The following is a 115343-nucleotide window of genomic DNA, read 5'->3' on the forward strand; positions in this document are numbered from 1 at the left end:
TCTGTTGCGCAGCGACGGTGACTGGGTGAACGCGATGCGTCGGCTCGACACAACACCTGTAGGAGCGCGCTTGCCCGCGAAGAGGCCGGTGCGCCCGACGCATCTCTGTCGTCCATGCTGACGCCTTCGCGGGCAAGCGCGCTCCTACACTTTGAGCTGCGCCATGCGCCAGATTTGTGCCGCGCCGGGGGAGGTAGGAGCGTGGCTTGTCCCGCGATCTGTTGCGCAGCGACAGTAAGACCGGCAAATGCGGTGCGTCAGTAAACACTGAGGCGCTTGCGGTTGCTGCCGCTTCGCGCCAGTTCGCGGGACAAGCCACGCTCCTACAGAAGCCGGCGGTGGCAGTCAGTATTTTTTATCCAGCTTGAAACGCTTGCTCAGAATCCATTCGAGCAGTGCCTTGGGCAGTAGCCGTTCCATCAGGGGCAGCGCGCGGCTGCCGTTGCCGGATCGCAACAGACGCGGTGGATGGCTGCGTTGCACGGCGTTGAGTACGTCGCGGGCGAAATCGGTGGCGGGCGTCGGGTTGCCCTGTGACGCATTGGCCCTCGCGCGGATGCCTTCCCGCCACGGCCACCACGGCGAAGCCTGATGAATCACTTGCTCGGCCTCGTGGCTGGCGTTTTGCGCGAAGTGGGTGTCGATGGCCCCCGGCTGGACTTCCATCACCCTTATCCCGAAGGGCGCCAGTTCCATGCGCAATGCGTCGGTCATGGCATGGACGGCTGCCTTGGACGCGCAGTACGCGCCCGCGAAAGGCGTCACCAGTACGCCCGAAACGCTGCCGATATTGACCACCAACCCCTTATTGCGGCGCAGCGATGGAAACAGCGCGTGCGTCACGCCGACCACGGAAAACACGTTGGTTTCAAACTGCCTGCGCATGGCCTCGACGCCGCCATCCAGCAGCGGGCCAATGCCGCCGTAGCCTGCGTTGTTGATCAGCACGTCGAGCCCTTTGCCGTGTTGATCAAGCTCGGCGACCAGTCGATCAATCGCTGCGCTGTCATTGACGTCAAGCGTGACAGCACGAAAACCCGCCGTGGTCAGCGCCTGCACATCGGCCGGCTTGCGTGCCGTCGTCCAGACCTCGTGGCCTGCCGCTTTGAAGGCATCTGCCATGGCGCGGCCGATGCCGCTGGAACACCCGGTGATCAACACCACAGACATGGTTCAGTCCTTGAAAAAAGAGAGGAGCAGCGCTCAGCCAGAGAACGTGCCTTGCAGGCGTTCGGCACGAAACTCGAGGGTCTGCGGCCGATAACCCGGGCGCAGCGGCGGCATGGGCAAGCAATCTTGCCACTGGCTGCCGGGCAGCAAGTCGCCCGGCCCGCGATAGCGCGGCGCAGTGTAGGTGTCTTCGGCCAGATTGACGGTGTCGCCCGGCGCGTAGGCCGCGATTTTCCAGCGCAGTTCGGTGAGCGAAACGGTGTTGCCGTTATCGATCAGCACCAGTAACGGGCGACCCGTCGGGCATTGTTGGGGCGCATAGTTCACGCGCAGTTGCAGGCGCTCAAGGCGCTGCTCATCGCGGCTGTCTTCCCAGACCACAAACGCCGCCACGACGCCCAGACCAACCGCTGCTGCCAGGGAAACGGGCAAGGCTTTGGAGGGATAGCGAAGAAGCAGGACCAGCCAGGTGAACAGGAGTACGGCGCCGAAAATCATCGTGTCGATCTCGCGATTGCAGATGAGGGCATCGTACCGAAAGGGGAGGGGATTGGGCTAATGGTGGTTAAGTTGATTTGGATTCGCTGGCATGGAACGCAAAAAAAAGCCCCCGAAAACCCTCTGCGGATGGGGAATACGCAGAGGATTAACGGGGGCTAGTACTACTGGGTGAAGCGGTATTAACGCGCGATGGTCTGAGTCTTCACGCCGGCTTCGATGCCTGGGGTGGAGCGGCCGTAGACGTCTTCGAAACGTTCGATGTCGTCTTCGCCCAGGTAGCTGCCCGATTGGACTTCGATGATTTCCAACGGGATCTTGCCCGGGTTGCGCAGACGGTGAACCGAAGCAATCGGGATGTAAGTCGACTGGTTTTCGGTCAGCAGGAACACGTTGTCGTCGCAGGTGACCTGAGCGGTACCCGATACAACGATCCAGTGCTCAGCGCGGTGGTGGTGCATCTGCAGCGACAGGCTGGCGCCCGGCTTGACGGAAATGCGCTTGACCTGGAAACGGCCGCCCATGTCCACGGAGTCGTACGAACCCCAAGGACGATAGACTTCGAGGTGGTTCTGGGTTTCGCTGCGGCCTTGCTCGTTCAGCGTGTTGACCAGCTGCTTGACGCCCTGAACCTTGTCTTTGTGAACGATCATCATGGCGTCTTTGGTTTCGACGACAACGATGTTGTCCAGGCCGATCACGGTGACCAGTTTGCCGTTACCCTGAATCATGCAGTTGCGGCTGTCCTGAATAACGACATCGCCCTTGGCAACGTTGCCGTTCTCGTCTTTGGCGTGCACGTCCCACAGGGACGACCAGCAGCCGACATCGCTCCAGCCCGCATCGAGCGGTACAACGCACGCGCGCTGGGTTTTTTCCATGACGGCGTAGTCGATGGAATTGTCCGGGCAGCAAGCGAAGCTCGCCTCGTCCAGGGAGATGCTGTCGCCTTCCTGCTTGCTGCGCTCAAGGGTCAGCAGGCAGTTGTCGTAGATGTCCGGATCGTGCTTTTTCAGCTCTTCCAGATAACGGCTGGCGCGGAACAGGAACATGCCGCTGTTCCAGTAGTAACCGCCGGCCTGGACGAACTCCTGGGCGCGTTGCTCATCAGGCTTTTCAACGAACTGCTGAACGCGGCTGACGCCTTCTGGCAGCAGCGCGTCCGCGGTGGACTTGATGTAGCCGTAGCCGGTTTCAGGCTTGGTCGCCGGGATGCCGAACAGGACCATTTCGCCGCGCTCTGCAGCAACGGTGGCCAGGGCCAGTGCGCGTTGCAGGGCTTTCTGATCGTCGATCACGTGGTCGGCTGGCAGCACCAGCATCAACTCGTCGCGACCTTCGTTGGCCAGCATCATCGCGGTGATGGCAACGGCAGGCGCAGTGTTGCGACCAAACGGTTCCATGATCACGGCCTGAGTTTCCAGACCCAATGCACCGAGCTGCTCGGTGACGATGAAGCGGTGGTCCTTGTTGCACACCACGACAGGGTGCTGCATGCCGTCGAATTGCAGGCGCTCGACGGTCTGCTGGAACAGGGTGTGTTCGCCGGTCAGTGCCAGGAACTGTTTTGGAAACTGTTTACGCGAAAGAGGCCAGAGTCGGGAACCGCTGCCACCTGACAAGATCACTGGAATCATTTTGTTTCTCCGTTAAGCAAAAATCGTTCGAATGGGCTGTAGGTCTTTTCGGTCTTTCTGGTTTTTGTCTTGCATCGCTCGGCGCCCTCTTGGCTGTCTGCTTGCTCCGCAGTGCCTGACGCCGAACGCTTGATCCCGTAAATCCGTGGCAGCGCGCGGGTGATCACGCGCTGCCTGCGGCCTCTCGGCCAGACTTAAATCTGTTACTGAGTGCCCGTTGGGCGCTTGACCCAGACTGGCGACAGGCTGCTGCCGCTGCCGGTGACGTACAGCACGGCGGCTTCGCCGCGCTCCAGTGCAACCGGCTTCAGGTCAGCCACTTTCTTGTCGCCGTCAAACAGCGCGAAGCTGACTTTGACCGGGTTGATTTCACGCTCGCCGGTGCCCTTGGCAGACACAGCCTTGACCACGTCGGTCTTGCCGTCAGCGGTTTTCAGGGTCAGCGCCTTGTCGCTCAGGTTCTGTACGCGAACCAGGGACTTCTGCTTGTTCTTGAACGGCGGCTCTTCAACCAGTTGCGGCGAGCCGGACGTGTTGTTGACGATGGTGTAGTAGTGATCGCTGGCCAGTTTCACCGGCAGCGACTGGCTGCCGACTTTGGCGGTGTAGTCGCCCTGTGGCATGAAACCGAAGTCGCTGCTGGCCAATGGGCCGATTTCGTTGAGGCTGGTGTTGCCGACGCTGGCGGAGATTTCGCTGCTGCTGGCGTTGTAAACACGCACAAAGGTCGAGCCTTTTGGTGCGGTAGGGCCGTACAGCGCGGCGTCGCCACCGGCGAATGCGGAAAGGGATACGAAGCCCAGGCTCGCGGCCAGCACGCAGGTTTTCAGCAGATTGGTTTTGCTCGAACGAACTGGCATAGGGTTCTGCGAAGTCATAGTCAAAGAGTCCTCTCAGTTTTGCGCCCGGTTGGGCGACTTGGAGTTGTTGGCGTTGTCCGCCAGATTCTGTTGGGCGTCACGGGCCTTCTTGAGTTCAGCGATCCACTGCGGATCGAACTCGGTCAGGTCGTTGTGAGCGGGCAGATAGCGTTCCGGGAACTCCCAGATCAGCACCTGCGGTGGGCTGCTCTTGAAGGCGTCGGTCTGCAGATACTTGAGCATCGGCAGGATCGGGCCATGGCCGTCTTCGGCGTAATTCACGACATCTGCGTGCAGGGCCTGCTTAAGCGCACCGGCGAAGTTCCAGTTGGGGTTGGCGCTGTAGCTGGTGCCGACCAGACCGACTGCAACCGAGTCGTCAGCGAACAGGGCGTCCCCGCCCTCGGCGCTAGCCTGAGCCGGGTTGGTGCTGCGTTGTTGCAGGTCGTCCGGCTTGGGCAGCAGATTGCTGAACAGCGGATCGAGCGGCAGGAAGTTGGTCAGATCGCCCTTGTAGGGTTCGGTCGACTTGGCTTCGGTGACGAAGTTCTGCGGTTCAACGTTCAGCGGCAATTGCTTGCTGATCACGTCGCCCAACTGGCGGGCGACGATTTCCGCGCCCATCGGCGTCCAGTGAGTGTCGGTGCGCAGGAATACCTGGCCCTTCTCCTTGGCGCTTTGCAGCGGCGTCAGCAGATCCGGGGCAAGGATGCCGGCCTGATTCACTTGGGCGTGGAACTGCTGATACAGATCGGTATGCAGCGTTGCCGGTTTGTTGTCACCGACGTGCTCCGGGTACAGACGGGTCTTGGCCGGAATAATTGCCAGCACCAGCTGCGTGCCTTGCTTTTTCAGGGTGTCACGCACGCCCTGAATGATCGCCAGGTTGTCCGCTTCGTTCTGCTCGCTGTTGGCAACGGCGTCGAATTCCTCGTCGGTGTACAGCCACTGGTCTTTGCCCAGGATCACGCCCGGACGACCTTCGTTGAACACCTTGTAGTCCAGCGCGGCCCAGAGGTTGGTGCCCAGACGCTTGATCGGGAATTCTTCGTCGTAGTGGGTCTCCACCGCTTTGGTCCAGTGACCATTGAGCACGGTGGTTTCTTTCGACGTCGAGAAACCGCTGAAGCTGCGCAGCGACCACAGGCCCAGCACCAGCAGAATCGCCAGGAACAGGAAGATGTAGAGGAAACGTAATGAACGGGTCATGTCAGGCTCCTCAGAACTGGAAGTAAAGGAACGGCGAGAAACTGGCCGCCGAGAGTTTCAGGATCGATGCCACGAACATCAGCAGGATCAGGGCGCGCATGGCATAGCGCGACCAGTCGGCGGTCCAGTAGGCAGGCTGAACCTGCGCTTCGGTGCCGACGATGTAACCCGGTTGATGGATGCTGCCTGGCTTGTCGCCCGGCACGGCCTTGATCAGGCCTGGCTCGGCAGCGGCAGGGCCGTCGGCCTGCACGGCTTTGTCGGTCGGCTTGACCGGCGCGCGATTGCGGTAGAAATCACGCAGGCCGAAGAAGGCGAGGGTGATGTACGCCACGACCAGAGTCGCCACTTGCAGACCGGTGAGACTGGCGCGGTTGAGTTCCGACAGACCGAGATCGCTGAAGCTGAACATCGCGCCGTACATACGGGCGGCAACGTGCAGATTTTCCGAGCGGAAGATGACCCAGCCCATGACCACCAGCAGGAAGGTGAAGGCCCAGCGAACGACGTTGAAGGTGCGCGGCGCGGTGTTCAGGCCGATGGCCTTTTCGATCGCCAGCCACACACCGTGCCAGGCACCCCAGACGATGTAAGTGATGTTGGCGCCGTGCCACAGACCACCCAGCAGCATGGTCAGGAACAGATTGCGGTAGGTCGCGACCTTGCCGCCACGGTTACCGCCCAGCGTGATGTACAAGTAGTCACGCAACCAGGTCGACAGGCTGATGTGCCAGCGACGCCAGAACTCGGTGATCGACTGGCTGATGTACGGCTGTTTGAAGTTTTCCATGAAGCGGAAACCCATCATCAGGCCCAGGCCGATGGCCATGTCGCTGTAGCCGGAGAAGTCAAAGTACAGCTGAGCGGTGTACGCCAGCGCGCCAAGCCATGCGTCACCCGTGGTCGGGTTCTGCAGGGCGAAGCAATGGTCGGCGACCACCGCCAGAGTGTCGGCAATAAAGACTTTCTTGATGAAACCCTGCATGAACCGCGTGCAGCCTTCGGAGAACTTGTCGAGGGTGTGCGTGCGGTTGTTGAACTGATCGACGAGGTCACGGAAACGCAGGACCGGGCCCGCAATCAGGTGCGGGAAGATCGCCACGAACGCTGCGAAGTCGATGAGATTTCGCGTTGCCGGCGTGTCGCCACGGTAGACGTCGATGATGTAGCTGATGGACTCGAAAATGTAGAACGAGATACCGATCGGCAGCAGCACGTGAGTGAGGATGAACGGCTCAAGGCCGATCGACGTCATCATCGCGTTGATGCTGTCCACGCCAAAGTTGGCGTACTTGAAGTAGCCAAGGATACCCAGGTCGACCACCACGCCGAGCAGCAGCCAGCGCTGAGCCGGTTTGGTTCTGACCCCGGCAGCGCCTACGCGCAGGCCGATCCAGTAGTTCCACAGCGTCACACCTGCGAACAGTGCCAGAAAGTCCACTCGCCACCACGCGTAGAAGACGTAGCTGGCGACCAGCAGCAGCAGGTTGCGATAGCGTTGCCCGCTCAAGTAGTACAAGCCGAGAAATACCGGCAAGAACAGGAACAGGAACACGTTGGATGAGAAAACCATCCTTTATCTCTCCATTTGTCCAGCATCAAGGGCCGAAGCCCCCCCAAACCCCCCACGAAAAATGGAGGGGTAAAACATGCATCTGCCGACGCCCTGTAGGCGTGAGCGTGCTCGCGAAATGTCAGTCCGGTTGATGCCGTTCTGACGGATACACCGCTATCGCGAGCAAGCTCACTCCTACAGTGGGTTCGCTGTGAATCACACCCCAGCAAACCCAGCGGAAGCCTTCGGTCTTAAGAACCGCCCTTGTCACCCTTGTCATGTGTCGGGTCATAGGTGCGGGTCATGTCGCCGCCGAGGCGGAAGTTCTTGAACGGTTGCATCTTGTGTTTCTGCTCAAGCACATCCGGGCCGCAGTCATAGAGCGAGCAGTACGGTTCCAGCCAGGCGAATTTCATGTCGGTCTTCAGGTCCGTCATGTCTTGCTTTTCGCCATCGCGGGCGGCGAATTCGCTGCCTGAATTCTTCACGCCAGCCAGCACGCGATCACCCAGACGCTTGAGCGCACCGTTGTTTTCCTGACGCAGATCGACACCGTTGGCCTGGGCGAAACTCGCGATCATCGCCAACGGCGGAAGCGCGTAGTTGTGGTACGCCAGCGCACGCTGTTTGCGCTTGAGCTCGTTCGGCAGGAAACCTTGCGGGTCAACCTGATTGGCGCCGATCTTGAATTCCTTCACCGCCCAGTCGAACAGGTCCTGGCGATTGGTCGCCACTGCCGTGGACATCACGGCCCAGGCGGCCCAGTACGAGTGGTTATTGGTCTTCTCAAGCGGCAGATTGTTCCAGTCGCTGACGACGTGATCCGCCAGTTTGCTGAACCAGGCTTCGATCACCTGAGATTCCTGCTGGCGGGTGGCCAGAGGGTGCGACTCGGAGAACTTCAGGCGCAGATAGGCGGACGACATGCTGCCCAATGCCCATTTGCGCATCGACTTGCCGGTGTGGTTGAAGTCGGTGGACTCCAGCGCATCGGCCTTGGCCCAGGTCGTCAGCATGTTCAGCGCGCAGTCGAGCTGTTCCGGGCGACCGTCACGCATGTACTGCATCACCACCTTGCTGGTGGCGCGCTCCATGGTCGTGATGTCTTTGGTCGCATCCCGAAAAGCCTGCTCGGAAACCATGTTCAGCGTGGCGCGGGCTTTGTCCGAGCCTTCGTATTTGCTGCGAAACTGCAGCGGGCCGGTGTAAGGCTGCGGAATCGAGTCACAGCTGAACTTGCCCTGGCCTGTCTTGAATTTCTCGACACCTTCGTAGTAGCCCTGCGGCGGCACGAGTGTCGACGCAGCGCTGGCGCCAGTGGCGAACAGTGCCGAGGACATCATTGCCAGGGACAGAAGGGTAGGGAGCATCAGTTTTGGAGTGTGCATATGAGCCTCATAACCCGGCTTGCGCGGTTTGATGCGCGACATTCGGGAACACGTTGCGTTTGCATACTTTCGCTTCGACCTGCTGTGGCGCAGTGCCCGCTTCCGGACCCTGCACTTCAAGTGCGAGCAATTGCTGGTCAGCCCAGTCTTTGTCATCGCGCAGTTCGAAGGAGAAGCGCCCGTCGGTTTCAGATGTTTCAGGTTTCTCGATCTTCAAGTCTTCGTGGCGACCGTTCATGTACCAGAGGCGCGCCTGAAGGGTCTTCACCGAGTTGTCGGCGAACTTGATGTCGATCTGATTACTGCCGTTGCGCACATCCTTGATGCCGTTTTTGCCGTTGACCAGCAACTCGTTGATCCCTGGTTTGAGGGTGGTGCTGGCGCTCATGACTGCCGGTTTGCCTTCACAGCCGTTGTCCAGCAGCGACATCATCTGGCGATAGATGGTCTCCTGATCCAGGCGATAAAGCGGCGAGAATTCCCAGATGAGAATCTTCGGTGGGTGTTTCTGGAAGTCTTCGCTGCCCAGGTACTGCAGCATCGAACCTTCAAGGCCGCCGCCCGGGAAGGCGACGTTCAGCACATCAGCACCAATGTATTCCTGCAAAAAGCCGGAGAAGTTGTAGTTCTTGCCGCTGTGACTGGTACCGACCAGGGTGATTTCCGGGTTGCCGGAGTCACCGAACAGGTCGCCGTCGGCGGCTTCGCCTTTGGGTTCCGTCTCAAACTGGTCCATGTACTGGATGGCGTAGCTCGTGCCGCACAATTGACCAGCCATATTGTGAAGAGTGCCCTTCTTGCCCATGCGACCTGATAAATGGGTCTCGAATTCACGGCGCGGAACGCCGGCAAAGGCCTGCATCTTTTTCACGGAGTCAGCGACGATTTTCGCCGTGCGCTGAGCGCCGTACGGCGTCCAGTGCTGGTCACCGCGGAAGTAGAAATCGTGAGCCTGTTGCTCGTTGGTCAACGGCGACAGATCAGGTACGGTGTAGCCCATTTTTGCGAAACGACCGAGCATGGCCTGGTAGTTGCGCAGCGCGGTGTTGTAGTCGAACTTGTCGCGATCAGCCGGGAACAGCTTGTTGCGATCAACCAGCCCGCGGGTGGGTTGATACACGACCACCAGCTCTACACCCTTGCTCTTGAAGGCGTCGTGCAGCATTTGCATGCGGCGATAGCCTTCAGGCGTGGTGTCGAATTCGGTGCGCAGATCTTCACGGGTCCGGAACAGCCAGTCGCCCTGGGCCTGAACCAGCGTGGTGAAGTTCTGCTGGTAGCGGCTGACGTAGTTTTTTTCGTCGTGCGCTTCAGGGCACAGACTGCAGCAAGGCTCGGCCGTGAAGCTCGGGGCAGTGGTGTCCGCTGCATACGCGCCATTGCTGGCGGCGAACAGTGCAGCGGTCAGGCCCGAGAGGCTGAGCAGTTTGATCAAATGTGCGTGCATAGAAATATCTTCCTCAGTCCCGGAGTTGTTTCTGGCTTTCGACCGGGTCGATCAACACGGCTTTCTGTTGGCGCACCAGCAGATCGAGGATTTCGTCCTGACGGTCGCCCAGTACACCGTTGAAGCTGATCCCGCTGGCTTTGGTCGGTGCGAGCATCGACACCTTGTACAGCTCGACGCTCAGAGGCGAGTCGATGGACAGCGGGCCTGAACCGTTGGAGGTCAGTTCGCCGCCGACCATGATCAGCGAGACTTCGGCATCGAACGGGTCGAGCTTGATGTCGCGGTCAGTGTCAGACAGGTCTTTGATGTGGCCGTAGACGCCCATCAAACCGTTACCGATGGCCAGGTTTTCGTACAGCTTGATGTTGGTGCTGTTGCGAACCCGGATGCCGTGACGCTTGTTGGCGAACACACGGTTGCCCCACAGCAGGTTGTCGGCACTCTCATACAAGGTGATGCCGTCGGTGTGGTTGCGGTAGATCTCGTTGTACGCCACCAGGTTGTTCACGCTGTTACGGTCAAGGACGATGCCTGACAGGTGGTTGTCGTAGCTTTTGTTGTTGATGATGAAGCTGTCGTTCACCTCACGGGAGACGATGATCCCGTGCTTTTTCTTGGTCCCGTAAACGGTGTTTTCGGCAATGATCAGACCGTGGGAACGGTCATGGGGGTCGATGCCGTAAATAATGTTGTCGTGGTAGGTGCTGCCCTTGACCACGAAGTCACGGGTTTCATAGCAGTAGAAGCCGTACCACATGTCCGAGAAGTCAGAGTTGACGATCCAGCCGGTCGGCTCGGCGCGGTTCATCTGAGCCTTCATGTTCGGCGTGTACTGGGAAATACTGATGCCGTACGACTTGCTGTTGTTGTACCCCAGGCTCGCCACTTTGGTGTTGAACATGTAGGTCTGGGTACCGCCCCAGGACAGCAGGAACGGACGGAATTCCTTCGGCGTTTTATACGTCGACGGGCCGTTGGCTTTTTCGCTCCAGCCGGTGAGTTTGGTGTCCGACATGAACAGCAGGTTGTCGTTGACCAGAAACGCACCGGCGTCTTGGGACAGGCGCAGCTCGGTGGTTTTCTTGTCGACTTCGAGGATGCCGTTCTTGCCAACAACGATCGGCAGACGAGCCAGGAACACGCCCGGCGAGGTCTCGCTCAGGTACTGTTTAGGCACCTTTTTCGCGAGGTCTTGCAACGTCATGTAGCCGTCTTCGATGAAGATTGCCTGTGGGATGCCGTGCTGACGGGCTACCCATTCGGCCATCTTGTTGTCACCGCCGATGAATTCCTTCAGCGAGTCTTCCTGCATCATGCGTTTGATCGCAACCTTGCCCGGCTTGCTGCGCACGATCTTCTTCTGCATGGCCTCCCGGGTGTAACCCGAGAGGTCAGGCAGCTTGGGCTTGTCCATCAACAGCGGTTCGATGGGCGGGCTGCTGATGGTGTAGGTCTTGGCCTGATGCAGGCCCTTGACCACCACTTCCTTGTCATCAGCCGGGTGCGCCGCAGGGGCAGGCACCGGCAACGGGTTGTTGGCCATGGCCGCGGTGCTGGAGAGCAGCATGACGCTGCTCAACACCGCGCATTTCAGCACAGAGCTTTCCAGCAGGGCATGCGGCCATGCCCGGTGACGCAATCTGCTTGCTTGACTGTTCATCTCATTGCACTCCTATCGCGGCTTGCATCAGAAGCGCCAGATGACGTCGACGATGGCGCGGTGCATGTAGTTGTCTACACCGCTGTGATACGCATCGCCCGGTTTGAACACGCCTGCACGCAGACGAATCAGCGCCGACGGCTCGTCGAACGACTGGCTCACCGCAGCCGGCAGCAGGCCTTGCTTGAAGTACTTGGTCACAACGAGGTCCATTTCCTGACCCAGGTCCTTGCGGCCGTCTTCGAGCGGCAGCGAGGCAAACGTGCTGACGCCGTCGGCATCGACGTTTTCCTGAGCCGGGTTGATACCCGCGCCGCCGATACCCGAATGGCCATCGACACGACGGAACTTGTGGTAGATCAGCGAGGCGTCGTACTCGTCCTGCATCTGCCAGGAGGCGAACAGCGAGCCGGACTCTACGTTGGCCATTTCGCCCTGGAACGCTTCACCGAAGCGATGCACGCGCGAGCGGGTACCGGTCCAGTTCGAGCGATTGCTTTCCAGACCGTTCTGCTCGTAGTTCTTGCTGGCGCGGGAATAGGCGCCGCCCACTTGCCACATCGGGTCCAGACGGAAACGCAGGCCCAGGTCGGTCGCCCAGCCGTTGACGTTCTCGTTGTTCTTCTCACCGGCCACGTACTGATCTTCAGCCGCGTTGTAAGTGGTGCCGATGCGATCGCGATCGCCGGTCAGCCAGGTCAGGCTGCCCCAGTAATTGACGGTGTTCAGGTTGCGGTAGTTGTACGCGTCGCTGTTGGCCTGCAGACCCAGCCAGGTCAGGTCGCCACGCGAGGTCTTGTCCAGGTCATCGATGGCTGAGCCTTGTTGTTTCAGGCTGCCACCGTCATGACTGTGGTGCGCACGAACGCCAGCCCACTGGCCCGGCGTCCACTGGTATTCGACGTCGCCGAAGATGTGCGAGCGGTCTTTATCCTGAGCGGACAGTTCAGTCAGGTCGGTGCGGTATTCGCTGAAGCGCTGGGCGGCGCCCACTTCTGCCTTGAGCAGGGTGGTGTCGAAGGTCCAGTTCAAGGCCTCGATATTGACGTCGTGCCACTGGCCGTCGTCATTGCGCAGACGTTGACGACCCAACTTCAGGATCTCGCCAGGGTACGGTGTGAAACCGCTGTAGCCGATCCAGAATTCGCGCAGGGCCGCATAGCTGTCATCCACCTTGCGGCTGTTCGACGTGCTGCGTGAGCGCTGGGCACTTTGGCCGTTTGCGTCAGTGACCTGCTGATCCAGCGGGTCGGTCTGAATGGTGTCGGTCGCGGTGACGACCTGGCCCATCGCGTAACCGCTCCAGTTGCCCCACTCGCCATACGCCCACGGGCGCAGATCCAGACCGACACCGTTGACGTCGCCACCGCTGCGGGTGCCGAGGTCACGGTCGTCTTCCATCTGGCCCGTCGCTTTGACTTCGATGCCGAAATTCTGAGTGTCGGTCAGGGCCGCCAGTGTCGGCGTGGCCCAGATCAGGGAGAAGCCCAGACCGAATCCGGCCGCCATCAGAGGGTTCAACTTAAGCTTCATAGAGGTGCGTCCCCGCCGTCTTTGTCTTCTTGCAGTGTCTGCAAGGCCAACGCGTTTTGCGCGGTTGTGCCACGGACCTGCTGTTCTCGCTGGAGAAGACTCTGCGCCTGGGCGCGCTTCTCAGGCGGCAATTGTTCGTTCAGTTGTTGCACGAGATCCGTCGCTTGCGGCGTGCCCTGAGCCAGTGCGAGCTGGCCGAAGACCCATGCGTTGACCGGATCAGGCTTGATACCCTTACCTTGCGAGAACAACTGCGCGAGGGCGAAATCGGCACTGTTCTGGCCGCCGCGTGCGGAGGTCAGCAGCTGGTCGACAGCTTTCTGCGGTTCTGGATGGCCCAGATAACCCCGGCGATATAGCTGACCCAGGTAGTAATGCGCGGAGATTTGCGTCGCAGCGGCCTTGGTCAGGTGCTCTTCGGCTTTCTTCGCATCCGGCAAGACCAGCTTGCCTTCGTAATACAGCTTGCCCAGCAACAGTTCGGCGCGCGGTTGATCCGCGGCACGGCCGTTGTCGAGGTATTCCATCATCTTGTTGACGTCACCCAGTTCGGGGAAGTCGTACAGCAACTGCGCCAGGCTCACCCACGAAGCGGGGTAACCGGGGGCAACTTTCTCCAGCAGCGATTGCGCGGTCTTTTCGTCCGGCTTGCCGAGGGTCGAATCCGCCAGCACGCGAGCGACGCTGTCGACACGCATGGCAGGCACGCTGCCCATGGCGTAACCGCTTTGCATCTGCTCGAGCAGCGCAGCCTGTTTGTCGGCTTCGCCACGCTTCTGATAGACCGTCGCCAGCTCGGTGTAGCAAACGTCGGTGGTGCGCAGCGCTTGCTTGCAGATGCTTTCGACGTCTGCCAGATGCTGGTCGTAGGTGCCCTGGGTGCGATACAGCAGCACCTGGGCCAGACCCGCTTCCGGGTAACCGGTCGCGCGCCATTCATTGATCTTCTGCTGCGCGTTCACGTTCGGGAACGTGTGCGGATATTGCAGATAGAGCATCGCCAGCGGGATCAGCGTGCCGGCTTCGCCATTGGCGAAGGCCTTCTTCAGCAGACCTTCGGCTTCACGTTGCTCGGCTTCGGTGGAGTTCGGCTTGACCGCCAGCAACTTGCCCAGACGCGATTGCGCCCGAGGCGAAGTGGCGGCCGCGGCGCGATACGTCGCCTCGGCCTGCTTGATCAGCTCCGGGTCGCGGGTACCCACCTGGATATCCGCGAGGCCGACCTGTGCATCGCTGTAGCCCAGGTCCGCCAGTTGCCGATAGTTTTGCTCCGCCAGCGAGGTGTCGCCGCGTTTCAGGGCTTCGTTGGCCAGGCGCTGATCGGGCAGGCCGGCACAGCCGCCCAAACCGATAGCAATCGCCAGGCTCAACAATGTAGGGGCTGACAAGCTTCGTAGTGGGCTAGCCATGTTTAGAAACCTGCCGCCGTGGCTTTATCGATCAACCAGTTCAGCGACGGGCCGCGGGTGCTCACCACTTCAACCGGACGACCTGCCAGGCTGCTGTTGATGGCTTCATCAGGCTGGATCTGAACGCGGATGTCGGAAGACAGGTCAGCAGGGCTCAGAGCCGTGGCGCTGACGATCTTGCCGGTGTGGTCGCCTTCTTCGCCAGCGACCTGGAAGGTCACGCGGGCGCCCGGCTGTACATCGGCGAACTGACGGTAGGTGAAGCGAGCATCGACATTGGCGGCGACGTTGCGCGGGACCATCTGGAAGATCACCTGACCTTTGCTTGCGTACTGACCGTCGGCGACCAGTTGCTTGGCCACGACGCAATCGCACGGGCTGGTCATGGTGCCGGCCAGTTGACGACCAAACAGCTCTTCGATTTTGGCCGGCTGCATTTCGTCCGGGTCCAGGTTGCCTTTCAACATGTCCAGCATGCTGGTGTTGAACGTCGCCAGCGGTGCGCCTTTGGCGACGTTGCCGTTCGGCGTCACCAGACTGGTCACGGTGCCTTCGCGGGGCATGGTGACATCCAGGCTAGGTACGCTGACCAGGCCCGACGTGGAGTGGCTGACGAAGTACATGCCATAGACCGATTTGGCGACGAAGCCGAACGCGATCACACCGACGGCGAAGATACCGACGCTGAAGGTGACGGCGCGCAGACGACCGAAAGCGCTCAGGCCGCTGCCGCCGTCCTTGGATTTGCGTGCCTTGGTGAAGTTATCGCGCTGCAGAGTGGCCAGTACTTCGCCCATGCTAATGAGATCGCCCGACAGGTGCGAAGTGATCAGGTGGCGCAGGGTGGAGATGTCTTGCGATTCCAGATTCTGGAACTGGCAGCCGACACGACCGGTGCTCGAGTCGATGGTGCGCACTTGCAGGTCGACGTCCATTGCCAGACCGAGGTTATCGATCAGGAACTGCAGACGACCCTTGATGACCTCACCGACGCCTGGACGCAGGTTGGCAGGAGCGACAAAGCTCAGACCGCCTGCGGAAAGGTCTTCGACACGCACCAGCGGGGCGTTCGGCTGACCATTGAGCAGTCGCAGTTTGGCCGGGATCTTGACCCGTGCGTGCTGACGCTGGGCTTCGGATTCATGTACGACATTGGCATTCACGGCTGTATTCATGGTTGTAATTCCTGATTAATCGAGTTGATCCATTGTTTCGGTCAGAGGCCCGGTCAGACCATTGTCAGCAGCACGGCAACGAAGATGCTGCCAGCCGAGAAAGTCATGGTCCGCGACGACCAGGTGTTGAACCAACCCTGGAAGCTGGCCATGTCGCGGCTCAGTTTTGTGTCCTGGCGGGTCCAGGACTGTCGGTCGAGACGGAAGAAGACGTAGATCTTCATCAGTGCGCCGACGATCTGGTTGTAATAGAGAATCATCGGATACGCCGGACCGATCTTGTGCCCGCTGCACGACAGCAACAGGGTCAGGATCAGGCGGGTGATACCGATCCACAGCAGGTAAGCCAGCAGGTATTCGATACCGAACTTGAGGCTTGCCAGCATGGCGACGGTCAGGCCGAGGATCGATGTCCACATCGATACGCGCTGATCGAACAGCACGATGCTGGTGAAGACCCCGAGGCGACCGAAGCCCAGACCCAGCGCACGGGAGTTCTGACGAAGGTTGTTGCCGTACCAGCGGTACATCAGTTTGCGGCTGGCCTTCAGGAAGCTCTTTTCCGGCGGGTGTTCAACGGTGTTGATGGCGGCATCCGGCACGTAGAACGTGTCGTAGCCCAGGCGCATCAGGCTGAACCAGCTGGACTTGTCGTCGCCGGTCAGGAACTTGAAGCGGCCCAGACGCCAATGCTGCAGCGAATCGCTTTCCACGTCAGCGATGAACATCGGGTCCGTCACCACGGTGGCGCGGAACACCGACATACGGCCGGTCATGGTCAGCACGCGCTTGGACAGGGCCATCGAGCACATGTTGATGTGACGCTGAGCGAAACGCAGTTTGTGCCACTCGCTCATGATGTAGCCGCCGCGTACTTCGCAGAATTCGTTGGTGGTCAGGCCGCCGACGTTGCCGAACAGCTGGAACCACGGAACCGTTTTCTGCACCACGCCTTCAGCGAGAACGGTGTCACCGTCGATCACCGCAACCACGGAGCGGTCGTCCGGCATATGGCGGGAGATGGCGCGGAAACCGAACGCCAGACCATCACGCTTGCCGGTACCGGCGATGCGCACGAAGTCGAGCTTGACGTGTTCCGGCGGGTTGTACTTGGCCCACAGTGCCTTGACCAGCAGCTCGTCGGACATTTCCACCAGGGAGCACACGATGGTGGTCGGGAAGCCGCAGTTGATGGCTTCGCGAATCACCGAGCTGTACACCTGGGCGGTGGTCAGCGCATCGATACGAAAGCTGGTGACCATCAGGAATACGTGGGACGGATCGGCTGCCTTGCCCAGCTTGCGCACTTTGCGGCGCAGGTGCGGGTAGACGATGTACAGGAAGATCATGCCGCGCACGAAGTGCGTTGCGCCCATCGAGTAACGCCAGATGCCGACGATACCGATCAGGAAAATGAAATCTTTGGAGTGCGAGTCAAACAGCGATGCAGGCAGCGCCATGGCAATGGCAGCCAGCAAAGTTAGATAAAACAGCCAACCTGCGGCCTGGAGGAAGCCGTGCTTCAGCCTTTGCATAGTGTGTATCCCTAAGTCAGTTGCAACCTCAAGCCGCAAGCTCCAAACCTCCCGTCGCAGGCGCTGACGCCCGGGACGGGAGGGATGAAGCCTGAAACTTGCAGCTCGTGGCTTGCAGCTCGCTGTGTGTTACCAGCAGATACCTTCGATTTGACCGTTTTCGGTGGTGGTGCCTTTCATGAAGCCCACCAGGTCAATCACACGCTTGCCGGCTGGCGCGTTGTTGGCGAGTGCACGGAAGCGCTCGTCGCGGTTACCCAGGATGATCACGTCGGAGTTGTTGATGACCGCGTCGAAGTCCGAGTTCAGCAGGGACGAAACGTGCGGGATCTTGGACTCGATGTAGTCTTTGTTGGCGCCGTGAACGCGAGCGTATTCGACGTTGCTGTCGAAGATGCTCAGGTCGTAGCCTTTGCCGATCAGCATTTCTGCCAGTTCGACCAGTGGGCTTTCGCGCAGGTCATCGGTACCGGCCTTGAAGCTCAGACCCAGCAGGGCCACTTTGCGAGTGTCGCTGGCAGCGACGATGTCGAAAGCGTTCTGAACCTGGGAAACGTTGCTGCGCATCAGGGAGTTGAGCAGTGGTGCTTCAACGTCCAGGGTGCTGGCGCGGTAGGTCAGGGCGCGGACGTCCTTCGGCAGGCAGGAACCGCCGAAAGCGAAGCCTGGGCGCATGTAGTACTGCGACAGGTTCAGAGCCTTGTCCTGGCAGACCACGTCCATCACTTCACGACCGTCGACGCCGACTGCCTTGGCGATGTTGCCGATTTCGTTGGCGAAGGTGACCTTGGTCGCGTGCCATACGTTGCAGGTGTACTTGATCATCTCGGCAACGGCGATGTCCTTGCGGATGATCGGTGCGTCGAGTTCTTCGTACAGGGACTGCAGAACGTCACCGGACGCTTTGTCGAATTCGCCGATAACGGTCATCGGAGGATGGTCGTAGTCAGCGATCGCGGTGCTTTCACGCAGGAATTCAGGGTTGACCGCGACACCGAAGTCAACGCCGGCTTTCTTGCCCGAGCAGTCTTCGAGGATCGGGATGACAACGTTTGCGACGGTGCCCGGCAGAACGGTGCTGCGTACGACGATGGTGTGACGGGTGCTCTTGTCACGCAGTACGAAGCCGATTTCGCGGCAGACCGATTCAATGAAGTCCAGCTCCAGATCGCCGTTCTTTTTGCTTGGCGTGCCGACGCAGATCATCGACAGGTCGGTGTCGCGAATGGCTTCGGAGAAGTCGGTGGTGCCGCGCAGTTTGCCGGTCTTGATACCGGTTTGCAGCAACTCGCCCAGACCTGGCTCAACGATTGGCGACTTGCCGTTGTTGATCAGATCGATCTTGGCGGCAGAGATGTCCACGCCAACAACATCATGACCACGCGCCGAGAGGCAGCCCGCGCAGACTGCACCGACATAGCCCAAACCAAAGATGCTGATACGCATAGTAATCTCCTCGATGTTTACGCCATTAGTTGGCCGAATATAAAAAACTGTCTTACAACTTTCGCGCACTCGTATGCGCGGCAAATGAATGTCGCGTGACAAGCACAGGCAGAATTAAGGGGTGAGTTACCTGGATGAAAGGTAAACCCGAATGTTACAGATCAAAAGTGTCGAGTAGCCCATACATATTTATATAGGTTCCCGATCTGGGATGTGGCAGGCACTCCAACGGATGATTTGCGCATCATGCTCAGGCGGTCAAGGACAAGGCTTTTGGCCGTTTCCCGATGAACCAGCCCCGGTTCACGACTGCGGGCACCCGAATGGTGCTAGCTCAATTTACTTCAACTAGTTTGGTGCGTGACTCCTTGTACGTACCACTTGACCCGTGGGTCGAACTTCGTTGAGAAGCAACTTCCAGATCTGTCCATGTGCCATGTAAGAGATGTCCTACATGGGGGACGAGAATTGTTACGGGATGTAGGAGCGTGGGCATTCCCCATAAGTTCCGGGCCGCTCGTCCTCTTTTTGAGATTTTTCGTAACACCCGGCCATTTCTAGCGGGGTCCAGCAGGGTGGCGATGATGGTTTGAGCCTTAGTTTATGGGGCTTTGGTCGAGTACCAGGGTGGTCTGCCACTAGTTCAAATTCTTGAGCCAAAATCTGCAAAAAAAGTTGTTAAATTTTTGAGAAAAAAAAGAGCGGTTAGTTTTCGACTGTTAGTTGGCGCCAATTAGCTGGCAGCACTACCGTTCGTCCGCGCAAACTGTAGCTTATGAACTAAGTAAGTGTGGGAATTTGCGAACAGCGTCACTGTTTTCTTTGCTTTCGGTTGGATGGATGGACGCATTCGAATGGTGGTGTTGGCTAATCGCACTAAAACACCGAGGAACGCGCACTGAAAAGTGCACTGAAGCAGGGATGAAATAGCGTGGCGACGCCCGTCAATGGATGGAGACGGGCAGGCGTTTGGGCGCAGGGAAGGGGCGGTGCAACTCAGGCGTCCTGCTCATCGCGCAGGAATATAAGCTTGTCGGGGGAGGACAGCTCTTTGCTGTATCGATAGCCGTGGGCATCGAACTGGGCCAGGTCTTCGGGCTTGCTGATGCGCTCGGAAATCACAAAGCGGGTCATCATGCCCCGGGCCTTCTTGGCATAGAAGCTGATGATCTTGTACTGACCGTTCTTCTGGTCGCGGAACTCGGTTTCGATCACGCGGGCGTTAAGTGCCGGACGCTTGACCGCCGAAAAGTACTCGTTCGACGCCAGGTTAAGCAGCACGTCGTCGCCTTGCTCTTTCAGCGCCTCGTTCAGCCACTCGCTGATGCGGTCGCCCCAGAACGCATAAAGATCCTTGCCCCTGGCGTTCGCCAGCTTTGTACCCATCTCCAGCCGATACGGTTGCATAAGGTCCAGAGGGCGCAACAACCCGTAGAGCCCGGACAACATGCGCAGGTGCTTCTGGGCGTAAGTCAGATCGGGGCCGCTCAGGGTGTAGGCGTCGAGGCCGGTGTATACATCGCCCTTGAAGGCCAGCAGCGCCTGCTTGGCGTTTTCGGGAGTAAACGTCGGATTCCAGCTGCCAAAGCGGGCGGCATTGAGGCCCGAGAGCTTGTCTGACAGGTGCATCAGCTCACCGATTTGCGCCGGTGTCAGATCACGCAACTGGCTGATGAGTTCCTGGGAATGTTCCAGAAATTGCGGCTGGGTGTGGCGTTTGGTGGTAGGCGGCGTTTCGAAGTCGAGGGTTTTGGCTGGGGAAATCACCATCAGCATGAGCAAGTCTCCTTTAATCGTCGGGCGATTCTAGGGGTTGCGTGCGGATCACTCCAGCTATGGTGTCGATAGGCGCCATCCTGCGCAAGCGGTGCCCGAATCCGGCAATCTGGCCCAGGGCAAATCCGCTATAGTGCCTCGCCGGATTTCGGCCTCTTTATCAAGGATTGGGAGCACGTCGTTTTGCGCATGCTGTTATTGATCGGAGCCTGTCTGCTGGGGCTCAACGCACAGGCGGCCACGGGCGATATCGCGATGCTGGATCGCGCAGTCTGGCCGGAGGCTCTGGAAACGCCGCAGCTGTTCGACGTCGCGTCTCGCGCGCAGATTCTCAGCTTCGCCCATCAGTTGCTGGAAAGCGAAAAGCTCAGCGATGCCCAGCTTGGTGCGCGTCTGGGCCTGCGCCAGATCAACCTGCCGACGGTGAACCTGATCCGCACACGGCTGTGGACGCGGCTGTTCGAGAACTGGACGTTCGCTGAAAAAACCTGTGAAGCCGACGCCTCATTCTGCGTGCTGGTCGACGACGTGCCGATGCTGCGCCAGCGCGCCGCGGAATACAAAGTGGCCGATGATTCCTTCTATGCGCAATGGGCAGCGCCCGCGGATGCTTTCAGCCAGCGCTATCTCAACGAACTGTTGCGTATGGCTGCCTTGTTCCCGCAGACCAGCAGCGAGATCGAGCGTTACAACTCCGACGAACTCAGCGGTGAGGAAATGCCGGACCGGACCTTCCTGCTCAATTTCGAAAGCGGTCCTACCGTCGCTGATGGCGCGACGGACTGGCTGGCTGACTTCATGCGCCAGCAGAAAATCACCGCAACCTTCTTCGTCCTGGGCAAAAGCCTGCAAAGTCGTCTCGACAGCACCTCGCCCCAAGCGCTGCAGAACGTCTACCGGCAGCAATGCGTCGGCCTGCAGGGCTGGGAATTCAGGTCCCATGCCCACTGGCGCGACTGGCAAGACTCCATCGAGCGTACGGCCGCGCTGGTTCAGCAGGTGCTGCCGGACAATTTCGTGCCGCTGTTCCGCCCGCCTTACGGGCATCGTCGTGCCGACAGCGCGCCGTTCTTCCGCGATCAGCAGATGCGGGTTTCGCTGTGGAACATCGATTCCCAGGACAGTACCGGACGCATCAGCGCCGAGCAGGCTGCCAACCGGGTGCTTACGCTGATGCTGCTCTGGCGGCGCGGCAATGTGGTGTTCCATGACAGCACGGACAAGCCGCAGCAGGCGGTGCCATGGCTGATGGCCAATACCGCGCAAAGCGGCGTGATATGGGAGGACTGCCATATCTACCCGCAGCAGTTGGCAGATGAAGAAGATGTGCCGGATGAGGAGGCTGAGACGCCCGACGATGACGCCCCGGAAGACCCGACCGAGCAGCCCGATACAGCTGTTGATCAGGCGTTGCCAGCGGCGAAAGAAAGGGAATAACGAAAACAGATGTCGGAAATTTCCGGGGATTTGTCCCAGACCGGACTTCCGACTGTAAACGCGGCTGATCCATACGCCAAGGGCTAATTTGCCCCCTGAAAAATAAACTTCAAAAAGCGCCGAAACGCGTTTTTATGTCATCGGTTTTGCGGTATTACGACAACAGACCGCCGAAACCTGCAACACAGGTGGCGTCTTTCCAGACCCCACTTTGCGCAATTTTCTCCTGCCTCAAGGGGAAAGCCTAGGCGGCCTTTTCGTGGCGCGGCATCGCTGTGTGTTGCGTCACTTGGCTACTACAAAGGTGAGCGAGTATGGATGACCACGGACGCACCCCTTCCTCTAACCAGCCAATCCTCTACGTGCTCGATACCAACGTATTGATCCATGATCCAAATGCGCTTCTGAATTTCGAAGAACATCACGTTGCACTCCCCATGACGGTCCTGGAAGAACTGGACAAGCTCAAGGCGGGCAAACATTCGGTGGCTGCTGAATGCCGGCAGGCGATCCGGTTGATTGACAAGACACTCGGCGAAGCGACCCCGGAGGAGGTCGAAAAAGGCGTACCGATCGATCGCGGTACAGGTGTTTTCAAGGGTTATCTGTCCATCCTCATGAACAAGCGGCAGGAACCCAACCGGCTGCTGCCCGACAATCTAAACGACAACATCATCATCAATCAGTTGATTGACCTGCATGCGCAGAAAAAGGACACGCGCATCGTACTGGTCACCAAAGACATCAACATGCGGCTTAAGGCACGCGCCTGTGGAATCGAAGCCGAGGACTACAGCACCGACCAACTGGTCGACGACGTGTCGATGCTGTCCCGCGGTTACCACAATATGACCGGCTCTTTCTGGGACCGGGTGAGCAAAGTCGATACCCGTCAGGACCACGGCCGTACCTGGCACAAAGTGCAGATGATCGAGCAGATTCCGTCTGTGCACATCAACGAATTCATCATCGATGAGCAGGGGTTCGTGGGTTGGGTCAAAGGCGTCAAGCCTGATGAGCTGCTGTTGCTGGACATGCATCAAGAGCCGCTGCTGCACCAGGAAGCGTGGGGGCTGAAGCCACGTGACATCTATCAGGGGCTGGCGCTGTTTGCGCTGCTCGATCCGGATATTCATCTGGTGAACCTGTCCGGCGCGGCCGGTTCGGGCAAGACCATTCTCGCCCTGGCCGCTGCCATCGAGCAGACCATGGTCAGCAAGCGTTATCGCCGCATCATCGCCACCCGTAGCGTGCAGGGGCTCGACCAGGAGATCGGCTTTCTGCCCGGCACCGAAGCAGAAAAAATGGAACCATGGCTTGGCGCGATCACCGACAACCTGGAAGCGTTGCACATGGACGATGAAAACACCCATGGCAGCGTGGATTACATCCTGAGCAAAGTGCCGCTGCAGTTCAAATCCCTCAACTACATCCGGGGCCGAAGCTTTCAGCAGAGCCTGATCCTGATCGACGAATGCCAGAACCTTACGCCGCACCAGATGAAAACCATCATCACCCGGGCCGGCGCGGGTTCCAAGGTGGTCTGCCTGGGCAACTTGGCGCAGATCGATACCCCTTATCTGTCGGCTACCAGTTCGGGGCTGACCTACCTGACGGAGCGTTTCAAGGATTTCCCCAACGGCGTACACATCAGTCTGCAAGGTGTTCCACGCTCGATCCTGGCCGAATATGCGGAGAGCCATTTGTAACGTGGCAGCAGCTTCAAGCCTCAAGCTGCAAGCCGACGTCCGCTCAGGGTCGTTAGCTTGCAGCTTGTGGCTTCTAGCCCTAACTCCCTACAATCCCCGCTCCTGTTCAGGAGTCATCCCGTGCTCACTCATCTCGATTCCCAAGGTCGCGCCCACATGGTCGACGTCACTGAAAAAGACGTGACGTTCCGTGAAGCCGTGGCCGAAGCGCGCGTGCGCATGCTGCCCGAAACCCTGCAAATGATCGTCGCAGGCGGACATCCCAAGGGGGATGTATTTGCCGTCGCGCGCATCGCCGGCATCCAGGCCGCGAAGAAAACCAGCGATCTGATTCCCCTCTGCCACCCGTTGATGCTCACCGGCGTGAAGGTCGAACTCACCGCAGAAAGCCCTGACACCGTGCATATCCTTGCCCGCTGCAAACTCTCCGGCCAGACCGGTGTGGAAATGGAAGCGCTGACCGCCGCCAGCATCGCGGCCCTGACCATCTACGACATGTGCAAGGCGGTGGACCGCGGCATGACCATCGAACACGTGCGGCTGCTCGAAAAACTCGGTGGCAAAAGCGGACACTTCATCGCCGACGAACAGGTGAGCGCCCAATGACTATTCACGTGCAAGTCCAGTTCTTCGCGCGTTTTCGCGAAACCCTCGGCACCGAGAGCGAGAAGCTCGAAGGCGCGTTCGCCACCGTCGACGCCGTGCGCCAGCATTTGCTCGAGCGCGGCGGTGTGTGGGACGTGCTGAGCGAGAAAGGCATCATGTGCGCCCGCAATCAGGAGCTGTGCTCCCTGGACACGGCCGTTGAGCCGGGCGATGAAGTGGCCTTCTTTCCGACCGTCACCGGAGGCTGATATGAGCGTGCGAGTGCAAGCCGCAGCGTTTGATCCCGGTGCGGAAGTCAACGCCATGCACGACGCCAACGTTGGCGTAGGTGCAGTGGTCAGCTTTGTTGGCTATGTGCGAGATTTCAACGATGGCCGTGAGGTGGCGGGTATGTTTCTTGAGCACTATCCCGGCATGACCGAGAAAGCGCTGCTTAACATCGTCGATGAAGCGCAGCAGCGCTGGCCGCTGCTCAAGCTGGAAGTGATTCATCGGGTGGGCAATCTGGAGCCGGGGGAGCCGATTGTGTTCGTCGCGGCCGCCAGCGCCCATCGTCAGGCGGCATTCGAAGCCTGCGATTTCGTCATGGACTACCTGAAGACCCGAGCGCCGTTCTGGAAGAAGGAAAACACGTCAGAAGGACCGCGCTGGGTTGAAGGGCGGTCCAGCGATCACAAGGCTGCGGATCGCTGGAAACAGGAGGGCTAAACGCACGTAACTGTAGGAGCGCGCTTGCCCGCGAATCGGTATGTCTGTGACAGGTGGGCCAATTGACCCACCACGTTCGCGAGCAAGCGCGCCCCCACAAATAGCCATCATTCCGCCGCAGGAATCACTCGCTGCACGCGCACCACAGGGCGCAACAACACGGTTGGCGGTGTCTCGCAGCTGATCTTGCGGCCCAGCTTCTCTTCGATCGACGGCAGCTGATACGAATCGTCTTCACCAGCGAAGCTGATCGACACGCCGTCTGCACCGGCACGACCGGTCCGGCCGATGCGATGCACGTAGTCGTCCGGTACTTCCGGCAGGGTGAAGTTGATCACGTGGCTGATGCCGTCGATGTGAATCCCGCGACCCGCAACGTCAGTCGCCACCAGCACCCGAATCTTGCCTTCACGAAAGCCTTCCAGCGTCTTGATGCGCTTGTGTTGGGGCACGTCGCCTGACAACTGCGCGGCATTGATGCCGTCACGCACGAGGCGCTCTTCGATACGCCGCACTTCGTCCTTGCGGTTGGCGAAGACCATCACCCGCTCCCAACCGTGATCATTGATCAGGTTGAACAGCAGCTTGTACTTGTCAGCACCGGCCACGGCATAAATATGCTGCTCGACGGTGTCGCTGGCGACGTTCAGCGATTCGATTTCGACGATCGCAGGATCCGTCGTCCACTGCTTGGCCAGGTTCATCACGTCTTCGGTGAAGGTGGCGGAAAACAGCAGCGTCTGGCGCTCGCCCTTGTGCGGGGTCTGGCGAATGATCGAGCGGACCTGGGGAATGAAGCCCATGTCGAGCATGCGGTCAGCTTCGTCAAGCACCATGACTTCAACCATGTCCAGGTGCACTTCGCCGCGCTGGGCGAAGTCCAGCAGGCGACCTGGCGTGGCGACCAGAATGTCGCAATGGCGCGCTTCGAGGTGTTTGAGTTGCTTGTCGAAATCCATGCCGCCCACAAACGTCATTACGTTGAGGTCGGTGTACTTGGTCAGCGCCTCGGCGTCCTTGGCGATCTGCACCACCAGCTCGCGAGTCGGCGCAATGATCAGCGCACGGGGTTCCCCCATGTAGCGCTCTTTCGGCGGAGGCGTCTGGGTCAGCTGGGTAATGATGGAAATCAGGAAGGCGGCGGTCTTGCCGGTGCCGGTCTGGGCACGGCCGATGGCATCGCGGCCTTTGAGGGTGTAACCCAGAACGCCCGCCTGGATCGGCGTGCAATACGGGAAGCCCAGGTCCTGAATGGCGTGCATCAGTTCGGGGGCAAGAGGGAAATCGTGGAAGCGGGTTTTGCCTTCCTGGGGGTCGACGACGAAGTCTTCGGGTTTCCAGGGAATGACGACGGGCTTGGGCGCACGTTCACGGCGCGGGCGTTCGGCCCTGACGGGCGATGTAACGGCCGGTGCGGTGGCTGCCGAATGCTCGGACGTTGGCACGTGCACTTCTGCTGCTGACGGTTCCCGCGAGACGCTTTCGGTCTGTTGCTGGCGGACGGGGAGGGGAGCAGCAGGCGCGAGCGGCTCAGCCTCGCTTTTTCCGAACATCTTTTTAAGTGCTTTGAGCACGGTCATCTCATCGATTGATTTAGGAATGTACGCCGGGGAGTGTAAAGCAAGAACCCGGCGCAGCGTAGTGTCCTAGCAAATCCGCAACGCAATTGGAAGGATCAAATGAGTGGACTAGCGAAGCTTATCCGCGAGCCAGACACCTATGTCGGAAATTTCCTGCGGTAACACTTCGTGCTCCATTGGGTATTCCTGCCATGTCACGGTGACGCCCTGGGCCTTCAAGTGCTCGTAAGCCGCTCGGCCCATGCCATGCAAAACCACCGGGTCATTGCTGCCGTGCAAGCAATAGGCCGGGATGCGTTGCTGGCTGGCGGAGAGGCTCATTTCGTCGGTGAACGTCGGTGCGTAAGTGGACAGGGCGAGCACGCCGCCGAGGGGCCCTTCCCAGCGCAGGAAGGCAGTGTGCAACACCACCGCGCCGCCCTGGGAAAAGCCCGCCAGGAAGATTCGCGCCGGGTCGATGCCGCTGTCTCGTTGCTGTTCGATCAGCTTGATGACGTCTTGCGCCGAGCCTTCCAGCTCGCCGCTGTCGATGGCGCGGGCCGGGCTCATGGCCTTGATGTCATACCAGCTGGGCATCGCGTAGCCACCGTTGATGGTAACGGCCCGCGTCGGTGCCTGCGGCAGGATGAACCGCGCGGTCTTCAGCGCCTTCTGCAGCATCTCGGCCACCGGCAGGAAGTCGTAGCGATCAGCCCCGAGGCCGTGCAGCCAGATCACGCAGGCATCAACTGCCAATTCCGGTTCGATGATCAACGGTTCAGTCATGTGTGCTCCATTAGTGTGCGGTGCCTTTGGCGCAGCGCTTTAAGGCGGTGCGTCGAGCCGTCAATGTGGAATTCAGGATGTCGCAAGGTTACAAGTTTTGATCTTGACCTGTCGCTAATTCGACATTGCCAGCATGGTGGTACGGGCTTTGCTACATAACCCGCGGAGTGAAGGCGCTCACCTCGGGCGGTAACACTAATAGGCTATCAAGCAGACAGCCAAGTGTTGCGTCAGAGGCAGCAAGGAATCATCGAGCAGGATTCCCGGCACGATTCGCTTTGAACCTCGGGGTTCAAGGACATCATGGGGCTTCAGTCTGCTGGGCTCGCAACATGCCGGACACGCGATGACCAGATGCCTGGCGTCGGTGGCGGTAAACGGGTTCAACGTCGCATGACCCAAAAACAAGCCAGCACGGGTCATGAATGCCTCACAAGGGTGCGACGGGGCTGAGGCTCCTACACAACAAAGAGCAAACTGGAGGTTCGAATGAAGATGTTGAAATCCACCCTGGCTGTAGTGGCCGCCGCTGCAGCGCTCGGCCTGACCGGGTTCGCTCAAGCGGGTGCCAAGCTGGACGCCATTCAGAAGAAGGGCTTTATCCAGTGCGGCGTCAGCGACGGTCTGCCAGGTTTCTCGGTTCCGGACGCCAGCGGCAAGATCCAGGGCATCGACGCCGACTTCTGCCGCGCTGTCGCTGCGGCGGTGTTTGGCGACGCGACCAAGGTCAAGTTCAGCCAATTGAACGCCAAAGAGCGCTTCACCGCGCTGCAGTCCGGCGAAATCGACATCCTGTCGCGTAACACCACCTGGACCAGCTCCCGCGATGCGAGCATGGGCCTTGTGTTCCCGGGCTTCGTCACTTACTACGACGGCGTTGGCTTCCTGGCCAACAGCAAGCTGGGCGTGAAAAGTGCCAAGGAACTGGACGGCGCGACCATCTGTATTCAAGCCGGTACCACCACTGAGTTGAACGTGTCGGACTACTTCCGCGCCAACAACCTCAAGTACACCCCGATCACGTTCGACACCTCCGACGAAAGCGCCAAGTCGCTGGAATCCGGTCGTTGCGACGTACTGACCTCCGACAAATCCCAGCTCTACGCACAGCGCTCAAAGCTGGCCTCGCCGAAGGACTACGTCGTTCTGCCTGAAACCATCTCCAAAGAACCGCTGGGCCCTGTTGTCGCCCGTGGCGATGAAGACTGGACCACCATCGTTCGCTGGGTTGGCTACGCGCTGCTGAACGCGGAAGAAGCAGGCGTCACGTCGAAAAACGTTGAAGCCAAAGCCAAATCCACCAAGAACCCTGACGTGGCCCGCCTGCTGGGTGCCGACGGCGATTACGGTCCGCAGCTTAAGCTGAAGAAAGACTGGGTCGTGCAGATCGTCAAGCAAGTCGGTAACTACGGCGAGATGTTCGAGAAGAACCTGGGCGCAGGCACTCCTCTGGAGATTGCTCGCGGTCAGAACGCTCTGTGGAACGCTGGCGGCATTCAATACGCACCACCAGTGCGTTGATTGACCTGCACCCGGCTGCGTGAATCGCAGCCGGGCGCTTTGTTGCATTTCTTCCGGGGCACTCCATGCAAAATCAAATCAGCGCACCCAAGCAGAGGCTCAGCCTCAGCGACCCTAAAGTGCGTGCGTGGCTATTTCAGATAATTACGGTTGTCGCCGTAGTCGCGATGGGTTGGTATCTGTTCGATAACACCCAGACCAACCTGCAACACCGGGGTATCACCTCAGGTTTCGGTTTCCTTGAAAACAGTGCCGGCTTCGGCATCGCGCAGCACCTGATTCCGTTCACGGAGTCGGACACCTACGCGCGGGTTTTCCTGATCGGTTTGCTCAACACGCTGCTAGTGACGTTCATTGGCGTGATTCTCGCGACCCTGCTGGGCTTCATCGTCGGCGTCGCGCGTCTGTCCAACAACTGGATCATCAACAAACTGGCGACGGTTTACGTCGAAGTCTTCCGTAACATTCCGCCGCTGCTGCAGATCCTGTTCTGGTACTTCGCGGTGTTCCTGACCCTGCCGGGTCCGCGGGCGGCCCACGGGTTTCTCGGGTCCTTCTTCGTCAGCAGCCGTGGCCTGAACATGCCTGCCGCGATTGCCACCGATGCGGCGTGGCCGTTTGTGATCAGCGTGGTACTGGCCATTGTCGCCATCGTGTTCATGACGCGCTGGGCGAACAAGCGCTTCGAAGCCACGGGCGTACCGTTTCACAAGTTCTGGGCGGGCCTTGCGCTGTTCATCGTGATCCCTGCGCTCTGCGCGCTGATCTTCGGTGCACCGGTGCATTGGGAACTGCCTGAGCTGAAAGGCTTCAACTTTGTGGGCGGCTGGGTGTTGATCCCGGAACTGCTGGCACTGACCCTGGCGCTGACGGTGTATACGGCGGCATTCATTGCCGAAATCGTGCGTTCAGGCATCAAATCGGTGAGCCATGGCCAGACCGAAGCAGCTCGCTCGCTGGGCCTGCGTCCAGGGCCGACGTTGCGCAAGGTCATCATTCCGCAGGCGCTGCGGGTGATCATTCCGCCATTGACCAGCCAATACTTGAACCTGGCGAAGAACTCGTCGCTGGCCGCCGGTATCGGTTACCCGGAAATGGTTTCGCTGTTCGCCGGTACCGTGCTCAACCAGACCGGTCAGGCCATCGAAGTCATTGCCATCACCATGAGCGTGTACCTGGCGATCAGTATCAGCATTTCCCTGCTGATGAACTGGTACAACAAGCGCATTGCGCTGATCGAGCGGTGAGGAAACGCGCATGACATCCCATACTTTCAAACCCGACATGCCACCGCCGAGCAAAGTCTTCGGCCCGGTGGCATGGATGCGCCAGAACCTGTTCTCGAGTTGGATCAACACGCTGTTGACCCTGTTCGCGATCTATCTGATCTGGCTGGTTGTTCCACCGCTGCTGAGCTGGGCCATCTTCGATGCCAACTGGGTCGGCACCACGCGCGCCGACTGCACCAAGGCAGGCGCCTGCTGGGTGTTCATCGAACAGCGCTTCGGCCAGTTCATGTACGGCTACTACCCGCAGGAATTACGCTGGAGGGTCGATCTGACCGTCTGGCTGGCGATCATCGGCGTCGCGCCGCTGTTCATCAAAGTGATGCCGCGCAAGGCGATTTACGGCCTGTCGTTCCTGTTCATCTACCCGATCATTGCCTACTTCCTGCTCCATGGCGGGGTGTTCGGCCTGGTGAACGTGCCGACCAGTCAATGGGGCGGCTTGATGCTGACCCTGGTGATCGCCACGGTGGGTATCGCGGGCGCCTTGCCGTTGGGCGTGATTCTGGCATTGGGGCGTCGCTCCGAAATGCCGGCGATCCGCGTGATGTGCGTGACGTTCATCGAGTTCTGGCGAGGCGTTCCATTAATCACCGTACTGTTCATGTCGTCAGTGATGCTGCCGTTGTTCCTGCCTGAAGGCATGAACTTCGACAAACTGCTGCGCGCACTGATCGGCGTGATCCTGTTCCAGTCGGCGTATGTGGCCGAAGTGGTGCGGGGCGGCATGCAGGCCATTCCGAAGGGGCAGTACGAAGCGGCCGCGGCCATGGGCCTCGGCTACTGGCGCCGCATGGGTCTGGTGATTCTGCCGCAGGCCCTGAAAATGGTGATTCCCGGCCTCGTCAACACGGTGATCGCGTTGTTCAAGGACACCAGTCTGGTGATCATCATCGGCCTGTTCGACCTGCTCAACAGCGTCAAACAAGCTGCCGCCGACCCCAAGTGGCTCGGCATGGCGACCGAGGGTTACGTGTTCGCGGCCCTGGTGTTCTGGATCTTCTGTTTCGGCATGTCCCGCTACTCCATGCATTTGGAGCGTAAGTTGGACACAGGCCACAAGCGTTAGGAGTTTTGTGATGAGTGAAGCTATCAGTAAGCCTCTGGGCGCCGAAGGCATGATCCGGATGGAAGGCGTACACAAGTGGTACGGTCAGTTCCACGTGTTGAAAGACATCAACCTGAACGTGCGTCAGGGCGAGCGCATCGTGTTGTGCGGTCCGTCGGGCTCGGGCAAGTCGACCACCATTCGCTGCCTCAACCGTCTGGAAGAACACCAGCAGGGTCGCATCGTGGTCGATGGCACCGAGCTGACGTCCGACCTTAAGCAGATCGAGACGATTCGTCGCGAAGTCGGCATGGTGTTCCAGCACTTCAACCTGTTCCCGCACCTGACCATCCTGCAGAACTGCACGCTGGCGCCGATGTGGGTGCGCAAGATGCCCAAGCGCAAAGCCGAAGAAATCGCCATGCATTATCTGGAGCGCGTGCGTATTCCGGAGCAGGCGCACAAGTTCCCGGGCCAGCTGTCCGGGGGGCAGCAACAACGTGTGGCGATCGCCCGCGCGCTGTGCATGAAGCCGAAAATCATGCTGTTCGACGAGCCGACTTCGGCCCTCGATCCGGAAATGGTGAAAGAGGTGCTCGACACCATGGTCGGCCTGGCAGAAGAGGGCATGACCATGCTCTGCGTGACCCACGAAATGGGCTTTGCCCGCACCGTGGCCAACCGAGTGATCTTCATGGACAAAGGCGAGATCGTCGAACAAGCCGCGCCAAACGACTTCTTCGACAATCCGCAAAGTGATCGTACGCGCCTGTTCCTGAGTCAGATTCTGCACTGAGTCAGTAGCGGCTATACAAAGAGCCCGGGCCCCTGTGCCCGGGTTTTTTGTGGGCGGTCGATTCGCGTGGGCTACAAAACTGTACCCAATCCCCGTAAAACTTGTGTTCTCTGCCGATCTCCAACAGGATTAGTGCTTTGCGCAATGCGCTGTTACATCCTCCTGCCCCCACGAGAATCCCATGACGACCAAGGCGCCGACGGCGAGCAGTCCCCGTTCCAATCCTTCGACCCCTCACGACATAACCGAGCTGCTGATCGACGCAGAAGCCGATGACGAGCAAGTGCAGCGGCAACACCCTGTGCTCAAACGGCCATGGTTTCTGTTATTAGGCCTGGTGCTGGTGGCACTGAATCTGCGCCCGGCGTTGTCGAGCATGGCGCCGTTGTTGAGTGAGGTGTCACGAAGCCTGGGGCTTTCTGCGGCCACGGCCGGCTTGCTGACCACGCTGCCGGTGTTGTGCCTGGGTCTGTTCGCGCCGCTTGCGCCGATTCTTGCGCGGCGTTTCGGCAGCGAGCGCGTGGTGCTGGGCATTCTGCTGACCCTGGCGTGCGGGATCATTCTGCGCAGCTCGATGGGCGAGTTCGGTCTGTTTGCCGGCAGCATCATGGCCGGTGCCAGCATCGGCATTATCGGGGTATTGCTGCCGGGCATCGTCAAACGCGACTTCGCCAAACAGGCAGGCGCCATGACGGGCGTTTACACCATGGCGCTGTGCCTGGGCGCTGCGGTTGCGGCGGGCTCCACGGTGCCGTTGAGCGAAGCGCTTGGCAACGGCAATGGTAGCGACTGGACCTTGGGTCTGGGGTTCTGGATCGTGCCGGCGATTCTCGCCGCGATCTTCTGGTGGCCGCAGACACGTCAGCGCCATGGTCAGCATCAGGTGGCCTACCGGGTGCGCGGTCTGCGCCGTGACCCCCTGGCCTGGCAAGTCACCCTTTATATGGGCCTGCAATCGTCGCTGGCCTACATCGTGTTCGGCTGGCTGCCGTCGATCCTCATCGGTCGTGGCCTTAGTGCCACTGAAGCCGGGCTGCTGCTGTCCGGGTCGATCATGCTGCAGATGGTCAGCTCGCTGACTGCGCCGTGGCTCGCCACGCGGGGCAAGGATCAGCGGATTGCGATTGTGTTGGTGATGCTGCTGACCCTGGCCGGTCTGTTCGGTTGCCTGTATGCCCCGCTTGATCAATTGTGGGCCTGGGCAATCGTGCTTGGGCTGGGACAGGGCGGGACGTTCAGCCTGGCACTGACGCTGATCGTGCTGCGCTCGCGGGACTCCCACGTCGCCGCCAATCTATCGAGCATGGCACAGGGCTTCGGTTACACCCTGGCATCCCTCGGCCCATTTGCGGTAGGCGTCGTGCATGACTGGACCGGCAACTGGGACTCGGTGGGCTGGATCTTCGGCATCATTGGCGTTGCCGCGATCATCGCCGGCCTGGGCGCCGGGCGCGCGCTTTATGTGGGCGTGACCAGCGAGAAAGTCTGAGGGGCAGCATTTCCCATGGGAATGCCCGTGGCAAAACGGGGCGCAGCCGCTTATTGTGCAGGCATCCTATTTCCATGGACGGCGTTCCCATGAGCGAAACCTTCACCAGCGAACACAACAGCGCGCTGATCACGCGCTTTTACGAGGCGTTCAGTCGTCTGGATGCTGAGGCAATGGCCGCGTGCTACAGCGAAGATGTGGTGTTTTCCGACCCGGTGTTTGGCGAGCTGCGCGGGCGGGATGCCGGCGACATGTGGCGCATGCTGACCTCCCGCGCCCGTGACTTCTCGGTGGTTTTCGATCACGTCCGTGCGGACGCCACGACCGGCGCTGCGCACTGGGTCGCGACCTATCTGTTCAGCCAGACCGGTCGCACGGTGGTCAACGATATTCAGGCGCGCTTCGTCTTTCGGGACGGCAAGATCTGCGAGCACCATGACCACTTCAATCTGTGGCGCTGGTCGCGTCAGGCGTTGGGTACACGAGGCGCTTTACTGGGCTGGGCGCCGTTTGTGCAAAACGCCATCCGTGCACAGGGCCAGAAAGGGCTGAAGGCTTTTCAGGCCAGCCGCTGAGGCTTTGATAGAATCCGTTCCCCTCGCTACTGCTCCACGGTCCTGCATGTCTGACGCCGAAATCGCCACCGCGCCCGTACCCGATGCCGCCCCGGTCAAGTCCTGGTTCGTGTATCTGGTGCGCGCGGCCAATGGTTCGTTGTACTGCGGCATCAGTAACGATCCGCAGCGCCGGTTCGCTCAGCATCAGAGCGGCAAAGGCGCGCGCTTCTTCAGCTCCAGCCACGCGGTGGCGCTGGTGTATGTCGAAGCTTGCCGCGACAAGGGGGATGCCCTGCGGCAGGAGAGGCTGATCAAAAAACTGCGTAAAAGCGCCAAGGAATGTCTGGCTGCCAGCTACATCCAGCCAAGTGATGCCGCGCCATCAGCCTGAGCGGGTTTGCCGTAAGCGTGCAGGAGGCTAAGCTGGGGCTTTCCCCCTGCGGATGGCCCGAAGCATGTCTGATTTGATTCTTCATCACTATCCAATGTCCCTGTTCGCCGAAAAAGCCCGGTTGATGCTGGGCTTCAAAGGCTTGTCATGGCGCTCGGTCAACATCCCGTCGATCATGCCCAAGCCCGACCTCATGCCCCTCACCGGCGGCTATCGCAAAACCCCCGTTCTGCAAGTGGGCGCCGACATCTACTGCGACACCGCGTTGATTGCCCGCCGGCTGGAGCAGGAAAAGTCCTCACCGACCTTTTACCCCGAAGGTCAGGAGTTCACGTCGGCAAGCCTGGCCGCGTGGGCGGATTCAGTACTGTTCCTGCATTCCGTCAGCCTGGTGTTTCAACCTGCCTCTATGGCTGCGCGTTTCGCCAAGGTCCCGCCTGAGGCTGTGAAGGCATTCGTTGCCGACCGCGCCACCTTGTTCAATGGCGGCAGCGCCAATCGTGTGCCGCTGGAAGTGGCTCAGCATCAATGGCCGACACTGATGGCGCGTCTGGAAACCCAGCTTGAGCGCAACGGTGATTTCCTCTTGGGCGCGCCCTCGATTGCTGATTTCTCGGTGGCCCACACCCTGTGGTTCCTGAAACAAACACCTGTCACGTCCCCGCTCGTGGATGCCTATCCGGCCGTGTTGAGCTGGTACGAGCGCGTTATCGCATTCGGCCATGGCGCGCCGAGTGAGTTGAGTTCAGGTGACGCCGTTGAAATCGCGCGTGCTGCCACCCCGGCGGCGGTGCCTGACGAAGCGTTTACCGATCCCAATGGTTTTACCGTTGGCCAGCAGGTCACCGTGTCTGCGGTGGATTACGGCGTTGACGCGGTGGCGGGAGAGTTGGTGTTCAGCGGGCGCGAAGAGATCATCCTGCGCCGCGAAGACGACCGTGCGGGCACCGTGCATGTGCACTTCCCGCGCTTGGGTTTTCAGATCAAGGCGGCTTGAATTTGTAATGTGGAAATGAGCCCGGTGCAACGCCGGGCTTTATCGCAACGCTGAATAATCCCTTAGGTTTAATTGCACATCAATCTAAGGGATTAACGCTGAGTGGTCGTCACTGTCAGTTGTGACAGTTGTTAAAAAAGCCACGGGGTTTACTCTCTTCTTTCAACTTGAACAAAAGTCGTCCGGTCCCTGAGAGCGTCTGAGCCCCCCTCGTGCCTGCGATATTCTCAATGCTCTGTGACATCGGACGGCTTATTTCCAGGGATAGGAGAGCACGTCATGGTCAACACCAATACGTTCGGGGTATCGCTACTTGTTATTACCCTGCAATGCGCTGATGTTTATGCGGCCAGTTGCGCTGATACGGCCAGGGCACTGGCAAGCCGTTATCACGATACAAGGGAAAACTGCGGCAAAGCCTCGTCACCCGCGTTCTTGTGCAACGGCGTTATCTTCAGGGCGACCATTCCCTCGGACGACTACAACTCGTGGGATCCGAGCCCTGCCTCGGTTAAGAGCGGCGGTACGTCGTTCTCTTATCTGCGTAAGGACGCCAAATTTTCCCGGCTCGTTCGGTATGAAAACAATGGCTACGTGCTCTTTCCGATTCAGGAGCTGCCGACGGGCAAAAGCGCCTACAACGTGCTGTGCTCGTTCCCGATGGACGGCGGCACTGACTCGCGGATCGACAAAGGCTGCGGCACATCCCCGGCAGCGAGCGCGCCAGGCAAAGGCGCTGAGTGCTTTTCTCAAAAGATCGAGACCGGTCGCCAGTGGGCAGAGCAGTACAAGACGCAGACCAAAGGCGATAACCGTAACGAGTGCGGGTTTGATGTGCGCGATCCGCTGGACCGGCACGCAACTGACAACTTCAATGCCAGTTTGAGCGCCATGCGCGAGATGGGAAGGACGTCGTTCAATAAGCAGAATGAACTCAGGCTGGATACCTGGAGTAGTGAAACACCTGATAAAAACTTGCCCATTCAGGCCTTTTTCTATTTGCCCGAACCTGGGGGCGGCAAAGACGATGCCCGATTTGATCAACAACGTTATTACTCTCAAACCGGTGTCTGGGTGCCGATTATCGAAATGACACTTCCTGATTCCCCCTCTAAAGACGCACTGTTTGTCTGTAATGCCGATGATCAGGCTGTCTCTGAATCGGGCAAGACAATCGATCGCTATATCCAGTCCGCCACGTGGACGTTACGCCCTGACCCGGGCACGGGAGAAGAGGAGTGGTCACTGTCGGTCGTGCTGACCGAATTGGGTAAGAAGCAAACGGGCTCTTCAGGCTCTGACGCGGTATATGCCGAACTGGTCCGCAAGTACAAAAATGATTATCAGTGGAAACAGAATGATGGCGGTGGCATGCGTCGCCAGTTGGTCTGCCACTTCAGCATTGCGCGGAATAAGGATGCATTCAATCTGGAGCCATTCCGCCCCGATCTCTCTGAAGAGAAGGCCGAGGCGGCGGGGTGCAATCCGGTTTGACTCTGGGCGGCCAAGCGTTTGGCGTTACTTCAGCGCAGCGAGAATCTGCTCTTCGCTGAAGCCTCTGATCAGCGTGCCGTTCACGTCGATCAGAGGGATGCCGCGACCGCCGAGCGCCTCATAGGCTTTGCGCCCGGCAGCGTCTTTTTCGATGTCGAATTCGGTGTAAGGAATGCCCTGGCTGTCGAGAAAACGCCGCGTCTGCTTGCAGTAGCCGCACCAGTCGGTGGCGTACAACGTCACTTTCGCGTTGGCCTGCGCGTGCTCCGATACAGCCGAGGAGGGGTGAACCAGGTTTTCGATCTTGCCCCAGTTCTGGTACACGACCACCACCAGCATAATGAGCAGGAACTTCTTCAGGGTACGAACGAACATTCGGTTTCGGCTCCTCGGCTGGGCTCAGCGGCGTTTAAGCTGATCGGTCAACTGAGTGGGCAGACCTTTGATGATCAGCGTGCCTTTCTCCTCGTCGTACTCGATCTTGTCGCCCAGCAGGTGCGCCTCAAAGCTGATCGACAGACCTTCGGCGCGGCCGGTGAAACGGCGGAACTGACTCAACGTGCGCTTATCGGCCGGGATCTCGGGCGACAGGCCGTAATCCTTGTTGCGGATGTGATCGTAGAAGGCGCGCGGACGGTCCTCGTCGATCAGGCCGGACAGCTCTTCCAATGCGATGGGCTCGCCCATTTTGCTCTGGCTGCTGGCATAGTCGACCAGCGCCTTGGTCTTTTCGCGGGTCGATTCTTCCGGCAGGTCTTCGCTCTCGACGAAATCACTGAAAGCCTTGAGCAGGGTGCGTGTCTCGCCCGGTCCGTCGACACCTTCCTGGCAGCCGATGAAGTCGCGGAAGTACTCGGACACCTTCTTGCCGTTCTTGCCCTTGATGAACGAGATGTACTGCTTGGACGCCTTGTTGTTCTGCCACTCGGAAATGTTGATGCGGGCGGCAAGGTGCAACTGGCCCAGGTCCAGATGCCGGGAGGGCGTCACGTCCAGGGCTTCGTTCACCGCCACGCCTTCGCTGTGGTGCAGCAACGCAATCGCCAGGTACTCGGTCATGCCCTGTTGATAGTGCGCAAACAGCACGTGGCCGCCGACCGACAGGTTCGACTCTTCCATCAGCTTCTGCAGGTGTTCGACCGCGATGCGGCTGAACTGGGTGAAATCCTTGCCTTGATCGAGATATTCCTTCAGCCAGCCACTGAACGGGTGCGCGCCGGACTCGGCATGGAACAGACCCCAGGCCTTGCCCTGTTTGGCGTTATAGCTTTCGTTGAGGTCCGCCAGCATGTTCTCGATGGCCTGCGACTCGGCGAGCTCCGAGTCCCGGGCGTGGAGCACAGCGGGTGTGCCGTCGGGTTTCTTGTCGATCAGGTGGACGATGGCGTGACGGATCGGCATGGATTTCTCGGCTGCTGAAGGGGAACTGAACGGGACCAGACCAGGCCCGTGCGAAAGTCGGCAAGTGTACCGCAGACGGGAGGCGGAACGCTCTGGAAGGGCCGAAAACGCTGACCTGGGCACATTAATATGACTTTTTTACGCCTCTCGGGCGATAAAGCTGACCAAATGGGTAGGTAGGGGCGGATATTTGCGTTGCGCTGTGCTAGTTTTGCCCGGTCCTGAGCGCCAAAGCGCGCCAGGCGTGCAGTTTGTGGGCGTTCGGCCGAACCAAAGGCCGTTTACAGTATCTACATTTCGCGTCTGTACCACACTCTGCAAACCATTCGAATTTGATAGGGAAGGAACACCACCATGGCTCTGACTAAAGACCAATTGATCGCCGATATCGCAGAAGCAATCGACGCGCCGAAAACCACCGCGCGCAACGCTCTCGACCAATTGGGTCAAATCGTCGCTGACCAACTGGAAAACGGTAGTGAAATCACTCTGCCAGGCATCGGCAAACTGAAAGTCACCGAGCGTCCAGCTCGCACCGGCCGCAACCCTTCGACTGGCGCTGCCATCGAAATCGCTGCCAAGAAAGTGGTCAAGTTCGTACCAGCCAAAGTGCTGACTGACTCGGTCAACAAGTAAGCGAAAACGCTGCTTGGTTGAGGAAACCGTGTGACGGAGCGATCCGGACACGGTTTTTTTGTGCCCGTTATTTCTTGAAGGGGTTGCAGCCGGCCGCTTTCGCCGCTGCCTCGGATACCACCGGACGGAAGGGTTCCAGGTTCCAGTCGGCACGTTGCGGATAGTTGCGCACGATGCAGGCTATTTGCTGCTTCATGCTGCCTGAGTCGCTTTCTTCATTGCGCCACTGCAGGTCCGATCCGCGCAAGTCGTATAGCTCCTGATAAACGTCTTGCTGCTGACTGGCCTGTACTTTTTTGCCCAGCTCGGTCAGTACCACATTCAGCGTCCACTCCGCTTTTCCAGTGCCGGGGTCCAGGCGCTGCTCCCAGTTGCTCCATGCGATGTATTTAGCGGTCACGTTGCGGTTGAGGTTAAGCGAGACCCCTTGATCGGCCGCGCTGTAAGTGAAGCGTTGCTCTGGCGGCCGAGTGAAGTCGACATTCAGAATGGGCACCGCGTAGCCCTGATCATAGAGTTTGCGCTGGAAGGTGCGCGCGTTGGCCAGGCCGTCCTGCTGTACCGCCGCTTTACCGTTGTCGCCTCGGACGGGGTAGTTGAACGTGTTCTTGCCCCGGTAAATAAATGCATCGATGTCATCCATGATGTCGCTGCCGCCGGGGGCATTCTTGAGCATGAATTCGTTGAAGAAGTCCTTGCGTGAATAAGGGTCGGCGTTGGTGGTGGTCACTCTGGCTTCATGGGCCTGAATCATCGCGTCCCACTGCGCAGGCACTTCGGCGTTCCACGAGCACTGCGTCGTCTGAATCGGTTGTCGGGCGCCGCCCTGATATTTCTGTTGCCACTGCTCGGCCGTGTTGACGTTCTGACCGGCACAGGTGCCGTAGGCCCATTGAGCGTTCTTGTTCGCCGTTGTCGGTTCGGACGGGGGAACGAAGGTAGCGTCGTTGAAGGGCCCGCAGCCGTACCACTTGCGATCCGGCCCGGTGTAGCCATCGAACGTGTAGATACAGGCCCAGCCCTCCTGCTTGACCGGAAGCTGCAGCGCGAGCCCGTCCGTTGGCGTCCTGAGGATGAAGCCTGCGGGGTGAACAAGCACTGATGTGCTCAGGTCCCGGCGTATCCAGGTGTAGGACGTTGCCCCGGTTTGCAGGGCGTAGGGGCTGTAATCCCAGGGATTGAAGTTGCCGTGATTGACCATGCGCAAGGTGATGCCGCTGCAGTAGTAATGGCCCCGCGCGGCGCCGGTGTCTGGCTCTTTGCAATGGTTGTCGATCCGGTTGTAACTGGCGTTGATGCGCTTGACCGTTTCGACCGGATCAAGGTTTGCCTTCAATTCAACTGCCCACGACGGGCAGCTCCAGACCATCAACATGCAGATAAGGCAGGCTGAAACGCGCATGGCTGACCTCCTTGTGCCGGGGCACGCAACGAGGATTCAGCTTATGAACGAGGGCGTTTGCCGTCTACTGACAGAAATGACACTGCCGTTGAGGCTCAGGGCCTGCGCGCGGTCCAGCGTTGTTCTCGCCAGGCTTGCTGACGAGCTGTGTCGTGAAAGGTCCAGGCAACGAAGCGACTCTGTTTCTGCCCTTGCCCCATCTCGACGGTCTGGCTTTCAACGGCACCGGCTTTTTTTAACGCGCTCTGGATCAGGGGCAGATTCGACGCTTTGGACACCAGCGTGCTGAACCACAACACCTGCGTCGCCACCTGAGCACTTTCACTGATCAATTGCGTCACAAAGCGCGCTTCGCCACCTTCGCACCACAGCTCCGCCGCCTGGCCGCCAAAATTCAGCACCGGCAACTTGCGTTTGGGGTCGGCCTTGCCGAGGGCTCGCCATTTGCGCTGGCTGCCGCTTAATGCTTCCTCGGCCGAGGCGTGGAAGGGCGGGTTGCACACGCTGATGTCGAAGCGCTCATCCGGCTGCAGCAGATGGGTCAGGATGTGTTTGGGGTTGAGTTGCTCCCGAAAACTGATGCTCTTGTTCAAGCCGTTGGCTTTGACGATGGTCGCCGCCGAGGCGAGGGCGACCTTGTCGATGTCCGAGCCCAGAAACGACCAGCCGTACTCGCCCTGACCGATTAGCGGGTAGATGCAGTTCGCGCCCGTGCCGATATCCAGCGCTGTGACGGACGCGCCGCGCGGGATGACCCCTTCGTTGCGTTCCGCCAGCAGGTCCGCCAGAAAGTGCAGGTAGTCCGCGCGCCCCGGGATGGGCGGGCAGAGGTAGTCCGCCGGAATATCCCAATGGGCGATGCCGTAGAAAGACTTGAGCAAAGCGCGGTTGAACACCCGCACGGCCGCCGGGTTGGCGAAGTCGATGCTTTCCTTGCCATAAGGATTGAGGATTACGAACTTGCCCAGTTCGGGGCTGGTTTTGATCAGGCGCGGAAAGTCGTAGTGACCCTGATGGCGGTTGCGCGGGTGCAGGGTGGCTTTCTCACGCGGTGCGGCAGGCTTGGCCTGTTGCGCAGGCTTGGCTTTCTTGCGTGGGGGATTGCGTGGAGGGTTGCGGGAGTCGGCGCTGGTCATCGGTGATGCATTCTCGTGAAAGCACAACCCCTGTAGGAGTGAGCTTGCTCGCGACAACCGTGTATCAGCAACGGTTGGGTTACTGATATACCGATATCGCGAGCAAGCTCACTCCTACAGGGGTCATGGTCGTCAACCGGCCTGCGATTCAGGCCGGCTGATCTGATCGGATTACAAACTCGCGATCCGCGCGTGCTGCTCGGCCAGTTTGCCCAGCGCCTGTTCGGCTTCGGCCATCTTCGCGCGTTCCTTGGCGATGACTTCAGGCGGCGCCTTGTCGACGAACGCGGCATTGGACAGCTTGCCGCCAACTCGCTGCACTTCGCCCTGCAGACGCTGGATTTCCTTGTCCAGACGCGCCAGTTCGGCGTCCTTGTCGATCAGGCCGGCCATCGGCACCAGCACTTCCATCTCACCGACCAGAGCGGTCGCTGACAGCGGTGCTTCGGCGCCTGCTTCCAGCACAGTGAACGATTCAAGCTTGGCCAGCTTCTTCAGCAGGTGCTCGTTCTCGTTCAGGCGGCGCTGGTCTTCGGCGCTGACGTTCTTCAGGAACAACTGCAGCGGCTTGCCCGGACCGATGTTCATCTCGCCACGGATGTTGCGCACACCGAGCATCAGGCTCTTGAGCCACTCGATGTCACCTTCGGCTGCGACATCGATGCGCGCATCGTTCGCCACCGGCCACGGTTGCAGCATGATGGTCTTGCCTTCGATGCCGGCCAGCGGCGCGAGGCGCTGCCAGATTTCTTCGGTGATGAAAGGCATGAACGGATGCGCCAGACGCAGAGCGACTTCCAGCACACGCACCAGCGTGCGACGGGTGCCGCGCTGACGCTCGATCGGCGCCGTCTCGTCCCACAGGACGGGCTTGGACAGTTCCAGGTACCAGTCGCAATACTGGTTCCAGATGAACTCGTACAGCGCCTGCGCCGCGAGGTCGAAACGGAACTGGTCCAGCTGACGGGTCACTTCGGCTTCAGTGCGTTGCAGCTGCGAGATGATCCAGCGATCCGGCAGCGAGAGTTCGAACGCTTCGCCGTTCTGGCCGCAGTCTTCGCCCTTGTCGAGCACGTAACGCGCAGCGTTCCAGATCTTGTTGCAGAAGTTGCGATAGCCTTCGACGCGGCCCATGTCGAACTTGATGTCGCGGCCAGTGGAGGCCAGCGAGCAGAAGGTGAAACGCAGGGCATCGGTGCCGTAGCTGGCGATGCCGTCGGCGAACTCGTCGCGGGTCTGCTTCTCGATCTTCTTGGCCAGCTTGGGCTGCATCATGCCGGAGGTGCGTTTCTGCACCAGTGCTTCGAGCTCGATACCGTCGATGATGTCCAGGGGGTCAAGGACGTTGCCCTTGGACTTGGACATCTTCTGGCCTTGGCCATCACGCACGAGACCGTGGACATACACGGTCTTGAACGGCACCTGCGCGGTGCCGTCTTCGTTCTTCACCAAGTGCATGGTGAGCATGATCATCCGGGCAACCCAGAAGAAAATGATGTCGAAGCCGGTCACCAGCACGTCGGTCGGGTGGAAGGTTTTCAGGAAATCCGTCTGCTCCGGCCAGCCCAGCGTGGAGAACGTCCACAGGCCGGAACTGAACCAGGTGTCGAGCACGTCGTTGTCCTGCTGCAGAACAACGTCAGGGCCCAGGTTGTGTTTGGCGCGGACTTCGGCTTCGTCGCGGCCGACGTAAACCTTGCCGGACTCGTCGTACCAGGCCGGAATGCGGTGGCCCCACCAGAGCTGACGGCTGATGCACCAATCCTGAATGTCGCGCATCCAGGAGAAGTACATGTTCTCGTATTGCTTGGGCACGAAGGCGATGCGTCCGTCTTCAACAGCGGCAATGGCAGGCTCAGCCAGCGGCTTGGTCGACACGTACCATTGATCCGTCAGCCACGGCTCGATGATGGTGCCGGAGCGGTCGCCCTTCGGCACTTTCAAGGCGTGGTCGTCAACGCTGACCAACAGCCCGGCAGCGTCGAAGGCGGCAACAATCTGCTTGCGCGCTTCGAAGCGGTCGAGGCCGGCGTATTCGGCAGGGAGGGTGCCGTCGACGGTGTCGTTCAGCGTGCCGTCGAGGTTGAACACCTGGGCAGCGGGCAGCACGGCAGCGTTCTTGTCGAAGATGTTCAACAGCGGCAGGTTGTGGCGCTTGCCGACTTCATAGTCGTTGAAGTCGTGGGCCGGGGTGATCTTCACGCAGCCGGTGCCGAATTCAGGGTCGCAGTAGTCGTCCGCGATGATCGGGATGCGACGGCCTACCAGCGGCAGCTCGACGAATTTGCCGATCAGCGCCTGGTAGCGCTCATCGTTCGGGTTCACGGCGACGGCCGCGTCGCCGAGCATGGTTTCCGGACGGGTCGTGGCGACGATCAGATAGTCCAGGCCTTCAGCGGTCTTGGCACCATCGGCCAACGGGTAGCGCAGGTTCCACAGATGCCCCTTCTCGTCGTGGTTTTCCACTTCGAGGTCGGAGATTGCGGTGTGCAGCTTGGTGTCCCAGTTGACCAGACGCTTGCCACGGTAGATCAGGCCGTCTTCATGCAAACGCACGAAGGCTTCCTTCACCGCTTCGGACAAGCCGTCGTCCATCGTGAAGCGCTCACGGCTCCAGTCGACCGACGAGCCCAGGCGACGGATCTGACGGCTGATGTTGCCGCCGGACTGATCCTTCCATTCCCAGACTTTTTCGAGAAATTTGTCGCGACCCAGGTCGTGGCGGCTCTGACCCTGGGCTTCGAGTTGACGCTCCACCAGCATTTGCGTGGCGATACCGGCGTGGTCGGTGCCCGGCTGCCACAGGGTGTTGCGACCCTGCATGCGGCGGAAGCGGATCAGGGCGTCCATGATCGCGTTATTGAAACCGTGGCCCATGTGCAGGCTGCCGGTGACGTTCGGCGGCGGAATCATGATGGTGTACGAGTCGCCCGCGCCTTGCGGAGCGAAATAGTTTTCGGACTCCCAGGTCTGGTACCAGGAAGTTTCGATGGCGTGCGGCTGGTAGGTCTTGTCCATGCGAGGCGGGAACCTGATCTGCTTTGAGTCGGAAAAGCCGACGAGTATAGCTTTTCAAGGCGGCGTCAAGCTACAAGCGCTAGGTCGGGTGCTACGAGCGGCGATGCCCTGAATCGTCGCGGGCATCTGTAGGACTGCGCTTGCCCGCGATCCCGGGTCGGCAAAGAGGACAGGTTCAGCTGTTGTATTGACTCAACAGCCGTTCCATCCGCGCATCCAGACGGCGTTTGATTTCGTTCTCGATGTGCGGGGCGAAGTCGTCGATCACGTCTTGCATGATCAACTGCGCAGCGGCTCGCAGTTCCGCGTCCAGGTGCAGCAGCGCGTCAGCGTTCGGCGCCTTGGCGCTTGACGCGTTGGCCGCGGGTGCGGCAGGTGTCACGGCAGCAACCGGCTCGGGCGTGAGCAGAGGAATGTCGTTGAGGTTGGCTTCGTGCTCATCGACCGTCACGACCTGGCCGGTGACCACGTCAAACAGCAGCGGGATCTGCTCGTCGCTGTGCACGGACTCCGTCAGCAGGGGCGGCCGGGCCGGATCATCGCCCAACAGCTGGCGAATGGACTCGAGGTCATCCAGCAGGTGTGCTGAATCTTTCAGGTGTTTTGAATTATCCATCGTGTGCTCAAAGACGCTGCAGCCGGTGATCTTGCAGAGGATAGCCCTGTTCGCGGTAGAAGCGAAAACTCTCGCGCGCCGCGAGGCGAATGGCGGGATCCTCGACAACGATCTCGGCGACACGCGCGAATCGTTTGAAGAATTCCGGGATGCGCAGGTCAAGGTTGACCAGCAGATCCTGATGTTGGCCGGGGTCGCTGCCGATACCCAGCGCCACGGGTGCGTCCTGGTCGTCTTCGACCGCGCCATGGGGAACGAACGCTTCGCCCCGGAAGCGCCACAGTCGGGCGTCCAGTTCCTCGCGTTGCCCGGCATCGCTGCAATGCAAGTACACCCGATGGCCGAGGCGCCAGGCCTTGTCAGTGAGTTTGCAGGCGAAGTCCAGGCGCGCGACGGGGTCGGCACTCGGCAGAATGTAGAAATCGACTTGGGTCATGGGTGATTCCAGAACGCTGAACGCGCCGACCGCGGAGGCCGGCGCGTGTGCAGCGGCTTAAACGCCAGCGCGGTCGATCAGGTATTGGGTCAGCAGCGGAACCGGACGGCCCGTTGCGCCCTTGTCCTTGCCACCGCTGAGCCATGCCGTACCGGCGATGTCCAGGTGCGCCCACTCGTAGGCTTTGGCAAAGCGCGAGAGGAAGCAGGCCGCCGTGATGGTGCCGGCTTTCGGGCCGCCGATGTTGGCGATGTCGGCAAACGGGCTGTCCAGTTGCTCTTGGTACTCGTCGAACAACGGCAGCTGCCAGGCGCGGTCGTCGGCGCGTTTGCCGGCTTCCAGCACTTGGCTGATCAATGCGTCGCTGTTGCCCAGCAGGCCCGAAGTGTGACCGCCCAGCGCGACGACGCAAGCGCCGGTCAGGGTGGCGATGTCGATCACGGCTTGTGGCTTGAAGCGTTCGGCGTAGGTCAGTGCATCGCACAGCACCAGACGGCCTTCAGCGTCGGTGTTGAGGATCTCGACGGTCTGGCCGCTCATGGTCTTGACGATGTCGCCCGGGCGCGTTGCGTTGCCGCTCGGCATGTTTTCAGCTGCCGCGACGATGCACACCAGATTGATCGGCAGTTGCAGTTCGAGCACGGCGTTCAACGTGCCGAACACGCTCGCGGCGCCGCACATGTCGAATTTCATTTCGTCCATGCCCAGGCCCGGCTTGAGGCTGATGCCGCCGGTGTCAAAGGTGATGCCCTTGCCGACCAGCACGAAAGGCTTTTCGCTTTTCTTGCCGTTGGAATACTGCATGACGATCAGACGTGGCGGCTGAGCGCTGCCTTGACCAACTGCCAGGAACGAACCCATCCCCAGCTTTTCGATGTCTTTCTCATCGAAGACTTCGACCTTGAGACCCTTGTTGGCTTTGCCCATCGCCTTGGCCTGCTCGCCCAGATAGGTCGGGTGGCAGATGTTCGGCGGCATGTTGCCCAGGTCGCGGGTCACGGCCATGCCGGCGGCGATGGCTTGTGCATGTTTGGCCGCGCGTTCAACGTCGGCGACGTTGGCTTTGGCGGTCAGCAGGGTGACTTTTTTCAGGGCGCGAGGATCGACTTTCTGACTCTTGAACCGATCGAAGACGTACTCGCCGTCGGCCAGGGTTTCGACCAGCAGACGGTTCTTGCCATAGACGTCGCGATTCTTGACGTTCAGTTGGTCAAGGTCGAAACCGGCATCAACGCCACCCAGGCTTTTCAGGGTGCTGAGTGCGCCGCTGATGATTTTGCGGAACTGACGATCATTCAATTCCGGCTCTTTGCCCGAACCGACCAGCAATACGCGTTCGGCTTTCAGGTTGGGCAGGCTGTGCAGCAACAGGCTCTGGCCGATCTTGCCCGACAGGTCGCCGCGCTTGAGGACGGCACTGATGGCGCCGCCGCTCAGGGTGTCGAGGGTGCTCGCGGTGTCGCTCAGCGTGCGGCCTTCACCGACGGCGACCACCAGCGTGGCGGTCTTCAAGGTTTCTGCACTGACGCTTTTAACAACCAATTCCATGTCGGGGTCCCCGAATAAACTGTGAGTTATCGCACTTGAGCACACGGCTCGGCAGCGGCGCGGAAGTATTTACACCGGCATGCCTGCGGCAAGGCCCGCAGTTTGACCCTGCGAGCCAATGGATGACAACCCCGTCCGGGCGCGCGTGTGTGCCGGTTGCAGAAGTATCCCGCGCGCGCAGTGACAGACACACCCAATCACAGGATAATGCCGCATATTTTTTTGGTGGTTCGCCGTCGCGCGCATCATGGCTGATCCATTTCATTGTCATGCCGCCTTAGCGTGACAACCCTGGAGTGTCTGGTTTGATTGTCTTCCGTTACCTGTCCCGAGAAGTGCTGGTTACCCTGAGCGCTGTCAGTGCTGTGCTGCTGGTAATCATCATGAGTGGCCGCTTCATCAAATACCTGGCCCAGGCTGCATCGGGCGCACTCGATCCGGGTGTGCTGTTTCTGATCATGGGTTTCCGTCTGCCGGGCTTCTTGCAACTGATTCTCCCGCTGGGGTTATTCCTCGGGATTCTCCTGGCGTACGGCCGGTTGTACCTCGAAAGCGAAATGACCGTACTGGCCGCCACCGGCATGAGCCAGCAACGCCTGCTGCTGATCACCCTGGCGCCGGCTGCGCTGGTTTCACTGCTGGTGGCCTGGCTCAGCTTCAGCCTCGCCCCCCAGGGCGCGACCCAGTTTCAGCTGCTGATCAACAAGCAGGACGCGATGACCGAGTTCGACACGCTGGTGCCGGGTCGCTTCCAGCTGCTGCGTGACGGCAGCCGCGTGACCTACACCGAGACCATGAGCGACGATCGCATCAATCTGGGCGGCGTATTCATCTCCGAGAAGAAGCTCGACGAGAAGAAAGACCACGGCATCACCGTGCTGGTCGCGGAAAAGGGCCGGCAGGAAATCAAGCCCGATGGCACGCGCTACCTGATTCTGGACAACGGCTATCGCTACGACGGTAACCCCGGTCAGGCCGATTACCGCGCGATCAAATACGACACCTACGGCGCCTTGCTGCCCAAGCCGGACATCAGCGACGAGATTACTGACCGCGATGCCATCTCCACCAGCGAGCTGCTGACCGGCGAAGACAGCCTGCGCAACCGGGCCGAACTGCAATGGCGGGTTTCGCTGCCGATTCTGGTGTTCATCGTGACGCTGATGGCGGTGCCGCTGGCTCGGGTCAATCCGCGTCAGGGCCGCTTCCTCAAGCTTCTTCCGGCGATTCTTCTTTATATGGCTTACCTCACCATCCTGATTGCTGCGCGCGGTGCGCTGGAGAAGGGCAAGATCCCGATGGGCCTTGGCCTGTGGTGGGTGCATGCACTGTTCCTGTCCATCGGACTGGCGTTGCTCTACTGGGAGCCTCTGCGCCTGAAGCTTGCGAGTCGCCGCAGCGTGTCGGGGGTGGCTCATGGTTAAGCTCGATCGCTACATCGGCAAAAGCGTGTTCATGGCGATCCTTGCGGTGCTGGGGATCATCCTCGGGCTGGCCTCGCTGTTCGCCTTCATCGACGAAATGGCCGACATCAGCGACACCTACACCTTTTGGGATGCTGGCAGTTTTGTCGTGATGACGGCGCCGCGCCGGCTCTACGACATGCTGCCGATGGCCGCGCTGATCGGTTGCCTGATCGGCCTCGGCGCACTGGCCAGCAACAGCGAACTGACGATCATGCGTGCGGCCGGTGTGTCGATCGGCCGTATCGTCTGGGCGGTCATGAAACCCATGCTGGTATTGATGGTGGCCGGGCTGTTGATCGGCGAATACCTCGCGCCGATGACCGAAGCCTCGGCCCAGGCCGCGCGCTCGCTGGCTCAAGGCACCGGCGACGCCCAGAGTGCCAAACACGGTCTGTGGCACCGTCAGGGTGAGGAATTCATCCACATCAACACGGTGCAACCGAACGGTCTGCTGTATGGCGTGACCCGTTACCATTTCGACGACCAGCGCCACATGCTGACGTCGAGTTTTGCCAAGCAAGCCAACTTCAAGACCGATTACTGGTTGCTGAAGGACGTCACCACAACGGTGTTTCATGACGGTCGCACCGAAGTGGTCACCGCACCTGAAGAACGCTGGAACGTCGCGCTGAGCCCGCAGTTGCTGAGCACGGTGGTCCTGCCGCCTGAGTCGCTCTCCATGACGGGCCTTTACAGTTATGCGCGTTATCTGGCTGATCAGGGGTTGAACAACGGTCGGTACTGGCTGGCGTTCTACACCAAAATTCTTCAGCCGCTGGTCACCGTAGCGCTGGTGCTGATGGCGATTTCCTTCATCTTCGGGCCTTTGCGCTCGGTGACGCTGGGGCAGCGTGTGTTCACGGGTGTACTGGTGGGCTTCACCTTCCGCATCGCTCAGGATCTGCTGGGCCCGTCGAGCCTTGTGTTCGGCTTCTCGCCACTCTTCGCCGTGCTGGTGCCGGCGGGTGTGTGTGCCCTGGCGGGCATCTGGTTGCTGCGCCGCGCGGGCTGATACCTGCTGAGTATGAAAAGCCGACCCCTGGGTCGGCTTTTTTGTGGGCATTGCACAGGTAGGGGAGTACGCGAGTGCGTTTCTCCACTGAATTTGCGGCGGGTAATCAACTCCGGATGTACGCGAAACTCTTAGAGGCCGGCTTGCTGGCGAACGCGTTGTTCCTGAGGCATTGACGTCGGCTGATCCACACCTTTCGCCAGCAAGCCGGCTCCTACGGACCGTATCTATCAGGTGAACGGTGGCAGTGTGGGCTTTCCCTGGGCGGGCTTACTTCCTTCTGGGCACGCGCACCAGCTGCGTCTCGGAATAAAGGTCATGCCAGCAGCGTTTCTGTTTGTCGAACAGGCTCCAGAAGAAACCCAGCCCGACGCACAGCCACGATGCGATGGCGACGATGAAGCGCAGCAGCGCCTGCCAAAGGCTGATGGCCGTTCCATCGGCGTTCTGCACGCGTATTCCCCAGACCTGCATGCCGAGGGTTTGGCCCGCGCGTGTCCAGAAGTGGGCAAAGAAGCCGAACAGCGTGATCAGCAGAATCGAGGACAGCAGCGGGTCGGCATCAAGGGCGCCGGAATCGGAGAGCTCGCGCAGTCTGGCTTCGCCGACAAACCCCATCCAGACCAACTTGTAGAGAAAGGTGGTGACCATCAGCAACGCCACGCACAACAGCGCGTCGTAGCTGATCGCAGCCATGCGCCGGCCCAATCCCGCAGCGGGAAAGTCGCCCTGGGGACGTAACACCTGCGCGTCATCGTTAGCTGAGGTCATGGCAGCGCTCGTTCACACGTGAGCGGGCAGTTTACGGAATCGCAGGCATAAAAAAGCCCCTGATGTTGGCCATCAGGGGCTTTTTGCGTCGGCTAATCAGGCCTCTGCTTGTACTTCGTCAGCCTGCATGCCTTTTTGGCCCTGCACCGCGACGAATGTCACTTTCTGGCCTTCTTTCAGGCTTTTGAAGCCGTTGCCTTGAATAGCGCGGAAGTGGACGAACAGATCCGGACCGCTTTCAGGAGTGATAAAACCGAAACCTTTTTCATCGTTAAACCACTTAACGGTGCCGCTCTGACGTGTAGACATTTTCTTATTCCTTGAAGCATTAATTAATGACAGTCTCTTTCGCACGAAAGAGTACTGGGGCTGGTTGCAGGAAGAAGAAACGTAGAGCGGGATGTAGCATTGCTTTTGGCGCTACTGCCCGGGTCACGATCCCAGCGACCCATGCAAACACAGTCGAGAAACTCTACGCTAACTCTCGCCGAAAAAACAAGCCCCGTATGGGCCAGTATTCATAGGGGTTTTCGGCTTTTTTGAAAACATTAACCACGCTCGCAAGATCGATAGTTTTTAATGTTTAGAAGGGTATCGAAGTTCAATATTTTGACAGTTTCGTATGCACTTAACGCTGGCGCCAGACTGCGGCACTCGCACAGTTTAATGCACTGTTGCGGTGCCGCATTTTTTGGCGATGTTACTTAGCCGCGGAAGTAACGTGGCGGAACGAAAGGAGTTTTCGTCACGTGCATCGGGACTTTCTTGCCGCGAACGATCGCCCATACCGGTGTTTCCAGTGCGGTAAAACCGGCGTCGACATAGCCCATTGCCAATGGCGCGCTCAACGTCGGGCCAAAGCCGCCGCTGCAGACTTTCCCGATGGTCGTTCCCTCGGCGTCAACGATTTCAGCGCCTTCGCGCACCGGCGTACGTTCTTGTGGCAACAGGCCGACGCGTTTGCGCGCCGCACCGCTCTGGTGCTGGGCAAAGATCTTCTCGGCACCTGGGAAACCGCCCGCACGCGCCCCGTCGGCGCGACGCGCCTTGGAAATCGCCCACAGCAGGCTGGCTTCGATCGGTGTGGTTTCGGTATTCATGTCGTGGCCATAGAGGCAAAGGCCAGCTTCCAGCCGCAGCGAGTCGCGCGCGCCCAGGCCGATCGGCGCCACTTCAGGCTCAGCGAGCAGTCGACGCGCCAGGGATTCTGCCTGATCCGCCGGCACTGAAATCTCGTAACCGTCTTCACCGGTGTAGCCTGAGCGGCTGATGTAGCAGTCGATGCCGTCGATCTTCGTCGAGGTGTACTGCATGAAAGTCATTTTCGCGACTTCCGGCGCCAGCCGCGCCAGTGCTGTGACAGCCTGCGGACCTTGCAGCGCAAGCAATGCGCGCTCGTCGAACAGCGGCGTGATCTCGCACTCGCTGCCAATGTGTTGCTGCAGGTGCGCCAGGTCATCGTTCTTGCAGGCCGCGTTGACCACCAGCATAAGCTGATCGTTGCCCAGATTGGCGACCATCAAGTCGTCGAGAATGCCGCCGTTGTCGTTGGTGAACATCGCGTAGCGCTGCATGCCGACCGGCAGATCGATGATGTCCACCGGCACCAGGGTTTCCAGCGCTTTCGCGGCGTTCGCGCCGCTCAACAGGATCTGACCCATGTGCGAAACGTCAAACAAGCCGGCCTGATCGCGGGTGTGCAGGTGTTCTTTCATGACACCGGCAGGGTACTGAACAGGCATGTCGTAGCCGGCGAATTCAACCATCTTCGCGCCGAGTTCACGGTGCAGGGCGTTAAGCGGGGTCTTCAGCAATTCGGTGGTCATGGGTCACTCCTTGAAAGCGGTTCCGGGTTCCCCGCGCGGGGCAGGGACCCTATGAATGGGGGCTGATGTCAGCACTCGATGATGTTCACGGCCAGCCCGCCACGGGCTGTTTCCTTGTATTTGCTTTTCATGTCGGCGCCGGTCTGGCGCATGGTGCGGATCACTTTATCCAGCGAGACAAAATGCTGGCCGTCGCCGCGCAAGGCCATGCGCACCGCGTTGATGGCCTTTACCGAACCCATGGCGTTGCGTTCGATGCACGGCACTTGAACAAGCCCGCCGATGGGGTCGCACGTCAGGCCGAGGTTGTGTTCCATGCCGATTTCAGCGGCGTTTTCCACTTGTTCTACGTTGCCGCCCAGGACTTCGCACAGCGCGCCGGCGGCCATGGAGCAGGCCACGCCGACTTCGCCCTGACAGCCGACTTCGGCGCCGGAGATCGACGCGTTCTCTTTGTAGAGAATGCCAATGGCCGCTGCCGTGAGCAGGAAACGCACGACGCCATCCTCGTTGGCCCCGGTGATGAAGCGCATGTAGTAATGCAGTACCGCCGGGATAATGCCGGCCGCGCCGTTGGTGGGCGCGGTGACCACACGGCCGCCGTTGGCGTTTTCTTCGTTGACCGCCAGCGCGTACAGATTGACCCAGTCGAGCACCGACAAGGCATCACGCAGCGCGGCTTCCGGGTTTTTGCACAGTTGACGATGCAGGGCTGCCGCACGCCGCTTGACCTTCAGGCCTCCCGGCAAGATGCCTTCGTTGCGGCAACCCGCTTCGACGCAGTCCTGCATGACCTGCCAGATGTGCAGCAGGCCCTGACGGGTTTCGGCTTCGGGGCGCCACGCGGCTTCGTTGGCGAGCATGACCTGGCTGATCGAAAGCCCGCTGGCGGTGCAGTGCGCCATCAGATCCCGTGCGGTTTTGAAGGGATATAGCAGCTGCGTCTGGTCTTCCACGATGCGGTCTGCGCCAGCGGCTTGCTCATCGACCACGAACCCGCCGCCGACGGAGTAGTACTCGCGGCTGCGCACCTGTAGGCCGGAGGCATCGAAGGCACGGAAAATCATTCCGTTGGGGTGGAAGGCCAAGGGTTTGCGAATCATCGCCAGGTGATGCTTTTCGATGAATTCGATGCTGTGCCGGCCGAGCAGGTTCAGGCGTTCAGTGCTGCGGATCTGCTGCAGGCGAGCCGCGACGGTTTCGGTGTCGACGGTGTCGGGATGCTCACCTTCAAGGCCCAGTAACACAGCCTTATCGCTGCCATGGCCTTTGCCGGTGGCACCGAGTGAGCCGTAAAGCTCGACTTTGACGCAGATGATGGTTTCCAGCAGGCCATCGCGCTGCAAGCCTTCGGCAAACCGTGCCGCCGCTCGCATCGGGCCCACTGTGTGAGAACTGGAGGGACCAATGCCGATCTTGAACAGGTCAAATACGCTCAGCGACATGATGGGGTTCCGGGAGGTGAAGCAGTAGCAAGCAGCAAGCTACAAGCCGCAAGAAAAAGCCGATCGGCTTTCACTTGTGGCTTGCGGCTAGAGGCTCGTGGCTTTTTTAAGCGTAGTCTTCGATGGACGGGCAGGCGCACACCAGGTTGCGGTCGCCGAACACGTTGTCGACACGACCGACCGGTGGCCAGTATTTGCCTTCGATCAACGACGCCACCGGGTACACGGCCTGCTCGCGGCTGTACGGATGATTCCATTCGCCCACCAGTTCAGCGGCGGTGTGCGGCGCGTTTTTCAGCGGGTTGTCGTCCTTGTCCAGCGCGCCGCTTTCGACCGCGCGGATTTCTTCGCGGATCTTGATCATCGCGTCGCAGAAGCGGTCCAGCTCCTCTTTCGATTCGCTTTCGGTCGGCTCGATCATCAACGTGCCTGCGACCGGGAAAGACATGGTCGGCGCGTGGAAGCCGAAGTCGATCAGGCGCTTGGCGACGTCATCGACGCTGATGCCGCTGGTTTCTTTCAGGGGGCGCAGGTCAAGAATGCATTCGTGGGCGACCAGGCCGTTGCTGCCGGTGTAGAGCACCGGGTAGTGCTCTTCCAGGCGACGGGAGATGTAGTTGGCATTGAGGATCGCCAGCTGCGAGGCGCGCTTGAGGCCTTCGCCGCCCATCATGCGAATGTACATCCAGGTGATCGGCAAGATGCTCGCGCTGCCGAACGGTGCTGCGCAGACCGCGCCTTGCTTGCGTTCCATTCGGGCGTGGCCCGGCATGAATGCCGCCAGATGCGATTTGACGCCGATCGGGCCAACGCCCGGGCCGCCGCCGCCGTGGGGAATGCAGAAAGTTTTGTGCAGGTTGAGGTGAGACACGTCGCCGCCGAACTTGCCCGGTGCGCAGAGGCCGACCATGGCGTTCATGTTGGCGCCATCGATGTACACCTGGCCGCCGTTGTCATGAACGATGCCGCAGATTTCGCGGATGCCTTCTTCGAACACGCCGTGGGTCGACGGATAGGTGATCATCAGGGCAGCGAGGTGTTCGCGGTGCTCGATGGCCTTGGCGCGCAGGTCTTCGATGTCGACGTTGCCGCGGGCATCGCAAGCGGTCACGACTACGCGCATGCCGGCCATGTTGGCGGTCGCCGGGTTGGTGCCGTGGGCCGACGATGGAATCAGGCAGATGTCGCGACGCTCATCGCCACGGCTCTGGTGGTAAGCACGAATGGCCAAGAGGCCCGCGTACTCGCCCTGGGAACCAGCGTTCGGTTGCAGGGAGATCGCGTCATAACCGGTGGCGGCGCAGAGCATCGCTTCCAGTTCGTCGGTCAGTTGCTGGTATCCGGCGCTTTGATCGGCCGGGGCGAACGGGTGCAGGTTGCCGAACTCGGCCCAGGTCACCGGGATCATTTCGCTGGCGGCGTTGAGTTTCATGGTGCACGAGCCCAGCGGGATCATCGTGCGGTCCAGCGCCAGGTCCTTGTCCGCGAGGCGACGCAGGTAGCGCATCAGCTCGGTTTCGGAGTGGTAACGGTTGAATACCGGGTGGCTGAGAATCGCCGACTGGCGTTTTAGCTCGGCGGGCAGGCGCGCTTCGACGCTGTCGGCCAGCGCGGTGAAGTCAGGCACGGCCTGGCCTTCAGCCGCGAAGAGGGACCACAGGACTTCGACGTCGGCTTGCTTGGTGGTTTCGTCCAGCGAAACGCCCAGGCGCTCGGCATCTACTTCACGCAGGTTGATCTCGTGGGCTCGGGCCTTGGCGTGCAGGTCGGCCGTTTTGGCGCCGGTGTTCAGGGTGATGCTGTCGAAGAAGAAGGACTGCTCGGCCTTCAAGCCCAGCTGGCTCAGGCCCTCGGCGAAAATCGCGGTCAGGTGATGCACGCGGTTGGCGATACGGGTCAGGCCGCGTGGGCCGTGGTACACGGCGTACATGCTGGCGATGTTGGCGAGCAGCACCTGCGCGGTGCAGATGTTGCTGGTGGCCTTCTCGCGACGAATGTGTTGCTCGCGGGTTTGCATGGCCAGACGCAGGGCGGTCTTGCCGAAGCGGTCGATGGACACACCGACCAGTCGCCCGGGCATGTCGCGCTTGTAGGCGTCGCGGGTGGAGAAGTAGGCCGCGTGCGGACCACCGAAACCCAGCGGCACGCCGAAGCGTTGCGCACTGCCGATGGCCACGTCAGCGCCAAACTCGCCCGGTGGGGTGAGCAGGGTCAGGGCCAGCAGGTCGGCGGCCACGGCGACCAGAGCGTTGGCGGCATGGAAGCGCTCGACCAGTTCGCGGTAGTCGAACACGTCGCCATTGCTGGCAGGGTACTGCAGCAGCGCGCCGAAGAACTCGCTGACGTCGGTCAGTTGAGCGTCGTCCCCAACGACCACTTCAATCCCCAGCGGCTCGGCGCGGGTTTGCAGCACGTCGAGGGTTTGCGGGTGGCAATGGGCGGAGGCGAAGAACTTGTTGCTGCTCTTGTTCTTGCTCAGGCGTTTGCAGAAGGTCATGGCTTCGGCGGCGGCGGTCGCTTCGTCGAGCAGCGAGGCGTTGGCGATCGGCAGGCCGGTCAGGTCGCTGATCAGGGTCTGGAAGTTCAGCAGCGACTCCAGACGGCCTTGGGAAATCTCCGGCTGATACGGTGTGTAAGCGGTGTACCAGGCCGGGTTTTCCAGCAGGTTGCGCAGGATCGGCGCCGGCGTGTGAGTGTTGTAGTAACCCTGGCCGATGTAGGTTTTGAACAGCTGATTCTTGTCGGCGATGGCTTTGATGTCGGCGAGCGCGTCGGCTTCGCTTTGCCCGGCGGACAAGCCGAGAACGCTGGTGCCCTTGATGGATTCAGGGATGACGCTGGCGGTCAGCGCGTCGAGGGAGTCATAGCCCAGGGTGGTGAGCATGGCTTTCTCATCAGCGGCACGCGGGCCGATGTGGCGGGCGATGAACTCGTTGGCGGTGCTCAATTCAATACGGTCAGTCATTGCGCGCTCCTCAGGCTTCGGCGTTGGCTTTGATCAGACGATCATAGGCGTCTTGAGTCAGCAGTTGGCCGACAGCGTCGGGATTGGAAGGAATAAAGCGGAAAAACCAACCCTGGCCGAGGGGATCTTCGTTGACCAGTTCGGGGTTGGCGTCCAGCGCGGGATTGGTTTCGACGACTTCGCCATCGAGGGGCATGTACACGCCGCTGGCGGCTTTGACCGATTCGACGGTGGCCGCTTCGGCGCCTTTGTCGTAGGACTGCAGCTCCGGCAGTTGCACGAAAACCACGTCACCCAGTGCGTCCTGCGCAAAGGCGGTGATGCCGACTGTAACGCTGCCGTCCGTTTCGGCGCGCAGCCACTCATGGTCTTCGGTAAAACGCAACTCGCTCATGGAATCTCCCCAGATGGTAAATCGCCCGTTATGCCCGGGCGTGATGGAGGGAGTGCATAGCAAGTTTGCGGCCAAGGTGCGCAGGGGCGCGGAAACGTTGGGCGGTGGCGATAGGAGCAGTGGGTGCGTTAAGAGCTGCTGGAACGAAATCGATACGCAAATAGGGTGCATGGGTGGGCTGGGCCTAGGGCCGCGGCACCGGGTATCGACGTTGAGCGACCGGAATGATTTCGATACGGTGTTTCGATATCGTGCCAGGGATCGCGTTGAATGCGATTTGTAGGAGCCGGCTTGCTGGCGAACCCGTTGTTGACGGTCAAAGTATCTGTGGATGTTAGACCCATTCGCCAGCAAGCCTGCTCCTACGGACGCATTTCTTCCCAGCCCGGCGTCGTGCAGCACTTGACGTGAGGCCCACACAGACCTGCGTCTCAAGCTTTGCCGGGAATACCGTACTTGCGCAACCGATGGGCGATCGCGGTGTGTGATGTTTGCAGCCGCGCGGCCAGTTGCCGCGTCGAGGGATACTGGCTGTAGAGCTTCTCCAGCAGCGACTTTTCAAAATCCTCGACCGCACCTTCCAGGCTTTCGACTTCGCCATCACTGCCCCTTGCCACCGACGTGCCGGCGATGTCGAGGTCGCCGATGTCGACCTGCGAGCTGTCGCAAATGGCCGCTGCGCGGAAGATCACGTTCTGCAACTGGCGCACGTTGCCCGGCCAGCGGTTCCCAAGCAGGGCAGGGTACGTAGTCGGTGCAAGGCGGCAGACCGGTCGCTGAATCTGCGTGCAGGCCTGTTCCATGAAATAGCGCGCCAGCATCAGGATGTCCTGACCGCGTTCACGTAGCGGCGGCACGTCCAGATTGAGCACGTTCAGGCGATAGAACAGGTCTTCGCGAAAGGTGCCTTCGGCGACCATTTTCTCCAGATCACGATGGGTGGCACTCAAGATGCGCACGTTGACCTGCACTTCCTTATCGCCGCCGACCCGCCGAAAGCTGCCGTCGTTGAGAAAGCGCAGCAGTTTGGCCTGCAGATACGGCGACATCTCGCCGATCTCGTCGAGAAACACGGTGCCTTTGTTGGCGAGTTCCATCAGCCCCGGTTTGCCGCCCCGCTGCGCACCGGTAAAGGCGCCGGGGGCGTAGCCGAACAGTTCGCTTTCGGCGAGGTTCTCCGGCAGCGCCGCGCAGTTCAGCGCGAGAAAAGGCGCTCCATTGCGCGCGCTCACGGCATGACACGCCCGCGCCACCAGTTCCTTGCCCGTACCGGTTTCGCCCTGAATCAGCAGCGGCGCATCCAGTGCCGCGACCCGTTGTGCGCGGGCTTTAAGCGTGCGAATCGGCGCGGAATCGCCCAGCAGCGCATCGAAACCTTCGGCATGATCGTGGTGCAGTGCCGACAGGCGTTCGCCAATCCGGCTTGGCTGATAAAGGGTCAGCAATGCGCCCGCATCGGTGATCGGCGTCGCGTCCAGCAGCAAGGCCTCGCCATTCAGAGTCACTTCGCGCAGTGGCAGACGAAAGCCGTTTTCCAGCAGCGCCGATTGCAGGCCTGCATCGGAAAATAGTTCGCCAATCGACTCGCCCGCGGGTTCCCGGCCATACAGCGCAACCAGCGCCGGGTTTGCCAGTAACACATGGCCGGCGCTGTCGAGGGCAAGCACCGGGTCGGTCATTGCTGCCAGCAGGGCATCGAGTTGCAGGTGACGGCGCTGGCCGGGAAGGATGTCGACCACCGTGATCGCTTCGACACCGCGCACGCGAAACAGCCGGTCCTTGAGTTCTTCAAGCACGTCATGGCTCAGCGTCGGTGCATCGATATAGACGTTGGGCGGGACCATTTCCACGGCATCGAGGTTCAGGTTGCGCGCGCCGAGGATGGCCAGTACTTCCTGGGTGATGCCGACGCGGTCAATGAACGTGACGTGAATGCGCATGGGGAGGGAAAGGGTTCGCGGGAGTGAGGGAGACGATTATGCCAGTAATCGCATCGCCCATCCCGAGACCGTGAAAGAGCGCCTGGCTATTCCAGATGTTCCGGCTTCACGGGATCACCTGACTTCATGTCGAGCTTGTGGCGGATGTCTTCGAACATCTGGTCGTATCCACCGTGCATCGCATGCAGGTCGGTGGTTCTCGGCAGGCCATGCTTCTCCAGTCTGCGCGAGGCCTCGCTGGCGAAGTTGTAGGCCTTGTCCTTGGGCAGTTCGAACGTTTCATTGACCGCCTGGCCATTGACGTCGCCTTCCAGGGTGAACTGCATGCCCTGACCCGAATCGGTCTGGCTGACCTCATAGCGGATATGAAGATCGTAGCCGACGTCGTGTGGTTGCAGAGCGGGGTGGACGATGTGCAGATGACCTGGCTCGAACATGGCGATGGCTCCTGAAGAAGGTGGTGAACGTAAGAGGACAGACCCATGGGGCCGCCTCGGGTTCAGGCTCATATGCCGAGTGCTGTTTGTGGGACCGGCTTCAGCCGGGAAGGCGTCAGGTGTCACGCCCCAGGATTGAGGACGTTCAAACCGGCCTCTTCGCGGCTGAAGCCGGTCCTACACCTCACTTTTCCGGCTGAACCTGCGAAGGCTCAGGCCGTGACCAGATCCACAGATTGACCAGCACCATGCCGGCCACCGCGAAGTAGATCCACCAATTGTGTTTCAGCACCACCAGCATCATGACCGCGCAGATCAGCATGGTGACCGTGGCGCTGATCTTGGCCTTGCGCGCAATCATCTTGCCGTTTCGCCAGTTGCTCAGCATCGGTCCGAACACCCGATGATTCTCGAGCCACGCGCTCAGGCGCGGCGAGCTACGCGTCGCCGCCCATGCCGCCAGCAGAATGAATTCGGTGGTGGGCAGGCCCGGAATGAAAATCGCGATGATGCCGATCGTCAGGCTCACATAGGCGAGGATGCCAAACAGGATGCGGGACAGTTTGCTGCCGGGTGGAGTACTGGTCATGGTCTCGGTAATGCAGAGTGAGCAGGTGTTGCGGGATTTTCACGTCCCGCAAAAGGCGCTCAGCTTATCAGTGCCGGGCGCAAAAGGCCCGGTATCAGGCGGGTTCCGCTTCGGGCGTGGGGGCATAAGCGTGTTGCAGCAGAGCGTTAAAACGTTCGAAGGCCGCCACCGCACCGCGGTCTATCTCGAGCTCCTGCTCGGCGTTGAACGGTAGATCATCAATGATCCGGATGAAGCGTTTCCAGCCGTCGGCGCGACCGCCTGACGGTTCACCCAGATGGCGGGCGCCGAACGTCTCGTTGAGGTTCAAGGCCACGGCGCGCTTGATCAGAAAGGCGGCGCCCAGCTTCGAGCCCTCCGAGACAAACAGCCAGCCCAATGCTTCGGCAAGGCTGGGCCCATCGACGGCACCCGCGACAGGGGCAGGTATGCCAGCCTCAAGATCAAGCAGATCGGCCTTGGCCTGTTCGGCGCGGCATCGGTCAGGCAGGTCGGCAATCAGCTCGACCAACTGCGGGTGCGTGTACAGCTTCTTCAGCTCTTCCTGAAACAGGTATTGGGCGCTGAGGAATCGCCTGTAGCTGGCTAGCGTTTCGAACGGCGCGTTGGCTTTCACCGCCTTGTCCAGTTGTTCATGGGGAGCATGGGTGATCTGGTTCAGTCGTTGCGAGCGACGAATCGAGTTGTCGGTCATGGGTCTTCCTTGGAAATGGGGCGCTTGTTAACAAGACGAACGAGCGTTGCAGGCGCGTAAAAAAATCACGCTCCTGCAACGGGGAACGGTCAGATGTCCCACACCACGTTGACGGCAAAATTGCGGCCGGGCTGGGTCAGCCTGTCGAGGTTGGCGGGGGCGGTGGCCCCTGCTTCGCCGACGCTGTCGTAGCCGCGCACGTCATCCCACAGCCAGTATTTTTTGTCCGCCAGGTTGTACAGGCCGCCGCTGACCGTGACGTCTTGGGCGACTTTGTAATAACCCGTGAGGTCAACGAGACCGAAGCCCGGTGTCTTGAACCGGTTTGCACCATCGGGGGCGTAGTAGTTGCTGGTGTCGACCCGCGTCTTGCGCTTCACCAGCGTCCAGTTCAGCAAGCCGCCGTAGGTGTTCTGGTCATAACCCAGCCCGAACACGCCGGTCAGCGGGTTGATGCTATTGAGGGGCTGGCCGGTGTCGTTGTTGCGGCCGTACAGATAGGCCAGCGAACCCCGGGTGTAGAGGCCTTCGGGTGCGCCGAAGCTGTCCAGATTCAAACGACCCTTGAGTTCGACGCCCTTGATGGTGGCGTGCTTCATGTTGTTGGACTGGAAGGTCGTGGTGGTGGCGTTGGCTGGAATCACCGCGTCCTCATTAATGAAGTCGCGGTACGTGTTGTAGAACAGCGCGAGATCAAACATGCCCTCGTCGAAGTGACCGCGCAGCCCGGTTTCGTAGCTTTTACTGGTCTCCGGTTTCAGGTCTGGATTGGGCTCCACGACGTAATTGCCCCGGGTGTTCTCGAAGCGGCCATACAATGCTTTTGCGCTCGGCGTGCGGAAACCCTCGGCGTACTGGCCGTACCAGGTGTAGGCGTCGTTGAACGCATACGTCAGCCCCAGCTTGGGTGACAGGCGATGCCATTTTTTCGTGCTGCCGTCGAACTCGCTCTTGCTGGTCAGGTTGACGCTCTTCAGGAATGAATCCGTGGCGTGCGGGTCGAGCGCGGTGTAGTCGTAGCGGGCGCCGGGCATGAAGGTCCAGTCGCCCCACTTGATCTGATCCTGAGCAAACAGCGCGTAGGTGGTGATCGTCGGGTTCGGGAAGTCATTGGTGGGTGCCACGATGTCGTTCGCGCTGGCACTTACTGCCCCGAGGGTGCGGCAGGTTCCGACGACCGACTCACAGGTGGCTGTTCCTGTTCGAAGCCCTGTCACCTTCTGTTGTTTTAGGGTCGTGCCGTACGTCAGCAAGTGCTGGGTGTCGCCAATGTCGAACGCTTTATCCAGCTGTGCGTCCAGGATCCATTGGCGTTCTTTGTACTGGGTGTCGCGGGTGCGCCAGACATCTCGCAAAACCGCCCCGCTTCTGGGGTTAGAGGGCAGATACCTTTCAAAGGTATTTTGATCAGTCTTAGCAATCTGGTAGTTCAAGCTCCACTTGGCGTTGTCAGCCAACACGCTGTCCAGCACAAAGCTGTTTTCCAGGCCAAACCGCTCGCGGGTAATGACGTCGTTCCCTTCACGTGAACCGTAGTAGCCGAAGCCAACACCGGCATTGAAAGGCCCACCCACCACACTCTTCTGATTGGTATGGGTGTCGTCCTTGTACTTCTCGTAAGTGAACCCCAGGCGATCATTGTCGCCGTAGTTCCAGCCCAGCTTGGCCAGCACATTGGTGGCGCGGGCGTCTTCCGGGTTGGCCGCCGTGCGGGACAGCCCGGTCCCGCCATGCTCGCCGTAGGACTCGGTCTCGTGGCCGTTGCGCTGACTGACGTGCAACAAGCCGTCGAAGTCCCCCGCCCGGCCGGCAACCGTGGATGAGTTCAGCCAACTGTTGTCCGCCGAGCTGTAGCCGGTTTTCAGGCGCGCGCCGACGTCCTTGCCCGGCTTGATGATGTCCTCGGGGTCGAGGGTGTAATAACTCACCGCGCCGCCGATGGCGCTGCTCCCATACAGCGCCGACGCTGGCCCGCGCAGGATCTCCACGCGCTTGATCATCTCCGGATCAACGTAATTCCGGTGAGTGTTGGCGAAGGGGCCCTGGAAGAAATTGTCCGGCACTTCAACGCCATCCACCTGCGTCAGGATCCGGTCGCCATCGATGCCGCGAATGTTGTAGCCGCTGGTGCCCGCACGCTGGCCGGCCCCGCCCACGGAAACGCCAGGCTCGTCGCGTACCAGGTCGCGGATGCTGTTGACGTTGCGTCGATCCAGCGCTCCGCGGTCCTGGACGGTCACCGTACCGGGGACCGACTCCACCGACTGCGCCTGACGTGTGGCACTGACCGTGATCTGCTGCAGTTCCAACGCGGTACTTTGTTCGGCAGCGGCAGCGGCAGCGGCAGCGGCAGCGGCAGCGGCAGCGGCAGCGGCAGCGGCGGGGCTGTGCAGCGCTGCGGCGAAAATGGCGATCGTTAGCAACGAAAGCCCGAGGTGATGAGTAGTGGCGGGCGGGGCGGATGGTGCGGGGTTGAAGCTGGACAGCATGGATAGCGCTCCCTGTCGTGCGGGTCGTCATAGTTGTTGCGAGATGATTCAAATAGGAATCAGTTGCATTGGCTATGACTAGACGTACGGGGGGCGGCTATCGCGTAAAAATAATTTCGGTCAATGCGAGATCATCAGCTCTGGAGCAATCACGCGGCTGGTTCTGCCAACACATCTTTTGCCAGCACATCACCCGGCGCTAGGTTTTTTTCCGCCCAGCCAGTACCGCAGCTGCATCGAACACCGGTTGCGAGTGCCACACGGCTTCGGCGCTGGCGAAGGCTTCGCCGTGGGAAGGATCGGCTTCGAGCCACTCAAGAAAGCGCGCATGCGTTGCCGCATCGGCGATTTCCAGCTCGATCAGCCAGGTCAGGGCCTGATCCATCGTCCTGGCGCGTGCCGCCTCCTCCGGAGTGGGGCGGGGTGATTGGGCGTCCGTCAAGCAGCGTCCTCGGGGTCCACGGTTTGGGCGGCAGTGTAGCGTCACTCTGAAGCACCAACTGACGAATTCTTACGGATGAAGTTCAGTGATCCAGACGCGCTGCCACCGTCATGCAAAGCGTCATGACCAGCTTGAGTTCTTTTTGCACGGTGCTGGTAGAGACCCCAAACTGCTCGGCGATCTCCAGATAACTCACGCCGTGGAGCCGACTGAGGGTGAATATTTTCTGCTGCCGGGGCGACAGGGTTTCCAGACTCGCGGTCAGGCTTTCCAGCAAACGGTTGGCGTGGGTGGCATCCTCCAGCGCGGCGTCGGGGGCAACGACATTGTGGATATCGCTGATCGGCGCATCGTCAATGATGGTGCGCGCTTGAACGCGCCTGGCGCGCAGATGATCCAGGGCCAGATTGCGCGCGGTCTGGAAGACGAAGGGTTCGAGGTGGTCGATGGCTCGCTCGGCGAGCGCGCGGGTGACACGCAGATAGGTTTCCTGCAGCAGGTCTTCGGCCGTGGTGTGGCTGCGCACCATGCGCTGAAGCGTGCGCAACAGCATGGTTCGCCGGGCGAGAAAGACCGTATTGAAGTGCGACTGAGTCACGGGGACACCCGACCAGAATTCAGCAGATGATAATGCTTATCATCTGGAGGTCAGGTCAAGGCAGGGATTTGCACAGATTGTAAGGGCGTTGTCTGGGGACGATAGTCATTACTGAGGGAGGGAGTTTGATCGCGAAGAGATCATTGCATCCGCTGACTATCCAGAGGCTGAAGTCCGTCTTCGCGAGCAAGCTCGCTCCTACACAGGGCGATCCCGTTACTTAGTCGGCATTCATCAACGCCAGGCAGTTATCCAGCATGCGGTTAGAGAAGCCCCATTCGTTGTCGTACCACGCCAGCACCTTCAGCAGGCGACCGCTGACCTTGGTGTGGTTCGCGTCGAAGATCGACGACAGCGGGTTGTGATTGAAGTCGTGGGAAACCAGCGGCAGGGTGTTGTAGCCGAGGATCTTCGAATGCTGCGCCGCTTCTTTCATGATCGCGTTGACTTCTTCGGCCGTCGCATCGCGCTTGAGCTGAATGGTCAGGTCGACCAGCGACACGTTGATCACCGGCACACGCACGGCCATGCCGGTCAGCTTGCCTGCCAGTTCCGGCAGCACCAGGCCGACCGCTTCGGCAGCACCGGTCTTGCTCGGGATCATCGACTGAGTCGCCGAACGCGCGCGGTACGGGTCGGTGTGGTAGACGTCGATCAGGTTCTGGTCGTTGGTGTAGGCGTGGATGGTGGTCATCAGACCGCTCTCGATGCCCAACTCACGGTTCAGCACCTGGGCAACCGGCGCCAGGCAGTTGGTGGTGCACGATGCGTTGGAGATGACCTGATGGGACTGGCGCAGCACGTCATGGTTGACGCCGTAGACGATCGTCGCATCGGCGCCTTTGGCCGGTGCTGAAATAATCACTTTCTTCGCGCCGGCGGTGATATGCGCGGCGGCCTTGGTGCGGTCGGTGAACAGACCGGTGCATTCGAACACCACGTCGATGTTCAGGGATTTCCATGGCAGCTCGGCCGGGTTGCGGATAGCGCTGACTGCAATGCGGTCACCGTTGACGGTCAGGCTTTCCTGATCGTGCTCCACGGTGCCGTCGAACGGCCCGTGCACGGTGTCGAATTTCAGCAGGTGGGCGTTGATCTCGCTGTCGCCCAGGTCATTGATGGCGACGACTTGCAGGTCCTGACGGTAGCCTTGGGTATAAAGTGCGCGTAGGACGTTGCGGCCGATTCGGCCAAAGCCATTGATTGCGATGCGGAGAGTCATACACCCGTCCTCAGGAATTTGTTGTTGGAATTACAAGATTATTCTCATAAAAATAGAAAACAACCCCTTTTAGTGGCAGTATTTTGTTTTATCTACAAATAGAAACCCGTCTGGCCGTCACAACTGGCTGAAAATCAATTGCTTGCCGCCGCTCTCGTCTGAGCCCCGGATTTGATCGCAGCCTGGTGAAAGCGCCTGAACGGGTGACCCATCCGCTAGCCTGGAGTCCATGACATGCATCCCCGCGTCCTTGAGGTAACCGAACGGCTGATTGCTCGCAGCCGTGAAACCCGTCAACGCTACCTGCAATTGATCCGGGGTGCGGCGAGCGACGGGCCGATGCGCGGCAAGCTGCAATGTGCCAACTTCGCCCACGGCGTGGCGGCATGTGGTCCCGATGACAAGAACAGCCTGCGCATGATGAATGCGGCCAACATCGCCATCGTCTCCTCCTACAACGACATGCTCTCGGCCCATCAGCCGTACGAACACTTCCCCGAACAGATCAAAAAAGCGCTGCGTGAAATTGGCTCGGTGGGGCAGTTTGCCGGTGGCGTTCCGGCGATGTGTGACGGCGTCACCCAGGGCGAGCCGGGCATGGAATTGAGTATCGCCAGCCGAGAAGTCATTGCGATGGCAACGGCGGTGGCGTTGTCCCACAACATGTTCGACGGCGCGCTGATGCTGGGCATCTGCGACAAGATCGTCCCGGGCTTGCTGATGGGGTCGTTGCGCTTTGGTCATCTGCCGACCATTTTTGTGCCGGGTGGGCCAATGGTGTCGGGCATCTCCAACAAAGAGAAAGCCGATGTGCGTCAGCGATACGCCGAAGGCAAGGCGACTCGCGAAGAGCTGCTGGATTCGGAAATGAAGTCCTACCACGGTCCGGGTACCTGCACCTTCTACGGCACGGCGAACACCAACCAGTTGCTCATGGAAGTCATGGGTCTGCATCTTCCGGGCGCCTCTTTCGTTAATCCCTACACACCGCTACGCGATGCCCTGACACGCGAGGCGGCGTTCCAGGTGACGCGTCTGACCAAACAAAGCGGCGACTTCATCCCTCTCGGAGAGATTGTGGACGAACGTTCGCTGGTCAACTCGATTGTTGCCTTGCACGCGACGGGCGGTTCCACCAACCACACGCTGCACATGCCAGCAATTGCCCAGTGCGCGGGCATCCAGTTGACCTGGCAGGACATGGCCGATCTGTCGGAGGTCGTGCCGACCCTGTCCCACGTCTACCCGAACGGCAAAGCCGACATCAACCACTTCCAGGCCGCCGGCGGCATGTCGTTCCTGATCCGCGAGCTGCTCGACGCGGGCCTGATGCACGAAGATGTCAACACGGTCATGGGCCGTGGTCTGCGTCGCTACACCCAGGAACCGTTCCTGGAAGAGGGCAAGCTGGTGTGGCGAGATGGGCCGATCGAAAGCCTCGACGAAAACGTCCTGCGCCCCATCGCACGTCCGTTCTCGGCCGAAGGCGGCCTGCGGGTGATGGAAGGCAACCTGGGCCGCGGCGTGATGAAAGTCTCTGCCGTTGCGCTGGAGCATCAGATCGTCGAAGCGCGCGCCAAAGTATTCGAAGACCAGCAGGACCTCGCCGACGCCTTCAAGGCCGGTGAACTGGAGTGCGATTTTGTGGCGGTCATGCGTTTCCAGGGGCCACGCTCCAACGGCATGCCTGAGCTGCACAAGATGACGCCGTTTCTGGGCGTGTTGCAGGACCGTGGCTTCAAAGTGGCCCTGATTACCGACGGGCGCATGTCCGGCGCTTCCGGGAAAATCCCGGCGGCGATTCACGTTTGCCCGGAAGCCTCCGACGGCGGGCCGCTGGCGTTGGTGCGTGATGGGGATCTCATTCGTGTCGATGGCGTGAAAGGAACGTTGCAAGTTCTGGTCGAACCGGCAGAATTGGCCGCCAGAGAGCCGGCAATCGGTCGCCTGTCCCATAACGTGGGCAGCGGCCGTGAACTGTTCGGTTTCATGCGCATGGCCTTCAGCTCGGCAGAGAAGGGCGCCAGCGCCTTTACTTCGAATCTGGAGACGCTTAAGTGACATTGGCGATGGTGGGTGATATCGGCGGCACAAATGCGCGTTTTGCCATTTGGGAAGACGAGCAGTTGCATTCGATCCGTGTGTTCGCAACGGTCGATTACGCGAGTCCTGAAAAGGCCTTGCTGGTCTATCTGCAGGACCTGGAATTGCAGCGCGGTGATGTCACCTCCCTTTGCCTGGCCGTGGCCGGGCCGGTGACCGGCGATGATTTTCACTTCACCAACAGTCACTGGAAGATCAACCGGCAGGCGTTCTGCGCCGAACTGAAGATCGACCACCTGATCCTGGTCAACGACTTCACGGCCATGGCCCTGGGCATGACCCGCCTGAAGGACGACGAGTACCTGACCGTGCGCCATGGCAAGGGCGATCCTATGGGTGCGCGTGTGGTGATCGGGCCCGGGACCGGGCTTGGCGTCGGCACCTTGATCCGCAGCGGCGAAGCGCGTTGGACTGCGGTGCCGGGGGAGGGCGGTCACGTTGATCTGCCGATCGGCACGCCTCGCGAAGCCCTGTTGTGGATGCGTTTGATGGCGACCCATGAGCATGTCAGCGCCGAGACGATTCTGAGTGGCGCCGGACTGTTGTTGCTGTATCAAGTCAGCTGCGGGCTGGACGAGATCGAGCCGGAACTCAAATCCCCGGCGGCCATCACCTCGGCGGCGCTGAAGGGTGATCCTGTCGCCAGCGCAGTGCTTGAGCAGTTCTGCGTGTTCCTCGGTCGCGTGGCCGGCAATAACGTACTGACTGTCGGCGGGCGCGGCGGCGTGTATATTGCCGGTGGCGTGATCCCGCGCTTCGTTGATTTCTTCATGCAGAGCGGCTTCAACAAGGCGTTCGCCGAGAAGGGATTGATGAAGGATTATTTCAAGGACGTGCCGGTCTGGCTGGTCACGGCCGAGTACCCTGGCTTGATGGGCGCAGGCGTGGCGCTGGATCAATATGCGACGAGCGCTAGCGGCAAGCGATAAGCTGCAAGCTGCAAGCAAAGACCGCGTACGTCTCGCTGGCCGCTTTGAGCTTGAAGCTTGAAGCTGCCTTACCCACCATTGCTCACAAGGACGACCATGTGAACGCTGTCAGTAAATCGATTCTGGTGGTCGACGATGACCAGGAGATTTGCGAGTTGCTGCAAGCCTACCTGAGCCGTTCCGGTTTTCAGGTGCGCACGGTCGGCGATGGGGCCGAGTTTCGTCAGGCATTCAACCAAGAGGCCAGCGATCTGCTGATCCTCGACGTCATGCTCCCCGATGAAGACGGCTTCAGCCTGTGTCGCTGGGTCAGGCAGCATCCGCGTCAACCGCATATCCCCATCATCATGCTCACCGCCAGCTCTGACGAGGCCGATCGTGTCATCGGTCTGGAACTCGGCGCCGATGACTACATGGCCAAACCCTTCAGCCCCCGTGAACTTCAGGCCCGGATCAAGGCGTTGTTGCGTCGCGCCCAGTTCGGCCAGGAGCGCAGCGGCGGCGAAGTGCTGGTGTTCGATGAATGGCGGCTGGACATGGTCAGTCACCGGCTGTTCCACAACGACGGCGAAGAAGTGATTTTGTCGGGCGCCGATTTCGCGCTGCTCAAGCTGTTCCTCGACAACCCCCAACAGATTCTCGATCGCGACACCATCGGCAACGCCACCCGTGGCCGTGAGCTGATGCCGCTGGAGCGCATCGTCGACATGGCGGTGAGCCGCCTGCGTCAGCGTTTGCGTGACACCGGCAAGGCGCCGCGATTGATCCGCACCGTACGAGGCAGCGGTTATCTGCTGGCAGCCAATGTGCTGCCGCAAGCCGGCAACGGTTACTAGTCCTTGATGGTGACCGACAAGAAACGCCGCTTGCCGGTGCCGCACTCGCTGCTCGGGCGCATGCTCCTGCTGACCTTGTTCGCCGTGTTGCTGGCGCAGACCCTGTCCAGCCTTATCTGGCTGTCGCAGTTGCGCGCGACGCAGATGGAAGGCCTGGTCACCAGCGCCCGCAGCCTGGGTTTCTCCATGGCGGCGAGCGTGAGTTACTTCCGCTCGCTGCCGGTCGCGTTTCGGCCGCTGGTGCTCGATCAGCTGCGCAGCATGGGCGGCACGCGGTTCTTCGTATCGCTCAATGATCGTCCGCTGGAAATGCAGGTGCTTGAGCCTACTGCGCGCAAGACGGCGGTTATCGATGTGGTCGGTCAGGTGCTGCGGCAGAACCTCGGCGCCGATCCGGACATCCTCGTGCGCTTTGTTCGCCCTGAAGACCTGCGCATTTTCAACAGCGGCCTGAGGCTCGACGAGCTGCCGCGCTCGTGGGCCCATTACGCGCTGACCCTGGAACCGGTGAACCCGCCCGTGCTGGTCACGCAGATCGAGCTGTCGCCCGGCGAATGGCTGTACATCGCCTCGCTGCTGCCTGAGCCCTACACCATGCTCGAGTCGGAAGGTCTGCCCTCGCAACAAGTCTGGTTCATTGCCCTGACCAGTATTTTCCTGCTGGTCTTCATCGGCCTGCTGGTGCACTGGCAGAGCGGCCCGCTCAAGCGTCTCGCCCATGCTGCGCGGGACCTGTCTTTGGGTGCTGACGTTGAACCGGTGGTGGAGGGCGGCGGCAGTGAAGTGGTGGAAGTGACCCGCGCGTTCAACACCATGCGCGATCGCATCAGTCGCTACCTGACCGAGCGCGGTCAGTTATTCAGTGCGATTTCCCATGACCTGCGCACCCCGATCACTCGCTTGCGGCTGCGCGTCGAGCTGCTCGAAGACGAACAGATGCAGGCCAAATTCACCCGTGATCTGGATGAGCTTGAACTGCTGGTCAAAGGCGCGTTGCAGTGCGTGAAGGACACCGACATTCACGAGAACATCGAGCCGGTCGACCTCAATCACGCGCTGGATTGCCTGATCGAACCATATCTCTCTCCCGACGGTGCGGGCCGTGTCACGTTGCAGGGCAAGGCAATGTCGATGTACTACGGCAAGCCCCTGGCGCTGCGCCGCTGCATGGGCAACCTGATCGACAACGCGATCAAGTACGGCGACCGTGCACACCTGCTTGTGGAGGACGACGCCGACGCGTTCATTTTGCACGTCGAGGACGAGGGGCCGGGTGTGCCGGAGCAGCGAATGGAACAAGTCTTCGAGCCGCATTTCCGGCTGGCCGGCAAACACCAGCAGGGCTACGGGCTCGGGCTAGGGATTGCCCGTAATATCGCCCATAGCCACGGCGGCGAAGTGACGTTGCAGAACATGCGCGAGGGCGGGTTGCGGGTGACGCTTTTCCTACCGCGCGGCATAGAGTAATCCGCCGCCTCAACCCCCTGTAGGAGCGCGCTTGCCCGCGATGGCGGCAGTCAATTCAACGCATCTTTTGTTGTGAGAGCGATTTTTCGCGGGCAAGCGCGCTCCTACAGTCGATTGAGTGGCTATCCGAATGTCACAGTGTTGTGACATTCGCGCATCCCTTCGTTACCGTCCGCTCTAACCCCTTGGTTAGAATCCACGCAGCGCAAGCGCCACGACTTGCTCATGCATAACAACAAGAAAGGTCAGATATGAATTCGATTTCCCGTCTCGCTGCACTTATTTCCCTCGCCTCGTTGTTCCCTCTGAGCGCCATGGCGGCTGATGCCAAAGGCACTGTCGAAGTTGTGCACTGGTGGACGTCCGGTGGCGAAAAAGCCGCTGTCGATGTGCTCAAGGCTCAAGTTGAAAAAGACGGTTTCACCTGGAAAGACGGCGCTGTTGCGGGTGGCGGCGGTGCAACCGCAATGACCGTGCTCAAGAGCCGCGCCGTTGCTGGCAACCCGCCTGGTGTTGCGCAAATCAAAGGCCCGGACATTCAGGAATGGGCCTCTACCGGCCTGCTTGATACCGACGTGCTGAAAAACGTCTCCAAAGAGGAGAAGTGGGACAGCCTGCTGGACAAGAAGGTCTCGGACACCGTGAAGTACGAGGGTGATTACGTTGCCGTCCCGGTGAACATCCACCGCGTCAACTGGCTGTGGATCAACCCGGAAGTCTTCAAGAAAGCCGGTATCGAAAAAGCCCCCACCACCCTCGAAGAATTCTACGCAGCGGGCGACAAGCTCAAAGCGGCAGGCTTCATCCCTCTGGCCCACGGTGGCCAGCCTTGGCAGGACAGCACTGTGTTTGAAGCCGTCGTGCTCTCTGTCATGGGCGCTGACGGTTACAAGAAGGCACTGGTCGACCTCGACAACGCTGCGCTGACCGGCCCTGAGATGGTCAAGTCGCTCACCGAACTGAAGAAAGTCGCCACCTACATGGATGTCGACGGCAAAGGCCAGGACTGGAACCTGGAAGCTGCCAAGGTCATCAACGGCAAGGCCGGCATGCAGATCATGGGTGACTGGGCCAAGAGCGAATGGACCGCTGCCAAGAAGGTCGCCGGCAAGGACTACGAGTGCGTAGCGTTCCCGGGCACCGACAAGGCGTTCACCTACAACATCGACTCCCTGGCTGTGTTCAAGCAGAAAGACGCCGGCACTGCTGCCGGTCAGCAGGACATCGCCAAGATCGTGCTGGGTGAAAACTTCCAGAAAGTCTTCAGCATCAACAAAGGCTCAATCCCGGTTCGCAACGACATGCTGGCTGACATGGGCAAGTACGGTTTCGACTCGTGCGCTCAGACCGCTGCCAAGGACTTCCTGGCTGACGCCAAAACCGGCGGCCTGCAACCAAGCATGGCGCACAACATGGCCACAACTCTGGCTGTACAGGGCGCCTTCTTTGACGTCGTGACCAACTTCATCAACGACCCGAAAGCCGATCCGGCCGACGCCGCGAAAAAGCTGGGCGCTGCGATCAAGTCTGCCAAATAAAGGCCAGCTACTAGCGGCAAGCTGCAAGTCTCAAGCTGATCGATGATTGGCTTATGACTTGTAGCTTGAGGCTTGCGACTTGCGGCTGCTTTCACTCTTTATTGGATTTTCACCATGAGTTCTGTTGCTGTGTTCAGCAAAGCCTCGCCGTTCGATGCACTGCAGCGCTGGCTACCCAAACTGGTGCTGGCGCCCAGCATGTTCATCGTACTGGTGGGCTTCTACGGCTATATCCTGTGGACGTTCGTTCTGTCGTTCACCAACTCCACTTTCCTGCCGACCTATAAATTCGTGGGTCTGGCGCAATACGCACGGTTGTTCGACAACGACCGCTGGTGGGTAGCCAGCAAAAACCTCGCGGTGTTCGGTGGCATGTTCATCGGCATCAGCATGGTGGTTGGCGTGTTGCTGGCGGTATTTCTGGACCAGCGCATCCGCCGCGAAGGCTTTATCCGCACCATTTACCTGTATCCGATGGCGCTCTCGATGATCGTCACCGGTACGGCCTGGAAATGGCTGCTCAACCCGGGCATGGGCCTGGACAAACTGCTGCGTGACTGGGGCTGGGAAGGCTTTCGCCTGGACTGGCTGATCGATCCGGACCGCGTTGTCTACTGCCTGGTGATCGCTGCGGTATGGCAGGCGTCGGGCTTCATCATGGCGATGTTCCTGGCGGGCCTTCGCGGCGTCGATCAGTCGATCATCCGCGCCGCGCAGATCGACGGCGCGAGCATGCCGAAAATCTACTGGAAGGTGGTGCTGCCAAGCCTGCGTCCGGTGTTCTTCAGTGCGGTGATGATTCTCGCGCACATCGCCATCAAGAGCTTCGACCTGGTGGCCGCGATGACGGCCGGTGGGCCGGGTTACTCGTCTGACTTGCCGGCGATGTTCATGTACTCGTTTACCTTCAGCCGTGGCCAGATGGGCATGGGTTCCGCCAGTGCGATTCTGATGCTTGGCGCGATTCTCGCCATCCTCGTGCCTTATCTGTATTCCGAGCTGAGGGCCAAGCGCAATGACTAGTCTCGCCAACAAGCCTGCACTGAGCCTGAGCCGCGTCGCCATCTATGCGGTGCTGATCGTTGCGGTCTTCATCTACCTGGTGCCGCTGGTGGTCATGCTGTTGACCAGCTTCAAGTCGCCGGAAGACATCGGCAGCGGCAACCTGCTCAGCTGGCCGACCGAAGTCACCGCCATTGGCTGGATCAAAGCCTGGGCGACGGTAAAGGGTTACTTCTGGAACTCGTTCCTGATCACCGTTCCGGCGGTGCTGATTTCCACCACCATTGGTGCGCTGAACGGCTACGTGCTGTCGATGTGGCGTTTCCGCGGCTCGCAGTTGTTCTTCGGCCTGCTGCTGTTCGGTTGCTTCCTGCCGTTCCAGACCGTCCTGCTGCCCGCGTCCTTCACCCTCGGCAAAATGGGCCTGGCCAGCACCACCACAGGTCTTGTGTTCGTCCACGTCGTCTACGGTCTGGCGTTCACCACACTGTTTTTCCGCAACTACTACGTGAGTATTCCCGAGGCACTGGTGAAAGCCGCACGACTGGACGGTGCGGGGTTTTTCACCATCTTCCGCCGGATCATTCTGCCGATGTCGACGCCGATCATCATGGTCTGCCTGATCTGGCAATTCACTCAGATCTGGAACGACTTCCTGTTCGGTGTGGTGTTCTCCAGTGGGGATTCGCAGCCGATTACGGTCGCGCTGAACAACCTGGTCAACACCAGCACCGGCGCCAAGGAATACAACGTTGATATGGCGGCGGCGATGATCGCCGGGCTGCCGACCCTGCTGGTCTACGTGGTCGCAGGCAAGTATTTCGTGCGCGGGCTGACGGCCGGCGCAGTCAAGGGGTAATCATGGCAACGCTTGAACTACGCAATGTAAACAAGACTTACGGGGCCGGTCTGCCGGACACCCTGAAGAACATCGAACTCTCCATCAAAGAAGGTGAGTTCCTGATTCTGGTCGGCCCTTCGGGCTGCGGTAAGTCGACCCTGATGAACTGCATCGCCGGCCTGGAAAACATTACCGGCGGCGCGATCATGATCGGTGACCAGGACGTCAGCGGTATGAGCCCGAAGGATCGCGATATCGCGATGGTGTTCCAGTCCTACGCGCTGTACCCGACCATGAGCGTGCGCGAGAACATCGAGTTCGGGCTGAAGATTCGCAAGATGAACCAGGCCGACATCGACGCCGAAGTGGCGCGGGTCGCCAAGCTGCTGCAGATCGAACACCTGCTCAACCGCAAGCCGGGGCAACTCTCCGGTGGTCAGCAACAGCGTGTGGCCATGGGCCGGGCGCTGGCCCGTCGTCCGAAGATCTACCTGTTCGACGAACCGCTTTCGAACCTTGATGCGAAGCTGCGCGTCGAGATGCGTACCGAAATGAAGCTGATGCACCAGCGCCTGAAGACCACCACGGTCTACGTGACCCACGACCAGATCGAAGCAATGACCCTGGGCGACAAAGTGGCGGTCATGAAGGACGGCATCATTCAGCAGTTCGGTACGCCGAAGCAGATTTACAACGATCCGGCGAACCTGTTCGTGGCGAGTTTCATCGGTTCGCCGCCGATGAACTTCATCCCGCTGCGCCTGCAACGCAAGGACGGTCGTCTCGTCGCACTGCTCGACAGCGGTCAGGCCCGTTGCGAGCTGCCGATGAGCATGAATGACGCGGGTCTTGAGGACCGTGAGGTGATTCTGGGCCTGCGTCCCGAGCAGATCGTGCTAGCGTCCGCTGATGCTGCAGGTCTGCCAACCATTCGCGCCGAAGTTCAGGTGACGGAGCCGACCGGTCCGGATACGCTGGTATTCGTTACCCTCAACGAGAGCAAGGTCTGCTGCCGTCTGGCGCCGGATATTGCACCCGCTGTGGGCGAGACCTTGACGTTGCAGTTCGATCCGGCGAAGGTTCTGCTGTTTGACGCCAAAACCGGCGAACGCCTTGGCGTGCTGGCACCGAGTCAGTCGGTGGAAAACATGGGGAATGTCACGCGGCTCAACCGCAACTGATCCCCTCGTGCAGGAGCACTGCACAAACGAGCACCTGTGACGGGTCGATGTCTGCGGTACCAAACCCGTCATGCACACGATGTACGTGGTTACAACGCTGTTCAAAAAGCTAATAACAATAAAACGAGGATCCAAGGGATGAAAAAGCTACAAGGCAAGTCGCTTAACCAATTACGTTTGATCGGTGGTCTGTCTTTTCTGGGTGCGTTGACAGCGTCGGGCTCGGCTTTTGCCCTTGAGCCTTTCAATGCCAGCGAACACATGACTGGCGACTGGGGCGGGCTTCGTCAAGAGCTGCACGACAAGGGCTATGATTTCAACGTCGAGTACGTCGGCGAGGTGGGCGCCAACGTCAAAGGTGGCTACGACACTGACAAGACGGCTCGTTATTCGGACCAGTTCGCGATTGGCACGCAAATCGACCTCGAAAAAGTGTTCGGTCTGAAAGATGCCGAATTCAAGCTGACCGTCACCGAGCGTAGCGGTAAGAACATCTCCAATGACCGTCTCGGCGACCCACGCGTGGGCACGCTCAGCTCCTCGCAGGAAGTCTGGGGTCGCGGTCAGACCTGGCGTCTGACCCAGATGTGGGTCAAACAGAAGTATTTCGACGGCGCACTTGATATCAAAGCCGGCCGTATGGGCGAGGGCGAAGATTTCGGTAGCTTCCCTTGCGACTTCCAGAACTTGACCTTCTGCGGCACACAAGCGGCGAACTACGTCAGCACTTGGTACAACTGGCCGGTCAGCCAGTGGGCCGTGCGCGTGAAGTACAACATCACGCCGCAAGTGTATGCGCAGATCGGTGTGTACGAGCAGAACCCTTCATACCTGGAAACCGGCAACGGCTTCAAACTCAGTGGCAGCGGCGCCAAGGGCACGCTGGTTCCTGTTGAATTGGTCTGGTCGCCAAATGTCAACTCTCTCCCGGGCGAATACCGTCTTGGCTGGTACTACAGCAGCCCAAGCGCCAACGACCTCGAAGAAGATGTCAACGGTCAGCCGCAAGCGCTTACCGGTGCTGCGTTCAAAACCCACAGCAGCAAGCACGGCTGGTGGTTTGTGGCTCAGCAGCAGCTGACCACCGTTGGCGGCGACGCATCGCGTGGCATGAGCGTGTTCTTCAACGCTACCGTGCATGACAAGGCCACCAACTTCGTCGACAACTTCCAGAACGTCGGCCTGGTGTTCAAAGGTCCGTTCGATGCACGTCCTAAAGACGACATCGGTGTAGGCGTGTCGCGTATCCACGTCAACAGCGACGTTCGTGATCGTGCTCGTCTGCTCAACGAAGTCAACGGAGCGGATAACTACGACGATCCGAACTTCCTGCCTATTCAGACCACTGAATACAACTCGGAAATCTACTACGGCGTACACGTCAACAATTGGCTGACTATTCGTCCCAACTTGCAGTACGTGATGCATCCAGGCGGCACAGACCACGTGGACAACGCGCTGGTCGCGGGTATCAAGCTGCAATCCAAGTTCTAAGTCAAAGCGGACGCTCCTCCGCGCTCCACTAACGATCAAGGGTCGTGTGTGCTTTACGGGCAGCCTGGCTGCCCGTTTTTTTTGCGCTGTTTATTCGGCAGCAATGGCTCCGCCTTCGGAGCATTTTTTTCTCGCTTGACGAGTGACCGCTATCTGGAGTGCCACAACGATGCCCTTCAGGGACCCCGGCTCAACCGAGCATCCTCTTCAGCGTTTCTTCACCTCGGTGCGACCGCAACCGACCTTTCAGTGGGAACGCTACCAACAGCGTGATGTGCTGGTGATCAATCATGCGCAGTGCCAGGCCGTGTTCAGTCGGCAGGGCGCGCAGCTGCTGCATTTCGAACCTTCCGGGCAGAAACCCTGGCTGTGGTGCGCTGCGCACTGGCCCCTGGTCGGCGCGATCCGCGGCGGCGTGCCGGTCAGTTGGCCCTGGGTCGGACGTCATCCTGGGGAAAGCGGCTGGCCGGCCAATGGCTGGGGTCGGTTGCTCGACTGGAAACTGGTCGAAAGCCACGAACACGAGGCGGGCGTGACCTTGCGCTGGCAACTCAAACTGTGGGACTGGCAGGCCGATCTCTACGCTGAACTGGGGCAGGCGATGGAGCTGCGCCTAGAGACGCGTCACGACGACAGCGAGCCGTGTCACTTCGGCCATGGTCTGCACGCCTACTGGCGTATCAGCGATGTGGCGGACGTCGCATTGCAGGGGCTCGACGGTGCGCAGGGTTACGATGAGCTCAGCCGCAGCGCCTGCGAGCAAAGGGGCGAGCTACGCGTGCAAGGCAGCTGTCAGCGGGTGTTCGAGCACGCCGGCATGCTTGAGTTGCAGGACGACGCCTGGCAGCGGCGATTGAGTATCGACACTGGCGACAGCGACAGCACGGTGGTCTGGCACCCGGGCAGCAGACCGTTGCTGGGTGTGGGTGGCGATGAAGCCATGGGGTTTTTGCGGGTCGAGGCGGCGTCGGGTGTCGATGATTGCCTGAGCCTGGCACCCGGGCAGCACGCCAGTCTGAGCCTGCAGGCGACGTTGGTCCATTGAGCGAGGTGGTGGCGACTGCGGTCAGTCGACCACCGCAACCCTGCAGGAGCGCGCTTGCTCGCGAAAAACTGTTCCCGTTACAGAGATGTATCGGTCCGGACTGCCTCATCGCGCGCAAGCGCGCTCCTGCAAATGAGGCGTTCCCTTAGTTCAACTCATCGTCCGCCGGATACCGGCTCGCGTTCAGGCTTTCCTTGATCTTGCGCAGATGCGGCTGGAAGTCGACGCCCCGACGCAGGGTCATGCCGGTCGCCAGCACATCCAGCACTGTCAGCTGGACGATTCGCGACGTCATGGGCATATAAATGTCGGTGTCTTCCGGCAGCGGGATATTCAGGCTCAACGTGCTGGCTTTTGCCAGCGGCGAGTCGGCAGCCGTCAGGCCCAGCACCGACGCGCCATTTTCCCGCGCAATGCGCGCCACCTCCACCAACTCGCGGGTGCGCCCCGTGTAGGAAATGATCACGAACAGCTCGCCGGTGTGGGCCACCGAGGCCAGCATGCGCTGCACCAGCACGTCGGCGTGGGCCGTGACGGCAAGATTGAAGCGAAAGAATTTATGCTGCGCGTCCAGTGCGACCGGCGCCGAAGCGCCAAGACCGAAGAAGTGGATCTGCCGCGCCTGAATCAACAGGTCGACCGCTTTGCTGATCAGGTTGGGGTCAAGCACCTGGCACACGCTGTCGAGGGATGCGATGGCGCTGCCAAAAATCTTGCGGGTGTAGGCTTCCGGATTGTCATCGGCTTCCACCGCCCGGCTGACGTAGGCGGCGCCGCTGGCCAGGCTCTGGGCCAGCTGCAGTTTCAGTTCCGGATAGCCGCTGACATCGAAGGAGCGGCAGAAGCGGTTGACCGTCGGCTCACTGACCTTTGCCGCCTGCGCCAGCGCGGCGATGCTGAACCGGGTGGCCTGCTGCGGATTGCTCAGAATCGCCTCGGCGACCTTGCGCTCGGCCTTGTTCAGCTCTTCCAGACGACTCTGGATCTGCTCCAGAAGATTGCGTACACGGTCCATTGTTTGTCCTTCTGATGAAACGGCGACAGGCCGGGGAACAGGCCTTTATTTGCAGAGTGGGAATTTGGGCCTTTAGCCTGTCGCAAAGGTGGCCTATCGTACTGAGGGCCTGTGGTGATCACCACTCTAATGTGGTTCTGGTGGGAATGTTGTGGTTATTACTACATTCGGCCTTGAGTAACGCCTTTAAAAAAGGTATTTGTAGCTTAACTTGATAAAAGAACCAACATTATGCTCTCGATTACGGTTGAACCGTGCACTTTTGCGTTGTTTGGCGCCTTGGGTGACCTGGCGGTGCGCAAACTGTTTCCTGCGTTGTACCAGCTTGATCGAGCTGGACTGCTGCATGCCGAGACCCGAATTATTGCGTTGGCCCGTGAGCCCGGCACTCCCGAGGAGCACTTGGCCTACATCGATAAAAGCCTGCGTCGCTTCGTCCCCGAGGCGCAGCTTGAGACCGAGCACGTGGAGCGTTTTCAGGCTCGCCTGAGTTACCTGCACGTGGACTTCCTCAAGGGCGAGGATTACGTCGCGCTCGCCGAAGCCGTGGGCGACGCGCCAACCATGATTGCCTACTTCGCGACCCCTGCGTCTGTCTACGGCGCCATCTGCGAGAACCTTGCGCTGGTCGGCCTGACCGACCGCACCCGCGCGGTGCTGGAAAAACCCATCGGCCACGACCTTGCGTCGTCCCGTCGCGTCAATGACGCCGTTGCCAAGTTCCTGCCTGAAACCCGCATCTACCGGATCGACCACTATCTGGGCAAGGACACGGTGCAGAACCTCATCGCCCTGCGTTTTGCCAACAGTCTGTTCGAGACGCAGTGGAACCAGAACCACATCTCCCACGTGGAAATCACCGTGGCAGAGAAGGTCGGTATCGAAGGGCGCTGGGGCTATTTCGACCAAGCCGGCCAGCTTCGCGACATGATTCAGAACCACCTGCTGCAGCTGCTGTGTCTGATCGCGATGGACCCGCCCAGCGACCTGTCCGCCGACAGCATCCGTGACGAGAAGGTGAAGGTGCTCAAGGCACTGGCGCCGTTCACGCCGGAGCGTCTGGCCACCCAAGTGGTGCGCGGGCAATACATCGCCGGTTACAGCGACGGCAAGCCGGTGCCCGGTTATCTGGAAGAAGAAAACTCCAACACCCAGAGCGACACCGAAACGTTCGTCGCCATTCGTGCCGACATCCGTAACTGGCGTTGGTCAGGCGTGCCGTTCTACCTGCGGACCGGCAAGCGCATGCCGCAAAAGCTGTCGCAGATCGTGATTCACTTCAAAGAGCCGCCGCATTACATCTTCGCCCCCGAGCAGCGCTTGCAGATCAGCAACCGCCTGATCATCCGTCTGCAGCCCGATGAAGGCATCTCGCTGCAAGTGATGACCAAGGATCAGGGCCTGGACAAGGGCATGCAGCTGCGCAGTAATCCTCTGCAGCTGAGCTTCTCCGACGCCTACCGCAGCGCCCGTGTGCCGGACGCCTACGAGCGGTTGTTGCTGGAGGTCATGCGTGGCAATCAGAACCTGTTTGTCCGCAAAGACGAAATCGAATACGCCTGGCAATGGTGCGACCAGTTGATCGCTGGCTGGAAAAAGGCGGGCGACGCGCCCAAGCCTTACCCGGCCGGTTCCTGGGGGCCGATGAGCTCCATTGCTCTTATTACGCGTGACGGGAGGTCCTGGTATGGCGATATGTGAACTTGAATTTCCGGCGGGTCTGAAGGCCCACGAATTCGATAATCCTGAAGTGCTGGCGAACGCGCTGGCCGATCACGTGGCTGAGCGCCTGGGGGCTGCAATTTCCAGTAATCCCCACGGCACGGCCACGCTGGTGGTGTCGGGTGGCAAAAGTCCGGTGGCGTTTTTCAAAGCGCTGGCGCAGAAGCCGCTCCAGTGGTCGAAAGTCTGCGTGAGTCTGGCCGATGAGCGCTGGGTGCCGACCGAGCACGCCGACAGCAACGAAGGCCTGCTCAAGCGTTTTCTGCTTCAGGGCCCGGCAGCGGAAGCGGAGTTCTTCAGTCTGTATCGTCCGACCACGACAGTTGATGAAGCTGCTGCGGCGACTGACGAGGCGCTCAAGGCGCTGCAGAAGATCGACGTGCTGATCCTGGGCATGGGCGATGACGGGCATACCGCATCGCTGTTCCCCGACAGCCCGCACCTGAAGGAAGCCCTGGACCTCAACAGCGATCGTCGCTGCCTGCCCATGCTCGCACCGACCGTCCCGCATCAGCGTCTGACCCTGACGCGTCCGGTACTGGCGTCGGCAGCGACCACCCTTCTGTCCGTTTCCGGCCAGGCCAAACTCGATACATTGCGCGCTGCACTGGCAGGCGATGACCTCGCCGAAATGCCCGTGCGCGCGTTCCTCAACCCGTCTCTAGAGATCTACTGGTGCCCATAAGCAAAGGATCAGCCGCCATGGAAAATACCCAAGTGAAACAGCCGTTGAATAGCATGGCGAGCAAGATTGCCCAGATCGACGCACTCTGCGCGAAAGCGAAGATTCTGCCGGTCATTACCATTGCCCGTGAACAGGACGTTCTGCCGCTGGCCGATGCCCTGGCCGCTGGCGGCCTGAATGCGCTGGAAATCACCCTGCGCTCCGAGTTCGGCCTCAAAGCCATTCGCATGCTGCGTGATGCGCGTCCAGAGCTGAGCGTTGGCGCCGGCACCATTCTCGACCGCCACATGCTCAAGTCGGCCGAGGAGGCGGGTTCACAGTTCATCGTCACCCCCGGCAGCACCCAGGATCTGCTGGAAGCCGCCGCGCTGAGCGAATTGCCGCTCCTGCCAGGCATCAGCAGCGCTTCGGAAATCATGATCGGTTACGCGCTGGGTTATCGTCGCTTCAAGCTGTTTCCGGCGGAAATCAGTGGCGGCGTTGGTGCAATCAAAGCACTGGGCGGTCCATTCCCGGAAGTGCGCTTCTGCCCAACCGGCGGCGTCAGTGCGGCCAACCTGAAAAACTACATGGCGCTGCCCAACGTAATGTGCGTCGGCGGCACATGGATGATCGATAACGCGTGGGTGAAGAACGGCGACTGGCAGCGGATTACCGACGCCACTGCCGAAGCAATCGCGCTGTTCGACTGAGTCTGGATCCGTCGGTCATGCGTACGCTTAGACAGCCTCCGTTCAAGTGGGGGCTGGTTAACTGCTGAGCATGATCCGATTATGGCGCCCCTCGGGGCGTTGCTGCAGAAGTCGTTGTTGCATGGCTTTTTTACGGTGTTCCTTGGTCGGGAACGCCGTTTTTTTTTGCGCTGTTCATACGCAATAGATATGTACCGCACAGGCAGTGGCTGGAGCGCTTATCTTTGCCGCTCCTTTGTAGTTCGTTTCTCGATGGATTTACGGCGCCTTCGTCATGAAGGCGCCGTCTTTTTTTCTGCGGTCCTTTCGGGGGCCTTGATCCCGGCGCTGAATGGGGGTGCAGGCCTCACGCCAGCGCGCGGAGCGCTGCCACCAACTGGTCAACGTCCTTTGCCGACGTGGTGAATCCCGGCGTGATGCGAATGCACGCCCCGCAGGCCGAGCCCTCTCGCGTCACTGCAAAAATACCGTGCTCATCGAGCAGGCGCTTGACCATGAGTTCCTGATCCCCGTGACGGCTGAACCGGAATGACGTGATCCCGCAATACAGCCGAGGGTCGTCCGGCGTCAGCACGTCAATGCCTTCGATAGCGCGCGCCTGAGTGACCCACAGGTCTCGCAGGTAAGCCAGGCGTGCGCCTTTGGCCGGAGCACCGCCCATGGCCCGATGGTCGGCGAACACTTTGGGCAGTGTCATCAGCGCCGGGATATTCGGCGTCCCGTACGGCACGCGGCCGAGGATGTCGTCCGCACCGTAGCGCTCGTCTGCCATGTCGGGGTCGATGGCGCTCAGGCGTTCCTGCTTCACATAAATAAAGCCCAGGCTCAGCGGCGCGCCTATCCATTTCTGCAGGTTGAAGCCGGCGAACGACACGCCGAGATCAGCAAGCTCGAAATCCAGCAGGCCCAAGGCATGGGCGCCATCCAGAATGACCTCGATGCCGTGGGCTTTAGCCAGCTCGGCGATGGCCTTCACCGGCATCACCAGCCCGGTCCGGTGGGTGACGTACGTCAGCGCCACCAGTTTGAGTCGTGGGTGAGCGGCAAACGCTTCGCGGTAGGTCTGCAGCAGACCGTCGTGGCTCGCGGGATGCTGGTGAGTGACCTCAATCACCTCCACGCCGCGATTCTTCGCCAACCAGCGCATGCCAGTCTGGACGCTGTTGTAGTCCAGGTCGCTGACCAGCACCTGGTCGCCAGCCACGAGGCCGTTGTAGTTGCGAATCAGCGCTTGCACCGACTCCGACGCGGAGCGGGTGAGGGCGACTTCGCGGGCTGGCACGTTGAGCAGATCGGCGAGATCGGCGCGAATCACCTCGCTGTCCTCGAAGTCGAACTTCTGCCGCACATAGACCGAGTTGCTGCGATTGACGTAAGCGAGGTTCTGCTCGTAATCCTTGAGTGCCGCGCGGGTCATGCGGCCGAAATAGCCGTATTCGAAATTGACCGGCCCAGGCTCGACGTCGTACTGAGCCGCAACCTGCTGCCAGAACGCTTCGTCCCGAGCCTGTTCATCCGCCAATTCCGTTATTGCGTATGCAGTGCTGTTCATCAAGCGGCTCGCTTTTATAAATGGACGTTTTAGTTGAAACGAATGGGCGTTTTCGAAGGGCCCGGCCGCAGAGGTTCGCGAGGCCGGGTGCGCAGCGGATCCAGCAACGCCGAAAGGCCGTTGTGATCAATCTCGTGCATCAGTGCCAGCAGGCTGCCCAGCTCACCTGCCGGGAAACCCTGCCGGGCGAACCAGTTCAGGTAGTCACCTGGCAGGTCCGCCAGCAATCGCCCTTGATACTTGCCGAACGGCATTTCGCGAGCCACCAATAGTTTGAGTTTCTCTGGATTCATCCAATAACCGCTTATCCGTTCGAGTGAACTTGAAAGATACGTGCATTCTGCAATTGCGCAAACACACAGATCATGCAGAAAGCGCGGCGCGACTGTCGCTTGATATTATTAACTCATTGAAAATTAAGGATATTCTTTATCAGCAAAAGCTGGCATGCACAGTGCAATATCTACCTTATCGAGTGTTTCGTTAACCAAACCTTTGATAAACCTGCCAGAAAGGAACCGCAAAATGTCGGATATCAACAAAGAAGCCATCTCTATTCTGAATGACTTGATCGAGACCAGCATTGACGGTGAGAAAGGTTTTCACACTGCTGCTGAAGACGCCAAGAACCCGGAAATCAAGGCCTACCTGCTTTCCCGCTCCTCTGGCTGCAAGACTTCGGTTGCCGAGCTGCAAGCTGAAGTACGCGCACTGGGCGGCGATCCAGAAGATTCGTCCAGCATTGCTGGCGGCGCACACCGTCTGTGGGTCAACCTGAAAAGCGCTTTGAGCGGCAAGAACGACGAAGCCGTCCTCAACGAAGTCGAAAGCGGCGAAGACCACGCGCTGAAGGCTTACAAAGAAGCGTCGCAGAAAGCGACTGAGAAAAACCTGCCGGTCAACGTTACCAGCTTGATCCAGCGTCAGCTGCAGGGCGTGCAAGCGAACCATGACAAGGTCAAAGCCTTGCGCAACACCGTTCGTGCTGCCAACAAGTAATTCGCGGTAGTTCGGAAAAACGCCAGCCAGTCTGGCGTTTTTTTATGCCTGCTGTTCCGCGAAGGGCGCAACGTACGGTTCGACTTCCACGCGGTTCCTGCCGTTTTTCTTGGCGCGGTACAGGGCACGATCAGCAGCATGAAACAGCAGTTCGGGCTGATCGTGGGTTACCGGCAGATGCGTGGCGACGCCGATGCTCACCGTGATGGGCACTGTGTCCTCAGCGAAAGGCGGAAGTGCTTCAATTGCAAGGCGCAGCTTTTCTGCAATGACACAGGCACCTGCCTTTTCGGTTTCTGGAAGCACCACCATGAATTCTTCACCGCCATACCGGGCGGCGAGGTCACCTGGCCTGCGGATGCTGGCGGCGAGCGTCTGGGCGACGCTGCGCAGTGCAACGTCGCCGCCATGATGTCCGTGTCGGTCATTGAAGGCCTTGAAGTGGTCCACATCAATCATCAGTAATGCCAGAGGCCTTCCCGAACGCATGCTTCGCGCCCATTCCTGCTTGAGCACCTGATCCAGCCTGCGCCGGTTGGCCAGACCGGTCAGCCCGTCCCTAGATGCCAGGCCAGCCAGTTCGCGCTCGGCGTTTTGGCGCAGACGCAGCTGACGGCCCAATAGCCAGGACAGCAGCAGAATGCCGATGCAGAGCAGGCCAGTGGCGCCTGCCACCAACATTGCATTGCGCTGCCAGACGGCATAGACGTCGTCCCGCGATTGCGCCACCACCACAATGAGTGGCAGGTCACCGACCCGAGAAAACGTATACAGGCGCTGAACGCCGTCAAGATCGGATACCGCGGTGAAACTGCCATTGACCTCCGACAGCACGCGTTTGAAGTTCTGGCGCATGCTGAAGTCCTGGCCTACATAGGTCCGACCATTGGATTCAGGCTGCCGGGCGAGGAGTATCCCGTTGGCACCTAACAAGTTGATGGTGCTCCCCGGGCCGACGTCCAGCGTGCGAAACAACTGGTCGAAGTAAGTCAGCCTCATGGACGCGCTGGCCACGCCAACGAACCTGCCGTCATTTGAAGGGATGCGGCGGCTGAAACTTATGCACAGGTCTTTGAAGCCCCATCGGGTACGAAACGGTCCGTCGACCAGCAGTGCAAGGGAATTGTTGTCCCGGTGATGCTGGAAACTCGACCTGTCAGAGAAGTTATCCTGACGCGGTGTCAACGAGGTCGAGTCGGCAATGATGCTCCCCGTCTCGTTCAGCAACACCAGATCACCCTTGTAAGGCGCGGCAGTAGCGCGATCAAAGAGTACCAACTGACGCAACTCAGGCGAGATGGTCCCAAGGTCCGGTCTCAGCCATGCAGAGATCAGCCCTTGGAGCGAGGTATCATAAAGTTCGGCATTGCGTTGGACGTCAGCATCGATAAGCTGCACGACGTTGTTCGCCGCACGCACGGAGGCTTCGTTGGCGCTGCCCAGCTCCCTGAACAGCAGCCACGCAACGATTGCCATAATCGCCATGACCGCCAGAACGCTGCCCAGAAGGAGCATCTTCTCGGACCCCGACCTGCTCCTTCGCACAAACGTCCGCGTGAATGACAGTGGCATCGCTCATCTCTGACGGTAATGGACGCGTCGCCCAGGCGTAAGCTTATTCGCCTTCGTCAAACTTGTTGTTGATCAGCTCCACCAGTCCCGCCAGCGCGGCCTCGGCGTCTTCACCTTCGGTAGCCAGATGAATCAGGGTGCCCTTGCCGGCAGCGAGCATCATGACGGCCATGATGCTTTTGCCATCGACCATGGTTTCCGGCGTGCGGCCAACCCTGATCTGACACGGGTACTTGCCGGCGACACCCACGAACTTGGCGGCGGCCCGGGCGTGCAGACCCAGCTTGTTGATGATGGTGATTTCTAGAGCGGGCATCGCGATGGAGGTCCTTTCAGCTTAGGTCGCGGTGGCGGACCTGAACATTCTTGAGCGATTGCTGCAGCACCTGACCCAGACGTTCTGTCAGGTAGACGGAGCGGTGGTGTCCGCCGGTGCAGCCAATGGCGATAGTGACGTAGGCGCGGTTGCTGGCGGCGAAGCGCGGCAACCACTTGTTGAGGTACGCAAAGATGTCCTGGAACATTTCTTCGACGTCCGGCTGAGCTGCAAGGTAATCGGCAACCGGCTTGTCGAGGCCCGACTGCTCGCGCAGCTCCGGTTTCCAGTACGGATTGGGCAGGCAGCGCACGTCGAACACCAGGTCGGCGTCCACGGGCATGCCGCGCTTGAAGCCGAAGGATTCGATGAGGAAGGCGGTGCCCGGCTCGGGTTTGTTCAGCAGGCGCAGTTTAAGAATGTCGCGCAGCTGGTAGAGATTCAGGTGCGTGGTGTCGACCGTCAGATCAGCCAGGTCGATGATCGGACCGAGCAGGGTTTTCTCGTCACGAATCGCCTCGGCCAGCGAGCGTGTTGCCGTGCTCAGCGGGTGACGACGTCGGGTCTCGGAAAAACGCTTGAGCAGGGTTGCTTCATCGGCATCGAGAAACAGCACGTCGCACTGGATATGGCGGGCGCGAACTTCGGCGAGCATGCGCGGGAATCGTGTCAGGTGACTGGGCAGGTTGCGCGCATCAATCGAGACAGCTAATAAAGGCTCAGCCAGCTCGGTGTTGATCAGCGCGCGCTCGGCCAGCTCAGGGAGCAGGCCGGCGGGAAGATTGTCGACACAGTAGAAGCCGCTGTCTTCAAGGACATCGAGGGCCGTGCTCTTGCCGGAGCCGGAGCGGCCGCTGACGATGATCATGCGCATGATCAGTGACCGTTCTGGACGTCGAGCACGACGTTGTAGAGCTCTTCGCCTGTCTTGGCGCCGCGCAGGCGCTTACGCACCTCGGCCTGATCAAGCATGCTGGCGATCTGGCGCAGCAGTTCGAGATGGGCATCGGTGGCCGCTTCCGGGACCAGCAGCACAAACAGCAGGTCAACCGGTGCGCCGTCAATGGCGTCGAAATCTATAGGTTTCTCGAGATGCAGCACGGCGCTGACAGGCGTTGTACAGCCCTTAAGCCTACAGTGGGGAATGGCGATGCCATTGCCGAATCCGGTAGAACCGAGCTTTTCACGGGCAATAAGACTTTCAAACATCACCTGCTCATCAAGATCAGGCACTTGCTTGCTGATCACGTTGGCGATGTTTTGGAGTACGGCTTTTTTGCTGCCGCCTGGCACGTTCACGAGTGAACGGCCAGGGGTCAGGATATTTTCAAGTCGGATCATGAGTGGGGAGTGTCAGCGAGCAGTCGCGCCTTGCAGCAGACTTTGCTGTTTTTCCTTATGTTTTTTGAGTTGGCGGTCAAGCTTGTCGGCAAGCAGGTCAATGGCTGCATACATGTCGTCGTGTTCGGCGTTGGCAACCACTTCAGCACCAGGAACATGCAAGGTGGCTTCGATTTTCTGCTTGAGCTTCTCGACCTCCATCGTGACCTGCACATTCGTGATCTTGTCAAAGTGGCGTTCCAGTCGGGCGAGCTTCTCGCCGATGTAGGTACGCAGAGGTTCGGTCACTTCCAGCTGGTGTCCACTGATGTTGACTTGCATACAGCTTCTCCTTCGTTGCCAGTGCATTAAGAGGCAGGCGTAATGCCTGCCACTGAAACACTTTGACGTGTGGCCTTTACATCAGCCGCTTGCGTTCGCTGGACGGCGAAATCCCAAGGGATTCGCGGTACTTGGCGACTGTGCGACGGGCCACTTGAATGCCTTGTGCTTCCAGTAAACCAGCGATCTTGCTGTCACTCAACGGCTTTTTCTGATTTTCCGCGGCGACCAGTTTTTTGATGATCGCGCGAATCGCCGTGGACGAGCATTCGCCGCCTTCGGAGGTGCTGACGTGGCTGGAAAAGAAATATTTGAGTTCGTAGATCCCGCGCGGGGTGTGCATGAATTTCTGCGTGGTCACCCGGGAAATCGTCGATTCGTGCATGCCGACCGCTTCGGCGATGTCATGCAGAACCAGCGGCTTCATGGCCTCGTCGCCGTACTCGAGGAAGCCGCGCTGGTGTTCGACGATTTGCGTGGCCACCTTCATCAGCGTCTCGTTGCGGCTCTGCAGGCTTTTGATGAACCAGCGGGCTTCCTGCAGTTGATTGCGCATGAAGGTGTTGTCGGCACTGGTATCGGCGCGACGCACGAATCCTGCGTATTGCGGATTGACCCGCAGGCGCGGCACGGATTCCTGGTTCAGCTCCACCAGCCAGCGCTCGTTGTCCTTGCGCACAATGACGTCAGGCACGACGTATTCAGCTTCACTGGACTCGATCTGTGAGCCGGGCCGCGGGTTGAGGCTTTGGACCAGTTCGATGACCTGACGCAGGTCGTCTTCCTTGAGCTTCATGCGGCGCATCAGTTGCGCGTAGTCGCGGCTGCCCAACAGGTCGATGTATTCGCTGACCAGCTTCTGGGCTTCCGCCAGCCACCTGGTTTTGGCCGGCAACTGGCGAAGCTGCAGCAGGAGGCATTCACTCAGGTTGCGAGCGCCGATGCCGGCAGGCTCGAACTGCTGGATGCGGTGCAGAACGGCTTCTATCTCATCCAGCTCGATATCGAGTTCGGGATCGAATGCGTCGAGCAATTCTTCAAGTGTTTCGTCGAGGTAGCCCTGGTTGTTGATGCAGTCGATCAGGGTCACGGCGATCAGGCGATCGGTGTCGGACATCGGCGCCAGGTTGAGCTGCCAGAGCAGGTGGCTTTGCAGGCTCTCGCCAACAGAGGTGCGGGTGGTGAAATCCCACTCGTCATCGTCATTGCTGGGCAGGCTGCTGGCGCTGGTTTGATAGACGTCTTCCCACGCGGTGTCGACGGGCAGCTCGTTGGGGATGCGCTCGTTCCAGTCGCCCTCATCCAGATTGTCGACGGTAGGAGCCGATTCCTGATAGGTGGGCTCCTGAACATCAGCGTTGGGCTTTTGCTCTACGTTATCCGCCAAGGGGTCGGCATTGTCGAAATCGTCGCCTTCCTCCTGCCGTTCCAGCATCGGGTTCGACTCCAGCGCCTCCTGAATCTCCTGTTGGAGATCCAGCGTCGACAGCTGAAGCAAGCGGATTGCCTGTTGCAGCTGAGGCGTCATCGTCAGCTGCTGGCCCATTCTCAAGACTAGCGAAGGTTTCATGGCAGGGCTTAACACCTTATTCGCCGGCGCACTGCGCGCCATTTACTACCAGGGCGCCGATGGCGCCAACTTAAGCAAATTATATGCCTGAAGCTGGAGGGTTTGCCTAGAGTGTGATGACAATTAAAAAACGAGGTCGGCGATAGCGCGCGCTGCGGGGCACCGCACAACCTCATGTCATCACTGCGGTTACAGGCGGAACTCGTGACCCAGATACACTTCCTTGACCAACTGGTTGGCCAGGATGGATTCGGCGTCGCCTTCGGCAATTAGCTGCCCATCGTTGACGATGTAGGCGGTTTCGCAGATATCCAGCGTTTCACGCACGTTGTGGTCGGTGATCAGCACGCCGATCCCTTTGGCCTTGAGGTGGTGAATGATCTGCTTGATGTCGCCTACGGAAATAGGGTCGACACCGGCGAAGGGTTCGTCGAGCAGAATGAATTTCGGCGAAGTGGCAAGCGCGCGTGCGATCTCCACACGGCGACGTTCACCACCCGACAGGCTCATGCCCAGGTTGTCGCGAATGTGGGTGATGTGGAATTCCTGCAGCAGGCTCTCCAGCTCCTTGCGGCGGGCAGCGCGATCGAGCTCCTTGCGGGTCTCCAGGATCGCCATGATGTTGTCCGAGACGGAGAGCTTGCGGAAGATCGATGCTTCCTGTGGCAGGTAGCCAATACCGGCGCGTGCGCGGCCGTGCATCGGCTGGTGGCTGACGTCCTGGTCGTCGATCAGGACGCGACCCTGGTCCGCCTGAACCAGGCCGACGATCATGTAGAAGCAGGTGGTCTTGCCGGCGCCGTTGGGGCCGAGCAGGCCGACGATCTGGCCGCTCTCGATGGACAGGCTGACGTCACGTACGACCTGGCGGCTTTTATAGGCCTTGGCCAGGTGTTGGGCTTTCAGCGTTGCCATTACTGGGCCTTCTGCTGGTCGGTTTTCTTTTTCGGCTGGATGACCATGTCGATGCGAGGGCGTGGGGCGGTGACCTTGGTGCCATTGGCACGACCGGCGTTCACGACCTGCTTGACGGTGTCATAGACGATTTTCTCGCCTTCGGACGTGTTGCCGTCGTTGACTACTTTGGCCTTGTCGATCAGCACGATGCGGTTCTGGGCCGCGAAGTACTGGATGGTGACGCCCCAGGCCTGAACGATCGGCTTGTCCACCGATGGCTTCTGCTCGTAGTAAGCCAGGTTGCCCACGGACGTAAACACGTCCACGTCGCCTTGCGGTGTTCGGGTGATGGTCACGGTGTTGCCGGTGATCTTCATCGTGCCCTGGGTGATGATGACATTGCCTTTGTAAGTGGCGATGCCTTGCTTGTCGTCCAGTTGCGCGTCATCCGACTGAATGTGGATGGGTTGATCGCGATCCGTCGGCAGAGACCAGGCGCTCGCGCTTCCCAGTGCTGCGCCCAGGCCGAGCAAAAAAGGAAGGGTTTTAACGAGCCTCATACTGTCCTCTTACGTTGGATAGCAGGTTCATCCTGCTTTCTTTCAGATACGCTTTCATACCCGTGCCGGTGGTTACACCGCCAAGGCCGTCGATTCTAACGGGTTGGGCAGTCTCCGCATATTGCTTCTGCGGGAATACAGTCATGCGGCTGCTGGTGATGATGGTGGTACGATTCTTTTCGTCGGTGCGGTTGATGCGCACCGAGTCGATCAGCTCGACGTGATCACCCCCCGGCGACACTTCGGCGCGAACGCTCTGTACGTGCCACGGGAAGGTCGAGCCGCGATACATCTGCAGCACCGGCGTGGTCATCAGGGTGACGTCGGTGGCTTTCAAGTGCTCGACCTTGTCGGCGGTCATGTCGTACTGCATGGTCCCGTCGGGCAGGTACTGAATGCTGTGGGCGTTGGTCGCATAGTAATCGACAGCGCTTTCATCCACGGCAGCCTTGGGTTGATCGAGGAAGCTTTCCGGACTGATGTTCCAGTAGCCGACCGCTGCCAGCAGCAGTGCCAGCACACCGAACAGCAGAAACGTACGAAACTTTTTGCTCAGCATAAATGCACTTCTATAGGTAGGCGGCGTGAGCCGCTTCGAGGTTGCCCTGAGCTTTCAGGATCAACTCGCAGAATTCGCGGGCAGCGCCTTCGCCGCCACGTGCCTGGGTGGTGCCATGGGCGTGCTCGCGAACAAAGCCGGCAGCGTTGGCAACGGCCATGCCCAGACCGACCCGGCGAATGACCGGCAGATCAGGCAAGTCGTCACCCAGATACGCGACGTGCTCGTAGCTTAGATTCAGTTGTTGCAAAAGCTCGTCGAGAACCACGAGTTTGTCTTCGCGGCCCTGATAGAGATGTGCGATGCCGAGGTTCTTCGCGCGCCGCTCAACCACGGGCGTCTTGCGCCCGCTGATGATGGCTGTCGTCACACCCGAGTTGATGAGCATCTTGATGCCCTGACCGTCGAGTGTGTTGAACGTCTTGAACTCGCTGCCGTCTTCGAGGAAATACAGGCGCCCATCGGTCAGTACGCCATCGACATCGAAGATGGCCAGTTTGATGTTCTTGCCGCGTTGCATCAGGTCATTCATATCGGCGCTCATTTACATGACTCCTGCGCGGAGCAGGTCTTGAAGGTTGAACGCGCCAACCGGGCGATCGTTCTCGTCGACCACGATGAGTGCGCCGATCTTGTTGTCTTCCATGATTTTCAGGGCTTCGGCCGCCAGCATTTCCGGGCGCACGGTCTTGCCGTGGACGGTCATCACTTCATCGATGCTTGCCTGGCGTATGTCGATCGGGCGATCCAGCGTGCGACGCAAATCACCGTCCGTGAATATACCGGCAAGGCGGCCATCGCTCTCGATAATGGCAGTCATGCCCAGCCCCTTGCGGGTCATTTCCATCAGCGAGTCGCGAAGCGGCGTGCCCCGCGCAACCTGCGGGAGGTCGACGCCAGTGTGCATGACATGCTCGACCTTCAACAGCAGCCGACGACCCAGCGCACCGCCCGGGTGGGAAAAGGCGAAGTCTTCGGCGGTGAAGCCTCTGGCGTCCAGTAGCGCAACGGCCAGGGCGTCGCCCATGACCAGCGCCGCTGTGGTGGAGGAGGTGGGCGCCAGATTCAGCGGGCAGGCTTCTTTTTCGACCCGTGCATTGAGGTTGACGTCTGCGGCCTTGGCCAGCGTTGACTCCGGGTTGCCGGTCAGGCTGATCATCTTGATGCCCAGGCGCTTGATCAAAGGCAGCAATGTGACGATTTCGGCTGTCGTACCCGAATTGGACAGGGCCAGGATGATGTCGGCGCTGGTGATCATGCCCATGTCGCCGTGGCTGGCCTCGGCCGGGTGCACAAAAAACGAAGGGGTGCCGGTGCTGGCAAGGGTGGCAGCGATCTTCTTGCCGATATGCCCGGACTTGCCCATGCCGACCACGACCACGCGGCCCTGGCTGCCCAGAATCATGTCGCACGCGCTGACGAAATCGGCATTGATGTGCGCAAGCAAACCTTCCACTGCTTCTATTTCAAGGCGGATGGTGCTCTGTGCCGATTCAATCAGATTGCGCGCATTGGACATATCGGAAGGGGTCGCTTGGTCAAAAGCCGGGGATTATAGCGGCAATGTTCAAAAGCCTCACGCTTCATCGTTGCTGTTTGTTTAATGAAAGGGCGCGTCCTTCAGCAACTGAGTGATAACGGCTGACGACGGGTACGAAATTTCCACGCCGTCCTTAATGCCGTCCTTTGTTTGCGACTTGACGCGTTGGAGCTTGGGCGGCGTGCGACAGCGGTGGTATAGTCCGCCGCTTGTTCGGCCCCTCCATAAGTGTGTCGTTCGTCAAGAACGCGGCATCTGAGAGACAGGTTGCATCGCAAGGAGTTTAGATGAGTGCCGATAACGCCTACGCGGTCGAGCTGAAGGGCGTTTCCTTCAAGCGCGGTGCGCGCAGCATCTTCAATAATGTGGACATCCGCATCCCCCGGGGCAAAGTCACCGGCATCATGGGCCCGTCGGGCAGTGGTAAAACCACACTGCTGCGGTTGATGGGCGCACAACTGCGTCCGAGCGCGGGTGAAGTCTGGGTCAATGGCCAGAATTTGCCAAAGCTTTCGCGCAGCGATCTGTTCGATGCGCGCAAGCAGATGGGCGTGCTCTTTCAGAGCGGCGCACTGTTCACCGATCTCGACGTTTTCGAAAACGTGGCGTTCCCGCTGCGGGTTCACACCAAGCTGCCTGAAGACATGATCCGCGACATCGTTCTGCTCAAGCTGCAGGCGGTGGGGCTTCGTGGTGCAGTCGACTTGATGCCCGACGAGCTGTCGGGTGGCATGAAGCGTCGTGTTGCACTGGCGCGCGCCATCGCGCTGGATCCCCAGATCCTCATGTACGACGAACCCTTCGTGGGCCAGGACCCTATCGCCATGGGTGTGCTGGTTCGGCTGATCCGGCTGCTCAATGATGCGCTGGGCATCACCAGTATCGTGGTGTCCCACGACCTCGCCGAGACTGCGAGTATTGCCGACTATCTCTATGTCGTCGGCGATGGTCAGGTGCTGGGGCAGGGCACACCGCAGGAACTGATGCAGTCGGATAACCCTCGTATACGTCAGTTCATGACGGGTGATCCCGACGGGCCGGTGCCTTTCCATTATCCGGCGCCGGATTATCGCGACGATCTTTTGGGGAAGCGCTGATGCGCAGAAAGTCTTTAATGGATCGCGTACGCCTGATGGGGCGTTCGACGATCGATATGGTTGCAGTGCTGGGTCGTTCAGGGATTTTTCTGGTTCATGCGTTGCTTGGGCGCGGCGGAATCGGTGGTGGCTTCCAGCTGCTGCTTCGTCAGCTGCACTCGGTGGGCGTCATGTCACTGGCCATTATCGTCGTATCCGGCGTATTTATCGGCATGGTGCTGGCGCTGCAAGGCTTCAGCATTCTCGCCAAGTATGGCTCCGAGCAGGCCGTGGGGCAGATGGTTGCCCTGACGTTGCTGCGTGAACTCGGCCCGGTCGTCACCGCTCTATTGTTCGCCGGCCGTGCAGGCTCTGCGCTCACCGCTGAAATCGGCAACATGAAATCCACCGAGCAGTTGTCCAGCCTCGAGATGATTGGCGTCGATCCGCTCAAATACATCGTCGCGCCGCGTCTCTGGGCAGGCTTCATTTCGCTGCCGGTGCTGGCGCTGATTTTCAGCGTGGTCGGCATCTGGGGTGGTTCTTGGGTGGCAGTGGACTGGCTGGGCGTTTACGAAGGCTCCTTCTGGGCCAACATGCAGAACAGCGTTTCGTTTACCGATGATGTACTCAACGGTGTCATCAAGAGCGTCGTGTTCGCTTTTGTCGTCACCTGGATTGCCGTGTTTCAGGGCTATGACTGCGAGCCCACGTCCGAAGGGATCAGTCGCGCCACGACCAAGACCGTGGTCTACGCCTCATTGGCCGTACTGGGCCTGGACTTTATTATGACCGCCTTGATGTTTGGAGACTTCTGATGCAAAACCGCACCCTCGAAACCGGCGTAGGCCTGTTTCTGCTGGCCGGGATCCTGGCTTTGCTCCTGCTCGCCCTGCGCGTCAGCGGTCTGAGCGCCAGCGCCAACACCGACACTTATAAACTTTACGCAAATTTCGACAATATCGCCGGTTTGACTGTCAGAGCGAAAGTGACCATGGCCGGTGTGAACATTGGCAAGGTCACTGCAATCGATCTGGATCACGATACCTTCACAGGGCGCGTGACGATGGAAGTGAACAAGCGGGTCAACAACCTGCCTTCGGATTCCACGGCTTCCATTCTGACCGCAGGCCTGCTGGGTGAAAAATACATCGGCATCAGTGTCGGTGGCGATGACCAACTGTTGAAAGACGGCGGCACCATCCATGACACCCAGTCCTCGTTGGTACTCGAAGACCTGATCGGTAAATTCCTGCTCAATTCAGTGGGCAAAGACGCCAAATGAGGAGTTTTTTCATGATCTCGATTCTGCGCCGTGGCCTTCTGGTGCTGCTGGCCGCCCTGCCTTTGTTTGCCAATGCAGCGGCGTCCGATGCTTCCGCCCACGACCTGGTTGATCGCACCACCAAGCAATTGCTGGCTGACCTGTCCGCCAACAAAGAAACCTACAAGTCCAATCCGCAAGCCTTTTACGATGCACTCAACGGCATCGTTGGCCCGGTCATCGACGCTGATGGCATCTCCAAAAGCATCATGACCGTGAAGTATTCGCGCAATGCGTCCCCGGCGCAGATGCAACGCTTCCAGGAAAACTTCAAGCGCAGCCTGATTCAGTTCTATGGCAACGCACTGCTTGAGTACAACAACCAGGGCATCACTGTGTCCCCTGCCAAGCAGGAAGGCGCTGATCGCACTTCCGTCGACATGTCGGTCAAGGGCAACAATGGCGCGGTCTACCCTGTTTCCTACACCCTCGTCAAAATTGGCGGTGAGTGGAAAGTGCGTAACGTGATCATCAACGGCATCAATATCGGCAAGCTGTTCCGCGATCAGTTCGCTGACGCCATGCAGCGCAACGGTAACGACCTGGACAAAACCATCGACGGCTGGGCTGGCGAAGTCGCCAAGGCCAAGCAGACCTCGGAAGCCTCCAGCGACAAGGTTGTCAAATGAGTCAAGCGTCCGTCACTGCCGCTGGCGGCGGAGAGCTGATGCTCTCCGGCGTGATCGACTATCGGACCGGCCCCGCCTTGCGTGAGCAGGGCGCGGCGCTGATCAAGGCAAGCACTGCTCCGGCGCTGACACTGGATTGCTCCGGTGTCGAAAAGTCCAGCAGTGTCGGCCTTTCATTGCTCCTCGCCTTCATGCGGGATGCTCAGGCGGCGGGCAAGTCAGCCACCGTCCGGGCGTTGCCTGAAGACATGCAGGAAATCGCCAAAGTCTCTGAGCTGACCGAGCTGTTGCAGCACCATTAATTGCTTTCATCGATCAAGCCCCTCGTCCGTCCCTTGCAAAGTAGGGTTCGCAACGAGAGGGCTTTTTTGTATGATGGCCGACCCGCGCGCGTAGGGCGCCGATAGAGGTTAAGCATGCAGGCCGTAGAAGTTAAAAGCTTCCTGGAAGCTAAGTTGCCAGACATCCAGGTCGAAGTTGAAGGCGAAGGCTGCAATTTCCAGCTGAACCTGATCAGCGACGAACTGGCCGCACTGAGCCCGGTCAAGCGCCAGCAGCAGATCTACACGCATTTGAACCCATGGATCGCCGATGGCAGTATCCATGCGGTCACCATGAAATTTTTCAGCCGCGCTGCATGGGCCGAGCGCACCTGAGCCAAAACGGCGTCGAGATTCCAATGGATAAACTGATTATTACTGGCGGCATTCGTCTTGATGGCGAAATCCGCATCTCCGGGGCAAAGAACTCTGCCCTGCCGATTCTCGCAGCCACGCTGCTGGCTGATGGTCCTGTGACCGTCGCCAACCTGCCGCACCTGCACGACATCACCACCATGATCGAGCTGTTCGGTCGTATGGGCATCGAGCCGATCATCGACGAGAAGCTCAGCGTCGAGATCGATCCTCGCACCATCAAGACCCTGGTCGCACCGTACGAACTGGTGAAAACCATGCGTGCGTCGATCCTCGTCCTCGGCCCTATGGTTGCCCGTTTCGGTGAAGCCGAAGTGGCATTGCCTGGTGGTTGCGCCATCGGTTCGCGGCCGGTCGATCTGCACATCCGTGGTCTTGAAGCCATGGGCGCGATCATCGACGTCGAAGGCGGTTACATCAAGGCCAAGGCGCCGGAAGGCGGCCTCCGAGGTGCGCACTTCTTCTTCGACACCGTCAGCGTCACCGGTACCGAGAACATCATGATGGCCGCTGCCCTGGCCAACGGCCGCAGCGTCCTGCAAAACGCCGCCCGTGAACCTGAAGTCGTCGACCTGGCGAACTTCATCAACGCGATGGGCGGTAAAGTCTCTGGCGCCGGCACCGACACCATCACCATCGACGGCGTCAAACGCCTGGGTTCGGCGACCTATCGCGTCATGCCCGACCGTATCGAAACCGGCACCTATCTGGTGGCCGCGGCTGCGACCGGCGGCCGTGTGAAACTCAAGGACACCGATCCGACAATTCTCGAAGCGGTTCTCGAGAAGCTGCGTGAAGCCGGTGCCGAGATCACGACCGGCAGCAACTGGATCGAGCTGGACATGCACGGCAAACGTCCGAAAGCGGTCAACGTGCGCACTGCGCCATACCCGGCTTTCCCGACTGACATGCAGGCCCAGTTCATCTCGCTGAATGCCATTGCCGAGGGTACCGGGACGGTCATCGAAACCATCTTCGAAAACCGCTTCATGCACGTGTATGAAATGCACCGCATGGGCGCGCAGATTCAGGTCGAGGGCAACACCGCTATCGTCACCGGCTGCACCAAGCTCAAAGGCGCGCCAGTGATGGCGACCGACCTGCGTGCTTCGGCGAGCCTGGTCATTTCGGCGCTGGTTGCCGAAGGTGACACGCTGATCGACCGCATCTACCACATCGACCGTGGTTACGAATGCATCGAAGAAAAGCTGCAGATGCTGGGCGCGAAGATCCGTCGCGTCCCGGGCTAGTCAGCTGCTGCGCGTTCGCCCGGGTCGATGAGATCGACCTGGGCAACGTGTCTGGCCATCGCGCCATGACTTTCTGATTCGTTTCACTCTGGCTTCTTGAGCCCGAGGTTGTCGGGCGCCAGTTGCGACCCGGCACGCGCTGCTGATAAGGACTGACGTTTCCCATGTTGACCATCGCACTGTCCAAGGGCCGTATCCTCGACGACACCTTGCCGCTGCTCGCTGCGGCGGGCATCGTGCCGACCGAGAATCCGGACAAGAGCCGCAAGCTGATCATCCCAACGACGCAGCCCGATGTGCGCCTGCTGATCGTGCGCGCCACCGACGTGCCGACCTATGTCGAGCATGGCGCTGCAGATCTCGGCGTTGCGGGCAAGGACGTCCTGATGGAATACGGCGGTCAAGGGCTGTACGAGCCCCTCGACCTGCAAATCGCCCAGTGCAAGTTGATGACCGCAGGCGCGGTCGGCGCCGTCGAACCCAAGGGTCGGCTGCGTGTTGCAACCAAGTTCGTCAATGTTGCCAAGCGCTACTACGCCGAACAAGGCCGTCAGGTCGACATCATCAAGCTGTATGGCTCCATGGAGCTTGCGCCGCTTGTAGGCCTGGCCGACAAGATCATCGACGTCGTCGACACCGGCAACACGCTGCGGGCCAACGGCCTCGAACCGCAAGACATGATTGCCCACATCAGCTCGCGTCTGGTGGTGAACAAGGCATCCATGAAAATGCAGCACGCCCGCATTCAGTCGCTGATCGACACCCTGCGCACAGCCGTGGAGTCGCGACACCGCGGTTGACTGAATCGCGTGACCTTCAACAGGATCACGCCCAGCTATCCGTGTCATAGCCAAATTTCTCAGGTGCCCGCGCGGATGGCTTGCTAGCTTAGGCATCTGCCTATCCTTGCAACTGACATCGCCACCTGAGAAATCGCCATCATTGAGGCCCACGCTATGACCACTCCCAACGCTATTCGCCGACTCAACGCTGCCGATCCGGATTTCGCCCGTCATCTGGATCATCTGCTGAGCTGGGAAAGTGTGTCTGACGACTCGGTCAATGAGCGTGTGCTGGACATCATCAAGAACGTGCGCGAGCGCGGTGATGCGGCCCTGGTGGAATACACCCGCCGCTTCGACGGCCTGGACGTTGCGTCAATGGCGGACCTGATTCTGCCGCGTGAGCGCCTGGAGCTTGCACTGACCCGCATCACGCCGGACCAGCGTCAGGCCCTCGAAAAAGCAGCCGACCGGGTGCGCAGTTACCACGAGCGGCAGAAGCAGGATTCCTGGAGCTACACCGAAGCCGACGGCACCGTCCTCGGCCAGAAAGTCACTCCTCTGGACCGCGCCGGCCTTTACGTGCCGGGCGGTAAAGCGTCTTACCCGTCTTCAGTGTTGATGAACGCCATTCCCGCCAAAGTGGCTGGCGTGGGCGAAGTGGTCATGGTCGTGCCGACCCCGCGCGGTGAGCTCAACGAGCTGGTACTGGCGGCGGCCTGCATCGCCGGCGTCGATCGGGTATTCACCATCGGCGGCGCGCAGGCGGTTGCGGCGCTGGCCTATGGCACTGAAAGCGTTCCACAGGTGGACAAAGTCGTCGGGCCGGGCAACATCTATGTGGCCACCGCCAAGCGTCATGTGTTCGGTCAGGTGGGCATCGACATGATCGCCGGCCCGTCGGAGATTCTGGTGGTGTGCGACGGCCAGACCGACCCGGACTGGATCGCCATGGACCTGTTCTCTCAGGCCGAGCACGACGAAGACGCCCAGGCGATTCTGGTCAGCCCGGATGCGGAATTCCTTGATCGCGTCGCGGCCAGCATCGCCAGACTGATGCCGACGATGGAGCGCGCGGAAATCATCCAGACCTCGATCAATGGCCGCGGCGCCTTGATCAAAGTGGTCGACATGACTCAGGCGATTGAAGTCGCCAACCGGATTGCGCCGGAGCACCTGGAGTTATCGGTGGCCGACCCTGAGGCCTGGCTGCCGCAGATTCGCCACGCCGGCGCGATCTTCATGGGCCGCCACACGTCCGAAGCGCTGGGAGACTACTGCGCAGGTCCCAACCACGTGTTGCCGACTTCGGGCACCGCGCGATTCTCGTCGCCGCTGGGCGTGTACGATTTTCAGAAACGCTCATCGATCATTTACTGCTCGGAGCAGGGCGCGTCCGAACTGGGCAAAACGGCCTCTGTGCTGGCGCGCGGCGAGTCATTGACCGCCCATGCCCGCAGCGCCGAATACCGCATCGTCGACACCGAACAAGAGGGCAACTGAGCATGAGTAAATTCTGGAGTCCCTTCGTCAACGACCTGGTGCCTTATGTACCGGGCGAGCAGCCCAAGCTAACCAAACTGGTGAAGCTCAACACCAACGAAAACCCCTATGGGCCGTCGCCCAAGGCGATCGATGCCATGCGTGCTGCGGTCAGTGACGAGCTGCGCCTGTATCCCGACCCCAACAGTGACGTGCTGAAGCAAGCCGTAGCGCGTTATTACGGCGTCGACGCCAATCGCGTGTTCCTCGGCAACGGTTCGGATGAGGTGCTGGCCCACGCCTATAACGCGTTCTTCCGACAGGAGAAACCGCTGCTGTTCCCGGACATCAGCTACAGCTTCTATCCGGTGTACTGCGGCCTGTATGGCGTCGACTATGAGGCCGTGCCGCTGGACGAGCAGTTTCAAATTCGCGTCGAAGATTACGCGCGTCCCAATGGCGGCATCATTTTCCCGAACCCAAATGCACCCACCGGCTGCCTGTTGGCACTCGATGCCGTCGAGCAGATCCTCAAGAACAGCCCGGATTCGGTGGTGATCGTCGACGAGGCGTACATCGACTTCGGCGGCGAAACCGCGATTAGCCTGGTGGAGCGCTATCCGAACCTGCTGGTCACCCAGACGCTGTCCAAGTCGCGCTCCCTCGCCGGGTTGCGAGTGGGCCTTGCGGTGGGGCATCCCGACCTGATCGAAGCGCTGGAACGGGTCAAGAACAGCTTCAACTCGTATCCGCTGGACCGTATGGCTATCGTTGGCGCTGCAGCGGCATTCGATGACCGTGAGTACTTCGAGCGCACCTGCCAGCGCGTGATTGCCAGCCGTGAAGCGCTTGTCGAGCAGTTGGAGGGCAAGGGCTTTGAAGTGCTGCCCTCGGCCGCGAATTTCATCTTCGCACGCCACCCTCAGCATGACGCTGCCGGACTGGCAGCCAAGGTACGGGAACAGGGCGTGATCGTGCGTCACTTCAAACAAACGCGTATCGCGCAGTTCCTGCGCATCACCATCGGCACGCCTGAACAGAATCAGGCGCTGGTGGAGGCGTTGGGAGATTTGTCGAGCTGAGTTGAGGGTTGCTTAACGGCAACCGATCAATTCTCCGCCGCAGGCGCCGTTGTCTGCGGTGGCCGCACGCCCACTTCGGCGGTCAGTTTCAATTCCTTGCCATTGCGCATGACCTGAATGGTGATCTTGTCGGTCGGCTTGGTGCGCGCCACCTGATTCATGGAACGGCGCCCGTCGCCGGCTGGCTCGCCGTTGATGCTCAAGATCACATCACCCAGTTGCAATCCGGCCTTCTGCGCCGGGCCGTCCCGGAAAATCCCGGCGACCACGATGCCCGGGCGGTCCTTCAGCCCGAACGATTCCGACAGCTCCTGGGTCAATGGCTGTACTTCGATACCCAACCAGCCGCGAATCACCTGACCGTGCTCGATGATTGACTTCATCACCTCCAGCGCCAGCTTGGTGGGAATCGCAAAACCAATGCCCTGGGAGCCACCGGATTTGGAGAAGATCGCCGTGTTGATCCCGGTCAGGTTGCCGTTGGCGTCCACCAGCGCGCCGCCCGAGTTGCCGGGGTTGATCGCCGCGTCGGTCTGAATGAAGTCTTCGTAGGTGTTGAGGCCCAACTGATTTCGCCCGGTGGCACTGATGATGCCCATGGTCACGGTCTGACCGACGCCAAACGGGTTACCGATCGCCAATGCGACGTCGCCGATGCGGATGGAATCCGAACGGCCAAGGGTAATGGAAGGCAGGTTTTTCAGGTCAATCTTGAGGACCGCAAGATCGGTCTCCGGGTCGCTGCCGACCACTTTGGCAATGGTCTCGCGACCGTCCTTGAGCGCAACGACAATCTGGTCGGCGCCGGAGGTGACGTGGTTGTTGGTCAGCAGGTAGCCTTCCGGGCTCATGATCACGGCCGATCCCAGGCTCGACTGCATGCGCTTTTGTTTAGGCAAGTTGTCGCCGAAGAAACGACGAAACTGCGGGTCGTCGAACAGCGGATGGTTGGGCTTATTGTTGTTATTGACCATCTTGGTCGTGTACAGATTGGCCACGGCCGGGGCGGCGTTGCTGACGGCGTCCGCGTAAGACACCGGACCCTGTTGCACGAAGGCCTGCTGGGGCGCTTGTTGCAGGTTCACGTCCTGGCTTGGAAGCCCGACCCACTCGGGGTATCGCTGGATAATCAATAAAGCGATTAGCACACCAGCGAGCAAGGGCCAGCCGAGAAAACGCAGCGCTTTGAACATTGAGCGGAGTCCTGAAGGTAGAAGCGCCTAGCTGCGCCATAATGGGCGGCATTATACGAGGACCGACACGGTCTGGACTGCATATTTAGGAGACTTTTATGGCCGTTGCCCTGAGCACCCTGGTGGAAGAAGCGGACCGCTATCTCGGTAGCGCGCGGATTCAGGATTATTGCCCCAATGGCCTACAGGTCGAGGGTCGGCCGCAGGTCAGGCGCATCGTCTCCGGTGTTACGGCGAGTCAAGCGTTGCTCGACGCGGCGGTGGAGGCCAACGCCGATCTGGTGCTGGTGCATCACGGGTATTTCTGGAAGGGCGAAAATCCCTGCATCACCGGCATGAAGCAGCGTCGCCTGAAGACGCTGCTTAAGCACGACATCAGTCTGCTGTCCTATCACTTGCCCCTTGACCTTCACGCCGACGTGGGCAATAACGTTCAGTTGGCCCGGCAACTGGAGATCACTGTCGAAGGCCCGCTGGACCCGGACAATCCACGCATCGTCGGGCTGGTGGGCTCACTCAGCGAGGCCATGACCCCACGGGATTTCGCCCATCGCGTGCAGACTGCATTGGGACGCGAGCCGCTGCTGATCGAAGGCGACGGCATGATTCGCCGGGTCGGCTGGTGCACCGGAGGCGGGCAGGGTTACATCGATCAAGCCGTGCTGGCCGGTGTGGACCTGTATTTGAGTGGCGAGGCGTCCGAGCAGACCTTTCACAGCGCGCGGGAAAACGGCATCAGTTTCATTGCTGCCGGCCATCACGCCACCGAGCGCTACGGGGTGCAGGCACTGGGTGATTACCTGGCGCGACGCTTTGCCCTGGAGCATCTGTTCGTCGACTGCCCGAACCCGATTTAGCATGCCTGCGCGTCCAAAGCCTGAGCTATATGGATAGATCGTTTCGATCTATCCACGCCGCTGAATAGAATCAGGCCCCATGATAAAGTGCCTCGCTCGATAGAGCCCGCAGGCTCTCCCTACACGTACGTTATCCCGTGAGTAACCATGGTCGACAAACTGACGCATCTGAAACAGCTGGAGGCGGAAAGCATCCACATCATCCGCGAGGTCGCTGCCGAGTTCGATAACCCGGTGATGCTGTACTCCGTCGGTAAAGACTCTGCCGTGATGCTGCATCTGGCGCGCAAGGCCTTCTTTCCGGGCAAGCTGCCGTTCCCGGTGATGCACGTCGACACCCGCTGGAAATTCCAGGAGATGTACCGCTTCCGCGACAAGATGGTCGAGGACATGGGCCTGGACCTCATCGTGCACGTGAACCCGGACGGCGTCGCGCAGGGTATCAACCCGCTGACCCACGGCAGCTCGAAGCACACCGATATCATGAAAACCCAGGGTCTCAAGCAGGCCCTCGACAAGCACGGCTTCGATGCCGCGTTCGGCGGCGCCCGTCGTGACGAGGAGAAATCCCGCGCCAAAGAGCGCGTGTATTCCTTCCGCGACACCAAGCACCGCTGGGACCCGAAAAACCAGCGTCCCGAGCTGTGGAACGTCTACAACGGCAACGTCAACAAAGGCGAGTCGATCCGCGTGTTCCCGCTCTCCAACTGGACCGAGCTGGACATCTGGCAGTACATCTACCTCGAAGGTATCCCGATCGTCCCGCTGTACTTCGCCGCCGAGCGCGAAGTCATCGAGATGAACGGCACCTGGATCATGATCGACGACGACCGCCTGCGTAATCACCTGTCCGACGAGGACAAGAAGCGCATCGTCAAGAAAAAGGTCCGCTTCCGCACACTGGGCGACTACCCGTTGACGGGCGCTGTCGAGTCCGAGGCCACCAGCCTCACCGACATCATTCAGGAAATGCTCCTGACGCGAACTTCCGAGCGCCAGGGCCGGGTCATCGACCACGATGGCGCCGGCTCGATGGAAGAAAAGAAACGTCAGGGTTATTTCTAACAAGCAGCCGCAAGCTTCAAGTGGCAAGCTCTAAGCAAAAGCGAATACGAGGTGATCGAAATGGATTTCGAGCGACTTGTGGTTTGGCAAAGAGCCAAAGCACTAGCTGTCATGATTTACAAGGAGCTGGCTGCATGCAGAGATCTGGCTTTCAAGAGCCAGATCACACGCTCAGCTTTGTCAGTGCCCAGCAATATCGCGGAAGGCATGGAGCGTTACACAGCAAAGGATAAGTGCCGGTTTTTATGGATAGCGAAAGCGTCCTGCGGTGAGTTGAGAACCCAGCTCATCGTGGGTAAAGAAATCGGCTACATCTCCGAGTCACTTGCTGCCGCTTGGATAATTGAAACCCGCGAGCTTTCAAAAATGCTATGCGGGCTGATCAACAAAATTTCTGACTAGCTGTATGCCGACGAGCTTGCCGCTTGAAGCTTACAGCTTGGAGCTTGAACCCAATGAGCCATCAATCTGAATTGATCAGCGAGGACATCCTCGCCTATCTGGGCCAGCACGAACGCAAGGAAATGCTGCGCTTCCTGACCTGTGGCAACGTCGACGACGGCAAGAGCACGTTGATCGGGCGTCTGCTGCACGATTCCAAGATGATCTATGAAGATCACCTGGAAGCCATCACCCGTGATTCGAAAAAATCCGGCACCACGGGCGACGAAGTCGATCTGGCATTGCTGGTCGACGGCCTGCAGGCCGAGCGCGAGCAGGGCATCACCATCGATGTCGCCTACCGTTACTTCTCCACCGCCAAGCGCAAGTTCATCATCGCCGACACCCCCGGCCATGAGCAGTACACCCGCAACATGGCCACCGGTGCCTCCACCTGTGACCTGGCGATCATTCTGGTCGACGCCCGCTACGGCGTGCAGACCCAGACCAAGCGCCACAGCTACATCGCCTCGTTGCTGGGCATCAAGCACATCGTGGTCGCCATCAACAAGATGGACCTCAATGGCTTCGACGAGACCATCTTCGAGCAGATCAAGGCCGATTACCTGGCGTTCGCCGACCGCATTGCGCTGAAGCCGACAACGATGGAATTCGTGCCGATGTCAGCCCTCAAGGGCGACAACGTGGTCAACCGGAGCGAGCGTTCGCCGTGGTACACCGGCAAGTCGCTGATGGAGATTCTCGAAACCGTCGAGATCGCCAACGACCGCAATTTCACCGACCTGCGTTTCCCGGTGCAGTACGTCAACCGTCCTAACCTGAACTTCCGCGGTTTCGCCGGCACCCTGGCTAGCGGTATCGTGCACAAGGGCGACGAAGTCGTTGTGCTGCCGTCCGGCAAGAGCAGCCGGGTGAAATCCATCGTCACCTTTGAAGGCGAGCTGGAGCATGCGGGCCCGGGTCAGGCGGTGACGCTGACCATGGAAGGCGAGATCGACATCTCCCGTGGCGACCTGTTGGTGCATGCCGACAATGTCCCTCAGGTGGCCGACGCCTTCGACGCCATGCTGGTGTGGATGGCCGAAGAGCCGATGCTGCCGGGCAAGAAATACGACATCAAACGCGCCACGTCCTACGTGCCGGGTTCGATTGCCAGCATCACCCATCGTGTTGACGTGAACACCCTGGAAGAAGGCCCGGCCAGTTCGCTGCAGCTGAATGAAATCGGCCGCGTGAAGATCGCACTGGACGCGCCGATCGCCCTCGACGGCTACGACAGCAACCGCACCACAGGCGCGTTCATTGTCATCGACCGTTTGACCAATGGCACCGTGGCGGCAGGCATGATCATCGCCAAACCGTTGGTTGCGGGTGGCGGTAATCATCACGGCGCGCTGGCCCATGTCTCGACAGAGGAGCGCGCTCAGCGCTTCGGCCAGAAACCGGCGACCGTGCTGTTCAGCGGTTTGTCGGGTGCGGGCAAGAGCACGCTGGCATATGCCGTGGAGCGCAAGCTTTTCGACATGGGCCGTGGGGTGTTCGTCCTTGATGGCCAGAATCTGCGCCACGACCTCAACAAGGGCTTGCCGCATGATCGCGCCGGTCGCACCGAGAACTGGCGTCGTGCTGCCCATGTTGCGCGTCAGTTCAACGAAGCGGGCTTGCTGACCCTCGCGGCGTTCGTCGCGCCGGACGCGGGCGGTCGGCAGAATGCCAAGGCCCTGATCGGCGATGATCGACTGATCACCGTGTACGTTCAAGCGTCGCCGCAAGTCTGCCGCGAGCGTGACCCTCAGGGGCTCTACGCCGCCGGCAAGGACAACATCCCGGGTGAATCCTTCCCGTATGACGTCCCGCTGGATGCCGACCTGGTCATCGACACGCAGTCGCTGAATGTCGAAGAAAGCGTCAAGCAAGTGCTGGATCTGCTGCGGACCCGTGGTGTGATCTAAACGCTGTTCGCTGTACAAAAAACCCGCCTGTGATGGCGGGTTTTTTGTTGCCCGGCCATGTGGACCACCATTTTGGATGAAAACACCGGTTCGCCAGCAAGCCGGCTCCTACGGATTGGGGCGGTTCGCAGATGGGGTGCCTGGCGCAGTTCCAGTGTAGGAGCGCGCTTGCCCGCGAAGGCGTGGTGTCAGAAACATCCATACCGACTGACACACCGTCTTCGCGGGCAAGCGCGCTCCTACATTGATCCGTCCTCGTATCGGGATGACATGGCTGACGTGGAACTCGTACATACCGGATTCCCATGAGCCGAACGCCCACAAAAAAGCCCGCCCCTGATCACCTCAGGGGCGGGCTTTTGGTGAAGCGTGAACGCTTACTTCTTCAAACCGTAATGCTCATCCAGCATCCCGGGAGAGTCAGGCGATTTAGGCGCGTAGTCCTTCGGCGGTTCAGCGGCGGTGCGCGGTGGCGTCAGGCGATCGCGGTGTGGATGGAGCGCGTCCGGGTGCAGCGCGGCCAACAGGCGTTGACGGGTGATGTCGTCAGTGGCCAGACGGTTGGCGCCTTCGGCCAGATGCTCCTGAACATCGTGGTAGCTTTGCGACAGCTTCTGCACCAGATTGGCCGTGCTGTTGAAGTGAGTGATCACCTCGTTCTGATAGGTGTCGAAACGCTCCTGAACGTCATCCAGCTGGCGCTGAGTCCCGTTAGGCACGGCATTGGGCAGCGCGCGCGCCACGAAGAAACCGATGATCACACCAACCACAAGGGCGATGGTCGGCAGCAACCAAACTAAGAGCGAGTAATCCACGAGTCCTTCCTCTATAAACGGCTTTGCTTTACGTTAACGGCTCGAACCTGCGCTGTATAGCGGCGACGCGTCGCCAGCATGCCAGCCACAGACAATCAGCTAGACGAGTCGACCCAATTGAAGGTCACGGAGTTCATTCTTGCTCATGCGTGAGACCCCTGTATTCATCGACGGCCCGGCGGGCCAACTTGAAGCGTTGTACCTCGATCTGGACGAGGCCAGAGGCATCGCGCTGATATGCCATCCTAACCCGGTTCAGGGCGGCACCATGCTCAATAAAGTGATTTCGACCCTGCAGCGCACCGCGCGCGATGCCGGTCTGATCACGCTTCGCTTCAACTATCGCGGCGTTGGCGCCAGCGCCGGCAGCTCGGACATGGGCGAGGGTGAAGTCGATGACGCACAGGCTGCCGCGAAGTGGCTGCGGGATAAACATCCCGATCTGCCCATGACCTTATTCGGTTTTTCCTTTGGCGGTTTCGTGGCGGCGACCCTGGGCGGGCGCCTTGAGGCCGAGGGCGAAACCTGGAAGCATCTGTTCATGGTCGCGCCTGCCGTGATGCGCATCGCCAATGTGGATGCCCTGGCTCAGAAGGGCGCTTTGACGATCATTCAGCCCGACACCGACGAAGTCGTTGACCCACAACTCGTATACGACTGGTCCGACAAACTCCCGCGCCCCCATGAGCTGCTGAAAGTGGCAGAATGCGGGCACTTTTTTCACGGCAAGCTGACCGATCTCAAGGATCTGATTCTGCCGCGCCTTTCGAATTGATCGCAGCACCCAAAATAAGCGACTAGCCATGACCACTCGTATCCTGACCGGTATCACCACCACCGGCACGCCGCACCTGGGCAACTACGCCGGCGCCATCCGCCCGGCCATCATTGCCAGCCGCCAGAGCGACGCCGACTCTTTCTACTTTCTGGCTGACTACCACGCGCTGATCAAATGCGATGACCCGCTGCGCATTCAGCGCTCGCGCCTGGAAATCGCTGCGACCTGGCTCGCGGCAGGGTTGGACGTCGAGCGCGTGACGTTCTATCGCCAGTCCGACATTCCGGAAATCCCCGAACTGACCTGGCTGCTCACGTGCGTGGCCGGCAAAGGTCTGCTCAACCGCGCCCACGCCTACAAGGCCTCGGTGGACAAGAATGTCGAAGCCGGCGAAGACCCGGACGCCGGCATCACCATGGGGCTGTTCAGCTATCCGGTGCTGATGGCCGCTGACATCCTGATGTTCAACGCCCATCAAGTGCCGGTCGGCCGCGATCAGATCCAGCACGTCGAAATGGCGCGCGACATCGGTCAGCGCTTCAATCATCTGTTCGGCAACGGCAAAGAGTTCTTCGTGATGCCGGAAGCGCTGATCGAAGAAAGCGTCGCGACCTTGCCTGGCCTGGACGGCCGCAAGATGTCGAAAAGCTACGACAACACAGTCCCGCTGTTCACCAGCGCCAAAGACATGAAAGAAGCGATCTCGCGCATCGTCACTGACTCACGCCTGCCGGGCGAGACCAAGGATCCGGACACCTCGCACCTGTTCACGCTGTACCAGGCATTCGCCAGCAAGGAGCAAGGCGACGAGTTCCGCGCTGACCTGTTACAGGGATTGGGTTGGGGTGATGCCAAGCAGCGCCTGTTCCAGTTGCTGGACGCCGAACTGGGCGAAGCACGCGAGCATTACCATCGCCTGATCGAGCGGCCAGCCGACCTGGAAGACATCCTGCAAGCGGGCGCCGAGAAGGCCCGTCGTGTGGCCACGCCGTTTCTGGGCGAGCTGCGCGAAGCGGTCGGCCTGCGTTCATTCCGCACCGCCGCGCAAACCGTCACGGCGACCAGGAAAAAGGCCAGCAAAGGCCCGCGCTTCGTCAGTTTCCGTGAAGACGACGGCAGTTTCCGCTTTCGGCTGCTGACGGCCGATGGCGAGCAACTGCTGCTGTCGCGCCACTTCGCAGACGGCAAAGCGGCCGGTGCCGTGACTAAACAGCTGCAGCAGGGCGGTGCGCTGGACATCCGCACCGAAGGCGATGCCTTCACCCTGTGGCTGAGTGATGCCTGTGTCGCCGACAGCCCGGCGTTCGACGATGCCGCCGCCCGTGACGCTGCGATCGAGAGCCTGAAACTGGCGCTCGCGCCACAACAGGATTAATTGCCATTCCAATGGGCCGTCGCTACAGTGACGGCCCGTTTTTGCTCCCTTGCAAGCGACTATGACCCCTCTAGAACGATACCAAGCTGACCTGAAGCGTCCGGACTTTTTCCACGACGCCGCGCAAGAGAATGCAGTGCGCCATTTGCAGCGTCTGTACGACGATCTGGTCGCCGCCCATGACCGCAAGCCGGGATTGCTGGGCAAGCTGTTCGGCAAGAAAGAAGCCCCGATTGTGAAGGGGCTGTATTTCTGGGGCGGCGTGGGCCGGGGCAAGACCTACCTGGTCGACACCTTCTTCGAAGCGCTGCCGTTTGAAGACAAGACCCGCACGCACTTCCACCGCTTCATGAAGCGCGTCCACGAGGAGATGAAAAACCTCAAGGGCGAAAAGAACCCGCTGACGCTTATCGCCAAGCAGTTTTCCGAAGAAGCGCGGGTGATCTGTTTCGACGAATTCTTTGTATCGGACATTACCGACGCGATGATCCTCGGCACACTGATGGAAGAGCTGTTCAAGAACGGCGTGACCCTGGTCGCGACCTCGAACATCGTCCCGGACGGCCTCTACAAGGACGGTCTGCAGCGTGCGCGTTTCCTGCCGGCGATTGCCCTGATCAAGCAGAACACCGAGATCGTCAACGTCGACAGCGGTGTCGACTATCGGCTGCGTCACCTGGAGCAAGCCGAGCTGTTCCACTTCCCGCTGGACGAAGCGGCAGAGGAGAGCCTGCGCAAGAGCTTCCGTGCGCTGACCCCGGAATGCACCAAGGCCATCGAGAGCGATGTGCTGATCATCGAGAATCGGCAGATCAAGGCGATCCGTACCTGCGACGACGTGGCGTGGTTCGACTTCCGTGAGCTGTGCGATGGCCCGCGTAGCCAGAACGATTACATCGAACTCGGCAAGATCTTCCATGCGGTGCTGCTCAGCGGCGTAGAGCAGATGAGCGTGACCACTGACGACATCGCGCGTCGGTTCATCAACATGGTCGACGAGTTCTACGACCGCAACGTCAAGTTGATCATCTCGGCGGAAGTCGAATTGAAAGACCTGTACACCGGCGGCCGTTTGAACTTCGAATTCCAGCGCACACTCAGCCGATTACTGGAAATGCAGTCCCACGAATTCCTGTCGCGGGCGCATAAACCCTAGCCAGCAGCTGCAAGCTTCAAGCGGTAAAGCTGCAAGAGGTCATGTGACGACTTGCAGCTTGAAACTTGCCGCTTGAAGCTGATTCTAGGCCGCCTGCTGAAACTGCTGCCGGTACTGGTTCGGCGACAGGTCGGTGTGTTGACGAAATAGCCGCGCGAAGAAGCTGGCATCGTCGTAGCCGACTTCATAGCTGATGGTCTTGATGCTCTTGCGTGAGCCCGACAGCAAGCCCTTTGCTGTCTCGATGCGCAGGCGTTGCAGGTAATGCAGCGGCTTGTCGCCCGTTGCGGTCTGGAACCGGCGCATGAAGTTGCGGATGCTCATGCCATGCTCCCGGGCCACATCCTCGAAACGAAATTTGTCGGCGAAATGCTCTTCGAGCCAGTGCTGGATCTGCAGAATGATCACGTCCTGGTGCAGTTTCTGCCCGCCAAAACCAATCCGTCCCGGTGCATAGCTGCGCTGCACTTCATAGAGAATGTCGCGGGCGACGGTCTGCGCGACATGGGCGCCGCAGAAGCGCTCGATCAGGTAGATGTACAGATCACACGCTGAAATCGTGCCGCCTGCGCAATACAGATTATCGGCGTCGGTCAGGTGCTTTTCCTGATTCAACAGCACGTTAGGGAAACGCTCGGCGAATTCGTTGAAGAACCGCCAGTAGGTGGTCGCTTCCTTGCCGTCGAGCAATCCCGCATCCCCAAGCCAGAACACGCCGCTGGCTTCACCGCAGAGCACGGCACCGCGCGCATGTTGCTCACGCAGCCACGGCAGTATTTGCGGATAGCGCTCGCGCAGAGTGTCGAAATCTTCGACGAAAGCGGGAAGGATGATGATGTCGCTGTGTTCAAGCACACCGTCTACAGGGATGACGACGTCGCTGAAACTGCGGACTTCCTTGCCGTCAGGGCTGACCAGTCGGGTTTCGAAGGCCGGCTTGAAGCCCTGTCCCAACTGCTTGCCGTAGCGCAGGCTGGCGAGGTGAAAGAAGTCTTTGGCTTGCATGAGCGTGGAGGCAAAAATTCCATCGATCGCGAGAATGCTGACACGCCGCAACGGCGTGTTGGGTTGGATAGACATAGTCTTTTGTTCTTATATGGGAAAGTGGTCAATCAACGGCGTGATCGTCTTATTTTTTGTCGGATGTGTCCAGTGTCGCCGTCAAACGACGGCGCCTACGCTCTTCTGAGGTTTTGTCCGACAATCCTTCACGCCAGGTGCCCCATGCTCGCCAGAACACTCTTCAGCTCAGAGCACGAACTCTTTCGCAACAGCGTCCGCAAGTTCTTCGAACAGCATGCGGTGCCGTTCCATGCCCAGTGGGAAAAGCAGGGCCATATCGACCGTACCTTGTGGGACCGAGCGGGGGAGCAGGGCATGTTGTGTTCGCACCTGCCCGAAGAGTACGGCGGCATGGGCGCGGATTTCCTCTACACCACGGTGGTGATCGAGGAGATCTCCCGTCTCGGCCTGACCGGTATCGGCTTTTCTCTGCATTCAGACATCGTCGCGCCGTACATCCTGCATTACGCAAGTGAGGCGCTGAAGCTCAAATATTTGCCGAAGCTGGTCTCGGGGGAGCTGGTGACCGCCATCGCGATGACCGAACCGGGAGCAGGGTCCGACTTGCAAGGGGTCAAGACCACAGCGGTGCTGGATGGCGACGAGTACGTCATCAATGGTTCGAAGACCTTCATCACCAACGGGTTTCTCGCGGATCTGGTAATCGTGGTCGCGAAGACCGACCCCAAGGCAGGCGCGAAGGGCACCAGTCTGTTTGTCGTGGAGGCGGGCTCGCCGGGCTTTGCGAAAGGCAAGCGCCTGGAGAAGGTCGGGATGAAGGCGCAGGACACGTCGGAATTGTTTTTCCAGGACGTGAGAGTGCCCAGAGAGAACCTGCTGGGTCAGGCCGGGATGGGTTTCGCGTATCTGATGCAGGAGCTGCCGCAGGAGCGTCTGACGGTCGCCATCGGCGCCATTGCCTCCGCCGAAGCCGCCTTGCAGTGGACACTCGACTACACGCGGGAGCGCAAGGCGTTTGGCAAGGCCATTATCGACTTCCAGAACACCCGCTTCAAACTGGCCGAAATCGCCACCGAAGTTCAGATTGGTCGTACGTTCATTGATCGCTGCCTGGAGTTGCACCTGGAAGGGAAGCTGGATGTACCAACGGCGGCCATGGCGAAATACTGGTCAACCGACCTGCAATGCAAGGTGCTGGATGAATGCGTGCAGCTGCATGGCGGCTACGGCTTCATGTGGGAATACCCGATCGCCCGGGCGTGGGCGGATGCACGGGTGCAACGGATTTATGCGGGGACCAATGAGATCATGAAAGAGATCATTGCCCGGTCGCTGTGAAGCTCGACACAGGCCTGTAGGAGCGCGCTTGCCCGCGAAATGGCGGTAGGTCAGCCAAGCCGTCGGTGACTGATCAAACGCGATTCGCGGGCAAGCGCGCTCCTACAATTAATCACCGATCAAGGCGCAGGATTCGGCTGATCCTTGTGAATCGCCTCGATGCCCGCCAGCACTTCATCCGACAGCTCCAGTTCCGCGCTCGCCAGGTTGCTTTCCAGCTGCTCAAGCGTGGTGGCGCCGATGATGTTGCTGGTGACGAAGCTGCGGCTGGTCACGAACGCCAGGGCCATTTGCGCAGGATCAAGACCATGCTCGCGGGCCAGCGCAACGTAGCGCGCGCAGGCCGCTTCCGATTGCGGATTGAAATAGCGCGTGAAGCGGCTATACAGGCTCAGGCGGCCTTTGGCAGGACGGGCGCCGTCGGCGTATTTGCCGGACAACATCCCGAACGCCATGGGCGAGTAGGCCAGCAGGCCGCATTGCTCGCGAATCGCCACTTCCGCCAGGCCCACCTCGAAGCTGCGGTTGAGCAGGTTGTAGGGGTTCTGAATGGAAACCGGACGCGTCAGGCCATGGGCATCCGATTCGGCGAGGAACTTCATGGTGCCCCACGGCGTTTCGTTGGACAGACCCACGTGGCGGATCTTGCCGGCCTTGACCTGCTCGTCCAGCGCTTCAAGCACTTCCAGCAGCGGGGTGAACTGTTCCTCACTGTGGTTGTAGCCCAGCTTGCCGAAGAAGTTGGTGCTGCGCTCGGGCCAGTGCAGTTGATACAGATCGAGATAATCGGTCTGCAGGCGTTTGAGGCTGGCATCCAGCGCCGCGACGATGTGATCGCGGTTGAATTTCAGCTGACCGTCACGGATGTAGTCGATGCCGTTGCCGGGACCGGCGATCTTGCTGGCGAGGATCCAGTCGGCGCGGTCGCCGCTTTGCTTGAACCTGTTGCCGATGATGGTCTCGGTGCTGGCGTAGGTTTCTTTCTTCGGCGGGACCGGATACATCTCGGCGGTGTCGATGAAATTGATGCCGGCGGCCTTGGCCCGTTCGATCTGCGCAAAGGCCTCGGACTGGCTGTTCTGCTCGCCCCAGGTCATGGTGCCGAGGCAGATTGCACTGACATTGAGGTCGGTTCTGCCCAGTTGGCGGTAGTCCATTTGGCTCTCCTGTTTAAAAGAGCCATAAAAGCAGGTTGAAATTTTTTTCGCAATCGGCATAATTCCGCTCCTCTTTGTCGCTGGAGTGATGCCCCGCGCCGAAAGAAACCGCTGCGATCGAACGCGCTGACCCGAGCCCCCTATAGCGTTCGTGCCCGGCGGCCTTTGACTTGTCAAAGACCGTACTAATGAGTATGCTCCGCCGTCTATTTTTCAGGGCGGCCTTTGAGGCTATAAAGAATGAAAACTTTTACCGCTAAACCGGAAACAGTAAAGCGCGACTGGTTCGTCGTCGACGCTGCTGGTCAGACCCTGGGTCGTCTGGCCACTGAAATCGCGAGCCGTCTGCGTGGCAAGCACAAGCCGGAATACACTCCGCACGTTGACACTGGCGACTACATCGTCGTGATCAATGCTGAGCAGATCCGTGTCACCGGTGCCAAGACCACCGACAAGATCTACTACTCTCACTCCGGTTTCCCGGGCGGGATCAAGTCGATCAACTTTGAAAAGCTGATCGCCAAAGCTCCTGAGCGCGTGATCGAGACCGCGGTCAAAGGCATGCTGCCTAAGAACCCGCTGGGTCGCGACATGTATCGTAAGCTGAAAGTCTATGCGGGCGCTGCACACCCTCATACTGCTCAGCAGCCCCAAGAACTGAAGTTTTAACGGAATAGTTCATTATGTCGGCGACTCAAAATTACGGCACTGGCCGTCGCAAGACCGCAACCGCTCGCGTTTTCCTGCGTCCGGGTACCGGTAACATCTCCATCAACAACCGTTCCCTGGACTCGTTCTTCGGTCGCGAAACTGCCCGCATGGTAGTTCGTCAGCCGCTGGAACTGACTCAGACTGTCGAGAAATTCGACATCTACGTCACTGTCATCGGCGGTGGTGTGAGTGGTCAAGCTGGCGCAATCCGCCACGGTATCACCCGCGCTCTGATGCAATACGACGAAACCCTGCG

107 protein-coding genes and 1 pseudogene (1 of these 108 only partly in view) are annotated in these 115343 nt (G+C 59.9%); 51 read left to right on the plus strand and 57 right to left on the minus strand.

Going from position 1 to position 115343, the window contains the following annotated elements:
• Positions 1-345 precede the first annotated feature (345 nt).
• From BMY98_RS02355 to yaaA, 15 genes are all read right to left on the minus strand, one after another.
• A complete protein-coding gene (locus BMY98_RS02355; RefSeq protein WP_074884175.1) occupies positions 346-1170 on the minus strand; it encodes an SDR family oxidoreductase in 825 nt (274 codons plus the stop codon).
• 33 nt (positions 1171-1203) lie between these two features.
• Positions 1204-1668, minus strand: a complete 465-nt coding sequence (locus BMY98_RS02360) for a multidrug transporter (protein WP_074884178.1) — start codon at positions 1666-1668, stop codon at positions 1204-1206.
• A gap of 182 nt (positions 1669-1850) precedes the next feature.
• Positions 1851-3305, minus strand: coding sequence for a mannose-1-phosphate guanylyltransferase/mannose-6-phosphate isomerase (locus tag BMY98_RS02365; protein ID WP_065991920.1), 1455 nt, complete (start codon positions 3303-3305; stop codon positions 1851-1853).
• A gap of 203 nt (positions 3306-3508) precedes the next feature.
• Positions 3509-4165: an alginate O-acetyltransferase AlgF gene (locus BMY98_RS02370; protein WP_074884745.1), complete on the minus strand. Its 657-nt coding sequence runs from the start codon at positions 4163-4165 to the stop codon at positions 3509-3511.
• Positions 4166-4198: 33 nt separating this feature from the next.
• Positions 4199-5374 carry an alginate O-acetyltransferase gene (locus BMY98_RS02375; RefSeq protein WP_074884182.1) on the minus strand — a complete coding sequence of 392 codons (1176 nt, stop codon included), beginning with the start codon at positions 5372-5374 and terminating at the stop codon, positions 4199-4201.
• A gap of 10 nt (positions 5375-5384) precedes the next feature.
• Entirely contained in the window at positions 5385-6947 is a 1563-nt protein-coding gene (locus tag BMY98_RS02380; protein ID WP_074884185.1) for an MBOAT family O-acyltransferase, read from the minus strand.
• A 233-nt stretch (positions 6948-7180) separates the two neighbouring features.
• On the minus strand, positions 7181-8317 hold the full coding sequence (locus tag BMY98_RS02385) for a mannuronate-specific alginate lyase (RefSeq protein WP_074884746.1): 1137 nt from the start codon (positions 8315-8317) through the stop codon (positions 7181-7183).
• A gap of 7 nt (positions 8318-8324) precedes the next feature.
• A complete protein-coding gene (locus tag BMY98_RS02390; RefSeq protein WP_074884188.1) occupies positions 8325-9764 on the minus strand; it encodes an alginate O-acetyltransferase in 1440 nt (479 codons plus the stop codon).
• Between the two features lie 13 nt (positions 9765-9777).
• Complete coding sequence (algG, locus tag BMY98_RS02395) at positions 9778-11427, minus strand: mannuronan 5-epimerase AlgG (protein ID WP_083398692.1); 1650 nt, start codon at positions 11425-11427, stop codon at positions 9778-9780.
• Between the two features lie 27 nt (positions 11428-11454).
• Positions 11455-12960, minus strand: coding sequence for an alginate export family protein (locus tag BMY98_RS02400; RefSeq protein ID WP_074884191.1), 1506 nt, complete (start codon positions 12958-12960; stop codon positions 11455-11457).
• A complete protein-coding gene (gene algK / locus BMY98_RS02405; RefSeq protein WP_074884193.1) occupies positions 12957-14369 on the minus strand; it encodes an alginate biosynthesis TPR repeat lipoprotein AlgK in 1413 nt (470 codons plus the stop codon). Before algK ends, BMY98_RS02400 begins: the two co-directional genes overlap by 4 nt.
• 2 nt (positions 14370-14371) lie before the next feature.
• Complete coding sequence (locus BMY98_RS02410) at positions 14372-15544, minus strand: alginate biosynthesis protein Alg44 (protein WP_074884196.1); 1173 nt, start codon at positions 15542-15544, stop codon at positions 14372-14374.
• Between the two features lie 53 nt (positions 15545-15597).
• Positions 15598-17079 (minus strand): mannuronan synthase, encoded by a 1482-nt coding sequence (gene alg8 / locus BMY98_RS02415; protein ID WP_065991936.1) that lies wholly within the window; start codon positions 17077-17079, stop codon positions 15598-15600.
• A gap of 129 nt (positions 17080-17208) precedes the next feature.
• Positions 17209-18525: a nucleotide sugar dehydrogenase gene (locus BMY98_RS02420; RefSeq protein WP_074884198.1), complete on the minus strand. Its 1317-nt coding sequence runs from the start codon at positions 18523-18525 to the stop codon at positions 17209-17211.
• A gap of 996 nt (positions 18526-19521) precedes the next feature.
• Complete coding sequence (gene yaaA, locus BMY98_RS02425) at positions 19522-20301, minus strand: peroxide stress protein YaaA (protein ID WP_074884201.1); 780 nt, start codon at positions 20299-20301, stop codon at positions 19522-19524.
• 183 nt (positions 20302-20484) lie between these two features.
• On the opposite strand from yaaA, the pseudogene BMY98_RS02430 reads away from it, so the two are divergent.
• From BMY98_RS02430 to moaE, 5 genes and pseudogenes are all read left to right on the plus strand, one after another.
• Positions 20485-21645, plus strand: a pseudogene (locus tag BMY98_RS02430) (polysaccharide deacetylase family protein); the annotation flags it as partial.
• A gap of 407 nt (positions 21646-22052) precedes the next feature.
• Positions 22053-23447, plus strand: a complete 1395-nt coding sequence (locus BMY98_RS02435; RefSeq protein ID WP_074884204.1) for a PhoH family protein — start codon at positions 22053-22055, stop codon at positions 23445-23447.
• 120 nt (positions 23448-23567) lie between these two features.
• Positions 23568-24053, plus strand: coding sequence for a cyclic pyranopterin monophosphate synthase MoaC (gene moaC / locus BMY98_RS02440; protein WP_074884207.1), 486 nt, complete (start codon positions 23568-23570; stop codon positions 24051-24053).
• Entirely contained in the window at positions 24050-24301 is a 252-nt protein-coding gene (locus BMY98_RS02445) for a MoaD/ThiS family protein (protein ID WP_074884209.1), read from the plus strand. Before moaC ends, BMY98_RS02445 begins: the two co-directional genes overlap by 4 nt.
• 1 nt (position 24302) lies before the next feature.
• Complete coding sequence (gene moaE, locus BMY98_RS02450; RefSeq protein WP_074884212.1) at positions 24303-24761, plus strand: molybdopterin synthase catalytic subunit MoaE; 459 nt, start codon at positions 24303-24305, stop codon at positions 24759-24761.
• Between the two features lie 107 nt (positions 24762-24868).
• Here the strand turns inward: moaE and rhlB are convergent, their stop codons facing one another.
• Both rhlB and BMY98_RS02460 read right to left on the minus strand, forming a co-directional pair.
• The gene (gene rhlB, locus BMY98_RS02455; protein WP_108120785.1) at positions 24869-26335 is read right to left on the minus strand and encodes an ATP-dependent RNA helicase RhlB; all 1467 of its coding nucleotides are present in this window, start codon (positions 26333-26335) and stop codon (positions 24869-24871) included.
• A gap of 114 nt (positions 26336-26449) precedes the next feature.
• The gene (locus BMY98_RS02460; RefSeq protein ID WP_074884218.1) at positions 26450-27106 is read right to left on the minus strand and encodes an alpha/beta hydrolase; all 657 of its coding nucleotides are present in this window, start codon (positions 27104-27106) and stop codon (positions 26450-26452) included.
• Between the two features lie 489 nt (positions 27107-27595).
• Here BMY98_RS02460 and BMY98_RS02465 point away from each other — a divergent pair, with 489 nt between their 5' ends.
• From BMY98_RS02465 to BMY98_RS02505, 9 genes are all read left to right on the plus strand, one after another.
• On the plus strand, positions 27596-28627 hold the full coding sequence (locus tag BMY98_RS02465) for an amino acid ABC transporter substrate-binding protein (protein WP_074884221.1): 1032 nt from the start codon (positions 27596-27598) through the stop codon (positions 28625-28627).
• A 65-nt stretch (positions 28628-28692) separates the two neighbouring features.
• Positions 28693-29874, plus strand: coding sequence for an amino acid ABC transporter permease (locus BMY98_RS02470; RefSeq protein ID WP_074884224.1), 1182 nt, complete (start codon positions 28693-28695; stop codon positions 29872-29874).
• 10 nt (positions 29875-29884) lie between these two features.
• Positions 29885-30982, plus strand: a complete 1098-nt coding sequence (locus BMY98_RS02475) for an amino acid ABC transporter permease (RefSeq protein ID WP_074884226.1) — start codon at positions 29885-29887, stop codon at positions 30980-30982.
• Between the two features lie 10 nt (positions 30983-30992).
• Positions 30993-31757 carry an amino acid ABC transporter ATP-binding protein gene (locus BMY98_RS02480; protein ID WP_074884229.1) on the plus strand — a complete coding sequence of 255 codons (765 nt, stop codon included), beginning with the start codon at positions 30993-30995 and terminating at the stop codon, positions 31755-31757.
• Between the two features lie 181 nt (positions 31758-31938).
• Positions 31939-33246, plus strand: coding sequence for a CynX/NimT family MFS transporter (locus BMY98_RS02485; RefSeq protein WP_074884231.1), 1308 nt, complete (start codon positions 31939-31941; stop codon positions 33244-33246).
• An 89-nt stretch (positions 33247-33335) separates the two neighbouring features.
• Complete coding sequence (locus BMY98_RS02490) at positions 33336-33821, plus strand: nuclear transport factor 2 family protein (protein WP_074884235.1); 486 nt, start codon at positions 33336-33338, stop codon at positions 33819-33821.
• A 46-nt stretch (positions 33822-33867) separates the two neighbouring features.
• Entirely contained in the window at positions 33868-34194 is a 327-nt protein-coding gene (locus tag BMY98_RS02495; RefSeq protein WP_074884238.1) for a GIY-YIG nuclease family protein, read from the plus strand.
• Between the two features lie 64 nt (positions 34195-34258).
• On the plus strand, positions 34259-35191 hold the full coding sequence (locus BMY98_RS02500; protein ID WP_074884751.1) for a glutathione S-transferase family protein: 933 nt from the start codon (positions 34259-34261) through the stop codon (positions 35189-35191).
• A gap of 279 nt (positions 35192-35470) precedes the next feature.
• A complete protein-coding gene (locus BMY98_RS02505) occupies positions 35471-36685 on the plus strand; it encodes a DUF2599 domain-containing protein (RefSeq protein WP_074884241.1) in 1215 nt (404 codons plus the stop codon).
• 24 nt (positions 36686-36709) lie between these two features.
• On the opposite strand, the gene BMY98_RS02510 is transcribed toward BMY98_RS02505, so the two are convergent.
• Positions 36710-37060, minus strand: coding sequence for a glutaredoxin family protein (locus BMY98_RS02510; protein ID WP_074884244.1), 351 nt, complete (start codon positions 37058-37060; stop codon positions 36710-36712).
• Between the two features lie 24 nt (positions 37061-37084).
• Positions 37085-38086, minus strand: coding sequence for a nucleoid-associated protein YejK (gene yejK / locus BMY98_RS02515; protein ID WP_074884246.1), 1002 nt, complete (start codon positions 38084-38086; stop codon positions 37085-37087).
• A 354-nt stretch (positions 38087-38440) separates the two neighbouring features.
• On the opposite strand from yejK, the gene BMY98_RS02520 reads away from it, so the two are divergent.
• Entirely contained in the window at positions 38441-38722 is a 282-nt protein-coding gene (locus BMY98_RS02520) for an HU family DNA-binding protein (RefSeq protein ID WP_037014905.1), read from the plus strand.
• A gap of 67 nt (positions 38723-38789) precedes the next feature.
• Here BMY98_RS02520 and BMY98_RS02525 read toward each other — a convergent pair whose 3' ends face one another.
• From BMY98_RS02525 to BMY98_RS02550, 6 genes are all read right to left on the minus strand, one after another.
• Positions 38790-40124: a DUF2599 domain-containing protein gene (locus BMY98_RS02525; RefSeq protein WP_074884249.1), complete on the minus strand. Its 1335-nt coding sequence runs from the start codon at positions 40122-40124 to the stop codon at positions 38790-38792.
• A 95-nt stretch (positions 40125-40219) separates the two neighbouring features.
• Positions 40220-41260 carry a 23S rRNA (adenine(1618)-N(6))-methyltransferase RlmF gene (gene rlmF / locus BMY98_RS02530; protein ID WP_074884252.1) on the minus strand — a complete coding sequence of 347 codons (1041 nt, stop codon included), beginning with the start codon at positions 41258-41260 and terminating at the stop codon, positions 40220-40222.
• A 171-nt stretch (positions 41261-41431) separates the two neighbouring features.
• Positions 41432-44278, minus strand: coding sequence for a valine--tRNA ligase (locus tag BMY98_RS02535; protein WP_074884255.1), 2847 nt, complete (start codon positions 44276-44278; stop codon positions 41432-41434).
• A gap of 175 nt (positions 44279-44453) precedes the next feature.
• Positions 44454-44894, minus strand: coding sequence for a DNA polymerase III subunit chi (locus tag BMY98_RS02540; protein ID WP_074884257.1), 441 nt, complete (start codon positions 44892-44894; stop codon positions 44454-44456).
• 7 nt (positions 44895-44901) lie between these two features.
• Positions 44902-45330, minus strand: coding sequence for a DNA polymerase III subunit chi (locus tag BMY98_RS02545; protein ID WP_074884259.1), 429 nt, complete (start codon positions 45328-45330; stop codon positions 44902-44904).
• Positions 45331-45387: 57 nt separating this feature from the next.
• Positions 45388-46878: a leucyl aminopeptidase gene (locus BMY98_RS02550; RefSeq protein WP_074884262.1), complete on the minus strand. Its 1491-nt coding sequence runs from the start codon at positions 46876-46878 to the stop codon at positions 45388-45390.
• 305 nt (positions 46879-47183) lie between these two features.
• On the opposite strand from BMY98_RS02550, the gene lptF reads away from it, so the two are divergent.
• Together lptF and lptG are read left to right on the plus strand one after the other, a co-directional pair.
• Positions 47184-48302 (plus strand): LPS export ABC transporter permease LptF, encoded by a 1119-nt coding sequence (lptF, locus tag BMY98_RS02555; RefSeq protein WP_074884265.1) that lies wholly within the window; start codon positions 47184-47186, stop codon positions 48300-48302.
• A complete protein-coding gene (lptG, locus tag BMY98_RS02560) occupies positions 48295-49356 on the plus strand; it encodes an LPS export ABC transporter permease LptG (protein WP_074884267.1) in 1062 nt (353 codons plus the stop codon). Before lptF ends, lptG begins: the two co-directional genes overlap by 8 nt.
• Positions 49357-49626: 270 nt before the next feature.
• Here the strand turns inward: lptG and BMY98_RS02565 are convergent, their stop codons facing one another.
• The 14 genes from BMY98_RS02565 to gap form a co-directional block, all read right to left on the minus strand.
• Positions 49627-50127 (minus strand): RDD family protein, encoded by a 501-nt coding sequence (locus BMY98_RS02565; protein ID WP_074884270.1) that lies wholly within the window; start codon positions 50125-50127, stop codon positions 49627-49629.
• Between the two features lie 96 nt (positions 50128-50223).
• On the minus strand, positions 50224-50436 hold the full coding sequence (locus BMY98_RS02570; RefSeq protein ID WP_003227496.1) for a cold-shock protein: 213 nt from the start codon (positions 50434-50436) through the stop codon (positions 50224-50226).
• 395 nt (positions 50437-50831) lie between these two features.
• The gene (gene gcvT / locus BMY98_RS02575) at positions 50832-51953 is read right to left on the minus strand and encodes a glycine cleavage system aminomethyltransferase GcvT (RefSeq protein WP_074884273.1); all 1122 of its coding nucleotides are present in this window, start codon (positions 51951-51953) and stop codon (positions 50832-50834) included.
• A gap of 68 nt (positions 51954-52021) precedes the next feature.
• On the minus strand, positions 52022-53398 hold the full coding sequence (locus BMY98_RS02580; protein WP_074884276.1) for an L-serine ammonia-lyase: 1377 nt from the start codon (positions 53396-53398) through the stop codon (positions 52022-52024).
• 106 nt (positions 53399-53504) lie between these two features.
• Positions 53505-56363 carry an aminomethyl-transferring glycine dehydrogenase gene (gene gcvP / locus BMY98_RS02585; RefSeq protein ID WP_074884280.1) on the minus strand — a complete coding sequence of 953 codons (2859 nt, stop codon included), beginning with the start codon at positions 56361-56363 and terminating at the stop codon, positions 53505-53507.
• A gap of 10 nt (positions 56364-56373) precedes the next feature.
• Entirely contained in the window at positions 56374-56757 is a 384-nt protein-coding gene (gcvH, locus tag BMY98_RS02590; protein WP_065992021.1) for a glycine cleavage system protein GcvH, read from the minus strand.
• 431 nt (positions 56758-57188) lie between these two features.
• A complete protein-coding gene (locus BMY98_RS02600) occupies positions 57189-58697 on the minus strand; it encodes a sigma-54-dependent transcriptional regulator (protein WP_074884284.1) in 1509 nt (502 codons plus the stop codon).
• Between the two features lie 86 nt (positions 58698-58783).
• Positions 58784-59134 carry a DUF5064 family protein gene (locus BMY98_RS02605; RefSeq protein WP_074884287.1) on the minus strand — a complete coding sequence of 117 codons (351 nt, stop codon included), beginning with the start codon at positions 59132-59134 and terminating at the stop codon, positions 58784-58786.
• Between the two features lie 184 nt (positions 59135-59318).
• Positions 59319-59723 carry a YbaN family protein gene (locus tag BMY98_RS02610; protein ID WP_074884290.1) on the minus strand — a complete coding sequence of 135 codons (405 nt, stop codon included), beginning with the start codon at positions 59721-59723 and terminating at the stop codon, positions 59319-59321.
• Between the two features lie 94 nt (positions 59724-59817).
• Positions 59818-60417, minus strand: a complete 600-nt coding sequence (locus BMY98_RS02615; protein WP_074884293.1) for a biliverdin-producing heme oxygenase — start codon at positions 60415-60417, stop codon at positions 59818-59820.
• A gap of 89 nt (positions 60418-60506) precedes the next feature.
• Complete coding sequence (locus BMY98_RS02620) at positions 60507-62906, minus strand: TonB-dependent hemoglobin/transferrin/lactoferrin family receptor (protein WP_083398693.1); 2400 nt, start codon at positions 62904-62906, stop codon at positions 60507-60509.
• 199 nt (positions 62907-63105) lie between these two features.
• The gene (locus BMY98_RS02625; protein ID WP_074884297.1) at positions 63106-63291 is read right to left on the minus strand and encodes a FecR/PupR family sigma factor regulator; all 186 of its coding nucleotides are present in this window, start codon (positions 63289-63291) and stop codon (positions 63106-63108) included.
• A 139-nt stretch (positions 63292-63430) separates the two neighbouring features.
• Positions 63431-63946 carry an RNA polymerase sigma factor gene (locus BMY98_RS02630; protein WP_074884300.1) on the minus strand — a complete coding sequence of 172 codons (516 nt, stop codon included), beginning with the start codon at positions 63944-63946 and terminating at the stop codon, positions 63431-63433.
• Positions 63947-64166: 220 nt separating this feature from the next.
• On the minus strand, positions 64167-65168 hold the full coding sequence (gene gap / locus BMY98_RS02635; protein WP_074884303.1) for a type I glyceraldehyde-3-phosphate dehydrogenase: 1002 nt from the start codon (positions 65166-65168) through the stop codon (positions 64167-64169).
• Between the two features lie 234 nt (positions 65169-65402).
• Between gap and edd the strand changes: the two genes are divergently transcribed.
• From edd to BMY98_RS02685, 10 genes are all read left to right on the plus strand, one after another.
• Complete coding sequence (gene edd / locus BMY98_RS02640) at positions 65403-67229, plus strand: phosphogluconate dehydratase (RefSeq protein ID WP_074884306.1); 1827 nt, start codon at positions 65403-65405, stop codon at positions 67227-67229.
• Positions 67226-68200, plus strand: coding sequence for a glucokinase (locus BMY98_RS02645; RefSeq protein ID WP_074884309.1), 975 nt, complete (start codon positions 67226-67228; stop codon positions 68198-68200). Before edd ends, BMY98_RS02645 begins: the two co-directional genes overlap by 4 nt.
• Before the next feature lie 98 nt (positions 68201-68298).
• Positions 68299-69036 (plus strand): response regulator, encoded by a 738-nt coding sequence (locus BMY98_RS02650; protein ID WP_074884312.1) that lies wholly within the window; start codon positions 68299-68301, stop codon positions 69034-69036.
• A gap of 6 nt (positions 69037-69042) precedes the next feature.
• Entirely contained in the window at positions 69043-70503 is a 1461-nt protein-coding gene (locus BMY98_RS02655; protein ID WP_074884315.1) for an ATP-binding protein, read from the plus strand.
• A 251-nt stretch (positions 70504-70754) separates the two neighbouring features.
• Positions 70755-72041, plus strand: coding sequence for an ABC transporter substrate-binding protein (locus tag BMY98_RS02660; RefSeq protein ID WP_074884322.1), 1287 nt, complete (start codon positions 70755-70757; stop codon positions 72039-72041).
• A gap of 114 nt (positions 72042-72155) precedes the next feature.
• Positions 72156-73064, plus strand: coding sequence for a carbohydrate ABC transporter permease (locus BMY98_RS02665; RefSeq protein WP_037014845.1), 909 nt, complete (start codon positions 72156-72158; stop codon positions 73062-73064).
• Positions 73057-73902, plus strand: coding sequence for a carbohydrate ABC transporter permease (locus tag BMY98_RS02670; protein ID WP_074884325.1), 846 nt, complete (start codon positions 73057-73059; stop codon positions 73900-73902). Before BMY98_RS02665 ends, BMY98_RS02670 begins: the two co-directional genes overlap by 8 nt.
• A gap of 2 nt (positions 73903-73904) precedes the next feature.
• Complete coding sequence (locus BMY98_RS02675) at positions 73905-75065, plus strand: ABC transporter ATP-binding protein (protein ID WP_074884328.1); 1161 nt, start codon at positions 73905-73907, stop codon at positions 75063-75065.
• Between the two features lie 138 nt (positions 75066-75203).
• The gene (locus BMY98_RS02680; protein ID WP_074884331.1) at positions 75204-76559 is read left to right on the plus strand and encodes a carbohydrate porin; all 1356 of its coding nucleotides are present in this window, start codon (positions 75204-75206) and stop codon (positions 76557-76559) included.
• A 169-nt stretch (positions 76560-76728) separates the two neighbouring features.
• Positions 76729-77604, plus strand: a complete 876-nt coding sequence (locus tag BMY98_RS02685) for an aldose epimerase family protein (RefSeq protein WP_074884334.1) — start codon at positions 76729-76731, stop codon at positions 77602-77604.
• A gap of 145 nt (positions 77605-77749) precedes the next feature.
• Here the strand turns inward: BMY98_RS02685 and BMY98_RS02690 are convergent, their stop codons facing one another.
• Positions 77750-78619, minus strand: coding sequence for a MurR/RpiR family transcriptional regulator (locus tag BMY98_RS02690; protein ID WP_065992054.1), 870 nt, complete (start codon positions 78617-78619; stop codon positions 77750-77752).
• A 231-nt stretch (positions 78620-78850) separates the two neighbouring features.
• Between BMY98_RS02690 and zwf the strand changes: the two genes are divergently transcribed.
• Genes zwf through BMY98_RS02705 form a run of 3 tightly spaced genes read left to right on the plus strand, consistent with a single transcriptional unit; the run spans position 78851 to position 81718 of the window.
• Positions 78851-80320 carry a glucose-6-phosphate dehydrogenase gene (zwf, locus tag BMY98_RS02695; protein WP_074884335.1) on the plus strand — a complete coding sequence of 490 codons (1470 nt, stop codon included), beginning with the start codon at positions 78851-78853 and terminating at the stop codon, positions 80318-80320.
• Entirely contained in the window at positions 80307-81026 is a 720-nt protein-coding gene (pgl, locus tag BMY98_RS02700) for a 6-phosphogluconolactonase (RefSeq protein WP_074884338.1), read from the plus strand. Before zwf ends, pgl begins: the two co-directional genes overlap by 14 nt.
• A 17-nt stretch (positions 81027-81043) precedes the next feature.
• Positions 81044-81718, plus strand: coding sequence for a bifunctional 4-hydroxy-2-oxoglutarate aldolase/2-dehydro-3-deoxy-phosphogluconate aldolase (locus BMY98_RS02705; RefSeq protein WP_074884341.1), 675 nt, complete (start codon positions 81044-81046; stop codon positions 81716-81718).
• 346 nt (positions 81719-82064) lie between these two features.
• Here the strand turns inward: BMY98_RS02705 and BMY98_RS02710 are convergent, their stop codons facing one another.
• Positions 82065-83270, minus strand: coding sequence for an aminotransferase class V-fold PLP-dependent enzyme (locus tag BMY98_RS02710; protein WP_074884344.1), 1206 nt, complete (start codon positions 83268-83270; stop codon positions 82065-82067).
• A 29-nt stretch (positions 83271-83299) separates the two neighbouring features.
• Positions 83300-83563: a DUF3820 family protein gene (locus BMY98_RS02715; RefSeq protein WP_074884347.1), complete on the minus strand. Its 264-nt coding sequence runs from the start codon at positions 83561-83563 to the stop codon at positions 83300-83302.
• A 232-nt stretch (positions 83564-83795) separates the two neighbouring features.
• On the opposite strand from BMY98_RS02715, the gene BMY98_RS02720 reads away from it, so the two are divergent.
• Complete coding sequence (locus BMY98_RS02720; protein WP_074884350.1) at positions 83796-84269, plus strand: PA2169 family four-helix-bundle protein; 474 nt, start codon at positions 83796-83798, stop codon at positions 84267-84269.
• A 42-nt stretch (positions 84270-84311) separates the two neighbouring features.
• Here the strand turns inward: BMY98_RS02720 and BMY98_RS02725 are convergent, their stop codons facing one another.
• The 11 genes from BMY98_RS02725 to BMY98_RS02775 all read right to left on the minus strand — a co-directional run bounded on the left by BMY98_RS02725 (position 84312) and on the right by BMY98_RS02775 (position 92924).
• On the minus strand, positions 84312-85841 hold the full coding sequence (locus tag BMY98_RS02725) for a sensor domain-containing diguanylate cyclase (protein WP_074884353.1): 1530 nt from the start codon (positions 85839-85841) through the stop codon (positions 84312-84314).
• 43 nt (positions 85842-85884) lie between these two features.
• Complete coding sequence (locus tag BMY98_RS02730; RefSeq protein ID WP_074884356.1) at positions 85885-86157, minus strand: HPr family phosphocarrier protein; 273 nt, start codon at positions 86155-86157, stop codon at positions 85885-85887.
• Positions 86158-86173: 16 nt separating this feature from the next.
• Complete coding sequence (gene rapZ / locus BMY98_RS02735) at positions 86174-87031, minus strand: RNase adapter RapZ (RefSeq protein ID WP_074884359.1); 858 nt, start codon at positions 87029-87031, stop codon at positions 86174-86176.
• A 2-nt stretch (positions 87032-87033) separates the two neighbouring features.
• On the minus strand, positions 87034-87498 hold the full coding sequence (gene ptsN / locus BMY98_RS02740; protein WP_074884362.1) for a PTS IIA-like nitrogen regulatory protein PtsN: 465 nt from the start codon (positions 87496-87498) through the stop codon (positions 87034-87036).
• Between the two features lie 12 nt (positions 87499-87510).
• On the minus strand, positions 87511-87819 hold the full coding sequence (hpf, locus tag BMY98_RS02745; protein ID WP_037014798.1) for a ribosome hibernation-promoting factor, HPF/YfiA family: 309 nt from the start codon (positions 87817-87819) through the stop codon (positions 87511-87513).
• A gap of 76 nt (positions 87820-87895) precedes the next feature.
• Entirely contained in the window at positions 87896-89389 is a 1494-nt protein-coding gene (locus tag BMY98_RS02750; RefSeq protein WP_074884364.1) for an RNA polymerase factor sigma-54, read from the minus strand.
• Between the two features lie 189 nt (positions 89390-89578).
• Positions 89579-90304, minus strand: coding sequence for an LPS export ABC transporter ATP-binding protein (gene lptB, locus BMY98_RS02755; RefSeq protein ID WP_074884367.1), 726 nt, complete (start codon positions 90302-90304; stop codon positions 89579-89581).
• Entirely contained in the window at positions 90304-90846 is a 543-nt protein-coding gene (gene lptA, locus BMY98_RS02760) for a lipopolysaccharide transport periplasmic protein LptA (protein ID WP_037014791.1), read from the minus strand. The genes lptB and lptA overlap by 1 nt, the downstream gene beginning before the upstream one ends.
• Complete coding sequence (lptC, locus tag BMY98_RS02765) at positions 90833-91405, minus strand: LPS export ABC transporter periplasmic protein LptC (protein ID WP_037014789.1); 573 nt, start codon at positions 91403-91405, stop codon at positions 90833-90835. The genes lptA and lptC overlap by 14 nt, the downstream gene beginning before the upstream one ends.
• A gap of 10 nt (positions 91406-91415) precedes the next feature.
• A complete protein-coding gene (locus BMY98_RS02770) occupies positions 91416-91949 on the minus strand; it encodes a KdsC family phosphatase (RefSeq protein WP_074884370.1) in 534 nt (177 codons plus the stop codon).
• Complete coding sequence (locus tag BMY98_RS02775) at positions 91950-92924, minus strand: KpsF/GutQ family sugar-phosphate isomerase (RefSeq protein ID WP_074884373.1); 975 nt, start codon at positions 92922-92924, stop codon at positions 91950-91952. It lies immediately after the preceding gene.
• Between the two features lie 308 nt (positions 92925-93232).
• Here BMY98_RS02775 and BMY98_RS02780 point away from each other — a divergent pair, with 308 nt between their 5' ends.
• The 10 genes from BMY98_RS02780 (at position 93233) to hisC (ending at position 101265) form a co-directional block, all read left to right on the plus strand.
• Positions 93233-94042 (plus strand): ATP-binding cassette domain-containing protein, encoded by an 810-nt coding sequence (locus BMY98_RS02780; protein ID WP_074884376.1) that lies wholly within the window; start codon positions 93233-93235, stop codon positions 94040-94042.
• Positions 94042-94839: a lipid asymmetry maintenance ABC transporter permease subunit MlaE gene (gene mlaE, locus BMY98_RS02785; protein WP_074884379.1), complete on the plus strand. Its 798-nt coding sequence runs from the start codon at positions 94042-94044 to the stop codon at positions 94837-94839. Before BMY98_RS02780 ends, mlaE begins: the two co-directional genes overlap by 1 nt.
• Entirely contained in the window at positions 94839-95306 is a 468-nt protein-coding gene (gene mlaD, locus BMY98_RS02790) for an outer membrane lipid asymmetry maintenance protein MlaD (RefSeq protein WP_065992091.1), read from the plus strand. The genes mlaE and mlaD overlap by 1 nt, the downstream gene beginning before the upstream one ends.
• 11 nt (positions 95307-95317) lie before the next feature.
• Positions 95318-95974, plus strand: coding sequence for an MlaC/ttg2D family ABC transporter substrate-binding protein (locus BMY98_RS02795; protein WP_074884382.1), 657 nt, complete (start codon positions 95318-95320; stop codon positions 95972-95974).
• Entirely contained in the window at positions 95971-96276 is a 306-nt protein-coding gene (locus BMY98_RS02800) for an STAS domain-containing protein (protein ID WP_074884386.1), read from the plus strand. The genes BMY98_RS02795 and BMY98_RS02800 overlap by 4 nt, the downstream gene beginning before the upstream one ends.
• Positions 96277-96390: 114 nt before the next feature.
• Complete coding sequence (locus tag BMY98_RS02805) at positions 96391-96630, plus strand: BolA family protein (RefSeq protein ID WP_037014766.1); 240 nt, start codon at positions 96391-96393, stop codon at positions 96628-96630.
• A gap of 23 nt (positions 96631-96653) precedes the next feature.
• A complete protein-coding gene (gene murA, locus BMY98_RS02810) occupies positions 96654-97919 on the plus strand; it encodes a UDP-N-acetylglucosamine 1-carboxyvinyltransferase (RefSeq protein ID WP_074884754.1) in 1266 nt (421 codons plus the stop codon).
• A 164-nt stretch (positions 97920-98083) separates the two neighbouring features.
• Positions 98084-98719: an ATP phosphoribosyltransferase gene (gene hisG / locus BMY98_RS02815; protein ID WP_074884389.1), complete on the plus strand. Its 636-nt coding sequence runs from the start codon at positions 98084-98086 to the stop codon at positions 98717-98719.
• A gap of 156 nt (positions 98720-98875) precedes the next feature.
• Positions 98876-100204 carry a histidinol dehydrogenase gene (gene hisD / locus BMY98_RS02820; RefSeq protein WP_074884392.1) on the plus strand — a complete coding sequence of 443 codons (1329 nt, stop codon included), beginning with the start codon at positions 98876-98878 and terminating at the stop codon, positions 100202-100204.
• Between the two features lie 2 nt (positions 100205-100206).
• On the plus strand, positions 100207-101265 hold the full coding sequence (gene hisC / locus BMY98_RS02825) for a histidinol-phosphate transaminase (protein ID WP_074884395.1): 1059 nt from the start codon (positions 100207-100209) through the stop codon (positions 101263-101265).
• 26 nt (positions 101266-101291) lie between these two features.
• Here the strand turns inward: hisC and algW are convergent, their stop codons facing one another.
• On the minus strand, positions 101292-102458 hold the full coding sequence (gene algW / locus BMY98_RS02830; protein ID WP_074884398.1) for a Do family serine endopeptidase AlgW: 1167 nt from the start codon (positions 102456-102458) through the stop codon (positions 101292-101294).
• A gap of 98 nt (positions 102459-102556) precedes the next feature.
• Here algW and BMY98_RS02835 point away from each other — a divergent pair, with 98 nt between their 5' ends.
• The 4 genes from BMY98_RS02835 to cysN all read left to right on the plus strand — a co-directional run bounded on the left by BMY98_RS02835 (position 102557) and on the right by cysN (position 106734).
• Positions 102557-103315, plus strand: a complete 759-nt coding sequence (locus BMY98_RS02835; RefSeq protein WP_074884401.1) for a Nif3-like dinuclear metal center hexameric protein — start codon at positions 102557-102559, stop codon at positions 103313-103315.
• Between the two features lie 147 nt (positions 103316-103462).
• Complete coding sequence (cysD, locus tag BMY98_RS02840) at positions 103463-104380, plus strand: sulfate adenylyltransferase subunit CysD (RefSeq protein WP_074884403.1); 918 nt, start codon at positions 103463-103465, stop codon at positions 104378-104380.
• Between the two features lie 60 nt (positions 104381-104440).
• A complete protein-coding gene (locus tag BMY98_RS02845; RefSeq protein ID WP_074884406.1) occupies positions 104441-104782 on the plus strand; it encodes a four helix bundle protein in 342 nt (113 codons plus the stop codon).
• A 53-nt stretch (positions 104783-104835) separates the two neighbouring features.
• Entirely contained in the window at positions 104836-106734 is a 1899-nt protein-coding gene (gene cysN / locus BMY98_RS02850) for a sulfate adenylyltransferase subunit CysN (RefSeq protein ID WP_074884409.1), read from the plus strand.
• A gap of 377 nt (positions 106735-107111) precedes the next feature.
• On the opposite strand, the gene BMY98_RS02855 is transcribed toward cysN, so the two are convergent.
• Entirely contained in the window at positions 107112-107549 is a 438-nt protein-coding gene (locus tag BMY98_RS02855; RefSeq protein WP_065992106.1) for a Z-ring associated ZapG family protein, read from the minus strand.
• A gap of 145 nt (positions 107550-107694) precedes the next feature.
• Here BMY98_RS02855 and BMY98_RS02860 point away from each other — a divergent pair, with 145 nt between their 5' ends.
• From BMY98_RS02860 to zapE, 3 genes are all read left to right on the plus strand, one after another.
• Positions 107695-108324: an alpha/beta hydrolase gene (locus BMY98_RS02860; RefSeq protein WP_074884412.1), complete on the plus strand. Its 630-nt coding sequence runs from the start codon at positions 107695-107697 to the stop codon at positions 108322-108324.
• A gap of 28 nt (positions 108325-108352) precedes the next feature.
• A complete protein-coding gene (locus BMY98_RS02865) occupies positions 108353-109702 on the plus strand; it encodes a tryptophan--tRNA ligase (protein ID WP_074884415.1) in 1350 nt (449 codons plus the stop codon).
• 61 nt (positions 109703-109763) lie between these two features.
• On the plus strand, positions 109764-110858 hold the full coding sequence (zapE, locus tag BMY98_RS02870; RefSeq protein ID WP_074884418.1) for a cell division protein ZapE: 1095 nt from the start codon (positions 109764-109766) through the stop codon (positions 110856-110858).
• 84 nt (positions 110859-110942) lie between these two features.
• On the opposite strand, the gene BMY98_RS02875 is transcribed toward zapE, so the two are convergent.
• Positions 110943-111863 (minus strand): GlxA family transcriptional regulator, encoded by a 921-nt coding sequence (locus BMY98_RS02875; RefSeq protein ID WP_172612965.1) that lies wholly within the window; start codon positions 111861-111863, stop codon positions 110943-110945.
• A 219-nt stretch (positions 111864-112082) separates the two neighbouring features.
• Between BMY98_RS02875 and BMY98_RS02880 the strand changes: the two genes are divergently transcribed.
• On the plus strand, positions 112083-113219 hold the full coding sequence (locus tag BMY98_RS02880; protein WP_074884421.1) for an acyl-CoA dehydrogenase family protein: 1137 nt from the start codon (positions 112083-112085) through the stop codon (positions 113217-113219).
• A gap of 119 nt (positions 113220-113338) precedes the next feature.
• On the opposite strand, the gene BMY98_RS02885 is transcribed toward BMY98_RS02880, so the two are convergent.
• The gene (locus BMY98_RS02885; protein WP_074884424.1) at positions 113339-114376 is read right to left on the minus strand and encodes an NADP(H)-dependent aldo-keto reductase; all 1038 of its coding nucleotides are present in this window, start codon (positions 114374-114376) and stop codon (positions 113339-113341) included.
• 240 nt (positions 114377-114616) lie between these two features.
• Here BMY98_RS02885 and rplM point away from each other — a divergent pair, with 240 nt between their 5' ends.
• Positions 114617-115045, plus strand: a complete 429-nt coding sequence (gene rplM / locus BMY98_RS02890) for a 50S ribosomal protein L13 (RefSeq protein WP_019693576.1) — start codon at positions 114617-114619, stop codon at positions 115043-115045.
• 14 nt (positions 115046-115059) lie between these two features.
• Positions 115060-115343, plus strand: partial view of a 30S ribosomal protein S9 gene (rpsI, locus tag BMY98_RS02895; RefSeq protein WP_065992123.1) — the 5' portion only. It continues 109 nt past the right edge of the window; only the first 284 of its 393 coding nucleotides appear in the window; its start codon is at positions 115060-115062; its stop codon lies off the right edge, out of view.

The sequence above is a fragment of the Pseudomonas graminis genome, from assembly GCF_900111735.1.
GTDB classification, from domain to species: Bacteria; Pseudomonadota; Gammaproteobacteria; order Pseudomonadales; family Pseudomonadaceae; genus Aquipseudomonas; species Aquipseudomonas graminis.

Bases quoted from the DNA above. Each gene is read 5' to 3' on its own strand.
- BMY98_RS02355 (WP_074884175.1), bottom strand. From the start codon at position 1,170: ATGTCTGTGGTGTTGATCACCGGGTGTTCCAGCGGCATCGGCCGCGCC.
- BMY98_RS02360 (WP_074884178.1), bottom strand. From the start codon at position 1,668: ATGATTTTCGGCGCCGTACTCCTGTTCACCTGGCTGGTCCTGCTTCTT.
- BMY98_RS02365 (WP_065991920.1), bottom strand. From the start codon at position 3,305: ATGATTCCAGTGATCTTGTCAGGTGGCAGCGGTTCCCGACTCTGGCCT.
- BMY98_RS02370 (WP_074884745.1), bottom strand. From the start codon at position 4,165: ATGCCAGTTCGTTCGAGCAAAACCAATCTGCTGAAAACCTGCGTGCTG.
- BMY98_RS02375 (WP_074884182.1), bottom strand. From the start codon at position 5,374: ATGACCCGTTCATTACGTTTCCTCTACATCTTCCTGTTCCTGGCGATT.
- BMY98_RS02380 (WP_074884185.1), bottom strand. From the start codon at position 6,947: ATGGTTTTCTCATCCAACGTGTTCCTGTTCCTGTTCTTGCCGGTATTT.
- BMY98_RS02385 (WP_074884746.1), bottom strand. From the start codon at position 8,317: ATGCACACTCCAAAACTGATGCTCCCTACCCTTCTGTCCCTGGCAATG.
- BMY98_RS02390 (WP_074884188.1), bottom strand. From the start codon at position 9,764: ATGCACGCACATTTGATCAAACTGCTCAGCCTCTCGGGCCTGACCGCT.
- algG (WP_083398692.1), bottom strand. From the start codon at position 11,427: ATGAACAGTCAAGCAAGCAGATTGCGTCACCGGGCATGGCCGCATGCC.
- BMY98_RS02400 (WP_074884191.1), bottom strand. From the start codon at position 12,960: ATGAAGCTTAAGTTGAACCCTCTGATGGCGGCCGGATTCGGTCTGGGC.
- algK (WP_074884193.1), bottom strand. From the start codon at position 14,369: ATGGCTAGCCCACTACGAAGCTTGTCAGCCCCTACATTGTTGAGCCTG.
- BMY98_RS02410 (WP_074884196.1), bottom strand. From the start codon at position 15,544: ATGAATACAGCCGTGAATGCCAATGTCGTACATGAATCCGAAGCCCAG.
- alg8 (WP_065991936.1), bottom strand. From the start codon at position 17,079: ATGCAAAGGCTGAAGCACGGCTTCCTCCAGGCCGCAGGTTGGCTGTTT.
- BMY98_RS02420 (WP_074884198.1), bottom strand. From the start codon at position 18,525: ATGCGTATCAGCATCTTTGGTTTGGGCTATGTCGGTGCAGTCTGCGCG.
- yaaA (WP_074884201.1), bottom strand. From the start codon at position 20,301: ATGCTGATGGTGATTTCCCCAGCCAAAACCCTCGACTTCGAAACGCCG.
- BMY98_RS02435 (WP_074884204.1), top strand. From the start codon at position 22,053: ATGGATGACCACGGACGCACCCCTTCCTCTAACCAGCCAATCCTCTAC.
- BMY98_RS02445 (WP_074884209.1), top strand. From the start codon at position 24,050: ATGACTATTCACGTGCAAGTCCAGTTCTTCGCGCGTTTTCGCGAAACC.
- moaE (WP_074884212.1), top strand. From the start codon at position 24,303: ATGAGCGTGCGAGTGCAAGCCGCAGCGTTTGATCCCGGTGCGGAAGTC.
- BMY98_RS02460 (WP_074884218.1), bottom strand. From the start codon at position 27,106: ATGACTGAACCGTTGATCATCGAACCGGAATTGGCAGTTGATGCCTGC.
- BMY98_RS02465 (WP_074884221.1), top strand. From the start codon at position 27,596: ATGAAGATGTTGAAATCCACCCTGGCTGTAGTGGCCGCCGCTGCAGCG.
- BMY98_RS02470 (WP_074884224.1), top strand. From the start codon at position 28,693: ATGCAAAATCAAATCAGCGCACCCAAGCAGAGGCTCAGCCTCAGCGAC.
- BMY98_RS02475 (WP_074884226.1), top strand. From the start codon at position 29,885: ATGACATCCCATACTTTCAAACCCGACATGCCACCGCCGAGCAAAGTC.
- BMY98_RS02480 (WP_074884229.1), top strand. From the start codon at position 30,993: ATGAGTGAAGCTATCAGTAAGCCTCTGGGCGCCGAAGGCATGATCCGG.
- BMY98_RS02485 (WP_074884231.1), top strand. From the start codon at position 31,939: ATGACGACCAAGGCGCCGACGGCGAGCAGTCCCCGTTCCAATCCTTCG.
- BMY98_RS02490 (WP_074884235.1), top strand. From the start codon at position 33,336: ATGAGCGAAACCTTCACCAGCGAACACAACAGCGCGCTGATCACGCGC.
- BMY98_RS02495 (WP_074884238.1), top strand. From the start codon at position 33,868: ATGTCTGACGCCGAAATCGCCACCGCGCCCGTACCCGATGCCGCCCCG.
- BMY98_RS02500 (WP_074884751.1), top strand. From the start codon at position 34,259: ATGTCTGATTTGATTCTTCATCACTATCCAATGTCCCTGTTCGCCGAA.
- BMY98_RS02505 (WP_074884241.1), top strand. From the start codon at position 35,471: ATGGTCAACACCAATACGTTCGGGGTATCGCTACTTGTTATTACCCTG.
- BMY98_RS02510 (WP_074884244.1), bottom strand. From the start codon at position 37,060: ATGTTCGTTCGTACCCTGAAGAAGTTCCTGCTCATTATGCTGGTGGTG.
- yejK (WP_074884246.1), bottom strand. From the start codon at position 38,086: ATGCCGATCCGTCACGCCATCGTCCACCTGATCGACAAGAAACCCGAC.
- BMY98_RS02520 (WP_037014905.1), top strand. From the start codon at position 38,441: ATGGCTCTGACTAAAGACCAATTGATCGCCGATATCGCAGAAGCAATC.
- BMY98_RS02525 (WP_074884249.1), bottom strand. From the start codon at position 40,124: ATGCGCGTTTCAGCCTGCCTTATCTGCATGTTGATGGTCTGGAGCTGC.
- rlmF (WP_074884252.1), bottom strand. From the start codon at position 41,260: ATGACCAGCGCCGACTCCCGCAACCCTCCACGCAATCCCCCACGCAAG.
- BMY98_RS02535 (WP_074884255.1), bottom strand. From the start codon at position 44,278: ATGGACAAGACCTACCAGCCGCACGCCATCGAAACTTCCTGGTACCAG.
- BMY98_RS02540 (WP_074884257.1), bottom strand. From the start codon at position 44,894: ATGGATAATTCAAAACACCTGAAAGATTCAGCACACCTGCTGGATGAC.
- BMY98_RS02545 (WP_074884259.1), bottom strand. From the start codon at position 45,330: ATGACCCAAGTCGATTTCTACATTCTGCCGAGTGCCGACCCCGTCGCG.
- BMY98_RS02550 (WP_074884262.1), bottom strand. From the start codon at position 46,878: ATGGAATTGGTTGTTAAAAGCGTCAGTGCAGAAACCTTGAAGACCGCC.
- lptG (WP_074884267.1), top strand. From the start codon at position 48,295: ATGGTTAAGCTCGATCGCTACATCGGCAAAAGCGTGTTCATGGCGATC.
- BMY98_RS02565 (WP_074884270.1), bottom strand. From the start codon at position 50,127: ATGACCTCAGCTAACGATGACGCGCAGGTGTTACGTCCCCAGGGCGAC.
- BMY98_RS02570 (WP_003227496.1), bottom strand. From the start codon at position 50,436: ATGTCTACACGTCAGAGCGGCACCGTTAAGTGGTTTAACGATGAAAAA.
- gcvT (WP_074884273.1), bottom strand. From the start codon at position 51,953: ATGACCACCGAATTGCTGAAGACCCCGCTTAACGCCCTGCACCGTGAA.
- BMY98_RS02580 (WP_074884276.1), bottom strand. From the start codon at position 53,398: ATGTCGCTGAGCGTATTTGACCTGTTCAAGATCGGCATTGGTCCCTCC.
- gcvP (WP_074884280.1), bottom strand. From the start codon at position 56,363: ATGACTGACCGTATTGAATTGAGCACCGCCAACGAGTTCATCGCCCGC.
- gcvH (WP_065992021.1), bottom strand. From the start codon at position 56,757: ATGAGCGAGTTGCGTTTTACCGAAGACCATGAGTGGCTGCGCGCCGAA.
- BMY98_RS02600 (WP_074884284.1), bottom strand. From the start codon at position 58,697: ATGCGCATTCACGTCACGTTCATTGACCGCGTCGGCATCACCCAGGAA.
- BMY98_RS02605 (WP_074884287.1), bottom strand. From the start codon at position 59,134: ATGTTCGAGCCAGGTCATCTGCACATCGTCCACCCCGCTCTGCAACCA.
- BMY98_RS02610 (WP_074884290.1), bottom strand. From the start codon at position 59,723: ATGACCAGTACTCCACCCGGCAGCAAACTGTCCCGCATCCTGTTTGGC.
- BMY98_RS02615 (WP_074884293.1), bottom strand. From the start codon at position 60,417: ATGACCGACAACTCGATTCGTCGCTCGCAACGACTGAACCAGATCACC.
- BMY98_RS02620 (WP_083398693.1), bottom strand. From the start codon at position 62,906: ATGCTGTCCAGCTTCAACCCCGCACCATCCGCCCCGCCCGCCACTACT.
- BMY98_RS02625 (WP_074884297.1), bottom strand. From the start codon at position 63,291: ATGGATCAGGCCCTGACCTGGCTGATCGAGCTGGAAATCGCCGATGCG.
- gap (WP_074884303.1), bottom strand. From the start codon at position 65,168: ATGACTCTCCGCATCGCAATCAATGGCTTTGGCCGAATCGGCCGCAAC.
- edd (WP_074884306.1), top strand. From the start codon at position 65,403: ATGCATCCCCGCGTCCTTGAGGTAACCGAACGGCTGATTGCTCGCAGC.
- BMY98_RS02655 (WP_074884315.1), top strand. From the start codon at position 69,043: ATGGTGACCGACAAGAAACGCCGCTTGCCGGTGCCGCACTCGCTGCTC.
- BMY98_RS02660 (WP_074884322.1), top strand. From the start codon at position 70,755: ATGAATTCGATTTCCCGTCTCGCTGCACTTATTTCCCTCGCCTCGTTG.
- BMY98_RS02665 (WP_037014845.1), top strand. From the start codon at position 72,156: ATGAGTTCTGTTGCTGTGTTCAGCAAAGCCTCGCCGTTCGATGCACTG.
- BMY98_RS02670 (WP_074884325.1), top strand. From the start codon at position 73,057: ATGACTAGTCTCGCCAACAAGCCTGCACTGAGCCTGAGCCGCGTCGCC.
- BMY98_RS02675 (WP_074884328.1), top strand. From the start codon at position 73,905: ATGGCAACGCTTGAACTACGCAATGTAAACAAGACTTACGGGGCCGGT.
- BMY98_RS02680 (WP_074884331.1), top strand. From the start codon at position 75,204: ATGAAAAAGCTACAAGGCAAGTCGCTTAACCAATTACGTTTGATCGGT.
- BMY98_RS02685 (WP_074884334.1), top strand. From the start codon at position 76,729: ATGCCCTTCAGGGACCCCGGCTCAACCGAGCATCCTCTTCAGCGTTTC.
- BMY98_RS02690 (WP_065992054.1), bottom strand. From the start codon at position 78,619: ATGGACCGTGTACGCAATCTTCTGGAGCAGATCCAGAGTCGTCTGGAA.
- zwf (WP_074884335.1), top strand. From the start codon at position 78,851: ATGCTCTCGATTACGGTTGAACCGTGCACTTTTGCGTTGTTTGGCGCC.
- pgl (WP_074884338.1), top strand. From the start codon at position 80,307: ATGGCGATATGTGAACTTGAATTTCCGGCGGGTCTGAAGGCCCACGAA.
- BMY98_RS02705 (WP_074884341.1), top strand. From the start codon at position 81,044: ATGGAAAATACCCAAGTGAAACAGCCGTTGAATAGCATGGCGAGCAAG.
- BMY98_RS02710 (WP_074884344.1), bottom strand. From the start codon at position 83,270: ATGAACAGCACTGCATACGCAATAACGGAATTGGCGGATGAACAGGCT.
- BMY98_RS02715 (WP_074884347.1), bottom strand. From the start codon at position 83,563: ATGAATCCAGAGAAACTCAAACTATTGGTGGCTCGCGAAATGCCGTTC.
- BMY98_RS02720 (WP_074884350.1), top strand. From the start codon at position 83,796: ATGTCGGATATCAACAAAGAAGCCATCTCTATTCTGAATGACTTGATC.
- BMY98_RS02725 (WP_074884353.1), bottom strand. From the start codon at position 85,841: ATGCCACTGTCATTCACGCGGACGTTTGTGCGAAGGAGCAGGTCGGGG.
- BMY98_RS02730 (WP_074884356.1), bottom strand. From the start codon at position 86,157: ATGCCCGCTCTAGAAATCACCATCATCAACAAGCTGGGTCTGCACGCC.
- rapZ (WP_074884359.1), bottom strand. From the start codon at position 87,031: ATGCGCATGATCATCGTCAGCGGCCGCTCCGGCTCCGGCAAGAGCACG.
- ptsN (WP_074884362.1), bottom strand. From the start codon at position 87,498: ATGATCCGACTTGAAAATATCCTGACCCCTGGCCGTTCACTCGTGAAC.
- hpf (WP_037014798.1), bottom strand. From the start codon at position 87,819: ATGCAAGTCAACATCAGTGGACACCAGCTGGAAGTGACCGAACCTCTG.
- BMY98_RS02750 (WP_074884364.1), bottom strand. From the start codon at position 89,389: ATGAAACCTTCGCTAGTCTTGAGAATGGGCCAGCAGCTGACGATGACG.
- lptB (WP_074884367.1), bottom strand. From the start codon at position 90,304: ATGGCAACGCTGAAAGCCCAACACCTGGCCAAGGCCTATAAAAGCCGC.
- lptA (WP_037014791.1), bottom strand. From the start codon at position 90,846: ATGAGGCTCGTTAAAACCCTTCCTTTTTTGCTCGGCCTGGGCGCAGCA.
- lptC (WP_037014789.1), bottom strand. From the start codon at position 91,405: ATGCTGAGCAAAAAGTTTCGTACGTTTCTGCTGTTCGGTGTGCTGGCA.
- BMY98_RS02770 (WP_074884370.1), bottom strand. From the start codon at position 91,949: ATGAGCGCCGATATGAATGACCTGATGCAACGCGGCAAGAACATCAAA.
- BMY98_RS02775 (WP_074884373.1), bottom strand. From the start codon at position 92,924: ATGTCCAATGCGCGCAATCTGATTGAATCGGCACAGAGCACCATCCGC.
- BMY98_RS02780 (WP_074884376.1), top strand. From the start codon at position 93,233: ATGAGTGCCGATAACGCCTACGCGGTCGAGCTGAAGGGCGTTTCCTTC.
- mlaE (WP_074884379.1), top strand. From the start codon at position 94,042: ATGCGCAGAAAGTCTTTAATGGATCGCGTACGCCTGATGGGGCGTTCG.
- mlaD (WP_065992091.1), top strand. From the start codon at position 94,839: ATGCAAAACCGCACCCTCGAAACCGGCGTAGGCCTGTTTCTGCTGGCC.
- BMY98_RS02795 (WP_074884382.1), top strand. From the start codon at position 95,318: ATGATCTCGATTCTGCGCCGTGGCCTTCTGGTGCTGCTGGCCGCCCTG.
- BMY98_RS02800 (WP_074884386.1), top strand. From the start codon at position 95,971: ATGAGTCAAGCGTCCGTCACTGCCGCTGGCGGCGGAGAGCTGATGCTC.
- BMY98_RS02805 (WP_037014766.1), top strand. From the start codon at position 96,391: ATGCAGGCCGTAGAAGTTAAAAGCTTCCTGGAAGCTAAGTTGCCAGAC.
- murA (WP_074884754.1), top strand. From the start codon at position 96,654: ATGGATAAACTGATTATTACTGGCGGCATTCGTCTTGATGGCGAAATC.
- hisG (WP_074884389.1), top strand. From the start codon at position 98,084: ATGTTGACCATCGCACTGTCCAAGGGCCGTATCCTCGACGACACCTTG.
- hisD (WP_074884392.1), top strand. From the start codon at position 98,876: ATGACCACTCCCAACGCTATTCGCCGACTCAACGCTGCCGATCCGGAT.
- hisC (WP_074884395.1), top strand. From the start codon at position 100,207: ATGAGTAAATTCTGGAGTCCCTTCGTCAACGACCTGGTGCCTTATGTA.
- algW (WP_074884398.1), bottom strand. From the start codon at position 102,458: ATGTTCAAAGCGCTGCGTTTTCTCGGCTGGCCCTTGCTCGCTGGTGTG.
- BMY98_RS02835 (WP_074884401.1), top strand. From the start codon at position 102,557: ATGGCCGTTGCCCTGAGCACCCTGGTGGAAGAAGCGGACCGCTATCTC.
- cysD (WP_074884403.1), top strand. From the start codon at position 103,463: ATGGTCGACAAACTGACGCATCTGAAACAGCTGGAGGCGGAAAGCATC.
- BMY98_RS02845 (WP_074884406.1), top strand. From the start codon at position 104,441: ATGGATTTCGAGCGACTTGTGGTTTGGCAAAGAGCCAAAGCACTAGCT.
- cysN (WP_074884409.1), top strand. From the start codon at position 104,836: ATGAGCCATCAATCTGAATTGATCAGCGAGGACATCCTCGCCTATCTG.
- BMY98_RS02860 (WP_074884412.1), top strand. From the start codon at position 107,695: ATGCGTGAGACCCCTGTATTCATCGACGGCCCGGCGGGCCAACTTGAA.
- BMY98_RS02865 (WP_074884415.1), top strand. From the start codon at position 108,353: ATGACCACTCGTATCCTGACCGGTATCACCACCACCGGCACGCCGCAC.
- zapE (WP_074884418.1), top strand. From the start codon at position 109,764: ATGACCCCTCTAGAACGATACCAAGCTGACCTGAAGCGTCCGGACTTT.
- BMY98_RS02875 (WP_172612965.1), bottom strand. From the start codon at position 111,863: ATGCAAGCCAAAGACTTCTTTCACCTCGCCAGCCTGCGCTACGGCAAG.
- BMY98_RS02880 (WP_074884421.1), top strand. From the start codon at position 112,083: ATGCTCGCCAGAACACTCTTCAGCTCAGAGCACGAACTCTTTCGCAAC.
- BMY98_RS02885 (WP_074884424.1), bottom strand. From the start codon at position 114,376: ATGGACTACCGCCAACTGGGCAGAACCGACCTCAATGTCAGTGCAATC.
- rplM (WP_019693576.1), top strand. From the start codon at position 114,617: ATGAAAACTTTTACCGCTAAACCGGAAACAGTAAAGCGCGACTGGTTC.